Origin of the sequence: Paludibaculum fermentans, assembly GCF_051172195.1 — a bacterium.
Taxonomy (GTDB): Bacteria; Acidobacteriota; Terriglobia; order Bryobacterales; family Bryobacteraceae; genus Paludibaculum; species Paludibaculum fermentans_A.
Map to the genome: position 1 here is coordinate 1,443,921 of NZ_JBPJAQ010000001.1, position 115,343 is coordinate 1,559,263.

Here is a 115,343-nt window from a genome sequence, read left to right on the forward strand (position 1 = left end):
TCGAGTCCGGACGGGCGCATTACACTGCACTGGCTGCCCGAGACGATGTACATCGACTCGCGCCGCATGCCGGCGGCCGGGCTGTTTCCCCAGGGCAGCAACTACAACGGGGCGCTGGTCTGGCCAGTGTTGGATGCGTTTGGATATCTGGATCAAGGGGTATTCCGGCGCCAGCATGCGCGGGCGTCAGGGCCGCAGGTGAAAGGCCGCTATCCGCTACCCAAGGTCGCGGAATCTTACCGGCAACTATTGCGGACTTCCGGAGTGCCCATCGACATGCAGTACTCCGCGGGACTGCTGGTGCTGAACTATCAGGAAGGCTCGGCTGCGTGGGAGGAAGCGCTGTATACAGCGGTGCAGGATTTTGGTCCGGCGGGCGCGGGTCTGTGGTGCAACAAAGACACGTTCACGGTGCGGGCGCCGGCCGGAGAACTGGAAAAGACGGGCCCGATCGTGGCCACTATCCTGAACTCGATTGAGTTGAACCCGCGCTGGGTGGAAGGGGAGATCCGCGGCCAGATGCAACGCAACGAAATCGCCATTCGAAGCCAACAGGACATCGCCCGGCTCGACCGGGAGATCGTCGAGCACCGGCGCCGCACAAATGCCGAAATCAACAATCAGATGTACCACACGCTGATGGGGACAGAGGAGTATGTCAACCCTGTCACGAAGAAGGTGGAGACGGGGTCGAATGCCTGGAACCACCGGTGGGTAAATGAGCGCGGTGAGGCGGTCTATAGCAACGACCCGAACTACGATCCCAAACAGCAGGGGTTGGACGGATTCCAGCGCAGCCCGGTCCGCAAACGATTTCCCGACCGGTAGGGCGCTGCTATCCTGGTACTTTCCCTGGCATGTTCCTCAAAATACTGTCGCACCCTGTCTTTGTCCAACTGAACTTCCATATGCCGATCGTGGTGGATCTCACCCATCCCCTCGTTCTGCTGACTGGAGAGAACGGCTGCGGCAAGTCGACGCTGTTGCATTCCATCTACTACGCCCTGCAAGGCGAGCAGATCGAGGGCTACATCTACCGCTTCGAAAAGCAGGTGGAGGCGCCGAAGATTTTCCTGTTCGACGCGGAACAGCACAACCCGCGGATGCACCCCGAGCTGTTTGAGGGCAATCCGCAGATGCAGGAGTTCATCCAGGCAGCGAGTCATGGGCAGGTGATGTTGTCGATGTTCCGGGAGACGTTTCCCGCCTTGCCGGAAGGCACCATCCTGCTGCTGGACGAGCCCGAGATGGCGCTGTCGGTTTCGAACCAGCGCCGCGTCCTGAAGATGCTGATGGAACTGGTGCAGGAGAAGAAATTCCGCATTATCTGTGCGACTCACTCCCCGGTGCTGATCGACGCTCCGGAAACCTATGTGATCAACCTGGACAACCACATCAACAAGAACGTGGCGAGCACAGACATGGGGATTCAGGGTTCCAGCACGATCCAGTAAGGTTGGCAGTGCATGGTGCGTGAAACGCTGCTGGACTACTTCCGCACAGTCGCGGATCTGGAAGGCGAATATCTCGTATATGACGACGGCTTCCGGCCGCGCGCTTACAGTTACGCGGGTTTAGCCCGAGCAGCCCGCAACTTTGCGGCAAAACTGCAGGCGGCCGGCATCGGCAGCGGCGACCGCATCATTCTTTGGAGTGAGAACCGGCCGGCGTGGGTAGCGGCCTTCTGGGGTTGTGTACTGCGCGGAGTGGCTGTCGCGCCCATCGACGAACATCATTCGGCGGAGTTCCTGCAGCGCGTAATGAAGATCACCTCGGCGAAGGCGATTGCCGCCGGCGACGAGGTGAAGGTGCCGGCCATGGAGGGCGGACCACCGGTCTGGCGGCTGTCGGACCTGGACTGGAAGAGTGCGGATGCGCGGTTTGAAGAGGTCCAGGCCAAGCCCGACGACATCGCCGAGATCCTGTTCACCTCGGGTGCGACGGCAGAGCCAAAGGGCGTAATCATCACCCACCGCAATATTCTGGCCAACATCGTGCCAGTGGAACGGGAGGTGTTGAAGTACCGCAAGTACGCGCGGCCGTTCTCGCCCATCCGCTTCCTGAACCTGCTGCCTCTGAGCCACATGTTCGGCCAGGCGATGGCGATTTTCATCCCGCCGATGATCTCCGGGACGGTGATCTTCCAGCGCAGCCAGGATCCGCGCGAAATTGTGCGCCAGATCAAGTCGCGCAAGATTTCCGTGCTGGTGTCGGTGCCGAAGATCCTCGATGTCCTGAAAGAGTACCTGAAGGGCGTAGCGCCGGAGACGGCTGAAAATGCTCCGGCGGGTGAGAAGTTCTGGTGGCGCTGGTGGCGCTACCGACGGGCGCACCGGTTGTTCGGGCACAAGTTCTGGAGCTTCGTGGTGGGCGGAGCGGCTTTGGATCCGGGGCTCGAAGAGTTCTGGGGCAATCTCGGCTGGGCGGTGATTCAAGGCTATGGGCTGACTGAAGCGGCTCCCATTGTTACACTCAACCATCCCTTCCATTCGCGCCGCGGCACAGTGGGTAAACCGATCGCGGGCGTCCAGATCCGGATAGCGGATGATGGCGAGGTGCTGGTGCGCGGCGGCAACGTGACGTCGGGCTATTTCAATAATCCCGAGGCCACGGCTGAAGCCTTTGAAAACGGCTGGTTTCACACGGGCGACATCGGTGAACTGGACGACTCCGGCCGCCTGATGATCAAGGGCCGCAAGAAGGAGATGATCGTTCTGCCGGACGGGCGAAACGTCTTCCCCGAGGATGTTGAGCGGGTGTTGAACGGCATTGTGGGCGTAAAAGAGAGCGCCGTCATTGGGATGAAGGCCGACGGCGGGGAGCGGGTCCACGCCGCGATCGTGCTGGAGGGTTCAACCCGCGCGGAGCAGGTGATCGCGCAGGCCAACGGAACCTTGGAAGAGCATCAGAAGGTGCGCAGCTACACCGTCTGGAGCGAACCCGAGCTGCCGCGTACGGAGGGAACCCGCAAGTTGCGGCGGCGCGAGATCCGCAACCGGCTCACCGGGGAAGCCCGCCAGGCGGGGCCGGGCAAAGATGCGAGCGGGATGGAGGCGCTGCTGGGCAAGTGGACGACCGGGCGCGAAGTCAGCGCAGGCACGTCATTGGACGACCTGGGTTTGTCGTCGCTGGACCGGGTTGAACTGTTGGTGGCGCTCGAACGGGAGTTGGGCGCCCCGGTCGACGAGAGGGCGTTCACGAATGCGAAGACCATCGCGGACCTGGAGGCGCTGAAATCAGCTCCGGCCGGATCTTCCGGACCCGCGGAGGTGATGGACTTCCCCACCTGGAACCGGGCGAAGTGGGCGCTCTGGTCGCGCATCTTCCACCTGAACGTGTGGCTGCTGAACCTGGCCCGGATATTTGCATGGGTCCGGGTGGAGGGCCGCGAGAATCTGCGCAACATCGACGGTCCTGTGATCTTCGCCTGCAACCACCAGGGCTATTTCGATGCACCCATCGTGTTCATCGCGATGCCGTGGAAGTGGCGGCACAAACTGGCGCCGGCGATGCGTAAAGAGTTCTTCGACGGGCATTACCACCCGGAGAAGCATAGCCTGTTTTCCCGGTTCACCAGCAACCTGAACTACTACCTGTCCTGCCTGATGTTCAACGCCCTGCCGATCCCGCAACGTGAAGCCGGCACGCGGCAGACACTGCGCTACATCGGCGAGATGGTGGAAGAGGGTTGGTGCCCTCTGATCTTCCCCGAAGGCAAGCACAGCTACGACGATTCAGTGGGATCGTTCCAGCCCGGAGCGGCGATGATGGCCTCGCGATTGAAGGTGCCGGTGGTGCCGGTGCGGATTCACGGCTCCAACCGAATTCTGCACCCAACTTGGCGGTTTCCGCGACCGGGTTTTGTGCGGGTTGTGATCGGCGCGCCTTTGCGTTTGGAAGGCGAGGACTATGTTGAACTTAGCAAACAACTTGAAGAACGGGTCAAGTCCATGTAAGATGCTGGAAACATGAGGAGGAAGGCGCCCGCTCTATCTCTGCTGGTACTGTGCGGGCTATCGTTCACTCTTTCCGGCCAACTGGATCGCCGCTCGGCGGCCATGTCCTATGAGCGGGGCGTTCGCGCCGAAGCATCAGGAAAACTGGATGAGGCGGTCGAGCGCTACAGCGAAGTTCTCTCAGTCGACCCGCGTTCCTCGGGTTCGCTTCGGCGCCGCGGAATCATCTATTACAAGCTCGGCAAGTTCCAACTGGCAGTGACCGACCTGAATCTGGCCTTGGAGACCACGCCTAACGATCCGGAAGTTCTACGGTTCCTCGGCGATGCCCGGCTCGCCCTGAAGCATTATCCGGAAGCGGCCGCGGCATTTGAGCGCGTTCTGGAGGTCCGTCCCGAAGGCTCGGCGGTTTACCGCAGCCTGGCAGAAGCCTACGCCGGCATGGGCGAGGTACCGAAAGCGCTGGAGGCCTTTTCCAACGCAATCAGGCTCAAGCTGGACAATCCGGAACCATATCTCGAACGAGGCAGGATGTATGCAAGATCGGCCAAGTACCGCGATGCGCTGGAGGATTATGACAGGGCGATTGCCCTGAAGCCGGACTATGCGGACGCGTATTTTGAGCGAGGGCATGCGCAGGGCCAGGTAGGGTACTTCGACAAAGCCGTAGCCGACTTTACGAAGGCCCTGGATCTGCACAAAGAGGCCGACTGGCCGGACCGGGCCACGGCCTACATGTACCGTGCAGCGGCACAGGAAACCCTGGGCAAGAATGACGAGGCGCTGGCGGACTATGCCGCCTCACTCCAGGCCAACCCGCAGAATCCGCGAGCTTTGCTGGCCAGGGCGGACTTAATGGTGCGGCTTGGGCGGCCAAAGGATGCCCTGGAAGACCGCAATAGAGCCGTGGAAGCGGATCCGGCCAATCCGATGGCTTACATTGCCCGTGGCGGGAGCTACCACTCCATGGGCGACCACCTGAAGGGTCTAGCCGACAGGACGAAGGCAATCGATCTGGATCCCAATAACGCCCTGACCTGGTATTCACGCGGCAGCGCGTACTTCCTGCTGAAGCAGTATGCAAACGCCCTGGCGGATCTGGAGACGGCGGAACGCCTGGAGCCGGCCAACACGGAGTTCCACGAAGTTGCGGCCAAAGCGCGGGCGGAGGTTGCCTCAGAGAGGGAAAAAGAGAGCGAGGCGGCAGCCCAGCGGGCCAAGCCGGCGGAGGCGGAGGCCGCTCCCCAGCAGGCAGCACCCGTTGTGACGAAGACTGTGTCTCCGCCGCCCGCCCCGGTTCCGCCCCCGGCTCCGGTTACGGTCGAGGCGAAACCTCTTCCGGTTGTGCCTCCACGGGCGCCGGCGCCAGCCCCGGTTGCAGTCGCTATATCCAAAGCGCAATCCGCCGGGACCGCCGAATCGCATCATGCCGCGGGCCGCACGCTACTGCAGGCCGGGCAGTTCAAAGAGTCGATCAGCGAACTGACTCTGGCCGTGGAGATGAACCCGAAGTTGTCGCTGGCGTGGAACGCTCGCGGCTACGCCTACATGCGGCTGGCGCAATGGGAGAAGGCCGTGGCCGATTTCGACCAGGCGCTGCGGCTCAATCCAAAGTATGCGAACGCCCAGCAGAACCGGGACGCGGCGGCTAGCCACCTTAAGAAGTAGCGCGCTTGTAGACTTCCATCGTGAAGCAGCCGGCTGCGCTGGCTCCGCCGTCCAGATGCAGGACTTGTCCCGTCATATAGCCCGCTGCGGGAGAGAGCAGATACAGCGCCAACTCCGCCACTTCCGAAGCCTCGGCCATGCGCTGCATGGGAATCGTGCGGCAGCGCTCGGCCAACTTCTCGGGGCCATAGAGGTGCTCCATCATGTCGTTCCAGACCGGTCCGGGCGCAATGCAGTTCACAGAGATCCTGTGCTGGGCGAGTTCGACGGCCATGACCCGTGTGAGTGCTTCAACCCCGGCCTTGACGGGCGCGTATGCGGCAAATCCGAACTGGCCGAAGGAGGCTGCGATGGTAGAGATGTTGAGGATGCGCCCGCCTCCCGCCTGAGCCATGATTCTCGCCGCGGCCTGGGCGCAATAAAATGCCCCGCTGAGATGGATGTCCACGAGGCGCCGCCACACGGCGGCCTCGAATTCGAGAAACGGCTGCATCTTAACGACTCCGGCATTGTTCACCAGGATATCGAGACGCCCGAATTTCTTGACAGCAAAGTCCATTAAGGCCATCGCGGTGGGTTGGTCGGCGATATCCCCCAGGAAGATGGCGGCGTTTGGCCCGCAGGCCTGGCGAACTTCTTCGGCCCGATCGGCGTCCATGCCGTGAACCACGACACGGCAACCCTTGGACGCGAAGCGTAAGGCCATTTCGCGGCCGAGGCCCTTGGTGGAACCGGTGATGACCGCTACTTGTTGATCCAAGCTCATGGAACTTTCATATCACACCGGGAGCTCCGATTTACATGCTTGTCAGGCGAATAAAGAACAAAGATACCGGGTGGGTTTGAGGGCCGGGTTTTGATTGATATGAACATTTCGTAACAAAGCTTCACGAATTGATCTGGTTACCAGGGGGGGTGCTGAAGAGAGTCACAGAATGGATGTGCAACTGTAACGCAACCGCAGATTCGGTCTGCTATTCTCATAGATGTTGAGTCTTCAGGGAAGGAAAGCTCTGTTCGAACAAGGTCACGCGAACGGCTTGTTGCTCAGGCAATGGCGTGAACTGTCGTCTCTAGCTAAGATGACCGCCTGGGATAACCTAGACGTTCCCCCGCAGGCGGAGTGCAATCCACCATCCACCGGCTGTAGTGCGCAGTTTACCTTACCTCGTTACAGCAATTGGGAGATTCCGATATGAAAATAAGAATATTTTTCCTCTCGGTCGTACTGGTCTTGGCGGCAACCTCCGCCTGGGCTCAGGCCGTCGCGGGATTGGCTGGTGTTTCTGGCAGCGTACGAGACGAGTCAGGTTCTGCCGTCCCGGGCGCAAGTGTAGTCGTTTCCAACGACTCCCTTGGCATCCGCCGTACGATGGATACAAATGAAGCGGGCGCGTTTAGTGCTCCTTCGCTGCCGCCGGCGACTGGTTACGCCGTTTCGGTAAAGAAGCAGGGATTCGCGCTGTGGGAAGTGAAGAGCTTCCAGTTGCAGGTCGGTGCCACCCAGAGCTTTAATGTGACTCTGTCGGTTGCCACGACGGCCACGACGGTGGAAGTCACCTCGGCTGCGCCTCTGGTGTCCGATACCAATGTGGGCGTGTCGCAGGTAGTGGGCCAGTCGCAGATCGACAATCTGCCCATCAATGGCCGCCGAGTCGACTCTTTTGTACTGCTCACCCCGGCCGTGGTGAACGACGGCACGTTCGGACTGGTTGCGTTCCGCGGCATCGCCATGGGCAACTCCTTCCTGACGGACGGCAACGACACAACAAACAGTTTCTATAACGAGAACGCCGGCCGCACCCGCATCTCCACCCAGATCTCCCAGGATGCCGTGCAGGAATTCCAGGTGCTCTCGAATGGTTTCTCCGCTGAGTTCGGCCGCGCCATGGGTGGCGTCATTAATACTGTTACCCGCAGCGGAACCAACGCGACGCACGGAACGGCTTACTGGTTCTTCCGCAACCGGACGCTGAATGCAACCGACCGCTACGCGAACGGTTTGAACGCTCCCGAATGGCGGCACCAGGCCGGCGCCAGCCTGGGCGGCTCACTGAAGAAGGATAAGATCTTCTACTTCGGCAACTTCGAGACGGTGAAGCGCAACTTCCCGGGCCAGAACCGAATCGTCAACAATAACTTGACGGATCCCACCGGGAACTTCATCCCGGTGTCGAGCTGCACGGCCACGGCTGACCAGTGTACCGCCGCTATCAACTTCATCCAGAAGCAGATGAACAAGCTGGTGCCCCGCACCGTGAGCTCCATCATGGGCTTCGCCAAGCTCGACTTCCGGCCCAACGACAAGGACTCGTTCAGCATCAGCCTGAATGCGATGCACTGGCGCTCGCCCTACGGCATTCAGACCCAGGCCGTTCTTACCAACGGCAATATGCTTGGCAACAACGGCAATTCCACAGTGGAAACGCGCTACGGTAAGGCTTCCTGGACGCGCATCGTGACCCCGAATCTGGTCAACGAAGTCCGCTATGGCTGGTTCAAGGACCGGCTGTCCGACCCGGGTGCTTCCGACCTGTGGCCCGAGACCGGCGGCCTCTATGTTACTGTCGCCGGTTCAACAGTCGGCGCCGCGCAGGCTTACCCCCGCACCTATCCGAGTGAGATGCGCCATCAGTTGGTGGACAACCTGAGCTGGACTTATGGCAGCCACTCGTTGAAGTTCGGCCTCGACTTCCAGACCACCCAGGACTGGATGAACCAGTTGTTCAATGGCAACGGGGCCTACAGCTACGCCAACATCACGGCTTTCGCCAAGGATTTTTCCGGCAACTCGGCGGGCGCAAAGAATTACCAGTCGTTCTCACAGGCGTTTGGCAACCCGATCCACACCCTGCGTACCTCGGACATCAATGCCTACATCCAGGACGTCTGGAGACTGAACAAGAAGCTGACCCTCAGCTACGGCCTGCGCTATGAAAAGGCCTTCCTGCCTCAGCCCACCATGACCAACCCCGCGTGGCCCCAGACCGGTCGCGTTCCCTCATCGAATCTGAACTTCGCGCCGCGTTTCAGCCTGGCCTACAACGTCGACGAGAAAACCGTTGTCCGCGCCGGCTATGGCATCTTCTATGCCCGCATCCACGGCAACATGCTGGATACGCTGTTCCTAGGCAACGGTCTCTACCAGACTTCGGTATCCATCAACAGCACCCAGACCGGCTCACCGGTTTTCCGCAACACTCTGCCCAGCGCGACTGGCCTCCCGGCTGGTTCCGTCCAGTTGGCCTTCGCCGACCAGGGGATGCACAATCCCTACTCGCAGCAGGGTAATGTCAGCATTGAGCGTCAACTCGGCAAAGACCTCGGCCTCACCGCGAACTACATCTGGAGCAGGGGCATCGGCATCTTCACGCAGCGCGATCTGAACCTCGGCGCCCCGGGACCGACGGTCACGTATCAAATTCAGGATGCCTCCGGCAATCAGGTTGGCCTCTTCCCGACGACCACCTACCTGTTCGCGAATCGCGTCGACAAGAACTTCAGCAAGATTCTCCAGGTGGAGAATGGCGGCCAGTCCTGGTACAACGCTCTCGCGCTCCAACTGCAGAAGCGGATGTCTCACGGCCTGATCGCTCAGGTTTCCTATACCTGGTCGCACGCGATCGACAACGCGAACCAGCAGGGAGCCAGCTGGAACATCAGCTCCAGCTTCGTCAACTCGACCTATCCTGGCGGCTATGGCTTTGACAAAGGCACCTCTTCCTTGGATCAGCGCCACCGCGCGGTGATTAACTGGCTGTGGGCGCCCACCTTTACGAAGAACAGCTCGGCCTTCAACCGTTTCCTCGTCAACGGCTGGGAACTCTCTTCCATCACGACGATGGCTTCCTCGCAGCCCGCCACAGGTACGGTCACGTTCTCGGGAAACTCGAGCAGCCAGTTCTCGGGTGTGAATCTTGCTTACACCACGCTGAATGGCTCGGGCGGTTGGAATCGCGTGCCGTTCGTGCCGACCGGCAACATCGACATCGATCGCGTATTTCGAGTGGATGCGCGCATCGTGCGCTCTCTGCCGTTCTCTGAGCGAGTGAAGGCGAACCTGATGTTTGAAGCTTTTAACGCTTTCAACACTCAATACAACACGGCGGTGAACGTTGCTTCCTATACGGCGGCCGCGGGCATCCTGAAGCCGATCGCCAACGTCGGCACCGGCACGCAGTCGCAGGGGTTCCCGGACGGAACCAATGCGCGCCGCATGCAGGTCGCGTTCCGCCTGAATTTCTAACGCGGACCCGATCGCGCTATACTGGACAATTGGCGAACCCGCGCTCCACCCGGGGCGCGGGTTCTTCTCTTTAGGAATACCCGAATGATTATCCTGTTCACCATCGTGCACGTGATCGTGTGTCTGTTCCTGGTCATTGTGGTCCTGCTCCAGAGCGGCAAGGCGGCCGATCTGGCCGGTGCGTTCGGCGGCATGGGCTCGCAGACGGCATTTGGCCCGCGCGGCGCGGCCACCGTCCTCTCGAAGGCCACCACGATCTCGGCGGCCCTGTTTATGATCACCTCCCTGACGCTGTCGGTCCTCTATACACGAGCCGGCGGCGGCTCAGTCGGTAGTTCAGTACTGGAGAAGGCTCCGATCACGCAGTCGGCCCCGGCACCCAAGCAGGCAGCTCCGGCTCCGCAGACCCCGATCAAGGTCGACCTGCAAACGCAGGACGGCAAGACGGTGTCGACGCAGGAGATTCCGCTGCCGAACGCACCGAAGTCCGCTCCCGCGCAGACTCCGGCGGCGCCTAAGAAGTAGTCGCCAACCCGCGGGAGTTCGGCGTATAATTGAGTTTTGCCAGAGGGTTTGGAAACTGTTTCAGACCCAGCATGCGGTCGTGGCGGAATTGGCAGACGCACTAGCTTGAGGTGCTAGCGGGAGCAATCTCGTGGAGGTTCAAGTCCTCTCGACCGCACCATTTTCAATGAGTTACAGCCAGCGACAGTTGGCGTAACGCACTAGTTCGAGCGTCGACGACGCGTTCTTTTGGGCGACCGTTTGAACCTGTTATCAATAGGTTACGGTCGCCCAAACTGCATCCGCACTAGTTTTTTGCCCCTTTTGTGACGTGTTTGTGGCAACTCAGAGTTGATCTGCTTGTCCACGTTTGTTAAGCCTCTTTGTATCCATAGCTTACAGTACTGATATGTCAGTCTAATCCGTCACAAACATCTCCCATCACCAATAAGTGCGAGTATGAGCGCAGTCGTTCTTTGCCCAATATTCTTCCCGAGGCCGTAGGTATAGGCTCCCAAAAACCTGAGTTCGTGACTTCGTGGGCTCGTCCGTCGAGGGACGTCTGAGTTCTGGCATCCGTGCAGAATGTTCATGGCTCACCAACTCCAGATGGGCAATACCAAGAGTCTCCTCCGGGTCCTGATCCCGGATCGCTTGCCCAGAGTGCAAGCCACTCCTGCCTACCCTGACGACGATCACCGCTTCGTCTTGGCGTTAGGCGGCTGCGAACACGCAATGTCGAGGAGCTTTCGGGAGCACCCACAGAAATGGCTCGATCTGATGATGGCTCTGCTGACGTGAGGGATGCTGCTCCGAGAGTTGCTGCGGACAGTGGGGCCTCGCCACTTGGCTCTGTTCCTGAGATCCGCGTGAGGGTGCCAACTCTACGCCGGCCGTCCTAACTTGGCTCTATGATCTTGTCAAAATAGTTCCACTTTGGAAAGATATTGGCAGGAGTACGATCCGGAACAAGCCGCTATGCCATGCTCTCGTTTCGACGAACTTACTGCCATTGCGCAGGAGCATGACGGGCTGCTGACCTCGAAAGAGGCGAGGGACGCCGGAATTACCGATTCGGTACTTGCCCGGCTCACACAACGGGGCCGTCTCGAAAGGGTGGCGCGCGGCGTCTACAGGGTGCCGTACTTTTCCCCTGATCGCCTCTCACAGTACCGAGAGGTCATACTTTGGGCCAAGGCGAATCGAGGCCCCGAGGCGGCGGCCTTTTCGCATTTGACGGCCCTCGCTCTATACGGGATCTCTGACGCGAACCCAGACTCGATCCATGTGACTTTCCCCAAGCAGGCGAGGCTGCGCCGTCAGATTCCGCGTGGTGTGGTGATCCACCGTCAAGATCTCGTTCCAGGCGACATTGCCATAGAGGAAGATCTACCCGTAACAACGGTTGGAAGGACAGTTGTGGACTTGCTGCAATCCGGAGGCAGAATCGACTTGATCCGGCAGGCAATCAAGGATGCCCGGCGAGACGGGCGCATTAGGGACACCGAGTCCCGGCAGTTAAGGCGCCACGTGGAAGCACATCTGAGATCGCTGCGAGACAATCGGCAGCAGGAGACAGAGAACGGATGAACTCCCGTCCAAGGCCGCCCGAACGCCTGGAGAAGACGCTGGCGCGTGTGGCTCGTGAAATGGGTATCAACCAAGAGCGGCCGCGACACGGGGTCTCTTTCCTCCGACTGGCAACTCCGGCCGGTGGTCATGACTGACGATCAGGAGCGCCTGCGCCGCGAGAATGTGCGTCTGAAGGCTCTTCTGGCCAAACACGGCATCGAGATTCCGAAAGAGGACACCGGCGATCCGCACTTCGGATCCCCTGAGACACACGCGCTGAGCTCTGAAGAGAAGATCGAGTTGTTCCGCCGCCTGTTCAGAGGGCGAGACGACGTGTACGCCGTCCGTTGGGAGAGCCCGGATGGCCGCAAGGGATACAGTCCACGCTACGAGCGTGACTGGAAGGCCTACTACGCGGCGGCTCCCAAAGATCGCACACGGGTAGACAAGGAGACCCGCAAGTACCTGCCCCTGGCTGATTCTGTCGTCGAAGAGCACTTGAAGGGACGAATTACCGTGGGGCTGTATCCTCTGCTTCCAGACGACACATGTTGGTTTCTGGCGGCGGACTTCGACAAGGAAGCGTGGCAGGAAGATGCAGCGGCATTCCTTGAAGTGTGCCGGGAATGGGCTGTTCCGGCCGCGTTGGAGCGGTCCAGGTCCGGCAACGGTGGCCATGTTTGGATATTCTTCGAACAACGGATCTCCGCGATGCTGGCGCGGAAGCTGGGGTGCGCGCTGCTGACCCGCGCGATGGAGCGCCGCCATCAGATCGGACTCAGTTCGTACGACCGCTTCTTCCCGAACCAGGACACGATGCCGAAGGGAGGGTTCGGCAATCTCATCGCGCTGCCGCTGCAAAAGGGTCCGCGCCAATTGGGGAACAGCGCCTTCGTCGATGACCGCTTCGAGCCCTTTGCTGATCAGTGGGCCTTCCTGAGTTCCCTCTCCCGGATCAGCGCCCCGTCTGTGGAGAAGCTCGTGGAGGAAGCGCAGCGTCGAGGCGATCTGGTCGGTGTGAGGATCAGTATCACCGAGGATGATGAGGAGCCCGATCCGTGGACCCTTCCTCCATCCCGCAAGCGAAAGGATCCGGTCATTGCCGGCCCTTTGCCCAAGACTGTGAACATCGTGAGGGCAAATCTTCTCTTTATTGAGAAGACTGGGCTTCCTCCCGCAATGATGAATCGACTCCTGCGCGTCGCGGCATTCCAGAACCCCGAATTCTACAAGGCGCAGTCGATGCGCCTGCCGGTATACGACAAGCCTAGGGTGATCGCCTGCGGGGAGGATCTACCGAAGTATCTCGCCCTCCCGCGTGGGTGCCTGACCGAACTGACGGACTTATTGGACTCCCACCGGATTCGACCGGTGATTCGCGATGAGCGCTTTGGAGGGCTGCCGATAGCAGTGGACTTCAAGGGAACGCTTCGCGAGGCGCAGACCACCGCGGTCCAGGCGATGATTGCCCACGACGACGGAATCGCCTGCGCACCGACAGCATTTGGGAAGACCGCGGTGGCGGCCTGGCTGATCGCGCACCGGAAAGTGAATGCGATAGTGCTCGTCCACCGGCAGCAACTGTTGGATCAATGGCGCTCCAGGCTGGCGATGTTCCTCGGGCTACCGGTCGATGAGATCGGACAGATCGGCGGCGGCAAGACGGCTCGCACGGGCCGCATCGACGTTGCGGTGATTCAGAGCCTGCACGAGAAAGAAGGGGTCAAGGACTTCGTTGCCGAATACGGCCACGTGATCGTCGACGAGTGCCATCATTTGTCGGCTGTCACGTTCGAGCGAGTGATGCGTTCGATCAAGGCGAAGTACGTCGTTGGACTTACGGCAACGCCGACACGAAAGGACGGACATCACCCGATCATCTCCATGCAGTGCGGCCCAATCCGGTTCAGGATGCAGGCCCGGGCGATGACCGATTCGACGCCCTTCGATCACATCGTCGTGAGGCGCCCAACTGACTTCAGAATGAATGATGAGGCAAGCGGGTTCACGATTCAGGACGTGTACGCCGCACTCGTCGGTGATGATGCCCGGAACGACACGATTGTGGTGGACGTCATTCGGGCGGTTCAGTCAGGACGCTCTCCCCTTCTGCTGACCGGCAGAACGTAGCATCTGGAAGTATTCCGCAGTAGGCTCGCTGGACATGTGAATAACATCTTCGTGCTCAAAGGTGGCCTTGGCCGCAAGCAACGTAAGGCGGTCATGGAGGAGTTGGCCAGCCTGCCGGAAACTGAGCCCCGGGTGATTCTGGCAACCGGGAGCTACATCGGGGAAGGCTTCGATGACTCGCGCTTGGACACGCTATTCCTCGCGATGCCGATCTCGTGGAAGGGTACTCTCCAGCAGTATGTGGGGCGGCTTCACCGATTGCACGACAACAAGCGGGTAGTTGAAGTGTACGACTACGTCGACGGGAATCTGCGAATGCTCGCGCGGATGTATGAGCGCCGGCTGAAAGGATACTCGGACATGGGCTACCGGGTTGTGGATTCAGCTGTACGTCAGCAGGGCCTACCTATCTGATGGCGCCAGTTGATACGACCAATTGCTCCAGACTGTCCAGTGGACAGCAAAACTCCGACAAGCTCGAGCAACAGCAAAGACACGGCTGACCAGGAAACCATCCCCTCCCCGCTCGCACAAAGAGGGCAAGTACGGACCGTTAGCTGGCATCCACTCGCAGCAATCCGCCCGCCAGTGGTTGCCCCATGGCCCGCTCTTCAGGGGGAATGTCCCAGATGGCCGTGGTAACGTACAGGCTAAGGCCATCGTCATCGAAGGCGCAGGATGTGGGGTACTGCACTGGCAGGTCGACCGTCCGATCCACGGTGCCATCCTGCGCATAGCGCACCAGCAGCCATCCGCCGCACTGCGCACTCCATAGATGACCTTGGTCATCCGTGGCTGCTCCGTCCGGCACGCCGGGCAGGCCGGATGTGTCGGCAAAGACTCTCCGGTTGCCAATTGCTCCGGTGGCCAGATCATAGTCCAACGCGTAGATGGCGCGGTCCATACTGTCGGCGATATACATCGTCCGGGCGTCGGGGCTCCAGGCCAGGCCGTTGGGAATGCCGAAACCCGATAGAGCGTGGCGACACTGGCCGTCCAATTCCAGGCAGTACAGCGAACCCATGCGCTCAGCGCCGGTAGGGTGCATGGTCCCGGCCCAGAAGCGGCCTCGCGGATCGCACTTCCCATCGTTGAACCGCGTGCCGGAGCCGGACTCCGGAGTGGCAACGGCGCGCAGGCCTTGCTCCTTCAGGCTGAACTCATAGAGTCCGGATTCCAGTGCGACGACCAATTGAGAGCCCCGGAATCCAAAGGATCCGATCTTCTCCGGCAACGTCCACTCGTCGATAGCGCCGTCATCAGAACGCAGGCGGCGCAGCAGGCGGCGCTCCACGTCGACCCAGAAGACGCCACCCTGGGCACGATGCACGACTGGACATTCGCCCAGCACATCGCCGGTTTGAGCCATCAACTCAATGGAGGTCATAGTCCCTTCGCATAGTTGCCGAACGCCATGATGGCAGACGCGAGAATCAGCAAAGCCAACCCGGCAAACAGCAGCCGCAGCGGGCCGCTGGCCACGCCGCGCCATTCGCCGGTGACGAATCCGGCCGCGTTCCCCACGACGATTTGCATGGTTTGCATGATGCCCCAGCCGATGGATGTACCCAGCGGACCAAGGCGAGAGGCGCCCAGCCCATAGACCACCGTGGAACCGATGAACAGAATGCCCATCAGGACACCCAGCAGAGCCTCTCCGGAGGAAGCAGCCCTGAAGATCGACCAGGTGCGGTTGGCTGTCAGCTTCCACACCGAAAAGCCAAGATTCGGAATCATCCCGCCCAACATCGCCAGGGCCCAGACAGGATAGGTGGCGCTGGTTCCGCTGGCGCCGGCGCGCTCCGCCGCACGGACCGTCCCGGTGGAGAAGGCGAAGCTGAAGTTCAACCCCGCGGCCAGCACTCCGGCCAGCACCGCCATCAGAACGCCCGCGGCGAACGCTCCACTGTCACCGCCCGCCGCCGCTCCGGACTGGCGCTCCCGAGCTTGTCCCGCCTTCGTCACCACCACCAAACCGCCCACCATCACCAGGATGCCGGCGATGACGATCTGTCCCGAACTCTCCGTTAGCAGTTGCGGATAGAACCAGGCCAGCGGCACCAGCGTGCCGGCCGCCGCGCCCAGGCCGATCACCAGCGAGTAAGCGAGAGACAGTCCAATCCGTGCAACGGCCAATCCGCCCAGAGTGGAGGCCACGCCCCAACTCAGTGCAAACAAACCTGGTGTCACCATCGCCGCGCCACTCAGGCCGGCCAGAAATCCTGGGAGGTCCGGCAACGCCCATGCGGCCAACAGCCAGGGAATCGCCACCGTGCCGCTGAGGCTATAGATCAGCCAGTAATTCTCGAAACGGTAGGTGCGCATGAGCTTGGCGGGCGCCAGAATCAGGCCCGCCATCGCCCCGGCCAGGCAAACCAGCAGGAGTCCGGTGAGCATGCCTAAGCGCCCATCGTGTATGTCTTCGTCTGTTGAATGCGCCGATTCACGCCACGCACCCAATCGCACTGGCTGTCGTTCTTCCAAAGCGGCGTGTTGGGACGATAATAGCCGGACAACATGATGCCCCAGTGCCCCGTCGCGATGGCCGCATCCACACCCATCTCCTCGCCCTCGCGCCCTTCAGGCGTCATCGGGTACTTGCACTGGAGCGGTGGGTATAGCATGAAGCCCTCGTCGACAACCAGAGGCAGATTGCGCGGAGCGGCAAACGCCGCCGCTGCCTGGAATTGCTTGTCCAACGATTCCTTGGCCTTCTGGCGATGCTGCGGGTAGTGCTCCACGCACCAGCGGTCGAACTTGTCGTTGTCGAGATTGCCGTACAACCAGGCCAATGGCACCCAGTTGGCGCGAACGTGCCCGGCCTTCCGCGCAATCTCCTCATAAGGTGTCGGATTCGGCTTCAGCACTTCCCGCAGGAACGGATTTTGCGCTTCGTCCTTCGGCTTGGCTCCGTCGATGCTACCGAGCCCCGCCTTCTGCCAAAAGGCCTGAATCACGCCATCGGAGTACGCGTGATGATCGGCGATCTGCGCGTTCTCCGGGAAGATCGTGCCGAAGCCCACGGTGGCCACCAGCCCATCAATGGTGACCAGCAGATCACTGTGCCGCTCGCGCAGAAACCCGACGGCGTTGCTCGCGAACGCACGCACCTGGTCCGTGGTGCAGCCCGGCTTGGGCGACTTGGCCTGACTCCACTCGGCGAAGGTCTGGTTGGGCGTGTTGGGCGGAGCGCACATGATGCGCGGCACATTCAACTCGTTGATCACCTCCACCGAGGCGATGCGCCGATGGAGCCCGCGCTTCTTGAGTTCAGTCAGCAGCCGGTGAAAATGCTGGGCCAACAACATCAGCCGGTCGTTGTAGGGGACGCCCACGATTTCGTCGCGTACTTTGGTATCGACGGTGAAGGCCAGGGCATCCTGGTATTCCCACTCCGTCATGATGATGTAGAGATCGTGCTTGGCAGCCAGTTCGAACAAACGCATCACCCGGTCATGCACGTCATGGACGCCGCCGCCCTTGGCATCCACGCAATGCAGGTTGGAACTCGAGCCGGGGATCCAGGCGCCGAATTGCAGCGGGCCGCGCCGTTTCCCGGTGGGATCGAACATCCAGTTCAACCCCATCTCGGGCCGCACGCAGTTGTAGCCGCGTTCCTTGGTCTCAATAAGCGCGCGTTCCAGGTCGGCAAATGCTTCGCCGGGCTGGGCCGCCGTGATCCAATCCCACCCGTAGTAGCAGATGGATAGGCGATCCGGCAGATGGGCGGGCACCGACTTGGGCCGGGCACCCGATGGAATGGCCGGGGCGCCCGACAGCACGGTCTGGGCACAGGCGGCGCCTACGGCGGCGCGCTGCAGCCACTGGCGACGGGAAAGCGTCCCCGGTTGCTCAAAAGGCACGGTCATCTTGGAATAGTCCTCCCCGCGTATAGGTACAGCCTTGCTCTTGTTCCACCGTCGACCGTGAACGTCTGCCCGGTGATCCACTCCGCTTTCGCCGAAGCCAGAAACTCCGCCATGGCCGCAACATCCTCAGGCTGGCCCACGCGGCCGCGCGGGATCTCCGCCGCCAGCGCTTCGCGGTCGTAGGACGGGTGCTCCCGGAATTTCTCCACCTCAATCGCCCCCGGCGCGATGGCATTCACCGTGATTCCGGCGCCGGCCAGGTCGATGGACAACTGGGTCACCAGGGCTTCGATGCCGCCCTTGCTGGCTGCATACACGGCGTAGCCCGGCATGCTGGCCCGAGCATGCACGGAACTGATGAAGATCAACCGGCCTCCGCCGCCTGGTGGCATCAGCCGCACGGCTTGTTGCGCACAGAAGAAGGACGCCTTCAAATTGGCGCCCATCAACTGGTCCCAAAAGGACTCGTCCACCTCGTCAAACGCCCGAGTCGAGTCGAGGGCTGCATTGTTGACCAGGATGTCCAATCTGCCGTAGCGCTGTCGAACGGTGCGAAACAGCGCTTCAATCTCGGCATAGTGCTCCAGGTTGGCCGTCAGCAGGGGAAAGTCAGGATCATCCCCAGAGCCGGTGGTGGCGCGATCCGGGTGATCGTGCCGGATCACGCTGGCTCCGGCGGCCCGAAATTTCTCCGCGATCACCTTGCCGATGCCACGACCGGATCCGGTGACCAACGCGATCATCCCACGTAGCTCTTCTGACATAGTTGCCTGAATGGATCTGATTATCTAGCCACTGAACCACATTGTCAACATACATTGAAAATATTGACATTATATCTTGTTTGGGTATATTGGTAATACCACATTGGAGCTCCGACCATGACCAATCCGACACTTCCGCCGGCCACGCTGATCGCTCTTTACCGTTCCATGCACCGCATGCGGGCCTTCGAATTGCGTATCCAGCAGGTCTTCCGGTCCGGTGTCATGCCGGGGTTCATCCATCTCTATATCGGAGAAGAGGCCGTCGCGGCGGGCGTTTGCGTTCACCTGGCAGCGACGGACTACGTTACCAGCACGCACCGCGGCCATGGTCATGCCATCGCGAAGGGCCTGCCCATGGAGGAAGTGTTCGCCGAGATCTGGGGCAAACCCGCCGGCAGCAATGGCGGACGCGGCGGCAGCATGCACATTTACGATCCTTCCTGTGGATTCCTGGGAACGAATGGCATCGTGGCCGCCGGCATCCCCATCGCTTCCGGTGCGGCCACGGCGGTGCAGGTTCTGGGTGGTACGCAAGTGGCGGTATCGTTTTTCGGCGATGGCGCCGTCAACAATGCGGCATTCCACGAAGGCATCAATCTGGCTGCGGCGTGGAACCTGCCGGCCGTGTTCGTCTGCGAGAACAATCTCTACGCAACGGAGATGCCGTTTGAGAAGGCCACCCGCAACACGAGCGTCGCCAGCCGAGGCGCGGCCTATGGCATCCCGGGCGTGGCCGTGGATGGCAACGATGTCATCGAGGTGTATGCGGCGGCCGAAGCCGCGGTTGCGCACGCCAGGGCAGGCCAGGGGCCCACTCTGTTGGAGTGCAAGACCTACCGGCCCGTCGGCCATTTTGAGGGGGATCCGGGCATCGGTTATCGCACGCGAGAGGAGATCGCCGAGTGGAAGGCCCGGGATCCCATCCAACTGCTGCACGCCCGGATGCTCAGCGGCGGCGTAGCGGAGGACACCCTGGTTGCCATCGCGCGCGAATGTCAACTGGAAGTAGAGCATGCCTATGAATCCGCCAAAAACAGCCCCGAAGCGGACCCGGCGACTTTCGCTCAGTTTGTCTACGCCTAGCCCAAACGCGAATCAGGAGAGGAAGAGATGACGGATTCCCGGGATATGCAGTACGTAGAAGCCGGTGTCGAGGCATTACGCGAAGAGATGCGGCGCGACCCCGCCATTTTCTACATCGGACAAGGCATTGGTCCGCGCGGCGGCAACTACAAGCAAACGAAGGGACTGTGGGAAGAATTCGGCGAGACGCGCGTCCGCGATACACCCATTTCGGAACTGGGCCAGGTGGGTATCGGAGTGGGCTCCGCCATGGCGGGCGCCCGCCCGATTGTCGACCTCGTCTTTCTGGACATGATCATGGAGGCCATGGGGCAGGTGGTGGAGCAGGCGGCCACCATCCACTACACCTCCAACGGCCGCATTCGCGTGCCGCTGGTGATTCGCGCGGCCATGGGCACGGTGCGCAGTACGGGTCCGCACCATTCCCGCTGCATGTACTCCTGGTTCGCTCACATTCCGGGCTTGAAGGTCGTGCTGCCGGCGTCTGCCGAGGACGTCAAAGGGCTCATGAAGACGGCGATCCGCGATGACGGGCCGGTTCTCTTCATCGAGCACAAGTTCTTCTACAACAAGAAAGGCACCGTCCCCGGCAGCGAGTATCTCATCCCCTTTGGACAGGCGAAGGTCTGCCGGACCGGGAAGAGCATGACACTCCTGGCCATGAGCCTGATGGTCTGGCATGCCCTGGAAGCGGCGGCGATTCTGCAGCGTGAGGGCATCGACGTCGAAGTGATCGACCCACGCACGATCGTGCCCCTGGACGAGGCGGCGATTCTGGAATCCGTTCACAAGACGGGGCGCCTGCTCGTCGTGGACGAGGCGCAAAGCTTCTGCGGCTTCTCGGCCGAGGCCGCGGCCCTGGTGGCCGAGCGCGCTTTCGACGATCTGGACGCGCCCGTCAGCCGGCTGTGCGCCATGCACACGCCCCACCCCTTCAACCCGGTTCTGGAAGCGGCCATGCTGCCCAGCGTCGACAAAATCGTGAACGCCGCCCGCGCGCTCATGGCTCAGTGAGAAGCCTATCCCATGACATTTGATCTGGTAATGCCCCAACTCGGGATGACCATGACCGAAGGGACGGTCGTCCGGTGGCTCAAACGCGTCGGCGAAGTGGTGGCCAAGAACGAACCCGTCCTGGAGATTCAGACCGACAAAGTCGACATGGAGCTGGAATCACCCCAGGACGGTTTCCTGCTCGAAGTGACGGCGGCGGAGGGCACAACGCTCCCGGTGGGGCACTTGGTGGGCCGCATTGGACAGAGCATGGACGAGCAACCGGTCAAGGTGGCCGAAGAGACGCCCGTCGCGGGGAAGGGCGGCCGGAAAGTCGCGGTCAGCCCTCGGGCTCGCCGTATCGCGTCTGAGAATACGGTCGATCTGACGGTCATCCAGGGCACCGGCGCGCATGGCCGCATCTGTGAAGCCGATGTGCGGCGCTTTCTCCAGCAACAACCGGCTGTGCCCGCCACTCCTCCGCCGCCCAAACCAGACCTGGATCCAGCGCGTCGAGCCGTGGCCGAAAGGCTCACCACCAGCGTCGCAACCATCCCGCAGTTCTGGCTCGCGCGCGAGGTGGATGCGGCCGCACTGACGCATCTCCGCGAACGCCTGGTGCCCGTCATCGAGGCGCGGGTCCAGGTCCGGCTGAGCTTCACGGACATGCTGCTGAAGGCGTTGGCCTGTTGCTTGGAGCGCATGCCGGAAATGAAACAGAGCTGGGTGAATGATCGCATCGAGACCGTTCCCGGCTGTGCCATCGGGTTTGCCGCCCAGGCGCCCAACCGGCTGTTGGTCCCCGCGCTGACGGACGCCGCCGCACGCTCGCTCAGCGACATTGCGGTCGAACGGGCGCGGTTGACCGCCAAGACGATGGGGGGCAAACTCACCCTCTCCGACATGGAAGGTGCCTGCGCCACTTTGTCCAATCTCGGCGCATTCGGAGTGGATGAATTCCAGGCCATCATCAACCCGCCGCAGAGCACCATTCTGGCCGTGGGCCGCATCGCGCCGCGAGCGTTCGTCCGCGATGGAGCCCTGGCCGTTAGTCCCACTCTGCGCCTGGTTCTCACCGTCGATCATCGCGTGGCCGATGGAGTGGCCGGCGCGCGGTTCCTGTCCTTGCTCGCCGAGACACTGGAGAATCCCCTGTCTCTACTAATCTAGGAGGCCCGCCTGTCATGCCGTATCAAGTCGTCATCACCGATTGTCCCTGGTCCGACATATCCACTGAGCAGTCGGTTCTCGCCGAAATCGGTGCGGAAGTCCGGCGTTTCACCTGTACACAGGAGGAAGAAGTCATCGCCGCCGCCCGCGACGCCGATGCCCTGCTGGTGGGTTGGGCGCCCATCACCAACCGCGTGATCCGGGCCCTCGCCCGATGCCGGATCATCGTTCGCTATGGGGCGGGCTATAACAATGTCGACGTCGATGCCGCCACGGAGGCAGGCATAGGCGTCGCCATCAATGCGGAGTATTGCGTCGACGAGGTGGCGACCCACGCCCTGGCCCTGCTGCTGGCCTGTCACCGCCAGCTCATGCCGCTGACCCATGATGTGCGGCGCGGAGTCTGGGACCCCATGGTCACCATGAAACCCATGCCCCGCCTGAGTTCTCAAACCGTGGGCATCGCCGGCTATGGCCGCATCGGACGCCGCCTCGCCGCGCTGGTTCGCCCGCTCGTCCAGCGCGTCCTGGTCTACGATCCGGCCGTGGCCTCGACCGGTGATGATTCCGAGTGCCGGACCTGGGAAGACCTGCTGGCCGAATCCGACTACGTTTCCCTTCATGCGCCCCTCACCTCGTCTACACGGCACATGATCCGCCAGGAAACACTCAAGTTTATGAAGCCATCCAGCTACCTCATCAATTGTTCACGCGGCCCGTTGGTGGATGAGTCCGCCCTGGCCGACGCCCTGCGGACTGAACGGCTGGCCGGCGCGGCATTGGACGTTTTTGAGACCGAGCCATTGCCCGCCGAGCATCAGTTCCGCCAAATGCCCAACGTCATCCTCACGCCGCACGCCGCCTGGTTTTCCCGCACAGCGGACTATCAGTTGCGCTCCATCCCGGCCGGGTTTGTCCGGGACTGCCTGCAGGGCAAAGCCGTCCCGCTGCTGAACGCACCGGCCCGCCCTTAGGGCGTTGTGCGCACTCCCGCGTCCACCAAATCGGCCGCCTTCCCATCGGATTCGTATGCGAGGAAACTGAGTTGAGTCACGGCCGCATCATCGAAGAGGTAATATTTGTTCAACGACACGTGCGCCAGCATGGCATTCTGGGCCGCTTCGGCGTCACGCTGCTCAATCGCTTCCAGGATGTGCTGGTGCTCCACCAGCGACACGCTCAGATCGCGCTTCGTCGGGCGTTTCAGCAGCGCGTCATACAGGACCTTGTTGGCCAGCGCGAGAAACCACACAAAATATCGGTTCCCCGACGCGCGGGCAATCGACAGGTGGAACGCCTGGTCGTGTTTGCCGAAGGCGATCGCATCACCCGTGCAGGCCGACATCCGCGCAAACTCATGACGGATCTTCTGCAGGTCGGAGTCGGTGGCCCGCGTGGCGGCGCCAAAGGCCGATTCTCCCTCCATCGCGCGCCGCACTTCGAACAACTCAGCCTGGGAGAGAAATGGCAGAGGCACCAGAGTCCGCGCCGGTTGCTCCAGGATCCGCTTCGCCTCCACGCTGAGATAATTGCCGGATCCCTGCCGGACCTCCAGCACACCCATCACCTGCAGTGCCTTCAGCGCCCCGCGCAAAGAAGCCCGAGAGACACTCAGGATCTCGGAGAGATCCCGCTCCGGCGGCAGGCGGTCCCCCGGCTGGAGCACGCCCTCCAGAATCAGCTTCTCCAGCTTCTCAACCAGTTGCTCCGTCAGTCCTTCGCGGCGCACCGAACCCATGGCCGCGGCAATCGGTTCCAGGCTCCTGGCCGCGCGCGACACCTTCTGGCTTGGTCGGTTCCTGCGAGGCTCTTTGTTTGCCGCTTCCATCACGAGCCCTATGTTAGATCCTCATTCCTGACTAGGTCAAGCCAATAGACCAAATCCAGTCCCGATTTTCGCTGGAATGTAATGAAAAGATTGACGAACCGCCGGTTTCGGTGACATACTCCTATAAATGGTTGTACCAGTATTCCAATAATAGTTCTGGAGGTCAGACCTTGGTTCCCGCTGAACAGTTCACCCATCTCTTCCGCCTCGATGGCAAAACCGTCATCATCACCGGCGCAGGCGGCGCCATCGGGCGATCGTTGGCCTTGGGAATGTCTGCGCACGGCGCCAAGGTGTCCTGTGTCGACCTCGATGCCGCCAAAGCGGAGCAGACCGTCCGTGCCGTCAAGGAGGCCGGCGGCACTGCCTCGGCCATCGTACTGGATGTGTCGACGCCCGAGGCCGGTGAACAGGCCGTCCAATCCACGGTTCAGCAGTGGGGACGCCTCGACGTGGTCGTGAATCTCGCCGGGAATGGCATCTTGAAGCCGTCCCTGGAGTTTGACGTCAGCGACTGGGAACATATGCATGATACTTACCTGCGCGGCACCTTTCTGTTTTGCCAGGCTGCCGGTAAAGTCATGATTCCTCAAGGATCCGGTAGTATTATCAACATCTCCTCCGTGGCTTCCCTGGTCGCCCTCGGCCGCGGTACGGCCGCCTACGCCGCGATGAAGGCGGGCGTCAACGGGCTCACCCGGGAACTGGCGTTGGAATGGGCCGCCAGCGGGGTCCGCGTCAACGCCGTCGCACCGTGCCAGGTGGATACACCACAGTTGCGTGCAGTCCTCCAGAATCCTCAGTTCGACCCCGAACGCCTGATGGCCAAGTGGATCTCCAGTATCCCCCTAGGCCGTCTGGGCCGGACGGAGGAACTCATCGGCCCGTGCGTGTTCCTGGCCTCCGACGCCGCCAGTCTGGTCACGGGGCATGTGCTGGTGGTCGACGGCGGATACACCATCCAGTAGCCGCGCTGAACGGAGACGTAACCGCCTATTGACAGTCGCATGAATGATTAGTATAGTGGTCTGACCAAAAGACAATAGTGGTAATTGAGGTAAGTATGACGAAAGCCCATCTCGCAATCGTGGCGCTCGCGCTACTGCTACCAGCCCCCCTTCTCCCCCAAGCAAATGTTGGGACGATCTTAGGAAACGTATCAGATCAGTCCGGAGCCGCCATCGTGGGCGCCCAGGTCACCGCCGTCAATACAGACACCGGCTTCAAGCGCACCGCTGAGACCACAGTCGATGGCTCGTACCTGATCCAGCTCCTTCCCATTGGCGCCAAATATACGGTCACCGTGGAGGCCCATGGGTTCAAGCAGCAAACCCAAACAGGCATCGTGCTTCAGTTGAACCAGAACCTGCGGGTCGATGCCCAGATGAGCCTGGGCCAGGTGGCGGAAACGGTTGAAGTTTCCGGCGCGCCCCCGCTGGTGGACACTTACTCCGCGCAGCGCGGCGACGTCGTGGAACAGAAACGCATTACGGAACTGCCACTGAATGGCCGCAATCCGCTGCAGCTGGCCGGCTTGGTGACGGGCGTAACCAACATCTCCACGCGCACCACGCTCGACAGCGGCAATCGTAACGGCAGCTTCGCCAACGTGAACGGCTCTCGAGCGAACGAGATGGACTTTCAACTCAACGGCATGCGCTTCGCCGGCAGCTATTCCAACTCAGGGTTGAACTACCCCAATCCTGACGCGCTGCAGGAGTTCAAACTCATCACCAACCCCATCAGCGCCGAGTACGGGATGTTCTCCGGCGCCGTCTTCACGGCCGTCACGCGATCCGGCACCAATCAACTACACGCCTCGCTGTTCGAATTCCTACGCAACGACAAGCTGAACGCGCGCAATTACTTCGCTTCCACCGTCCCCATCCTGCGCCAGAATCAGTTCGGCGTCAGCGGCGGCGCGCCCATCATCAAGAACAAAATCTTCGCCTTCGGCTCGTACCAAGGCATCCGGATTCGCAACCAGGCTTTGGCCTCCTCCTTCCCGCTCACCAGCGCGGAGCGCAGCGGGTTGATCAGCAGTGCTACCCCCGTGATTGACCCGCTGACCAAATCCGCCTTTCCGCGCGACGGCAGCGGCCAGTACATCATTCCGGAGAGCCGCTTCGACCCCACCAGCCGTTACCTTTTGGACAAGGTAATACCGGTCGCGCCGGCCAGCGGCCTGCTCATCACCACCGGCGCCCGCAAAGTCGATGTCAACCAGTACAGCGGCAAGTTCGATTTCAACCTGTCACCCACTGATCAGGTCTACGTCAGCGGCTTGTTTGACCGCACCCGTCCAGACGATCCCTTCTTCTACGGCCCATATACCGGCATCGGCCGCCTCGATCAGTCCCAGCGTGTATACGTACTGTCCGTCGGCCACACCCATACCTTCACGCCGACCATCTTCAACGACCTGCGCGTCGGGTTTTCCGGTCAGCAGGAGTTGAAAACGCCGCAGAATGCGGTGAACCCGGCGGCCATGGGCATCCAGAACTGGGACTACGCCGGGGTGGAGAACGACAACTTCAAGGGAGCCAACATCAATCCGCCGTATATCCCCGTCTCGGGCCGCTTCTCTCTCGGCGCCTACGTCGGCGGGCCCTGGCGGGAAGGCGGCGAGAACTGGCAGGTGAGCGACACCATTCGCGTGCAGGCCGGCAAACACAGTCTCAGCGCTGGCATTGACTTCTACAAGCGCAGCCACTACCTAGACGCCAATGTATTCAATACCGGCGCCTTCACCTTTAACGGCAACGTCACCGGCAACGCGACGGCCGACTTCCTGCTGGGCCGGATGGGTGATCTGACTCGCGTACGCTATGTGAATCACCCCGGCTATCGCTCCTGGACGCGCAGCTTCTTTGTGCAGGACGACTGGAAGATCGCGCCGCGCCTCACGCTCAATCTCGGCCTCCGCTACGAACTGCTCTATCCGTTCGAGGAGTTTCGAGCGCAGGAAGACACCGAGATCGGCTGGAACACGCACGGCGGTCTAGGCATCAATGGCGGAGCCACTTACCGCCAGGGTGTACAGTCCACCGTGCTCCCACTGGCGCCCCGCGGCCTTGTGTTCCCTGGAGACAAGACTCCGGAGTTCCCCGGCGGACTGCCCAATGGGCTGATTCCCCTGGACAAGATGCAATTTCAACCCCGGGTCGGCCTGGCGTGGGATCCGTTCGGCAACGGCAAGACCAGCGTCCGCTCCAGCATCGGCTTCTTCAGCAACGCGCTCTATGTCGACATCGCCGCGCAGGAAGGCCAGAATCTGCCGTTCGTGGTCATCCAGACATCGCCGCAACCTGCCGGTCCACTCTCGAATCCCTACAGCGGCCTTACGCCGTTCCCCAAGCTGACCACTCAGAACATCACCTCGAATCCGGATTTCTTCCAGCCCTACCTGCCTAGCGCCGCTTATGGTTGGGACCCCAACTATCGCATGCCGCGCATCATGAACATGACCTTCAACGTACAGCAGCAGGTCACGCGGGCACTTATGGTGGAAGCCGGCTATGTGGGCAAGCTGAGCCGCAATCTGAACCAGACGCGCAATATCAATAGCGCCATCTACATCCCGGGGCAGTCCACCTTTGCCAACGTCGACAGTCGCCGCCGCCTCGAGCCCGGCGTATTCCAGGCCATCGTCTGGCAGGAATCGGCCAGCAATGCCGGCTTCCACTCGTTCCAGTCCACCATCCGGTGGCAGGCTTCGAAAGGTCTCACCTTGCTATCGGCCTATACCTGGTCGCATTCGATCGACTATTGGAGCACCATCGCCGCTGGGTCGGCTCTCTTCCAGAACCCGGAGAACACGAAGCCCGAACGCGGCTCCTCCGACTTCGACCGCCGCCACGTCTACCGCCTCTCGTGGGTCTATGAACTGCCGGCGTTCAGCAAGGGCCCGTCCCTGGTGAAGAGGACGCTCAACGGCTGGCAGACTTCCGGGATCTTCAGCGCTCAAAGCGGAGCACCCTTCACGGTGGTCACCGGCCGCGACTTCTCCATGACCGGCGCGGGCTTCGACCGTCCCAATCTGACCGGCGATCCCTATCTGCCTTCGCGGTCACAGGGGGCCACTCTGCAGGAGTACTACGCCAAGAGCGCCTTCTCCTTCAATTCGGAGGGAACCTTCGGCAACTTCGGCCGCAACGTCCTCACCGGACCCCGCGCGGTCACAGTCGACCTTGGCATCATCAAGAACATTGCCATCACGGAACAGCACCGGCTTCAATTCCGCGCTGAACTGTTCAACCTTTTCAATCACACCAACTTCGGCCAGCCTAACGGCAACCTGAGTTCCCCCGCCTTCATGCGCATCAGCACTGCCGGCGAACCGCGCCTGATCCAGTTCGCGCTCAAGTACAGCTTCTAGACCGCGAACCCGGGCCGGTCTTTCCACGCGATCCGAACGGCGACCACGCCTGGTTGCCCGTAACGAATCGCCTGGAGGACCGGCCCTCGCTCATTCATAAGGAGAATCCATGCGTCTTGTCACTTACCTCACCCAGAGCGATTCCGCGGGGCCTGGCGTGCTGGCCGGCGAACTGGTGTTCAATCTGCAACCCGCGGGCTTTGCCGATACGCTTGGTGTGATCGCGGGTGGGGTGGAAGCCCGCGCGGCCATCGACGCCTATTTGCGGTCACTGCCCGCCAGTGCCGGCGAACCAATAGACCGGGTCACCTTGCTGGCGCCTCTCCCACGTCCGCCGAAGTTCATCTGCGTGGGCCTGAACTACCTGGATCACGCCATGGAATCCAAGCTGGAGATTCCCGGCGTGCCCACCATCTTTAGCAAATTCTCCTACTGCATCATTGGTCCCGGAGCGCCCATCGTTCTACCCAGGAACTCAACCAAACCCGACTATGAAGCCGAACTCGCCTTCGTCATCGGAACGGGTGGCCGCCGCATTGCGGCTGACGAATGGCGCCGCCATGTCTACGGCTACCTATGTGTCAATGATGTAAGTGCCCGCGATTTCCAGATGGCCACGTCGCAATGGCTGATGGGCAAGACCTTCGATACCTTCGCCCCCACGGGACCGTGGCTTACCACCGCCGACGAAATTGAAGATCCTCATCAGCTCGACATCCGCATGGAGATCAACGGGGAGCTCCTACAGTCCTCCAACACCAGGAATCTCATCTTCAAAATCCCGCAACTCATCGAGTACATCTCCAGCGTCGTCGCTTTGGAGCCCGGAGACATCATCTCCACAGGTACGCCGGCCGGCGTGGGTTGTGCCCGCCAGCCACCGCGCTGGCTCAAGCCCGGCGATGAAGCCGTGGTGACGGTCCACGGACTGGGTTCGCTCAGCAATCCTGTGACCGCTGAAGCCTGACCCTGCGAAGGCGCGACAGGTGGAGATGGCTGTGATCCGCAAGTCCGGCTTCGTCGGCGATGATCAGTCAGTACGGTCCGATAGCTTCAGTGTTGAACATTGCGGCTGGAAGCGGCAGCATCTCCCTGCAAATTCGATTGGGCTACGTATGAGAGTAAGGCACTTGTAGGTGCTGCCACGTGAACGAAGTCGTCTGAGATTTCCACGGCGGATCCCGTCTTCAACTCGCAACTCTGAGTCGATTTGAATCTAGTCGGCTTGGCACGCTGACATACGCGCGCTTCACAACCCCGGGAAGCAGTACTGAGGGTGTCGCGCGAGTTTCACGCCCAATGCAAAGCGACCAGACTATCGGGTGAAGCGGTTTGGAGTGTGTAACCAGAAGCCTAATTGAGTTCCAGGAGCAGCGGACAGAGATCCGCAAGCGTTCGAATCGACGAGTCGGGTTCCGGGACCGAATCGGCAGTGGTCTACTTGGGAGTCACATCTCTCAGCGCTATCGACCCTGATTCCAGGCTGCCAGTCGAGAGCGGCCGCGGTTGGACGCAGTCTGGACAACACGCACGCATGTTCGAATCGGTCCGCCATCTCATGTTGTGCGTGTCGAGACTTGACTCACCTCCGACGGGACTACGGCGAAGGCCCGGCCGACCAGCAGACTGGTTCCCTCTTTGTCGATACAAGCCGGGCAGGTTGGCCAAATCGCTCGAACAATCCCGAGCCAACCTTCCAACTTCTCGCGGAACTTGCGTGGCCGCGCATATTCGACACTTCCGAGTTGACTCACCAAGCCGAACGGGCCGAATAGCGGAATCCGCTCTTGCCCACGCGCCGTGAAGCAACGGTAGGAGAGCCACATGAAAAGATCCAGAGCGGCCGGAGAGGACGAAAGTGCTTTGGCAGCTTCCAGGTCGGTGGGAATTGGATGGTTGAGGATTTCTCGATAGAACTCATCGCTCAAAAGGATCATGTTCTGGCAGTCACCCGGCAGAAGCCGTTCAAGGGTGCTCTGGGAGTACCAGATTCGCGCTTCGGACATGAAACTGAACCGAGCGCTATGGACGACAGCAGTGCGATCGAGTTGTGTGTCTGTGCCGAAGAAGATTGTGGCACCAAAAATCCGCTGAAAGGACGCGACCAGCCGGCGGTATTGAGATCCACCCTGTTGAAGCCCAAAGGCATCCAACATCTCAGCGGCGCTGCTGAATGTTATCCGCGGCGATTGCTGTCTGATCGCCACCGTGGCCTGGAAGATAGGGAGAAGGCGGCCCTGTCCCCATGGCAGCCCGTAGCACGGATGCCCCGTTACCTGAAGCACGAATTGCCCGTTTCTGCGCTCATGAAGCAGACATCCCGGCGTGGGCCGCTTGAGCGGCAGGCCGCACAGGACAAAGGGCCGGGAGGAGAATCCGACATTCTGGCGCTCGGCTTCGCGGTTGGCGCGGACTAACTCAATGGCCTCGGCCCTGCGAAGCTTCTGCTTCGAAACATCAAGGCCTGGGAGTGTTTCTCGGATCAGGGAACCGGCCCGCTGCAGACCAGGATGCCCATTACCTGGTGAGCTGTGAAGATGGGTACAACCGGATGACCGCGATGGCACGGCTAGTCACCCTGAGGCAGTACGGATAAGAGGCCCGTTCGCCGTTCTGACCAACCCCGTGTGACGTATTTGTGCCAACCATGCCGCTCAATCCCGCTCGATGGCACCCTCATACGGCACCTAAACGCATGAAACTGCGTCGGATCGAGTGGATTGAATAGCCTGAGGTGCTAGCGGGAGCAATCTCGTGGAGGTTCAAGTCCTCTCGACCGCACCATTTTCAATGAGTTACAGCCAGTGCCAGTTGGCGTAACGCACTAGTTCGCGCGTCGACGACGCGTTTTTTGGGCGACCGGTTGAACCTGTTATCAATAGGTTACGGTCGCCCAAACTGCATCCGCACTAGTCTTTTCCCTCTTTTGTGACGTGTTTGTGGCAACTCAGAGTTGATCTGCCAGTCTGCAGTTTATAACTTGTCACTTCACCGGAAACTCACGGCAGGTTCGAGCGAGGTCTCTCTCACTTCGGTCTCTTGAATCCGCACCCACAAGCCGGCAACCGAATCGACTAGGGTCTTACGGGTCGATTCTTGGGGGGTCTGAGGATGGGCAAACTCGCTTGTGGAACGCTCGGGTAGTAGCATTGCTTCCCGGCGATGGCTTCGGTGGCGGGCTGAAAAGGCGTAGTCCAGGGCTCGGTGGCCGGGAAATGAACCGGGGCCGGCGGCATTCCGGGTTTGAGGCCCGTCGTAAAGCCCGCGGGCAGCGTAATGCCAATGGCGTAGCAACCGCCCTCCGGACAGTCGATATCCCTGGCCGTCCAGCGGGCACAGACTGAGGCGCTTTCCGCGTACAAGGTACTCATGGGATCGAGCGCGCTGGAACACTGATTGGCGGCGCCGTCCCAGCGGCAGAATCCGGCCGGGGCGCACTTTGCTTTTGAGGCCGCTGTATAGTTGTCGTGGAACTCGCGGAAGCTCATATCCACGGTCACCGTCAGTAACCCCGTCGCGGCGTCGTGCTGCGGTTGGGGCCAGGTGCCGGGCCAGTTGTCACCGCGGGTGAACTTCACCGGTGCAGCCGTGGTGTCCGCCCGGGCCATGAACACACCGGTGGCCGGCTGGAAGCCGGGGCCCACGTAGTATTGGTAGGTCTGCACAGTGGATGATTTCGCAAACAACAACATCGTGTAGTAGGTCTGCCCGGGTTGGAAGGTGGAAAACTGGGTGGCGCCGAGAGTATGCTGCTGGTCGCTGCTTTGGGTGGTGTCGACGTAGTAAAGTCCATGGTTCACGGTCAGTGAACTGCGCTGGGCCGTCGCCTGACCGCTCATTCGGATGCGCGGAGCCGCAGTCTCCGACGGCAGGATGTACTGGCGATAAAGAGGCACTCCGGAACAGGCCGGGCCCGTACAGTCAGGCGACCAATCCACGCAGTCCAGGCCGCATTCCGGAATGATCGCCGTGGTTACGTACTCATAGGGGCTTGTGGTCGCCGTGCCGGGCGGAAGGTTGGCCGCTACGTCGGAGGCGCATTGAGGCGTCGCGAGCGGGCCTTGAAAGAACGGGTCCTGGTTCACCGACACGGTATTTACCAGCCCGGTCAGCGAGCCGTCATCATCGCTCAACTCGGTCTGCCGGTCCACATCGGTGAAGCCGGTGAACATGGCGGGGTTCCAGTTGCAGTAGCGCCGGGCAGCCTCGGTCGAGTCGGTCTGATACAGGCCGTCCGCGGTAAAGGCAGGGCGGATGAGATAGTGCCGGATATCGACATCCTCAAAGAAGAGATTCGACGAGTGGAACGCGGGCGGGTAGTAGAAGCCATTCGGCTGCTTCCAGCCGATCGCCGCGTTGGGCAGATAGCATTCACCCTGTGGCGTCTTGGGCACCGCCATCATGCGGGCGTAGAGATAGCGGCTTGCGTCGCAGATGCCTGGGGTCGCATGTGCCTGGCAGTCTTCCAGCGTCGTGGCCGGGATGCGCAGATACGCGTTCGATTCCTGATAGGCGGGACCATCGTATATATTGAACATCCGCTGGTTGATGCCAAAGTTGCTCATCGGAAAGCTGATGCCTTCCTCGGGCAGCAGGCAGAAGTTGCCCACCATGGAGGAACTGTTCACCTGCGTTGCACAGCGCAAAGGGGTATTCGGATTGATGGGACCCGCGTTCGACGCATAAGGGTTGATGGACGGATCCTGTGCCTGCCCAATGAAAGCGGTGTTCTTCACCAGCGCCCAATGCCCGTCCACGACGTCGGCTTTGGTGTATCCTCCGCCCGTGACAAACGTGAGACCTCCATTCTGCACGTCGCTGATGACACTGTTCACCATCAGGTACCACTGCGGACGCAACCATACGGCGGAGTAGTTCGTTTCCGCCCAGTTGAACGACGTGGTGTAGCGATCCAGGACCGTGGCCGTGCAATGATCGGTGGATCCGGAAGCGCACTTGGGCACCTTGTCGCAGTCCTCTCCTTCCAGGCAGAACGTCGCAAAGCGGCCGCCGCCCCCATCGACCTTCGGATAGTACATGTCCGGATCTTCCACGGGATAGGGATTGGGCACCGCCTTCAGTTGCGGACTGTTGGCATTCGGATCGGAATTGGCGACCCCGGCGCAGGGGGTTGAGTTGCCGATCGTCTGGAACGAGGTCATGGCGGTGGAGCAGTAGTTGCCTTCAAAGCGTTTCAGCGGGGTCATCGAGGCCCGGTCCGGGCCCTGCTGCATATTGGCGTAGGATTCCCAGGTCTGGCCGCGGGATACGCCGCTGTTGGCCATCGGCACCAGCCAGTAGCAGGCGCCGCAGGTACCCGCGCCGGCCGCCATGTTGTAGGCGAAATCGTTGTACGCGTTGGTGATCCAGAACACCGCCGGGTGATCGATGTCTGAATGGTACGGCACGTCTTCCTGCTTCTCGTCGAAAGGCGGGAAGGGGGCAGCCAGAATCCCTGGCACCTTGCGAGGGTTCTGCGGGTTGTCCACCGCTCCGCGAGCCAGGATGCCGATGTTCGAGAAGAATCCGTTGTCAATCTCGGTGCCTTCCTCGAGATAGAAGCCGTGGCCGATCGATTTGTACCCGACGTTCCGGCGGAGCGTAACGCCCTGTGTGGCGTGCAGCGTGATCCAGCGAGTCATCGAATCATGGATTGAGCAGTCGGCGATCAGAGTGTCCTGGGGGACGCGCCGCGCAAGATGGAAATGAACGGGATAGTGCCCCATGCGGCCTCCCTGCCCCAACTGATAGAACTCCACGCCCTGGATGTGCACCGACTCGGCTCCCTGGCGGATGACAGTGTGGCCCCCGAAGTAATATCCGCTGGACTCCGCCGGGAATTCCTCGTCCAGGGCATCGCCAGCCGAGACGATGCGAATGCTGCGGGAAAGCAGTGCCACCGCGGCGCGCGTCTCGGCCTGCCGGCTCTCCGGCCCGATGCCGGCTGGCAGGTTGCTGAGATCCAGCCTCTGGCCGTTGTGCGGATAGCGGAGATTCTCGCGGAGGGTGATCACGGTGCCCGATCCGTTGCTCGCGATGCTGTCGATGGTTACCTGTTCGGAGTGGCCGGGCAGGTAGTCCGTTGTGGTCACGACTAACTGATCCCCGGCCTGCCAGTCGACGCTTCGATCGAGCACCAGTTGGTTGACACCGGCCGTCGTTGTCTGGTTCAGGCGCGCCCAACTGGAGCCGGAGTCCGAATCCGCGGCATCGCCCAGGAGGCTGCCCTTCGCCCCATGGAGAGCCAGCGTGCCGCCATAGGAGACAGCCAACACTTTGTACCCGAAGTAGCCCGCCGGGTCGCCCTTGTCGTACATCATCGGCTCATACGGATAGAAGTAATCGGTGACGCCTCCGGGCAGAGACACCTTGCGGCTGCCCGCCGAGTTCCAGGTGTCGTCGTCGACTCCGCAATGGTCATCCGTTTTGCAGCGGATGCCGGCGCCGGAGGTGCCCTGATCGGGGCCGTAGAGGTGGATCGTGAGCCGGCCGCCGGCCTGGCCGACGGGATGGGCGGAGCTGCCGGCCACGAGAGAACTGCCTTTCTCGACGAGGATCGCCGAAGCCCAGAAGTCGGTCACGGCGTCGGTGAACGTCAAGGATCCACCGCTGTGGATATTGACGTTCCCGTAGCGGTAGGTGCCGGCGGCGACGGTGCAGGCTCCGGTGACTTCCAGAGACTCTCCCTGACCGATTGGCACTGGGCCTTTCGTGCAGACGGTTTGCCCAATGGCCGGCACAGCTAGCAAAAAGGTCCAAAGAGCCCACTTCGAGCTTGATCCCATACCGAAACAGGGGGCAGTGGTGGCGCGGAATTGATCAGCTGAGATACGGATTCTCTGTCCGGATCCCAATGTCATAATCGCGAGCCGTGCTGGGAGATGGCGACAGACGGGCCGAACGCAGCCCAGTCCGCCCAGGGGCGCCTGCGGTGCAGATTGCCTGTCCGGCGCCGCGAACTCCAGGAGAGGCAATCGGCGGCTAGAAGTTCATCGGGAAGAGAATGTTGAGCCCCGTCCGCGGGTTGGGCACGCCGACATTGTTGAGTAGGTAGTTGTACTCAGGCATGCGGGCCAGTTGTTCGTCGGCGTCTGGAATCCAGAGTGCCCCCTGATAGCGGGAGCCCGAGTGCACCGTCCGGGGCATTGCAATCTCCACGGATGTGGACCCCTGCCCATTCAGGGCCGCCAACTGACGCAGGTCGTAGGAGATTGGAACTGGCGTGAATATCGACGAGTCCACAGCGTTGCCATCTGCGTCGACGAGGACAAAGTACATAGGCTTGGCGCTGAACAGCCTGGAATATCCGGTGTTCCGGAAAGCCAGGGTGAGTGTGCTCGTGCTGCCCTGCAGGAAGGGCCGGTCCAAAGAGGCACGCACCAGCGAGATGGCCGGGCCAACTTTGTTCATGAGGCTCGGATAGCAGGACTGTGAGCTCAGAAAGTCCATGTGGAAACCGATGTTAATCATGTTCAGATGCAGCCTGGTCGAGTAGGCATCGAAGGCCGCGCAATTCTGTGTGGCCGGATCCAGACCGCCGACTTCGCCGCTGAAGGGGATAATGTCACTGCGCTGCGCCGCGAAGCTTTTGAGTTCGTCCGCTGTCCACTTCCCGTTGTCCCAGGGATGCGAGATCCAGGTACCAGCATCGTCGCCCGTTGCGTAGTGATCGTCGTGAATGCCCCAGTAAGGGGTCGAGCCTAGTTCCCAACTGAGGATGTTGGCAGGCTGCCTGTTCAGCATGAACGTTGCATCCCCAAAGGCGCGCTGCTCAGCCTGCATAATCTGCTGCATGTTGGATTGGGTGTTGTTGCCGTAAGTGGAGTCGTGACCTTCTCCCCAGAAGCCGATGAAGCCCTGGTTCATCGCATAGATGATGGGCTTGTACTTCTGAACCAGAGGCGCCAGGCTCTGAATATCCTGGAGGATCACGTCGAGCGGTGCGTCGTCGCCGGGGCCGTGGTTGTAGGCGAAACGCAGAACGATTTTGACGCGGGCTTGCACGGCCTTGGCCAACGCGTCATCGATCTTCTGAACGTCTTCGGCGGAGATCGGTTTGGGGTTGGGATTCGTGGCACTGCAGGAGTTGTAATCGATGCCTACCGGGTTCAGGCAGATGTAGGTGTGGATCAGGCGCATCGGACCGACGTTGAAAGGCTGGCCGTCCACGGTGTACGACTGGATGTGGCTTTGCAGCTGCTCGACGCTCATGGTCATCAGGTCGAGGTGGGCCCACGGTCCGCCGTCCCGATTCAGGATAGTCTGCGGCGCCGGCTGGTAGCTGCGCTCCATGGCATAGTCAGCTGCGTACACCGCAGGCGTTGCCACGGAAGTGGCGACAGCGATTGCTAGACCCAGCACAGAGCCGAGTCTGGGGGAGTGGTAGAGCCGCATAAAGGGGGTCTCCTCGATCAAGTTCAGGCGTTTCATTAGAGAAGGGGCGCTGGGGCAGCGAAACTTATCAGCTATCTGGTTGACGAGCTCACGTAACCGCCTGACCTTTGCCGTTCATGGGGCGCCGCGCCCTAACGGCTGTTCCGGACGATGCCGGCTCGCGGAAGAATCAAGGTGATCCTCCACCAAGTCAGCCTGGTGCCAGCCGCCAATTGTCGAGAGGGTCAGGGCTTGACGCGGGCACTCACCATCACAGACAGGTTCTTCTTCATCACCTTCAGGCGCAGGCGTCCGGCATCGGAGCCCTCGATGAGCCGCTCGACGCTGATGAGAAACTCCGGCAGATTCATCTTTCTGCGAAGCCCCCCCAGGAAGGGCTGAATCTTTGCGTATTGAAAGTACATCTCCTGGCAGGTGTCGTAAACGAGTTGAGAATTGAGTGCGCCGCTTGCGACGAAGGCCGCCACCATATCCCAATAGCCATACACCTGAAGCACAAAAGCGCTTTCCTTCGTGCCGGCCGACACAATCTCGAAGAGCTCGTCGGTAGATTGAGGAAGGAACCTTCCTCCAATATAGGACCGGGCTTCCCGCATCACGGTTTCCCTGCGGAGATCGTAGAGTTTCAGGATCAGTTCCGCTTGGCGGATTGGATCAGGGTCGGATTGTTTGCGTGTTTTCATATCAATCGGCAGGTCTGTTCGGAGGATTGTCGTGCACTCCGATTCGGCCAGGGGAGTGAAGGCGGGTTCAGGGTTGGCCATGCACGGAGGTCCTCCGCGCGCTGGTTGTCCAAGCCAAACGCTGACCCACGGCAACGCGAACCCCCGCCGGCCTTCGTGAACAGTCCGGCAGGGCTCACTTGTTCCTGATTGAGCGCTTATCGGCCCACACACCCGGAGTCGCACACGGCCATGGTGACGAGGTTCGAGACTGCGCCGCCGATCCGGATACTGACCGGCACGGCATCACCGCGCTTGCCGCCGGCTGGTACGCGGGCGCGAATCTCATACAAGCCCACCATGCCTGGGCTCAGCCCCGCATACGTCAATGCCGCGTTCACTCCACCGATGGTCACTATTGGAGTCGTCAGAGTATTGTGCACCAGTTTGTCGGAGGCAGGCACACCCGTGGGAGGCTGCTCTCGTACCGGCCCCAGTCCTGTGCAATGGATGACGATGTCGGACCCGGTGTGTGCGGGATGAGCAGGGTCAGCCAATTGGCCATCGGTGGTGTAGATGTGTCCCTGCCCGTAGACCGCGTCGCCCGTGGCGAAGATCGATGGTGAGTAGTCGGACAGCCGCACGGTGAACTCGGCGCTCTCTTCGTTGTAGCCGCGAACGACAACGGTGTCGCGCAGGTAGCCCGACAATTCCCACGGAACCTGGAAGACAGCGAAGCTGGGTGTCCCGGTGAAGATCGGCGCGTACTGGCCATTGGCGAAGCGGAGGCTCAGGCCGCGCATCGCGGTGGGCAGCGGCGTGCCCATGCCTGGAGCGTAGGTGGCGGCGCTCACCGCCAGGTCACCGGAAAGTATCGCGACGCTGCCCGGTGCAAGGTACACACCGCGAACATAGGAGGCGGCGTCCACGATCGTCAGGTCGCTGGGCGGGTCGACTTCCGTCAGATCCGTGTCCGGAAGGATCGAAAGGGTCACATTCGACCCGTCACCCAGCGATGCTGATGGAAATTGGACGCGGTCGCAGTAGGGGAACGAGTAGGCGTCGCCCACGCCGGCCAGATAGCTCGAGTATTGGTCGTAGTGCCCGGGGTTGTTCGGCTGCGCGTACGAAAACGCATTCGAGATCGACAGCGACGGCGCGTTCGTCCCATCAGGCCGGTTGCCGAACCAGGTCCAGGACGGCGAATCGCCGATGGCAGTGCCGGGCAGCGCCGGATTGTCCACCAGGCTGCCAAGCAAGCCCAGGTTCATGGCGGCCAGATAGTCGGTCACGGCGCGTTTTGCAACGCCGTTGATGTCCGATCCCTGGACGATCGTGTACTTCACATCCGCTCCATAGAACGCGGCGGGGGTGACGTTCGCTGCCCGCACATAAATGGAGAGGGGGAGGTCCTGTCCGCCATTGTTCATCGTGCCGTCGATCACCAGGTCGCCAGGATAGATGGCCGCTCCCACGAGGGCATCGTTCCTGTTCGAGATCCAAGCCTTGAGGGTGTAGGTCTGACGCTCTCCGCCGGGCAGCACTCCGTTGTTGCCGGCCAGGCTCGTATAGACCGGATAGCCCCGGCGCTTCGTACTGCCGCTCCGCAGATAACCAAGATACACATCCGGCGCCGGCCAGGCATTGACATCGCCGGCCGCTAGCGAGAACTTCGCGCCGGACGGACCCAGCACGCGCACCACGCTGCCGTTCACTCCGTCGACTGTCACGCCGTTCAGGCCGGTAACCACGGTGCCGGCCGGGTTCTGCGGCGTCAACACGGAGCGGCCCAACATTCGCGCTAGCACTTCCATTACCTTGTCGCTGCCGGTGCGCCAGGACAGATTTGCCGGATAGTAGGCAGCCCAGGACGACTTCAGTTGTAGCGGGAGCCCAAAGAAATCCCTCGCTGTCAGATTCGCGGTCCCTTGCCCGGCGGCGGAGGAGCCAGGTTGGAAACTCAGTTCCACCTGGTCCCAACGCGTAGTGAAGTCTTCTTTGGACGGATCGGCGTAGTTGGCGCGGAACCCGTTGGCCTCGTTGAGAGACCGGAGTTGGGTTCCCAGCGAGACAAAGATCCGGCCGCCCGAGAACTGTGTAATGCTGACGCCGGCGCTCAACTTGCCCAGTTCATACGCGACACCCTTCTGAAGCGCACTGTTGTCGCTGAGGTTTGTTCCGGTCAGTGTCCCCGCGCCGCCGAAGGCAATGTAGGCGGGCAGCGAGCCGCTATCCGGCCGAAGGTTTTCGAACTTGAGCACTACCCCCTGTTGCGCGTATGCGGTGGGGAGTATCGCTTGTGAAACGCACAGCACAATGGCTGCGGTGAGAAAATGGGGCCTTCTCATGGCAGTGCTTCCTTCCTGGGTCCGATGAAGTGGTTTGCCGCCCGGATAGATGTTGCAGGGAATCGGCGGGGAGCCCGTGCGGCGGCGCTCCCCCAGTTCCAGGACCGGCTAGCCGAGGGCGTAGACCGCGTTGGAGATCCCTGAGGCGGTCGGGAATATCCAATCCGTCAGAGCGACACCGAGCCGGATCTCGTCAGTCGCACCGCCAGTCAGTACTTTGTTTCCGCCCGGAAAACTCTGGGCGGGGTTGGCCAGCAGCCCCTTGGGGACATAGTCCAAGCCGTTGAAGAGATTGGAGACCAGCAGGATGTGTCCCGGGCCATCCCATTCGGTCGGGTTGTCGACCGCCAGGCAGATGGACAGGACGATCATCCCAACCCCATAGAGGGAGTAGCCCAGAGGCGCAAAGAAGTTGGAGAACTTGCCTGCCACGCTGGTTGCATCCTTGGCAGCGTTGACGGTTCCCGCCTGCAGGGACGCCAACAGAATCGGGAACGCTCCCATCGCATAGTAGAGATACGTCGGGTCGTTATTCGTCGCAATCGTGCTGGGCAGCGAAAGCGCCATCTCCACCAGCGAGCCAGCAATGTCCAGCTTTGCCGAAAACGAGTTTGAACTCACGTTTTCGAGATCGCAGAAGCCGTCGATTCCACCGGAGAAGAATGACGCCGTCGCGCCGGCCACCGCCATCCACGCCGCCCCGTCAGCGGACATTTTTAGCGTTCCAGCCGGCTTGGCGGAAACCGACGTCGGCGGAGTGATGTTGGCGGCGGAAATGATGATGTGCGACGGAATCGCAACCACCAGCGCGAAGACATTCAGCAAGGTGAGCGGCTCTCCATGGCTGATCAGGGACCAGAGATCCGAAATCACCGGGATGTGGATCGACTCATTCACCAGGCTGAGGATGTCGTTCATGACCGCCGACAGGGTCTGCAGCACGAACCCAACCACCAGCTTGATGGCCGTCAGCAGACCCTTAGCCAGATCAAAGAACAGGTTCACCAGAACCGAGACCTCGGTTTCGATGAAGCCCGCCGGATCACTGAACAGCAATTTGAAGCCGTCGAAGAACGCCTTGATCGAGGTGAGGAGTTGATCGAGCACCGTTTCCAGCAGACTGCCTCCCTGGGTAATCAGGTTGCTGAGCGCGCTGGCCAGCGTGGGATTGTCAGCCGTAACAGCGCCTGTGGAACTGGTCGATGTCGCCTGCCCGATGTTGTTGGAGACCTTTGACGACAACGAACTGGACTGGGCGCGGGATTTCGCCCCATTCACTCCGTAGACCGTCTGCGGGTCGTTGTTGTTGACCTGATTGCCCTTCAGGGAGCCTCCGAGTTTGCTCAGAACGCTGGCCTGGGCGACCGACAGCGCGTTGATCTTGCTATCCAGGAATGCGCCCACGGCGCCGAAGTCCGTCCCCTGGGCCGCGATCCAGGCGGAGAGCCCCTGCACCCCGATGTTGACCTGGTTCACGATGCTCTTCTGCAGTTTCACGATGCCGCCCCAATCGAATAGCTTGGAAAGCCATTCCGCGGCGCGGACGATGTCGCCCACCACTGTGCGGATGAAGCCCGTCACCACCGCCACCGCCTTCTCCACCGTGTCCACGACAAAGCTGAAGGTGCCGCTCGCCAAAGTGGTAATTTCGTGGGAAATCTCATCCGCCACCTTGCAGGCAATCGAGACGATCTTGTCGGTGACATTCTGCTTCAGCCAGCTCTTGAACTCGCTCCAGCCGCCGCCGAGGGCGCTGCCGACACCGTTCACCGCCGCCACGGAAGCCGTCTGCGGAGGGCCAAAAGTCACATTCCCGTCACTATCGATGGTGGTTGTGAAGCTCTGCGCCGAGCCCTTCACAATCGTGCGATCGGTAACCCCGGCCACCTGCTGGTAGAGCATGTTCACCGTGGTGTCCGGAAACGACAGGTACGTGTTGTCCGCCTGGATCGCGGACGCCTGCCCCACGCCCAACTTGCCTGACTGACTGCGGACTCGCAGATCCGCCTCAGCGCGCTGGCGGTTCTTCAGCCGCGTGGCCATCATCGCCGCTGCCGCACCGCCCCCCATCGTGTTCTGGATCGTGTTCGCCACGGCGACGTGATCGACGCCATCCGGCACGATTGGCTTGCCCGCGTAGTCTTTGGCCACACTCTGATCCAGATCGCCGGCCTGGATGTTGGACAGCCGCGCCAAAGCCTCGTGATCCGGATAGACCACGATCGCCTCCTGGTTCAGCATGAACGGTCCCCAGAAATACAGGGCTGGGGTGGTGATGTCGGAAGCCGTGGAGACGATGTTCAGTTGACCCGCCGCATCCGTCTTCAGCCATGCGATGTCTGGCGGATTCAGTGAGTAGGTGTTGACGCCATCGGAGATGGAGACGTCGTCCGACGCCCAGACTTTGATGGAGACGTTGGCTCGGGGATTGCCGCTGCCGTCCAGAAGCTGGATGATCGTGCGGTAGGAGGCGCTATCGGGCTGGTAGCCGTCGGAGTTGGTGGACGAGACGTAGTTCTCCGCCATCAACTCACTCTCGCTGGAGTAACCATGCACCAGATCCGCCATGTTGATGGCTCCAAGGTAGGTGCCCGCGCCGGTGCCAATGGGGCCCAAATAGAAGGCCACGCAGATTCCACTTTCAAAACCCACCAGCGCATCCCCGGCGATTCCCGTGGGGAAAGTCGCCGGTGAGGTTGCGTCGTTAATCCCCTTCGACAGGTCGCACGCGTTGATCACTCCAGCAGCCGAACAGATGTAGAGGATTCCGTCGCTGATGTGAGGAATCCCGGTATTCATGGCGCTGTCGAACTTTGCCGCCCCCAGGGATACGCCCGAGGCGGCATCCACCGCATGCAGCAGGTTCGTGGAATCGCCGACATAGACCACTCCGCCGTAGCTGATGGGTGTGCCCAACGTGCCGGGGGCCAGAAACCCTCCTTTCGGCCACAGCGTGGCGCCGGTCGCGATGTTGTAGGCGTCCAATCCGTTCCCACCGGCGACATAGGCGCAATTGCCGTCCAGGCACACTGCCGAGGATACCCCCTGGCCCGTCACCGAATACACCAGATTGCCTGCCGTACGCGAAATCTCCACCAGGGCGAGATTTTCGCCCGCCGCCACCACCACCCTGTTTGCACCGTCCAGGGCCAACGAGGCTGCGCTACTCGGGGGGCCGAATTTCAGATCCTTGTACCACAACACATTGGCGTCGTAGTTGTTCGACGCCGGATTCCAGACAGGGTCAACCGCGTAGAGGACGCCATCCACCCCGAGGTAGAGCAGGTAGTCGTCATTGCCGACGCTGTAATACTCGCTCAGAGCCGTTTCCGGCGCCGGAGAAGGAGAGTAGAACTGGCACAACGGGCCGAACGTCGAACTCCCGTTTTGGCAGACAACCATGGCTCCGTTGGCGCCCTGTGCCACAAAGGCGCCGTCTCTCCAGGCAGTCATGGTGCCCAGACTTTCGCCGATGTGGTTGGCCGAATTCTGGTCTGAGCCTGCCTGAATGTCGGTGATCAGCACATTGTTGTCGTCGTCCATCATGACGAAATAGCCGTTCCCGTAGGCGGCCTGCTGCAGCACCTTCTCGTTAATCTGGACTATCTCCTGTTGCCAGAGCTGCTGTGGCGGAGTTACCGACACCCGCTGCGGCACGGGCTTCTTCGCCGCCGGCGTTAGTCTGGACTGGGCGCTTGCGGTGAATTGTGTGGCCATCAGGCCCGCCCCCGCGCCGCCCAGTAATGTTTTGAGCATGCTGCGGCGATTCATGCCGGCGCCCGTGATCTCGTTCCGATAGTTCTGTTGGGTCTTCATTCCAGCCTCCAAACGGTGATGTGGGTACTTTGGGCCTACGCCGATCCCGCGGAACCCCCGGATCTCCGAAAGGGCTTCTCGATGCGACCTCACCGCGGTGTTCGGGCTACATGAAGAGGAGGGCGAGCAGCCGGCCCGAAATTATCCCTGCTCAAGAAAAACATCACTTCAGCTGCGATCCGCTGAGACTTGCGGAAACAATGACGAGACCGACCCCTCCGGGACGCGAGTCATCCGCGGACTCATGGGCCTTTTGACCAACACGCATCTTCATCGGAAGCGGTGGCCTGCGTCGTGGTGGATTCGGTGTCCCATGGCGCCGGCAGCCGCGTCGCGCCCTCATGCGGACGTCCGGCGGGTACAGGGGTGCCGGCCCATCCTGTAAATATCGGCGCCTCTGCCTGTCTCAGCTCCAGCCAGGCTGGCTGAAGAACTTCCGGGTGAGCTTGACGACTAGTAACTATCTTCCAACGGGCACTGGACAACCGGCGTCGCCGGACGGACCACATACCGGATGGGACCGTGGCCAGTCACTCACCACTACGGTCACGGATCCGAACGCCGTTGCGTCATAGTACGCATCGGCCGGATAACGGGCAGTGAAAACATGCGTGCCGGGCTTCAGGTGCCGTATGGCCAGGGTGGCGAGCGTGCCGTTCGCCGACAGTTTCGCGGTACCCACCAGCACGTCGCCTTCGTAGAACTCCACCGGATTGGTGAGGGCGGGAGAGCCGACGGCCAGCAGCCCCGGTTGCGCGTTGTAGCCCTTGGGATTGAAGAACGTGCTCTGGGACATGATCGGCTGTACCACCGCATTCAACGTCACTGAGCCGCCGGCATTGATTGTTGCGGTCGGCAGGCTGGTGGGTTCGCCAAGGGGCAGCGTGCGCCCAAGCGTCACATAGAGCTCGCCGGTGACGAATGGCGGCTTCGCCGGGCAGGCGTACGCCAGCGACGGATCGCTGACCGAAGTTGCCGTCGCGTAGAAGTTGGAATCGAGATTGAGCGTTGGACCGGCCGCGTTGGCGGCGGCCTGGTTGTTGAGGTTGTTGAGGATCGGCGGATAGACATTGTTGACAGTAGTGAAGGCGGTACCGATCGCCGTAATCTCCGCCAGCGAGGTCTGCCCCTGGGTGGCATCGTCGAAAACGACATTGTCCAGTGTGATGTCGTTGTAGTAGTTTCTGGACGGATCCGCCTGCAGGAAGAAGCCATAACCGCCCGCAGCAGCCGGTGTGACTGGAACGCCTTTGTTCGTTTTGGGGAACTGGGCCGTGGGTGGCAGAACATGCACGTCGCGGAACACGACGCCGGCAATCGCAGGCAGGTTGTCGGTGGACTTGAAGGGGGCCAGCGGGACAATGTTGATCGGCCGGACGATGTCCTGCACGCAGACGGACTGAAACGTCACGTTGCTGATGGTGTTGCCGGGTTTGGAGCCGGTGCCGGAACTGATGTTGGTCGTGATCTGCATCGCCTTCAGGTCACCGGTCGACGTGGGCAGCGCCTGCGCGTAGCTCTGCAGGCTGTAGGGCGGCTGCGTGAGTGTGGCTTCCGTCACGCCGTTCACCGTGGTCCCCACCACGCTGGGCAGGCTGCCGGTGAAAAGCAGGTCTTCAAACAGCAGGTTCGATGTCAGATGCGAATCCCCTCCGGCCAGGATGGTGATGCCGCCTTTGTTATAGCCGCGAAACTTCCGTACGGTGATGTTGGACGTGTCGATGTTATTGGTGCTGATGGCGATGTCCTGATCCCCGATCGCCACTGTGGTGTCGTAGATGGTTATGTTGCTGCCGTGGATGTCGAAGCCATCGCTGTTCGGCATGGTCCAGGGGGCCTGCACTTTCACGCCCCAAACGGTGAAGCCGTTGCCGCCGAAGCCGACGGTGTGAAATGGCGGATTGCGGATGGTGATCTTGTGGAGCACGACATTGCTGGCAAACGCACCCGCGACCCCAGCATTGATGATCTTGGGGCTGGCCTGCTCATTGGACGAGTTCTTCTTCTTGAAAGCCATGTCCCACCAACTGATGCCCTGATTGTCGCCGCTGAGTATCGTCCTGTTCCCCTGGCCGTCGATTACGCCGTAGCCGTAGATGCCGTTGTCCGTGCGCAGGGTGAACAGCGGCAAGCAGCCCCGGTCGACCTGGTACTCGCCCACCGTGCCGCAGATCGCCCCTTGCGCGTGATCGCTGTTGTCCTGGTACCTCGAGGGATCGCGCGAACCATACACCGTCACGCCTCCATCGATGATGATCGAGACACTCGCTGGCAGGGTGATCGGTTCCAGCAGGAACGCGTTGAACGACGGGTTCGGACCGAGCGTCAGTTCCACCGCCTGGCCCTTCGTGCAGTTCAGCAGCGCCGTCTGCAGCGTGGTCGTCTCCCGGGATGATTCCGCATTCTGGTCGTCGGCGGTGTCGCCGATGACAGGGCCATCCGCCGCGGACTTCAACGGCGCGCGGAGGACCGCGCAAACCTTTGGAGTGATGGGTTCGGTTACATTTCGTGTGTCCTGTGCCATCAGGCTCGCGGTTGTCGCCCCGCAGAAGCACAGGAACAGGGTGCTCCATTTTGTGGTTCTCATCTTCGCTTCCCCAGTTCTTCTGTTCTCGATGATTCGCCCGTGCCGCTGGGCCGCTGCCCGGCGCGATCCGCGCGAATCCCTTACAAACAGGAGGGGGGCATCGGCGGCCGGAGATTGCTCACCTTGATCTTCTTTTTCGGTGCTCCGGCGCCTGCGCGCGGCGTTGGATCCGATCAGGAGCTTCCAACTGATGGGCAGGTCCGCCACCGGCGCGGGTCAAGGCCGGTAACGCAGCCCCCGAGCCTTTCGCGGGCGCGCTGCGCTTTCTTTGGGAGATTCCCTGATGAGTTTCCTGCGGGATGAATCCCCCTATTCAGTGCGGAGCAACACCCCATGCCATTCCAATTCCAACATTCCCGTCTCCGGCAGACCCGGACTCAGGTCATACCGGCCCTTGGACTTACCCTTCGAGTCCTCCTCGAACCGGAGGACTCCGGACGAGAGTTGACGATCATCGAGACCGTCAACGCCCCCGGCTTTGGCCCGCCCTTTCACCGTCACCCGGAGACCGAAATCTTCCGGGTCCTGGAAGGCCGCTACCTCTTTGAAGTGGATGGGACTCGCTACCCCGCCGAAGAGGGTGACCTGGTCACTGTTCCTGGCGGGGCGCCGCACCGCTTTGTGAACGTCAGCGGCAAGCCGGCACGCCAGTTGGTGATGATGTTGCCTGGGCTCGACGCCTACGCCTTCTTTGGCGGATTGGCGGAAACCATGCGCAACGGCATCCCGTCGAGGAGTGTCCTGAACGCATTCGGCGAACCCTGGGGCTGCGAGTTTCTGGGTGGCCCGTTGACGCTGGACCAGCTCACTCTCGCCGAAACCGGTCGCTAACAGGCCTGAGTCTCAGCCAGTCTATTTCAATCGCGGAATGAACTCACCATGTGTTGTGGTTATTCCACTTCACAAGTACTTGCTGAACAGGCTCTTGGCCGCCGTCCGGGCGCGCGGCGGGGATTTGGTTCAGAGACTCCGGTGCTACATAATGAGATAGATTTAGATGGGTTCCGAGCGGCAATCGATCAAGTATCAATTCGGCGTCTTTGAATTTTCCAGCAATACTGGCGAGCTGCGCAAGAACGGGGTGATTGTTCGCCTCGCCCCACAGCCCGCCCTAGTGCTGAAGCTGCTTGTGGCCCACAACGGGGGTATCGTCACCCGGGAAGAGCTCCAGCAGGAGGTCTGGAAGGGCGACACGATCGTAGATTTTGAGCTCGGGCTGAATCGCTGCGTCGCCCGGATCCGGAGCGTGCTCTCCGACGATGCCGACACACCTCGCTATGTCGAGACGATTCCTCGTTCGGGCTATCGATTCATTGCGCCGGTGAAGATCGTCCCGGTCCCCCAGCGTCAGGGAATCCCCGATGAGGCGGTCCGTGTGGCCACGCCTTCTTCCGGACCCAATGCGCCCATCACGCCGGAGCCCTGCTCAGAGGGACTCCCCAAGGCGCCCGAGAGCGTAGCGCCGCCGCTGGTGGATGCTCCACGAGAAGCCTCCAGCCGAAGTCTCGGCCGGAAGTGGAGGATCCTCCTCTTTTATGCTCTGCCGGCAGCCGTGCTCATGATCGTTGCGTTGTTTTGGTCCCGGCACTTCGTTCGGAACCGGACAGTCCAGCTTCGCTCGGACTACTCAGTGGGCCCGTTATTCAGCGAACCCGGGCAGGCTGCGGGTCCGTCGTTCTCCCCGGACGGCTCCAAGGTAGTCTTTAGCTGGAGCGGGAGCCGGCAGGACAACTTCGATCTCTATATCAGGTCAATCGGGACTCAGGACACAACCCGGCTCACCAAGGCGCCGGAAACGGACTACAGTCCTGCGTGGTCGCCCGACGGGAAGTCCATCGCCTTCTGCCGGGGCGGCCCGCAGGCCGGCTCGTCCATCTGGGTGGTCTCCCTCTCCGGTGGCGCGGAGCGGAAACTCATCGATGTGCCATGGACCGCGGTAGTGGGCAGCCGCTTCCTCGCCTGGTCTCCCGACAGCAGGCGGCTAATATTTGCCGGCAGCCTGAACGAAGACAAGACGTCCGGCCTCCTCGAAATGGAGGTCGCCTCGGGCGCCACCCGCTACCTGACGAGAGCCCAGGCAGGCAGCGTGGAGATGCATCCAACCTACGCTCCCGACGGGCACGCCATCGCCTTCGTCCGCGATATCGCCCGCGGAATCAGCCGCATTCTCGTGCTGCCCATGAATCCGGATGGAGGGGCGGCCGGGCCGCCGGTTCCGTTGTCATGGCCCGGTTTCGAGAGTTCCAACGTAGCCAGGCCAGTCTGGACCTCCGACAGCAGCCATCTCCTCTTTGCCTCCAACCGGAACAGCGAACAATACTTGTGGATCGCGAAGGCTGAGCAGGGGGCCGCTCCGCAACTGCTCAGTACCCTGGGTCCGGGCCTGATGGATGCGGCGATCTCTCCCACCGGGGACCTTGCCATGGTTCGCGAACGCCTCGATATCGATATTTTCAAGCTCGACATCGACCGGTTGCGCCACGGTGCATTCTCCGCGCCGGTGCCCGTAGTCAACTCCAGCCGTCTGGAAACTTACCCGAATGTCTCCTCCGACGGCTCGAAGCTTGCCTTTGAATCCAACCGCTCCGGCTTCACTGAGATCTGGACCTCGAATGTGGACGGCACCAACCTCGCGCAGATCACGAATATGGGCCATCCCATCACCGGTTCCCCCGCTTGGTCTCCCGACAATCGGACCATCGCCTTTGACTCGCGGGCCGGCGGCGCTCCGCGAATCTACGTGGTGCCGGCGGCCGGTGGCAAGGTGGAGGCGCTGACCGCTCCGAATGAAATGAGTGTCACGCCCGCCTGGTCCCCCGATGGCGCCTGGATCTATTTCACCTCCGATCGCACGGGGCGGCCCGAAGTCTGGCGAATCCCCTCCAGCGGCGGTCCGCCGCAGCAGGTTTCCACCACCGGCGGATTCTCTCCGTCCACTTCCGCCGGTAAGCTCATCCTCTACTCGGCCAATCGGGCCTGGGTCACCGCACTCAAATCCCTGAATGTAGAAACCCACGAGGAAGAAGTCCTGGCAACGGATGCCGTCCGCCGCAGCTACTATCCGGCCGCGGATGGTGTGTATTACATCGCTGCCCGCGGCGGCGACCACTTCCTGCTGAAGTTCATCCCGTCATCGGGCGGCGCCGCCATAACTCTGTACGAGTTTCCCAGGCGTACGGCGGAGGGCATGGGCATGTCCCGCGACGGCCATTCCCTCTTCTTCGGAGAAGCCGAACAGTCAAATACCGACCTGCAGTTGGTTCGGGACTTCTGGCGGAAGTGACGGGAGCGCACACGGCCTGGCATCTCCCGCCCTTCTAACCACTCCGTTTCGGCTGGTCAGCGACGGTTGGCGACGTCGGCTGCCAGGCGCAGTTCGGCATCTGCCTTGATCAGATACTCTTTCGCTTTTGCGGCGTGCCCACCTAGTTCGTCGTTGTTGTTCGCCTGGGCGGTGCTGATGTGGGCGAAAGACGAGACAATCGCCTCCTGAGCCGCCCGCAGTTCTCCATGGCGCTTCCCGATGTTGACGACCGGTTCGCTCATCATCGCCTGGACACAGCCCACGACTGCTACAACAGCGATGGCTAATTGGATGCTCTTCTTCTTCATGGCTTGAATTCTCCTTAAGTAGGTTGATCCGAACTTCCCTGTCTGGCGGGGTTGTGTCGCAGGAGGAATGCTGAAATCGATGTTGCGCGCCACCGTTCCAGTGGCGCACAGGGCTGGCACCCTCCATCAGGGCCACCCCCTGTTCCTCTCCTGACGTCGCGACCCCGGAGCCGGAAGGAAATCGTCACGGCTTCACTGGATAAGGGGAGAATCTCAAGTCAGATTTCATCAGCCTTTTCATCTGCGCGGCCCGCCGCACGCGCATTCCTCCCTTTCGCCTGCTGCCGCCATTGCCGGCCTCCGGCCAACAGCGCCAGCCCGATCCCTGTTATGCCAATCGTCGTGGGCTCCGGCACCGGCCCCGCGCCAAGCGACCGCTCCTGAATCGTCAGGAATCCGCCGGGCAGTGAGAAACAGCCGTGGCAAAGTCATGAGTTGAACTCCGTGTGAGGTTGATCGGATCGGCGTGCCGCGACTGGCCGCTGCCTCTCCACCCACACTGTGGCGAGCACCGCCGCGACAGTGATCATCGGTTCGCGCGGCACTTTGCTGGCCCCAAAAACGCAGAGCGCCGGGGAGACGCGAAGTCCCCCCGGCGCTCTGCCACTTCTAAAACCCGTCAACCCTCCAGCATCACCAGCCCGTTGATGATGCCCGCCGTTGTGTCACAAACGCCGTCCGTGATGCCCGCCCCAACACGTCCGGGGCTGAACGGCTCGCCCTGCGCCGCCGTCTTGCCCACATACGGAATGTAGGTGAAGACGTTGGCCAACACGGTTTGCCCATCCTGGCCGAGGAAATCCGCATGGTTCAGAATCGCACCGACCGACGCCATGATCAGCATCATCGCCCCGTATCCGCCATTCAGCCGCGAAACGGCCCGCGCCCAGGCCTTCGACACCGCCGGAGAGGTGGAAATCGAGGGCCTCGGCGCCCTGCCGATCCTGCCGGACTCCAGCCTGCAAACCCAGTGGTATTGCCTATCGATCGCCCTGCTCAGGCGTCACCGCAACGACTCTACGCCGCCGGTAGAGCCTTACCCCGCCCAGGCCCATTCCAGCCATCAGCATCATCGACCAACTCGACGGTTCGGGTACCGGGCTCGCCCCGGTCAGGTTCCCGACCTTGATGCTGTTGATGAGAAACTCATTGTTGCCCGTGATGGTCAGGTGCGTGAGGACACCGGCTGGCACTGTGTGGGTGAATTGGTACGTCGTGAACTGGGTGTTGGCCACCACCGTGATCATTTGAGGTGCGCCGAGCTCCGCCAGTACCAGTGCGTTGGCTGCGCCGCCCGCCATCTCGATTTGCACTAGATAGTCGCCGGGGCCGAAGGCGTGGGCCGAGCTCAAAGTCGGATTGATGCCCTTATAGGTGGGCATCTGAAGGCAAGTCGCACTCGATGAGCCGGCCAGGAAGCATGGGTTGCCGGGGTCATTGGCGAGCCCGCCCAGGTAGAAAACGTCTCCGCCGGTGACCGAGAAGGTGTCCGGCGACCCGACAGTCGACCCGGCCGGGGTCGGCGATGTCGGCGACCCGTTGTCGAAGCTCGTCGTCAGGACGAGAGTTGCGGCCTGGGCCGATAGAGTGGAAGCAGCGCACAGTACGCCCAGCGCCGCCAGTCTGTAAAGGAACTTCAGTTGATACATTTCCATTTCTCCTGTCAATAACTCGCGCCAACAGGGCGGCATTCGACGCCTGGCAACGGATCCAGCGAAGACTTGCGGATCTCCGCCTTGCGTTCATCCGCGCTGGACGCCAACCAGAATCGGGCCAGTGGGAGGTCAGGATCAATGAGTGAGGGGTGATTTGCGGGTGTGAAAGATATGCTCGTCTATCCCATTGAAGCAACAGGTTGTTGCGAGCTCTGCGGATCATTGGTGATCACGCCGGCCTGCGTCAATGGGTGGCGCAGGCGTGCTCCACGGCGGCGCCGGAGTGACACACCGGGCCAGCGCGCTCAGTTCCTCCAGAAATCCTGCACCAGCAGAAGATCGGAACCTGACTTCTCCGACTGCCCGTAATACAGCACCAGGCCGTCCGGACTCAGGCTCATGCCTTCCGCCGGCTGGGCCGTGAACTGGAAGATGGTTTTGGGCGGGTTGGGGGTCGAAGGAAGAAACTTGAGGGTATAACCGCCACCTGCGCCTGGCACGATGTAATATACCCCGTCGACCGAAGGGCAGTAGTCACGACGCATTACCCCCGTTGCCAGGTTCGTCTCCTCATTGGTCTTCAGGTTGAGTTCCCGCAGGGAGGTCACGCGAGCCTGGTTGGCGGCATAGATCAGCCGGTTGTAGGCGATCACTGGTGAGAATCCGCCGTTCCGCGTAACCTGCTGGGCCGCTCCTCCCGTGGAGGCGATGCGCCACAGTTCAGACCGGCCGCTGCGGCCGGAGCTGTAGTAGATCCAGGCGCCGTCCGGAGACCAGGTTGGCACGACGCCCGCGAATTCGGCGGCCGTTACTGCCTCCGCCTTGCCGCCCTGTCCCGGGACGATAAAGATCCTGGGGACTCCGCCCACACGGGAATCGAAAGCAATCTTCCGGCCGTCCGGAGACCACGCCGGAGAACCCGAAATCGGGTTCATCAGGCTCGTGACCTGAGTCAGGTTCGTACTGTCCGTATTTGCCGTCCAGATCTCGCGGAAGCCCCCTCGATTGGACTCCATTGCGATCTTCGAGCCGTCCGGCGACACCTGCGGGTTCGACTCCATCTGGGTTGAGTTCAGCACCGGTTTTGGCGCGGACGCCAGCCCGCGGCGCAGAAGGTCAACTTCTAATTGGTAGATATCCACATCCTGGTGGTGCCGGACCAGGGCCAACTGGCCTCTGGATGAAATGGCGCCGTCGGTATTGCCCGCGCCCAGCGCGGCCAATGATCTGGGCTTTGCGCCTGGCGTGGGCCTCACCAGCCAGAGGGCGGCCTGGCCCATCCGGTTGGAGGAGAAAACCAGGTAGCGGCTGTCCGGCGTCCACACCGGGCGCGAGGAAGTGGCGCTCTCGAAACCCGGCCATTCCAGCATTACGGGATTCCCGTCTGCTCCGCCGCCCTGCTTCATCGGCAGCAACCAGATCCGGCTCACCCCGCTTCCGATATCCCGGGCAAACGCTACCTGACGGCCGTCCGGAGCATAGGCCGGATGCAGATCAGTGGCGCCCCGTTGCGCGGAGGTAAGCCGCTGGATTGCGCTAGTGGCTACGTCGAGCTCAAAAAGCCCGTTCACGCGTTCGTCCGTCGCGCTGCCTGCGTACACAATGCGCTTGCTGTCCGGAGACCAGGTCAGGTACCGGCTGCCGGGCGCGGCATCCCATTGCAGCTCTGCCAGTTTCCTTTCCGCTCCATTGGATAGGGAAATCAACCAGATGGCGGAGCTTTCATGCCCACTGCCACGGCAGAATGCGATGGACCGTCCGTCCGGAGACCAGGCCGGACTGTAGTCCGACTCAGGCGAAGTGGTGAGCCGCTTCACCCGTTGTGTGCCAGTCTCCTTCAGATAAATGTCGAAGTTGTCCTGATGCACGCCATTCCACGAGTAGGCGATTTCCCGCCCGTCTGGCGAAAACGCCGGACCGGCCGCAATCCCGGCATCACTGGTGAACGGCTGCACCGTGTAATTGGGACTGAGTTCCACCTCCTGGCCGCCGTGCCACCAGCTGTAGCTGCCGTACCCCGCCGCCACTAATCCCAGTGCAACCGCACCCCACAGCATGACGCTCGACCTGGCCTGCCGAGGCGGGGAGGATCGAGGTTGCCCCCTCTCTTCAGACTGCCGTTCCACGGCCTCCGGCGATTGTCGTACTGCTAAACCGCCTTCGCCAGCCTCCGCCACCAGCGTACCGGGCTCGTTCCGCATCTGCTCAGGAGCTGGGGCGTCCGATCGCTGCTCCGGAATGCACCGCACCGGAGCGATAAAACGGTATCCTACGCGGGGAACGGTCTCAATGTAACGCGGTGAGTCGGCGTCGTCCAGAAGCGTCGCCCGGATGCGGCGGATGCAGCGATTGACTCCGAGTTCGAAGTCGACATTGGTGTTATCTTTCCAGATCTCCTGCCTCAACTCCTCGCGTGTGACCAGTTCGCCGCTCCGCGCGACCAACCGGAGTAGAACCAGCGTAGGTTGGGGGGGAATCCGAAGAACCGCACCGCCCTTTCGGAGTTCTCCTGCCCTCGTAGAGAGCTCAAAGTTTCCGAACTGGTAAATCAATTCCTTTGGTTTTGGGTCCAAGATGCGCTGCTTTAGGTCCGGATTGTAGCAGATGCGCCAGCAGCCACGCATTCGATCCTGCCGGCGCTCGGTCGCCTTGGCGTCGAAGACTCAGGGCAACACAGGGATGGGCGCCACCGGTCCCATTTCCGCACCTCCGTCACAATTGCTGATTAGTTTTGTGCCGGGATTCTCCACCCAACTAGTGGAGGCGCTAATCATGAAACTAAGCGTAAGGATCCCATCCCAGTCGAATTCCGATCCACTTCCCTACAGGGCAAATGCGCCGGTGTCAGTCGAAGTGGACGCGACGAACCTATTGATCGAGGGCGAGATCCCCAGCGGGCTCAACGGCGTCTTCCTGAAGAACAGCCCAACGTCGCTCTTCCATCCCGCCGGCTCTGGATTCCCGGCGGAAGGTGCGGGCAAGGTTCATGCCTTGTATCTTGAGAACGGCCTGGCGCGGTATCGAAACCGATGGGTGCGGACAGCGGAGTATCGGAAGGAACGGGCCGCGGGGCATCCCCTCGCCGCATCCTGCGCCGGCGTGCACCCGGCAAACAGCCGTATCGTCGCTCACGCCGGCCACTTGCTGGCCATGGGCGACGCCGGCCGGCCCTATCGCCTGGATTGGGACCTGAACACGCAGGGACCGAATGATTTCCAGGCTGCATTTCCCGGTGGCATGTTGTCCCATTCCAAACTGGACCCCGAAACCGGGGAGATGGTCCTGCTTGCCAATGAAACGCGGGAGTGCCGGCTGGACTGTCTGACCGTCGATCCCAGTGGCAAACTGGGGAAGATCCTCAGTTTCGACAGCCCGTGGCCCTCCAGAATCCACGATATCGCGGTCACCAGAAACTACGTAGTGGTCATACTCTCTCCCTTCGTCCTGGAGGATCCGCAGCCCCGTTGGCGACCGGTGATGGGAACAGCCGTGGCTTTGATTCCACGCCGCGGTACGGAACAGGGGATCCGCTGGCTCGAGACCCGGCCATTCTTCCACCTCCATGTAATGAATGCCTTTGAGAAGGATCACTACATCGAACTCCAGTTGCCCTGGTATTCCTCGTGGCGTGAGGGCGCGCCACTGGTGGGAGCGGAACTCCGCCGCATCCGCATCAATTTGGAGAACAGGACCGTCGTGGACGAGCAGATCGACGATTGTGCCTGTGAGTTTCCCCGCATCAACGACCGCTTTGCCATGCGGGAGAACCGGTTCGGATACACCGCATTCCGGAACACGCGGCTTGGCGAGCAACCAGCGGAAGGAAGCTTCGAGGGCTTTGCCCGCTATGACTTCAAAGCAGCCAGCCGCACGGTGCACACCCTGCCCCCCGGCCATTTTGTAGGGGAGCCCGTGTTTGTGCCGGCTACGAACGCCGGCAATGAAGGCGAGGGGTACCTGATGGCGATTATTTTCAATGCACTACAGGACCGGACCAGCTTCCGCATCTATGACGCGCAGAACCTGTACGCGCCGCCATTGGCGCAAATCCAGTTACCATGCCGGGTGCCTGCGGGCTGTCACGCCTCCTGGGTGCCTGCCCAGGAGGTCTCATAGAGGCTTAACCAGCGTCCGGATGCCACTCTTCCTTCAACCAGCGCTTTGCGAACTGCCAGTAGCGGTGGACCGTAATCGGAGAGCATTTCAACTCGCTCGCAATTTCGGCGGAAGTCCGGCCCTCAAACACCTTCATCTCCACAATGGCCCGCAACATGGGTTTCATGGCGTCGAGTCGCGAAAGTAGCGACTCCACCTCCGCCAGCCCGCCGTCGTCCACACACTTCACGTCATCCCAGAGAGGTACTTTTTGCGCCTTGGCCGACAGCGGACGCGCGTGGTGGATCAGCAGCCGCTTCATGATCTGCCCCGACAGGGCGAGGAAGGCGGCTCGGTCGTTCGGGCGCTCCTCGTCATCCGGTTGGAGCGCTTTAATCTTGATCAGTTGCAGGTAGAGCTCGTTCACCAGCAACGTCGGTTGCCAGCTGTGCCCCTGGCGTTCGCCTCGCAGTTTGGAGGCAGCCATCCGTTTGAGCTCAGGGTAGAAAACCTCGATCAGCTTCGCGCCTGCGGCGCTGTCGCCCTGCCGGAAGGCAGCCATGAGAGGTCCGATGTCCCGAATCGAATTCCCGGCCACGACAACAGAATATAGCAAACGGACAGGGAAACTGCCCAACCAGAAAATCACCGCGGGTCGTGGTGAGATCTGTACTTCTATGGGCAGATTCCTCCGGTTGGGGCGTGCCCGACCCTCACTTTCGCGCAAAAGAACGCCTCCGCGCCACCCTGGCAGGTGATCATCCTGGCTAATAACTCATTACAATTCAATAAGTTGAACAGTCATAAACAAAACATCCAACGCTCACGCGCTTTCACTTGGCCCAAGCCTCCGTGGGCCGCATAGTAGGGACAGAGAGATTCGTAAAGATGATGATTTCTGTGATTGCCGGTGCCCGCCGGCCGATGATTCTGCTGTTGGGGATGCTCCTGGCATCCGCACTGGCCCCCGCTACTGACCTGGTCGTCACCCTGCCAGGAACCAAACTGCTCTCTCGTAAGGTAGTGCAGTACAGCTGCGACGCGAATGCGGTCAGGATCGGTCTCCCTGCCGTTCCCTTCGAGGTGGAATACATCAACGGCAGCGGCAACAACCTTGCGACGGTGCCCATCCTCGGGGGCCTCCTGATCTTCGCCAATGTTTCGTCGGCTTCGGGTGCCCGCTACGCCGCTCAGCAATATATATGGTGGGAAGCGAAGGGCTCCGCGACCCTCTATCTGGACTCCCCCGCCCAAAAAGACAAGACCGTTTGTCAGCCCGTGACCCGGAAATAGCCCTCCACCATCCCCTTGCTACCCTGGCCGGCCAGGCTTTCACCTTCCTCTTTGGCGGGTGAGGGTCTGGCCGGCTTCTTCATTCCGCGCGCACCACCCGCCGTCCAAGCCAGGCTCGCCAACGACACCCCACTCGCCCCATCCTGCCCCCAGCGCTTCTCTGCTCGTTCGAATGGCCGCCGGAACACCCGGTTGGGGCCGAGTGACCTGCTTGTTTATGTACCGGACCAGAACATTTTTGGCGGCTCTGATCATCCGGCCCCCGATCCGAGGCCGCATCCTGTATCTTTTCGTTTTGATCATTGCGCACCTGGAGCAATATCTTCCTTATTATCTGTACCTTAGATGCGAAGCAGAGAATCATGGAAAAAGCCCTTCCCACACATGGATGCCAAGTGCCGGCCGGCGCAGAATCGCATTCGAGGGAAAAACGATGCAGGCAATTGGCGACGCTGAGTGGCTTCATGTACTGGACCTGGCGCATCAGGTAGCGGATCTTCCGGAATGCGACCGGTTTAGTTTTGTGTCAGGTCAAGATCTGGATGCTGAACTGGAGAGCCTCGTCCTCGAACTGGCGGCGGAGTTTGAACCGGCTCCGGAGTTCGGCGTGGGCTCCCAACTCGGTCGCTATGAGGCCACGGCAGAGATCGGACGCGGCGCCACCAGCCAGATCTTTTCCGCCATCGACCGCGATCTGGGACGGAACGTCGCCTTGAAGGTGTTGAACGCCGAGGGGCCGGGCGAGGGCGATGCCCTGGGTTCTCTGCTTCGCGAAGCAAGGGCTGCGTCGGCCCTCAGCCACCCGAACATTGTCACGGTCTATGAGGTAGTCCGTTCCGGCCGGCTCACCGCTTTGGCGATGGAGTACGTGCCCGGCATGCCGCTCCGGTCGATGATGCGCCGCCCTCTGGACCTCCGGGAATGTCTGCCCGTTTGGAGGCAGGCGGCGACGGCACTGGAGGCCGCGCATGCCGCCGGCATCGCGCATCGCGATCTGAAGCCCGAGAACATCCTGGTGAGGCCTGACGACCTGGTGAAAATACTCGACTTCGGCATGGCCCACTCTTCTACCCACGATGCTGAATGGGAGGAGACCTCCGGCACGCCGCGGTATATGTCCCCGGAACAGTGCCGCTCCCCCCGGGTCGGTGTCGAAACCGACATCTTCTCCCTCGGAGTGGTCTTCTACGAGATGATCACCGGGCGCTGCCCGTTCGAAGGCGATTCCGCCTGGGACACGATGACCTCCATTGTGGAAGACGCTCCCGAGCCACCCTCGAAGTGGAACCCAGCGATCCACCGGCACCTGGATGCGCTGATCCTTTCCATGCTGAGGAAGAAGGCCTCCGATCGCCCCACCGCCGCCCAGGTGACAGAATCGCTCGAGCGTCTGGCGCGCACCGCGGTGGGCGCCCCAGCGCTCTGGTCCGTCGTGGAAGCCGCCATGAGCCGCGCCGCCGCCTGGGTCTACAGGCCACTGCACGCCATTTGGCGGGGCCTCTCGGTCGCCGGCCGCCATACCTCCAGCGCTGTCCCATCGCCGCTGCTGGACTAGGTGATCCCCGGCATTGTTTCGATCGGGCTGATCAGAATCTGCGATGGAACGCCCCCTAAGAGAGTGTGCCGGCGAAACGCCGGAACGATGGAATGAAAGGAAACCAGCCCGATGCGCAGTATCGGTCCAATGGAATTAGTGCTGATTCTTGGCGTCGCAGTCCTTCTGTTTGGCGGCAGGAAGATCCCGGAACTCGCCAAGGGTCTTGGCGACGGACTTAGGAACTTCAAACACGCTTTGCGGGAAGATCCGCAGCTCGTGCCGTCAGGCGATCGGGAGCAATCGCCAAGCTGAAGCGGGCTGTGCGCTGAGTCGTAGGCTCGGCCAAAGCCCTCACGCAGTGCCCACCGAGCAATCACCTCGGTTGCGCGCCGCAGCCCGGCAGCCCTCGAAGGCGCCGGGCTGCTTTCGCGTCCAAAGAAGGTGCAGGGACTGCCTCACTCCCCTCCTGTCTGGGCGAGTCGGAAGGGAAGAGCTCGAGCCTGGCAGTCTGCTGCCCGTTCGGTCCTACTTGTCGAGCGGGGTCAGCTTGACATCGATCGAGTAGTAGTAGACTCCGGTGACCGCCTCATAGCCTGATTCGGTTCCAACCGCAATCCACAACTGTTCGTGGAGCGTTGTGACCGGCTTCGGATGGTCGTACGTTCGTCGCAGCATGACCCACTTCCGGTCTTTGGGGTCCGGTTCGCATTCCTGGCCATTCCAGATGTTCCCGATTACCCCCAGGTCCTCCCTGCCCTCCGACTGTTGCCCTTTGTCGACGTTGATCGAAACGTACTCCCCAATCAGCAGCGGCACCGGCTCCACGGCAGTACCGCCTGCTTTCAGGTAGACGTTGGCCTGGTTGCCGCCCGCGCCCGCGCAGTTGGTCGAGTTCGATGCGACCTCGAATTGCAGGCTGACCTTGTACCGTTGATCCTGCTCGACGCCATCCGCGGCGGTAAGCGGCACCTTCAGAAACATGAAAATATCATCCGGGCGATTGTTGCACGACAGGTAAAAGGCGCGCCGGTTCCGCGAGAAGACGTTCAGTTCCTTCGGCAGCTCACGAATCTCGGCCAGGAAGTTCAGGTCCGCGGTCTGCAGGTGGTAGTCAGTGAATCCCGCCAGGACGCCGCCGCTGCCCTGGCTGAAGTCGAAGTGTTTGATGATCTCCCGACGCCGCTTCCCGCTTCGGGCGGACTGCTCCGCTTGCGATTGCGCCAGCAACGCGGGCGCCGCCAGCATTCCTGGCGCGGCTGCCAGCCAATTCCGGCGCGTCAATCCCGTCTGCGAACTCGAACTCATACTCGTAAGCCCTCCTCGAACCAATTGCGGCAGCGCCGCTATAGCAAGAGGGGCTTCCAGTAGTGAATCCTTTCGCCGCGTCGCAAAGAAAGATCGAGGACCATACGCCTCTGACTCTAGTGCCCACTCCACGCACAAAAAAACCGGGAGCCCGACAGGCCCCCGGTCTTCATTCGCAGTTAACCCTTCTGCTCGCTACCGCGTACAATCGCCATAGTACATGGCATATTTCGGCAGGTAGGCCGGGTTGCGCAGACTTACCGGCGCCAGTGCGAACCAGACTTCCTTGGGCAATCCGCTCATGCCGGTGGCGTCATCCGGCAGGAAGAGGATCTGTCCATAGAGCGCCGGCGGTATCTTCTCTTTCATCTTCGAGCCATTGTTGTCCGTGATCTCGCCCGCGAGGAAGAAGATGTCATTGCCGCCCGTCGTGCCCGTTGAGAGCGCCGGGAACACACCCCGGGCGTTCAAGCGGTCATCGTAAAGAGCCTTGCACTTCTGGATGGGATTGGTGACTTCCACGGGCCCCAAGGCTCCGATCTGGCTCGGCAGAGTCTCCCCCCTGCCGTAGTAGCTGCCGAGCTGGTACGTCTCACTCAGCAGCGCTGAGGTGAAGTAGCGCCTCGCCCCCAGGTTGCATCAAAGCGCTGATCTTATCATCGGTGCACGTGATTGGATTGCCGGCGCAGCCCCGCACGAACCGGGCGGTGATGTCCGTGCCGTTCAGCGCGGCCTTGAATGTCGATTCAGTGGCCCGCGGGCTGATCTGGGCGGACACTCGCACGGTCACACCGCCGAGAGTGGCGTTTCGCTTTGGACTGGTGACCACCAGCAGTGGCGATTGACGCGCATGCGGAGATGGGGGAGATGCCGCCCATCCCAGGGAAGTGAGAGCCAAAAAGGCGGAGATGCCGGAGGAGGCCCAGGATATCGATTTCATGGAGTTCCTTCCTTTCTTCAGGCCAGGCGCCATCCAGCGCCCCCCTACAGGGAGGGGGGACGGTGGCTGGAGGGTTTTCCTCAGGGGTTGGCAGACAATTACCGCGGCAGGGGCCTCTGCCGCCGCCTACGGGTTGACCCGCGGCGGCAACAGGGGCCGCGCAATCAGGGTGGGGAGAGGCCCGCGGGTGCCAAGGGACTGTGCAGATCAGGCCTTGGTACCCCGCGGCTTGCTCCAGCACTTACCGGTTCCTTGCGGAATCCAGCCGCCAGGCTGTGCTGTGAGCGGCCGGGACGAACTCCACTTCGCCCGGCAATCTCGTGCATACGGCGGCCGGCCACGCGCGCGGAGCCCGGCGCCGTCCCTGGCGCGCCCTATGGCAATTTGCTCAGGTCCATCATCCAGCGCGTGCTGGCCCCCGAGAACATCACCCCGAGGTTCCAGGCCGGCGCGGCGCCCATGGCGTCGGTGAACGCGATGTTGATGCGATATGCCTGCGGGCCGTCTGCCATCAGACGGAACGTCTGCGGCTGCACAGCCGGCTGGCACACAGACTGGAACAGGTGATACGTCGTGTCCCACCACTTGAACTCCCCGCAGTACCCCGTCTCCATGCTGATGAACCGGACCGTCGAACCCGGAACCGGGGCGGTGGCCGCCACAACCCAGTTCTGACGAGGCGTCTCGGGCCCCGGCAAGCTGGTGCTGGTCTGGTTGCCCGCCGCATTCCACGTGTGCCACTGCGCACCCGTGGCTTCGGATGTGACCGTCGTCACGTCCAGCGTGCGCCACAAGCCGTTGCCGGAACGCAGCAGCCTCAGGCGTGCCCCGTCTTCCTTCACCAGGTAGTACTGCGGGTGTGCAGCCCATACGACCCAGAAGGTTCCGTTGGAACCGTCCACGAGCCAAAATGCCTGTGTCCCGGAATTGCTGGGATCCTGTTGGCAGGCTGCCAGCACGAGAACATCCGAACTGACCTCCAGGCACAAGCCATTGCGTTCGTTGCGCACCTGGTTGACGTAAGTTCCCTTCCACCTGGCGGGCCAGAAGATCCAACTATCCACGCGGCCGGATCCGAGCGTCGCCGTGTGTAACTCCGTGCCGGGTGTGTCCACGCCGCCATTCATGGTCCACACCGGGCTGAGATCGTAGTCAATCGTCGTCACCGGCCCCCGGCGGTACGAGTCGGACAGCTCGATGTTGCCGTCATAAGTCACCCAACCGTACCGGATACCGCCATCTACCGGAAACAACGACGTCACCCGCGAAGCCTTGCCTCCCGTGGATCCCAGGAAGACCGCATCGCCATAGGCGTGGACTCCGCCGTCCTGTTCCAGCATCCAGTAGCCATTCACTGCTCCGCCCGCCGTCCGGCTCAGCACCAGGCCGTTGTACTCCCGCTGGAAGTGGCCACCCGTGGACCCGAAGAACACCGCGTCACCCCGGGCATGCACGCCGCCGTCGCTCTTCAGGATGTAGTAGCCTTTGCCGCTCGGCGTCGGCGTGATGGCTGTCCCGGCGGCTGCGGTGTCTTTCCGCGCGTCACCGTAGGGGAGGGCCGTTCCCGCGGTCCACACCTGGCCGTCGTCTCCCAGGGCCCAGAAACCGCGGCCATCCGGGGTAGCCGCGGCGTGGGTCACGTACGAGCCGGCGCCGGGATTGCTCGGGAAGTTGCTGCACTTCGAGAGGTGCCCCTCGCACAGCGGTGGAGCCTCTCCCCGTGCGTGGATGTCGCCACGCTTCGTGATCACCCAGTAGCCGTTCTTGCCGGGCATCGCCACAAGCGTGCCAGGCGCGTTCACGCTCTCGAACACCGGGGCTCCTCCCGATACGATGGTCCTGCCGCCATTCACTGTGTCGTTCACCTGAATCCAGAAGCCGCCATTGGGAGCCTGCGCGGCGTTGGTGACGAAGACGTTGCCATCGTAATAATCGGAGGCTTTCGCGGGACGGCTGAACCCAAGCGCCGCCAGCACCAGGGGAACTACAATGCGGATCGATTGAATCGTGATCATTTTCTTTCCTCTCCTGTGGATTTGAGCTTTATGCATACCTGATATGCCCCATATTTGGCCGGCCGCGGAAACAAATCCATGGAGCTGGCCTGAACTCGATATCAACTACTATCTGACTTGTAATCAAGAGCTTATGGATAGAGATAACGCGGCTGGACAGGCATCGAATGGGTTGCGCGGCCCGCGGGAGCCTACAGCAGCTTCAGCGGTTCCAGCACCCACCGCTGGCTCGCCCCCGTGAACATCACCCCGCCGGTGAAGCCTGGCGCGGCGCCGACTTCACTGTGAAAGGCAATGCTGATCCTGAAGACATTTGCGCCATCAGGCACCAACCGGAACGTCTGGTTCTGCACCCCCATCTGGCAGGCGGCGTTGAACAGGTAGTCAGCGGTGCCGGTCCACTTGAACTCCCCGCAGCGTCCCGTCGCCATGCTGACGAACCGTACCGTCGAGCCAGGAACCGGGGCCGTCGTGGCCACCACCCATCTCTGCGGTGGCGTCTGCAGGTCCGGTACGCCCAGGTGCGTTTTGTCGCCCACCGCGCCTGACGTGTGCCACTGCGCTCTGGTGGCCTCGGAGGTGACAGTCGTCGTGGCCAGCGTGCGCCACTGCGTACTCCCACTCATGGAAATCTCCAGCAGCGATTTGCCCGGCTTGATGACGATCGCCAGATATCCGTTTTGAGCCGGCGACACATACATGTTGTCGTCCCCTCCTGAACTGGCCAGAAACGCCTGGGCCCCGGAGTTGGCGAAATTGGCCTGGCACACTGCCTGCACCAACCGGTCTCCCTTGGCTTCCAGGCACAGGCCGTTGAACTCGTGCCGCAACTGATACACCGGGACCCCACCCCACTTGGCCGGCCAGAAGATCCAACTGTCCACCCGGCCGCTGCCCAGCAGCATCGCGTGGACCTCGGCGCCCGGCTTGTCCACATCGCCCTGCAACGTCCAAACCATGCTCAGATCGTGCTCCGTCGTCGACACCGGGCCCCGGCGATACGACGTGGAGTAACCAATCGTGCCGTTGTAGGTCACCCATCCGTAGCGGATACCGCCGTCCATACTGAACATCGAAGTCACTCGGGACGTGTTCCCGCCAGTGGACCCCAGAAATTGCGCATCGCCGTACGCATGCACTCCTCCGTCTTCTTCCAACATCCAGTAGCCGTTCACCGCCCCCGTCGCCGTCTTGCTCAGCACCATCCCGGTGTACTCACGGGTCTTGTGGCCGCCGGTGGAACCGAAGAAGACCGCGTCGCCCCGGGTGTGTACGCCGCCGTCGCTCATCAGGATGTAGTAGCCCTTGCCGCTCGGCGTCGGAACAATGGCGGACCCGTAGAAGTTGCCCTCTGCAGGCCGGTCACCGTAGGGCTGTGCTGTTCCGACGGTCCAGACCTGGCCGTCATAGCCCAAAACCCACAAGCCCAAACCGTCGGGTGTAGCCGCGGCATGCATCACGAAACTCTTGTTCCCCGGATCACTCGGATAGTTGCTGCACTTCGAAAGGTGCCCCTCGCAGAACGCTGGAGCGTCGCCGCGTGAGACGATGTCGCCACGCTTCGTCACTACCCAGTAGCCCATCTTGCCGGGCACGGCCACGATGGTGCCGGGCGCGTTGACACTCTCAAACACCGGAGCCGGACCCGACACAATGGTCTTGCCGGTGTGCGCTGTATCGTTCACCTGGATCCAGAAGCCGCCGTTGGGAGCCTGCGCGACGCTGGTCACCCACATGTTGCCGCTATCATGATGGGCCGACCTGGCGGAGTGGCCGAACAGGAACGCCGCCAACACTGCGGCAACAACGAATCTGCTCAATTGATTGGTCTGCATCTTCTGATCTCTTTCCCTGTGTGGAGTTTTGTTTGATCCGGACATGGCCCATGTTCGGCGAATTTCCGGTTCGAGACCATGGAGCGCGGGTGAACTCGATCTGAACCAATATCTGCCGTGTATTCAAAGATGTAGACGCACCAATGACGTCCGCTTAGAGGGCGGTCAGGCAGGTTACGGGGAGCGCGAAAGCCTGACAGCCTGCGCCAGAAATCCTGCTAGCCGCCCATTGAGTTCGCGCCGGCGTCGGCCCTCCCCATGGAATCAGGCCACTCTCTTGGGAGTCCCGCATGCCCCGCCGAGCCGCCAAACCGAAGGAAACCGCTACGAACCCCGACCGTCAGGGAGGGGTCCCCACCGCGCTACGAACCGCGCACGGCAGTAAGCGGGCCCCTCCAAAGTCGCGTCATCAACGGAGGAATCCCCACCGCGCTGCGAACCGCGACTGGCAAGGAGCGGGCCACGGCCCCCCCCGCGTCTTCCATGGAGTCCCCATGGCCCCTCCGAGCCGCCAAACCGAAGGAAGCCGCAAACGGAGCCGTGAACGTCAGTGAGCGGATAGCCACCGAAAAGCTCCACTCAGCGCAGCAGCGCGACCCATCGCGTGAGCGTCTTCAACGGAGCGGGCCACGGCCCCCACGCGTCTTCCATGGAGTCCCCACGGCCCCTCCGAGCCGCCAAACCGAAGGAAGCCGCAAACGGAGCCGTGAACGTGAGTGAGCGGATACCCACCGAAAAGCTCCACTCAGCACAGCAGCGCGGCCCGCTGCCAGCGCGCCTTCCAGGAAGCCTCTTCGAAACGGGAATTGAGCTTCTATCTCATGCCCGGCGACCGCGCAAACGCGGCTGCGCGACCTCCGCCCCCGGCTGCTACGGCAACTTCGTGAGCTCCAGGATCCAGCGCTTGCTGGCCACCGTGAACATCACCCCGCCGTTGCTGGCCGGCGCCGCGCCGAAGTTGTCCACGAAGGCGACGTTGATGCGGTAGGTATTTACGCCATCGGGCCCCAACCGGAACGTCTGCGGCTGCACCGCCGGCTGGCACAGGGATTGATACAGGTAGTAAGTCGTGGTGTTCCACTTAAACTCCGCGCAATGACCGGTTTCCATGCTGACGAAGCGCACCGTCGAATCGGGAACCGGGGCCGTCGTGGCAACCACCCATTTCCGGGGCGGCGCCTGAAGGCCGGGTGCGCCGAGGGTCGTCAGGTTGCCCGCCGCGCCACCCGTCTGCCACTGAGCCCCGGTGGCCTCGGCGGTAACCGTCGTCGTGTTCAGCGTGCGCCACACCGTGGCGTCTGTGATGGAGATCTCCAACCGGGACCGGCCCGGCATCTTCGCGATCGAGTAGTGGCCCCGCTCGGCCGGCGCCAGGTACATGTTCTCGCCCGCCCCGGCGTAAAGCAGGAACGCCTGCGCCACGGAATCATGGAAGTTGGCGTGGCACACGGCCTGCACCAACCGGGCTCCGCTGGCCTCCACGCACAGTCCGTTGCGTTCATGCCGCAACTGGTAGACCGGAGCGCCCAACCACTTCACCGGCCAGAAGATCCAGCTGTCCACTGGACCGGACCCGAGCGTGAATGCGTGCAGTTCGGCGCCCGGCTTATCCACATCGCCCTGCAGCGTCCACACCGGGCTGAGATCGTAGTCGGACGTCGACACCGGACCCCGCCGATACGACGTGGACAACTCGATCTTCCCGTCATAGGTCACCCACCCATAGCGCACCCCGCCATCCACCGGGAACATCGATGTGGCGCGCGGAGTTTTGCCGCCGCTGGAACCCAGAAACACCGCATCGCCGTAAGCGTGCACGCCCCCGTCTTCTTCCAGCATCCAGTACCCGTTGACCGTACCGCCTGCCGTCCGGCTCAGCACCAGCCCCGTATAGTCCCGCGTGAAGTGGCCGCCCGTGGAGCCAAAGAACACCGCGTCGCCGCGCACATGCAAGCCGCCATCGGTCTTCAGGATGTAGTAGCCATTGCCGGATGGCGAGGCCGCGATCGCCGTCGCCACATACTTCTCGTCGTACATGTCGCCGTGGAACGCGGCCGTCCCCGCGGTCCACACCTGGCCGGACCGGCCCAGGGCCCAGAAGCCACGCCCATCGGGTGTCGCGGCGGCATGGGTCACATACTGTTTGTTATCGGGAGTCACCGGGAATCCCGAGCACTTCGACAGGTGTCCCTCACACAGCGCCGGCGCCTCGCCGCGCGCGTAGATGTCGCCATACTTCGAGATCACCCAATACCCGTTCTTGCCCGGCACACCCACGATGGTGCCGGGCGCGTTGACGTTCTCATACATCGGGGCCCCTCCGGTGGCCACGGTCCGGCCGCCGTTGACCGTATCGTTCACTTGAATCCACAAACCGCCATTGGGCGCCTGCGCCACACTGGTGGCATACACGTTGAAATCGTGGGAATGGGCCGCCTGAACGCCTGGATGGAGGCTGAGCACGGCCACTGCCGCCTGAATGGTGAGTCGAATCGAAGTCCGCATCTGTTCCTCTTTTTGATAACCTTGCTGACCCTATCGTGCGCGCTTCGGCCGCACAGGACCATGGCTTCGAGGTGACTTCGCAATCAACCGATATCTACCGTCTTATCAATGACATCAGAGCCCCGCTGGAGCGGCTTCCCCCAAATAAAAAACGGGGCTCCGAAGAGCCCCGCGCTTTCGACTGTGACCGGTTGTGTTACGGCAGGACGCACCCGCCGTAGCCGTACTGTGGGGAGTCCGCGCCCGATCGGACGGGCAGGGCGCCCATCGTGAACCAGACGTCTTTCGGCATGGCGAACTGGCCGTTGGCCTGCTCGGTTCCGAAGAGCATCAATCCCAGATCGGCGCCCGGAGTCTGGACGGTCATGAGCTTCGACTCGTTGTCCTTGATCGGTGTTGCGATCTGGAACAGGTCGTATTTGCCATTGGGCGGGAAGCTCGAAAACGCCGTTGAGGAGTTCGGCGACGGCGAATCCGTGTAGACGCCCCGGCACTGCGGCGTGCATGAACCGAAGCTGCACTCTTCCTTCATCGATCCGACTTTCAGGGGATCCGTCGTGCTGGTGAACCAGTAGGCGTCATGCGAGTAGTAGGTGCGCATGAACGTCGTGTAGAAGAACCGGTTGGCTCCCAACTGGAGCGTCGGGCTGTGATCAAGCACGCTATAGTCGTCGAGGAACCATTTTGACTTGATCGCCAGGCTGAGCATCTGCAGCCGGTTCCAGTCGGACACGGCGAGGTCGATGATCTGGTCATAGGCGCGATCGGCGTTGCCGACCCACGTGACGTAATTGAACACGAAGTCCTTGATCGTGGTATTCACCGCGTAGCCTGCTGTCGGCACCCCGTTGTTGTTCACATCCATGGCGCCGGTGGAACCCACCGCGATCACCAACTCCCCCAACATCCCCTCGATCGGGGCGAACAGCGGGTTGCCCATCGCCGCTTGGTTGGGAGTCAGCGCTGAGGACTGGTACACAAGATCGTCGAAGCTGAAGCCGATGGGCCCGCTTTGGTTCACCCAGGGCGACTGGTTGAGAATGATCGTATTGCCGGTCACCCAGGCCGGCATCCAGGCGTTGTCGTTTTCAATCATCCGCCCCAGCAGATTGGCGCCCGTGCTGCTGGTGCCCAGGAAGGGCAGAACCTGGGCGAGGGCCCCGAACTCGGCGCGCAACTGCCTGGCGACGCCCGACAGGTCGGACTCGGTGAACGCATAGCTCTCGCCGGTGTCCGGATTGGTGTAAGTGCCCCCAACCGGGTAGGTGAAGGCCGGGTCGGCGTCCGGATGGACTTTGGTCAGCAGATTGGCGGCGGATGAGGTGTAAATGTAGCGGATGTCGTCGGTGGGACCGGCGGGCAATTTGTCCGGCCAAACCACGTGCAGAATCCGGTTGCTCAGATATTTGTAGGCGTTCACACGGCTCGTGCTGTCCATCATCGGCCACGTGGAGTTCGGAAGCCAGATTGTCTTCAGGAAACTCGCGTCGATCGGCGACGCCGAGGACAGGTCGGCTTGCGCGGTGTACATCGAGCGGTACAGGTAGTATTTGTCCCGCCCCAGGGAGCCCACCAACTGTCCGGTCTGGCCGTTTTCGCTGGGCGTCATCGAGAACGGCACACGCCGGTTGGGCAGCGCGATGGAAACCGTCGGATCCGGAGTCACCAGGGCGGCCATCGCCGCTTGGTCGCTGGTCATCTGCTGAATCGTGGTGTACGGGACACCCATGGAAGCCAGGGTGGTGACCAAAGGATTGAGGTTCTGCGGCAGGCTGAGCCCGGGTTGCTTGCCCCACCCGATGACAACCGCCATCTGCCGCCACGTGAGGTTGCTCAGCAGGGTGTTCATGGCGGTGAGATCCGAGGCTTTCGTGGCGTCATAGACGATGCCCTGGGTTCCGGCCATCGGCGCGAACGTATAGCGCGTGAAGGGGAACACCCAGAAACCGGTGGCGGGCAGGGTTGGCGGCGGCGTGAACGTCTGGCCATCGAACGTGGCCCGCTTGTTCGGGCCATCGATCGAATAGGTGATGTAGTCGAAGGGGTGGTAGTCGAAGAGGCTGTGGCCGTTCCGGGTCAGCACGCCCAGAATCTGCGTCAGCGAGGCCTCGTTTACCTCGTAGCCGGTGTTGTACGACTCCATGGCCACGCCATAGGGGGCCTTGCCGATGCCCAGCACCATGTAGCCATAAGGCACTTCCGCCGACGGCGCATTGCCGCGGAAATCGGTGCCCCCAATCGGCAGCGTGTTCAGATTCTGCCAGTCCGCATTGTAGGTGGAGTTCGTACCGAAAACGGCGAACTGGGTGGAAGGAACCGCTTTCAGCGCGGCGTCGACATCAGGGGTGTTGAGGCAGGTCGTGGCAACTTCGTTCAGGTTGTTCCTATCGATCTGGACGAGCGTGTACGTGTAACCCCGTCCTCCGCACATTGGCGGTTGGGCCGGATAGTTCCTTGTGACTCCATGCAGACCGTTGCTCGAGATCTGGAACCACGGCTCGCCGGTGCTTCGATAGCCGCCGGGCGTCAGGGTCGTGAAGTTGTAGTTCGGCTGGGGCAATTCGGTGATGTCGCCGTCATTCACGCCGGTGGGGTTTCCCGGAGTCCAGGCAAACACAACGCGGGCGCGGGTTGTGTTGGCGCCCCAGCCCTTGATGCGCAGGCGCAGGACGTTCTGCCCCTTGATCAGCCCGTCCGCCTGGGTCAGCAACGCCGTTTCGGTGCAAACCGCCCCCCGGCACGGAGCCTTGACCGCAAATTGGCCAGTGATGTCCTTGCCGTTGAGGACGGCGGCGAGGGTGTTCCGGATCGCTTCCGGTTGGATCTGTATCTCTGCCAGCAGGCTCTGGCCGTTCAGTTGGGCGCCCGCCTGGGGGCTGGTGACAGTGAGCAACGGTGCCCGCTGGGCACTGGGCGTGGTCGTGGACGCTGCGTAACCCACCGAAGCCAGCGCCAGCAAGGCGGCCAGGCGGCGGGAGCAGGCCCCGGATATCATCTGCATGGAGATTTGTTCCTTGTCTTGGGGCGGCGTCCAGCGCCTCCCCACTGAATAAGTGGGGGACAACAGCAGGCGGGAAATTATCAGGGGTGGGCGGGGAATTCGCGCGGCAGGTTCATCTGCCGGTGGATCCGCGCAAACGCGGGCTCCGCGCGGAGTGTATCGAAGGGCGGCAACTGCAGATGCAGGGGCAGATTCACATCGTGCAACTCGGCTGCTTTTTCCAACCATTGCAGCGCCAGCTCTCGCTCCCCCAGGCCAAGACAGCCCAAGGCCATCGTCACCGGCCGGACGTGCTCCGTGCGCTGCAATTCCGCTAGACGCTGGAAGCAGTCGTGGGCCTCGCTCGAACGCCCCAGGCCCGAGTGCGCATGCACCATCCCAGCCAAGGCGATCGGAAGCGGCGAAGCCGCATATGCGCGCTCCAGCGCCGCCAGGGCATCGGCGTACCTCTCCACGGCGAGCAGCGCCGCGCCATACACCAGCAGCCCCAATGCGAATTCAGAGTTGCCCTCCAGCAGGTCTTCGCTTTCCCGCAGCGATTCCGCCGGACGGTGCGCGAACAGCAGGATCTGCGCGCGCTCACTGCGCAGGAAGAGCGACGACGGCTCGATCGACAGCGCCCGGTCGACACGCCGCAGCGCCTCCAGCGGCCGGCCTTCCGCCAGCAGCACCATCGCGTACAGATGCTCCGCGTGGGCCGACTGAGGATTGTAGTCCAGCGCGGCCTTCAGCCGTTCCTCGCCCTCTGTCCAGTTCCAGTCGTGCAGCGCCAGGATGGCGCCCATCGTCGCGTGGGCCTGCGCCTGCGCGGGATCGAGGGCCAGTGCCTGCACCGCGTAGCCGGTTGCCAGCTTGGCGGCATCCTGCGAGGGAAGGTGCTCGAAAAAATCCAGCCGCCGGTAGGTCTCCGCCAGGCCCGCAAACGGCGCCGCCCACGACGGAGCCTCGGTAATCGCGGCAAGAAACCAATCGATGGCTTTCACTAATGATCTGGGGGCTCGCACCGACAACAGGTAGTTTGCCTTGAGATAAGCCTCATACGCCGTGGGGCTGATCCGGACTGGCTCCGGGGTATGGTCCGGCCGCAGCGCTCGGGAAGTGGAGGTCACAATCGCCTGCGCCACCTCCTTCTGAAGGAAGAGAATGTCGCACAGGTCGCGATCGTAGGTTTGCGCCCAGAGATGCCGGTCCGCTTCGGCGTCCAACAGCCGGACGGAGATCCGGATCCGGTCTCCGGAACGCAGAATCGAACCCTCCACGATCGACTGCACATCCCGTTCCCGCGCGGCCTGCCGCAGGCTCAGCGGCGAGTCCTTGTAGCGCAGCATGGTCAGGTGCGAGATCACACGCAGCCCCGACTGCTGGGCCAGTTCCGTAGTCAGCATGTCCGTCAGCCCGTCCGCGAAGTACTGCGACTCGGCGTTGCCGGAGAGGTCCCGCAGGGGCAGAACGGCAATGCCGGGGACGTCCTTCGCCAAGCCCTCCTCCATGATCGGCGCCATCAGCCGGTACCCTTTGCGGGCGACTGTCTCGATATAAGTAGGCGAAGCCGCATTCTCCCGCAGCGCCTGGCGGAGCTTCATCACGGCCGTGTTGATGCTGCCCTCGAAGTCAACGAAGTAATCGTCCGGCCAAAGCGTCCGTTGGATCTCCTGCCTCGATACAAATCGCCCCCGGTGCACCAGCAACAGCTTGAGGATTTCGAACGGCTGTTGCTGCAGCTTGATCGGCACGCCCTTGCGGCGCAACTCCTGCTTTTCCAGGTCGACGTCGAACACGCCGAAGCGGAAGAGACTCCCGGCCGGCGCGCCCCCGTCGGCCCTTCGAAAATCACTTGAGTTCATGCGCTGGTTCCTTCCTGGATACTGGGTGCTTGCGCCACCACAGGAATAGGGGCACCGGCAGCGACCAAAAGCATCACCCGAAAGAAATACCGAGAGCACCCTCACCGCGTCCACCCATCGAGCTGAGCCCGGACGATCACCAGGACCACCCCCACCTCACCGCCCCGGTGGACTTCTCCCCTGTTTCTCCACGTTAAGCTTCCTTCATCACACAACAATCGAAAAAATCTTCTCCCTTGCAATCAATCGATTGCAGACATCCAGCTCCTAAATCCTTGGTCCACCACTCCTAACAATGGGTATAGAGGACTTATTCCATGTACATCGCCGAACCAACTGATTGCGCCTTCCCCGACATCGACCTCCTCACCCGCCACGCCCAGGTCGAAGCGGACGGCATTCTCACCGGTCCCAAAGCCACCGGCGTCATCACCTTCTGTGAACGCAAGGAGTACTACAGAAAGGTGCGTGCCGCCGTGCACGAGCAGTACAAACCCGCCACCGTCTACCAGCACATGCTCGCCGACCGCATGGCCGATTGCATCTGGCGCGCCGAACGCTACGCCTCGTTCGAAACCTCGGCCCTCAACCTCCAGATTCAGCGCCAATGGGACAACACCAATGAACTCGTCCCCAAAGCCAGCCCCGGAGTCCACGCCTGGCAGGCCTTCCACACCATGGACCCTGCTCAGCGAAAATCCCTCATGGAAGCCCTCAAACTCGAGGAACGGTACTGGCGCCGCCACCGCGCCCTCGCCGCCGAACTGCGCCTCGTTCAGCGCACCTACCCCATTCAACAGGTGCAGTGAAGCGCAAGGACCCCCACCCATGCCCTCCATTCAAATATCCGAAAAGCGCCTCGCTGCCAACCGAGCCAACGCCCAAAAATCCACCGGCCCTCGCTCCGCTCAAGGCAAGGCCAAAGTCTCCGCCAACGCCCGCCGCACCGGAGTCTATAGCGCCGGCCACCGCATGCCGCCCCGCCTCGAAGCTCACTTCCGAGCCATCGCCGAAACCGGCACCCAGCACCTGGCCGATCCAAACGTGCGCGCCCTCACGTACGAATGGCACATGCTCCAGGGCCACCTCATCATCCACGAGAGCCGCGAACGAGCCCTCTTCAACGCCGGTCTGGAATACGGCCGAGGCAACGAGGACGCCGCGCAGGCGTGGGTCCTCCGCCAGCACGGCTACATCCAGGCCCTCAATCGCTATGCCGGTTGGATCCAGATGCGCCTCCGCCGCGTCGAAAGCGCCATCCGCTCTACCCCAACCGGCCTGGACCACCTAACCCAACTCCTGGCTTCCTGCGAGCACGCCGGGTCCGAAACTACCCAACCCACCGCAGATTTTGAGGGAACAAACCCACCTGCTCCGGAAGCGCCGGCCATCCAGCCCGCCGCACCGGAAGCCACCGCGGAATTTGAGGGAACAAACCCACTTTCCAGTCTCCGGCCCATCGCCGCGGGCGCCGTCCCTCCTCGTCGCGGTGGTTCCTGGGCGTTCCCTGAAGGGCTAGAGGACGCGGACGAAATGCGCGATCGCGTGCCCGCTGGCCTCGCTGGAATACACCACGACGTGGGCGCCGGCCGCAACTCCGTGCGCCGTGTCCTTAGCGGCGGTTTTGGTGGCGTGTTCAGTGAGCTTGTAGGTCTTCACTGTGCCGTCCTTGGCCTTCACCGCCACGGTTCGCGCGCCCTCGTCGATCGCCTGCACCGTCCCTTCGGTCGCCTTCAGCCCCTTGTCGCCGACCTTTTGGATCTTCAGCGCGCTTTGGCGCGTGCCGGCAACGGTGTAGTACACCACCACATCGGAGCCCTTGGTCACACCGCGCAGTGCTCGTTTGACCACACCCTGGTGCTCCGGTTCAAACCCCAGCACCTCGCAGGTCCTCGTTACCTCAACCGTATACAGCTTGCCGTCAGCCGCCTTCACAACCGCGGTCTCGCTGTCCACGGCGATCTCGTCCACGGTTCCGTATACAGCGCGCACCTCCGTCCGGGCGGAACAAAGGGCCGGCACCATCACCAGTGCCGCCAATGCGGACATCATCATTGACTTCATATCGTTCTCCTTGTGTGTTGATCTCGTAGCCGGAAGGCTCTCTTCGCGGCCGCACTCACTAAGGGGCGAATGGGGCGCGGAAAATGATCATCATCACCGGACCGCTTGCTATACTCACGAAACAGCTGTGAGCACCAGCACCGACAACATCACTCAGTTGATGGAGGCCCTTCGGAAAGGCGATGGCCGTGCGGCGGAGCGCCTGACGGAGATCTTCTACCCTGAGCTGAAACGCCTGGCCGCGGCCAAGCTGCGCGGGGAACGCAAGGATCATAGCTGGCAGCCGACACTCCTGGTGAATGAGCTGTACCTCCAGCTCATGAAGATCAAATCCCTTCAGCCGTCTGAATTCGAGCGCCAGGATGACCGCGCTGCCTTCCTGTCGCTGGCGGGCCAGATCATGAAGCGGCTGCTCATCCATCACTCCAGGCCGCTGGCGGCCAAGGCGAAGAAAGTGCCCGTCTGGGACGACATGCGGATCACCGAGGAGAATAGCCTCCTCGAAGTGGAGGGCATGCTATCTCAGCTCGAGAACATCCGGCCCGTGCTGCGGACCGTCGTCGAGATGAAGGTCTTCGAGGGCAAGACCTCGGAAGAGATCGCAGAGGAGCTTGGCTGCTCCACCGTGACGATCCACCGCCACTGGCAGTTCGCCCGGCACTGGCTGCGCGACGCCTGGTCAGTCGATGAGTAGATCGCGGTCCCTCAGGTAAGCACCCCATCCGTCGCCACTACCGCGGCGGGTATCCGCGCTTCCCCGAGTTGTTCCAGCAGGTTGATCTCAATCGTGCGGGAGATGGCCAGCATCGGCGTGCCGTAAACGACACTGTCGAACGGATCCTCCAGGTTCTTGCCGATCCTGTTGAGCGCCAGGAAGATGAACGCGACCACGCCGGTGAATACCGGGGTCATCAGGCCGACATCCTGCACGATGCTCAACGGTACGATCAGGCAGTAGAGGTAGATGAAGATCTCCGGGAAGTAGTCATACTGCCGAGGCAGCGGGGTGTTCTTGATCCGCTCGCAGCCCCCCAGCGTGCTGGTCAATGTGCGCAGCGTCTGGTCGAGAAGGGATAGCCGGAACTCACTGAGGTACCCCGAGTCCGCCGCGGCTGTGATGCGGCGCTGCATGATCTGCAGCAGCGCGGATGGGATGTTGCTCTGGGCCGTCACCGGCGGGATCTCCTCCGGGGCCAGGCGCCCGGGGAGCTCGATCGAAGGATCCTCGCCGCGCAGGTGGCACCGCAGCGCATGCACAAATGCGATCTGGCCGAAGATGACGCGCTCGGCCACGCGGCGCTCCGGCGTGTAAGCCAACACCTGGCGGGCCAGTGTGCGCGATGAGTTCACCAGTTCACCCCATAGAATCCGGGCCTCCCACCAGCGCTGGTAGGCAGAGTTGGTGCGGAAGCCCAGGATCATTCCCAGGCCCGCGCCAATCAGGCTCACCGTGGTGCCGGGTGCCGCCGGAATCGAGAACCAGTGGTACTCCTGCGTGACACTGATCAGCAGCGCGAATCCAATATCGAAGGCCAGGGGCTTGCGAATCTGCCACAGGACTTGGCTCCAGTCGGGCCGGTTCTGAACTAGCATCGGGAGACTCTCCGCCCAGGCGTCAGTGGGAGGCGGGCGGGTTCGCCCACTCCTCGTCCTTGAGGTTCCAGCCGCCGCCCAGCGCCTTGTAAAGCTGGACGATCACTACGCGGCGATTCATCTCCGTCAACGCCTCGGCGTTCTCGGCCGGAAACAGCTGCTGCTGGGCCTCCAGCACTTCGAAGTAGCTCGACCGGCCGGAGGCATAGCGCTTCAGGACAACATCGACGGACTCCCGGTAGGCCGCCACCGTGGCCAGTTGCTGTGTACGGATCTGTTCGAACTTCTCACGCGAGGCCAGGGCGTCCGCGACATCCCGGAAGGCGCTCAGGGCAGTCTGCTGATAGGCGAGCCGCGCCTGTTCCCAGGCCGCCACGGCTTCGCGCTTGCGGGCCTTGAGGGCGCCTCCCTGATATAGGGGGCCCGCCAGGTTCGAGGCGAAGCTGAAGGCGGGCGTCCGGCCATCGACGATGTCGGACAGCGGGGTGCTCAACGCCCCCACCATCGCGGTCAGTCCAATGCGGGGGAAGTAGGCCGCCTGGGCCACGCCCACCTGCGCGTTCGTCTGGCGCACCAGTTGTTCGGCCGACCTCACATCCGGGCGGCGCTCCAGCAGTTCCGACGGCAATCCGGCCGGAATGGAAGGCGGCGTCTGGCGCTCCAGCAGTGAGCCGTGGCGTTCGATCGGGCCCGGGTTCCGGCCCAGCAATACGCTGATCTGGTTCTCCTTCAGCAGGATCTGCCGCTCCAGTTCGGGGATGGTGGCGGCGGCGGCCGCCCGTGCAGCCGCAGCTCGGGAAGTATCGAGACGGGAGGCCGCGCCCCCTTCCAGGCGCCGCTGGAACAGGCTCACCGTCGCGTCGAACGACTCAGTGGTCCGCCTGGCGATCTGCAGTTGGAGATCGAGCCCAAGCAGCTCGAAATAGGCCTGCGCTGTCTCGCTGGCCACCAGCAACCGGATGCCGTGCCGCGCCTCTTCCGTCTGCAGGTAGGCGGCCAGGGCGGCTTCGTTGGAACGCCGGATCCGCCCCCACACGTCGGCCTCCCAGCTCACACGGCCCACCGCCGCAAACGCGCCGCGCACCACGCCACCGTTCACCGTGGGGTTGCCGGCGAACTCGTTGCGGCCCGTGCTGAGGGCCGATTCATAGCCCGCGGCCGGATAGAAGGCGGCGCGGGCCTCCGCGGCCATGGCGCGGGCCTGTTCCACCCGCTGTGCGGCGGAGAGCAGGTCGTAGTTGTTGGCCAGGGCCGTGCGCACCAGGTCCTGCAGAACCGGATCCGCATACACGCCCCACCAGGGCAGGTCCGCCAGCGACTCTGCCTGCGGTGCCATCGTTTCGGCGCCGCGGAACTGCGCGGGCGTCTGGACACGGGGCCGGTGGTAGTTCGGCCCCACGACGCAGCCGGAAAGGGCGAGGATCAATGGGAACAGCGCGGCGAGGCGCATCAGGCTTCTCCTTCTTCCGCGGTCCGCAGGGGTAGTGCGGCGCGGTTGCCTGTGCCGAGCCGCTCCACCAGGTAGAACAGCGCGGGCACCAGGAATATCGCAATCGACGTGACGGCCAGCATGCCGCCGATGACGACCGTGCCGAGAATGCGCCGCGAAACCGCGCCGGCGCCATCGGCGGTCCACAGCGGTACGCAGCCAAGGACAAAGGCGAACGATGTCATGAGAATCGGGCGCAGCCGCAGGCGGGCCGCCGAGATGGCCGCATCGGCCGCGGACATCCCTTTGTCCACGCCCTCCTTGGCAAACTCGACGATGAGGATCGCATTCTTCGCGGCCAGCCCGATCAGCATCACCAGCCCGATCTGCGCGTAGACGTCGTTCTCGAACGACAGGCTGGTGAAGCGGCGCAGCATCAGGGCCGCGTAGGCGCCGAAGACCGCGATGGGCGTGCTCAGCAGGACGCTGAACGGCAGACTCCAGCTGTTGTAGAGCGCCGCCAGGATCAGGAAGACGAACAGCAGCGACAGCCCGAAGATCAGCGCCGGCGGGACACCCTGCTCCGACTTCTTCTCCTGGTACGACATGCCGAGGTAGTCATAGCCCATCCCGCTCGGCATCGTCTCGGCGAACACCTCTTCCAGCGCCTTCGTCGCCTGGGCCGAACTGTAGCCCTCGGCGGCGCTGCCGTTGATCTGCGCGCCCCGGTAGAGGTTGTAGCGCATCGTGAACTCGGGACCCGTACTAGGTCCGATTGTGGTCAGCGCCGACAAGGGCGCCATCGAACCCGACGAGCCGCGGACGTAGAACTGGCCGACATCTTCCGGCTTGGTCCGGTACTCTCCCTCGGCCTGCACATACACCGGCCACTGGCGGCCGAATCGGTTGAAGTAGTTGACGAACGTGCCGCCCATGAATGTCTGCACCGTCCGGTAGACGTCGTTCAGATTGACGCCCTGGCGCAGCACCCGGTCCCGGTCCACTTTCAGCGAGAGCTGGGGGACGGCGGGCAGGAAGGTGGTGAAGAGCCCGCTGAGCTCGGGCCGCTTGCGCGCAGCCTGCATGAACTTCGTGACGTTCGCGGCCAGGAAGTTGACGTCCTTGCCGGCGCGGTCTTCCAGCACGAAGGTGAACCCGCCGGAACTGCCCACGCCGGGGATGGCCGGTGGAGCGAACGAGAACGCGACGCCTTCGGGCAGCGCGGCCAGTGACCGGTTGATGTGGGCCTTGATGGCGCCGAACTGCTCCTCCGGCTTCACCCGGTCCTTCCAGTCCTTCAGGCTGACGTAGAAGAACGAGCTGTAGGAGTTGCTCACTTTGCTCAGCATGTTGTAGCCGATGACGCTGGTGACGTGCTCCACCCCGGGCGTCGTCTGGAGGATCCGCTCAATCTTCCCCGAGGCTTCCTGCGTGCGCTGTAGCGACGCCGCGTCGGGCAGTTGCAGGCCGACGAACAGATAGCCCTGATCCTCTTCCGGAAGGAAGCCGGAGGGCACCTTCTTGCCCATCCACAGGCCGATGACCGTGAAGCCGGCCAGGATCAGGCACGTGGCCGCCGCCTTGCGCAGCAGCAGGCCGCAGCCGCGGACATAACGGCCGGTGAGCGCGTCGAAGGAGCGGTTGAATCGCAGGAAAAACCGCCCCATCGGTCCGCGCTGCTCCGCGCGTGGCCTGAGGAGCATGGCCGACAGCGCGGGGCTAAGCGTTAATGCATTGAACGCCGAGATGACCACCGACACGGCGATGGTGACGGCGAACTGCTGATAAAGCCGCCCGGTGATCCCGGGGATGAATGCGGTGGGGATGAAGACCGCGGCCAGCACGATGGCGATACCCATCACCGGTCCGGCCACTTCGCGCATCGCCTCCATCGTGGCCGCCTTCGGGTCCAAGCCTTGGGCGATGTGGTGTTCCACCGCCTCCACCACGACGATGGCGTCGTCGACGACCAGTCCGATCGCCAGCACCAGGCCGAAGAGCGACAGGGTGTTGATGGAAAAGCCCAGCAACGGGAAGAAGAGGAAGACGCCCACCAGCGAGACCGGCACGGCCAGCAGCGGGATCAGCGTCGCGCGCCAGCTCTGCAGGAACAGGTAAACCACGAGGATGACCAGGATCAGGGCTTCCACCAGCGTCTCGACAATCTCGCGCATGCCGTCCGTTACCGGCTTGGTGGAGTCCAGGGCGATGGTGTACTCGAGACCCGGGGGAAACGACTTTTTCGCCTCCTCCATCAGTTGGCGCACGCCCTTCGCCGTCTGCAGGGCGTTCGACCCCGGCGCCTGGTAGACCGCCAATACAGCGGAGGGCTTGCCGTCGGTCCGTCCGACGATGCTGTAGTTCTGCGCGCCCAGCTCCACCCGCGCCACATCCTTCACCCGGACCACAGACCCGTCCTCATTCACGCGCACGGCAATCTCGCCGAACTCCTCCGGCGTCGTCAGCCGTCCGTCCGTGCGGACGGTGTAGGTGAACTCCTGCCCCTTGGGCACCGGCTCGCCGCCAACCTGGCCCGCCGGGTTGACCGTGTTCTGCGTCTGGACCGAATTGACGATTTCGGGGATCGTGATGCCCATCTTGGCCAGTTGGTCGGGCTTCACCCACAGGCGCATGGCGTACAGGCCCGCGCCAAACACAGAGAGGTTGCCTACGCCGGGCGTTCGCATCAGCTGGTCGTTCAGCTGGATCACCCCGTAGTTGGCCAGGAAACCGGCATCATAGCGGCCGTCCGGAGAGTACAGGTTGATCAGCATCATCGGCGCCGAGGTCGCCTTCTGCACCGTCACGCCCAGCGTGTTGACGTCCATCGGCAGTTGCGAGGCCGCCTGCGCCTGCCGCATCTGCGCCAGAATCTGGTCTGTATTCGGGCTGCTGCCTACGTCGAAGTTGACCGTCAGCTGCATCGTGCCGTTGCTGGCGTTCACCGAATACATGTACGCCATGCCGTCGACGCCGCTCATCTGCTGCTCAATGGGCGTGGCGACCGACTGCTCCATCGTGAGCGCGTCCGCGCCGTTGTAGTTGGCCTTCACCAGGATCTCCGGCGGGGCAATATCGGGAAACTGCGCCACGGGTAGGGTAACCGCCGCCAGCGTGCCGAGAATTACGAAGAAGATCGCCAGGACGCAGGCGACGACAGGATGGTCGATGAAGTATTTGTACATGGCCGTTCTCCCCGCTTAGCGCGAGGCGCCCTCTGCCCGCGTCTCGAACGGTTTCGGTTGGACTTTCATGCCGTCGCGGATCTTCTGGATCCCCTCGGCTACCACGCGGTCGCCGGAATGCAGGCCCTCCTTGATGACCCGCGATGGGCCTACGGCGGCGCCGAGCTTCACCGGGCGCAGCTGGATGGCGTTCTCCGGCGTGACCACAGCCACCAGGTAGGCCCCCTGGATCTCGCTGATCGCGCGCTGGGGGACAGTCAGCGCACCGTGGTCGACCCCGGCCACGGTCGAAATCCGCCCGAATCCTCCAGGCCGCAGCTCCCCGCGCGGGTTCGGGAAAGCAACCTGCACGGCAATCGCCCCGGTCTTGATATCCACATTGCGGTCCACTGCGTGCAGCCTGCCCTTCAGCGGGTAAGTGGAACCGTCGGTGAGCTGCAGGCTGAACTCCAACTCGCTGCTCCGCTTGCCCGCCTCACTGCCTTCCGGCAGGCGGCGGATGCCCAGGTACTCCTGTTCCGAGAACGTGAAACTGACGAGGATGGGATCCACCGTGGAGACAATCGTCAACGCCGGGCTCTGCGGTCCGACGAGGTCGCCGATCTGCGCGGCGTTGATGCCGGCGATCCCGTCCACGGGCGAGACCACCGTCGCAAATCCGAGATTGAGCCTGGCCGTTTCCAGTTTGGCCTGTACCGCGTCGATCGCTGACCTGGCTTGGCTGACCGCAGCCTGGGCGGAGGCCACCTGCGCGGCCGCCACAAGGTCAGCCTGGACTGCGTCGTCCAGCTCCTGGCGGCTGATCGCCTGCTCCGCGGCCAGCGGCCGGGCCCGGTTCAGGTCGAGCTTGCTCTTGCCGCGCTGCGCCTCGGCGTTCTGCACCTGGCCCTGTGCTTCCAGCAGGTGCCCGCGCGCCTGTTCGACGTTGGCTTTCGCCTCGTTCACTGCCGCCTGCAGGGTCCGGGTGTCGATCTGGAACAGCGGCGTCCCCCGGCTCACCCGGTCGCCGTTGCGGTAGAGCTGGCGTACCAGATAGCCCGTTACCTGGGGCCGCACCTGGGCGTTGACCAGCCCGTCCATGGTCGCTACCCACTCCCGGACGTTGGGTACGTCCTGCTGCCGGACCTGGACCACCTCCACGGGGGGCGGCGGCATCGCGTGGGCCTGCTCCTTGCGTCCGCAGGCAGCCAGCGCCAGCGCGCCGCAGGCCAGCGTGAGCAACTGGATCGCGCGCACGCCATGGCGCGGGTTGCCCGTCGATGTCGGATTCGTTCGGTGTGGTGTAGTCAAGCGGTGCTCCGTCTTCCTTCTCGGGCTTCCGAAAGCACTGGGGGGCGGAGGCGGGCAAAAGTGATCAGCTGAACGCAGCTTTTCCGGCAGGAGCAGGCAGGGGCGAGGGAGCAGCCGCGGTTAATGCCGTTCGATCATCCAGGCGTTGGCGGCCACGATCCGGTCAAGGTACGCCACGCGCCGCCCGTCCGGCGACGGCACGGCCCAACCCTGGATGTCTCCGATCAGGTGCCGGCGGCCGTCCAGATAAACGTAGTACAGGTGCTTTCCGACGGTCGTGTTCACGCTGACGAACCACCCGGTGCCATCCGCCGACCAGGTCAACCCCGACAGGTCCGAAAGACCCTTCAGGTCCACCGTCCACTCCGCCGGTTCGTTCGCCCTGTGGTCGAGCCGGACCAGGCGGATCGTCGCTGAGCGGTTGTCGTGATTCGGCAGTGCTACCAGGGATCCGTCCGGCGAGATGTCCCAATCGGCTAACACCCCCACCATCCACGGCGTGCGCGCCAATTCCGCGCCAATCCCCTTCTCGGGATCGAGCGCGTGGAAGGCGTAGTATTCACGGCCGATGCTCCGCCGGATCACACAGGGCTGCCGCGGGCCGAGGCCACAGCGGAACGTGTCCACCGGCGAACCCACCGGCACCTGTTCAGGCGTTCCACCACTCAGCGGCACACGCATCACCGCATCCAAACCCTTCGATTCCTGGCCTTTCGGGGCGGTGCTGTACAACATCCACTTGCCCCGGCCTGCCACCTGGGGCAGCACTTCCGCGCGGGCCGGGTGGTTTACGATGACGTCCGGCAGGCGCTGGTCCGCCCGCTGCTTGAAGATATCCCAGTTGCCGCTGCGATCGGATTCGAAGATCACGGCGGCGCTATCCGAAGTCCAGGCATGTGGGAAGTTCAGACGGTCGTCCAGGGTCAGCCGGCGCGATTTCGAAAAGGACGGCGGCGCATTCGAGTAATCGGCGACATACACCGCCGGCGCGTTGTTGCGCAGCACGAACATGATGCGGTTGCCGTCGGCCGTGCAGGAGATGCCGCTCAGCTGGCCGCGGAAGTTCTCTTCCATGCCCTGGATCTCGTGGGCGGAGCCGTGGATGACGCCTGTTCTGGGATTCATGTGGATCTCCCAGACCGCACTGCGGGAATCCGATCCCCGATCCATCTTGAGCAGCAGCACCGTCCCGTCCTTCAGGGCCACCGCCGAATCGGCCCACATCTCGGGCAAGCTGCTCACGACTTTGCCCGTATCCAGGTCCAGCACCTCCAGGCTTCTGCGATAGTACCGGTCCACCACCACATTGCCGAGATCCTGGTCAGTTGCGTAGTGGCGGCGCTGGAAGATCAGGTGGCGGCCATCGGCGGCCCAGCAAACGAAGGTAAAGGTGTCGCTGGCCGGGCTGGAGAGCACCTTGCGCGGCCGCTCGCCGCTGATGTTCGTGACCCAGATCTCAGACCAGTCCTCGCTGAGCGACGCCAGTTGGGTTCCGTCGAACGACGGCACACCCGCCCGTGCCTCCTCCCGCAACAGCCGCGGAGCCATGCCGGTGATGGAGACCGCCCACACACTGGGCTGGTTGGTGATGGTGGAAAACCCGCTCACCGCCACTCTTGTGCCATCGGGAAACCACGCCATCCGGTCGGCCAGAAAGCTTTCGGGCTGGCGCAGGGTAACCGTCTCCCCGCTTTGGCTGGACCTCAGAAAGACGCCGTCCACGTTGGCGTAGGCGGCAAAACGGCCGTCCGGGGAAATCGCCGCCGCGGTCGCGTGGTTTTCCGCCACCAGGGTGGTCACCTGCCGCAGCACCGCCGTCGGGACCTTGGGGTTCCACCGCCACATAAACACGCCGGCGGCCGCGGCGAGTGCCAGGGCGGCCGCGATCCCGCCGACCCACGGGGCGGCCCGCCTCGACCGCCTCATCAGCAGTTGAGGGGGTGTCCAGTTGGGGTCGGCGCCCTTGCGGAGGGCGGAAAAAGCGGCGGCGACCTTCTCGGCATCCGGCCGGGCGGACGGCTGCGTAGCCAGCATCCGCAGGACGAGTGTATCCAACTCCTTGGGTATCTCCGGGTTCCACGCCGAAGGCGGCCGCACCTCCTGGCCGCGCAGGGCCGCCGCGCTTGCAACACCCGCATCACCCGAGCCGAAAGGCTGTCGCGCGCAGAGCTCGTGAAAGACGATCCCCAGCGAAAAGATGTCCGTGGCCCCGGTCAGGTTTTCACCCCGGCACTGTTCGGGCGACATGTAGCGCCAGGTGCCTACAGGCAGGCCCGGTGCCGAGACCCAGATGCCGGACCGGTTCTCGGCCTCGATCCAGCGCGCCAGCCCGAAGTCCATCACCTTCACCCGTCCGTCGGGACGGACGATGATGTTCTCCGGTTTGATATCCCTGTGAATGATGCCGGCCGCATGGGCGGCCGCCAGCGCATTGGCAATCTGCTCTCCAATGTCCAGCAGGCGCCCGATCTCTAGCTTCTCCTGCCGCAGTTCGCGCAGCGTCTTGCCCTCGACCAGCTCCATGACGATCGCCAGGCTCGATTCCGTCCGGATCACCTCGTAGATGGTGACGATATTCGGGTGGTTCAGCATGGAGGCCGTCCGCCCCTCGCGGATGAACCTCTCCACGGCTCCTTCCACCATGCTGGCTTCCTGCCTCAGGAACTTGAGTGCCACCGGACGGCGCAGTTCCGTGTCCGTCGCCGCATAGACATCACCCATCCCGCCGCTGCCCAGGTGTCCGGTGACCACAAAGTGACTGATCGTGCTGCCGTGCTGCACCGCGGTCTGCGTGGGTGCGTCAAACTCCTCCAGCAGGGTGAGCGCCTGTTGGATCACCACCTTCTCGTGGCCGCTGGCATCCAGGAACCGGCGTCGCTCCGCCGCGGAGACTTCCGCCGCCGCGTGCGCAAGCTCGAAAGCAGCCTTCCACTGCTCTTCGTTTAGTTTCTGGCCCATGTGTTGCAGGCAGGGTGCCAGGTGCGGCGCGCGTACATCCTGGAACTGCCTTGGATTGCGCCGTCAGCCTGGGCTCCAACTAAATCACGATAGCAGTTTCGTTATTGGCCTAAAATGTGCCAAAACGAGTCCCATAAGGATGAACAGGAATTGATCACTTCTCCGGGCCTGCTCTCCACTTATCAAAGTGAAGGCCTGTCATCATGAATGTCGATCCCACACGCGGAAGGGTTCAAGGACCCTCGAGTCAGCCCCGGCGCGCGACCGACGGTCCGTGCGTGCCGCTCCCGAAGACTGCCGTCTTGTCTATGAGGCGATCGAGCCTCATCCGGTGGATTATCCTGCTGGCGCTGGTGGCATTCGTCATCCTGGAAAGCCATGCGCAAAGCGAGCCATTGGCCCCCGCGGCCCAGCCGTTGTGGGTCCGGCTTGAATCTCCGGTGAACTCGGCCCACCCGGGCGCTGAGGTTCAGGCGGTGGTGTTGCGTCCGTTCCCGGCAGGGGACGGGCGGGGCATCCCTGTGGGCAGCCAGTTGATGGGCCGGTCCGTGACGGAAGCCCCGAAGATACGCACCAGGCTTCAATTGCAGTTCGACCGGGTCCGGATCGGCGCTCGCGACTTCCCGATCTCCGCCCGCGTGCTGGATGTGGACAACGCCCGCGAAACCGTGGAAAAAGATGGAACCATCGTCGCCCTGCAGCCGCTGCGCAAGCGGCCGGGCACCGTGGAGGCGGTACTCCTCGCGGCTGCCTATGCCCATCCGGCCTTGCTGGTGTCGCTGGAGACGACGAAATACGTGGTGCGCGAGGTCGACCGTCCGGAGGTCCACTATCCGGCCGGCGTCAACCTGTCGCTGGCACTCACGACGGCCCCTCCCCTCGCCGCGCTCCCGCAGTTGGCCGGGAGTGAAGCCCCCCTGCCTCCTGGCGCCGCTGCCATCCTGAACCAACTGCCCAATCGGACCGAGGCCAAACACCTGTCGGCTCCTTCTGATTGGATCAATCTCGCCTTCGTGGGCAGCCGGGACGAGTTGACGCACGCCTTCCGGCAGGCCGGCTGGCATACCGCCGCTCACCTCTCGCTGGAGTCGGGCACCCGTACATTCCTGGCAGTGGCCGCCCACCACTCGTATCAGCGCGCTCCGGTCTCCACCCTTCTGGTCGGAGGCAGGGAGCCGGATCTTGTGTTCCAGAAGCAGAACAACACCTTCGCCAAACGGGATCACGTCCGCATCTGGTCGAGCGGGGCGGACTGGCGGGGCCGGCCCATCTGGATCGCCGCGGCCACGCACGACATTGGAATCGAGTTTTCCACAAAGGCCCGCACCTTCTCCCATAAGGTGGACTCGAATGTCGACGATGAGCGCAGCAAAGTGATCTTCGATCTGCGGTTTGCCCGGCAGGTGGACTCCGTATCCTATCTGGTCCGCCCCACGGTCCCGCATGAGAGCACCAACGGAACCGGCGACCGCATCTGGACCGACGGCCGGATGGCCCTGGTCGAGCTGATCCCGCCCGTCAAGCCGCAAGGCTAGCGGAATTTGACCTTCCAGACGTTCGCCGCGACAATATGGTCGACAAACGCCACCTTGCGGCCGTTCGGAGCCTGAACCACCGCCTGCAGGTTGCCCAGCGGTGCGACGCGGCCGCTGGGATAGGCGAATACCGTCCGCACCCCAACCGTCGTCGTCAGGCTGAGAAACCAACCGGAACCATCCACGGCCCAGGTCAAGCCCTTGAGGTCCGCGATGCCTGGCAGCACCACCTCACGCTCGGCGTCGCCGGGCGTCAACGCCACCAGGCGGATCCGGGCGGACTTCGCATCGTGATTCGGCAGGGCCGCCCACCGTCCATCCGGCGAGACATCCCAGTCGCCGAGGATGCCCGGCATCCAGGCGGTCTTCGCGATTTCGCGGCCCACACCCCGTTCCGGATCCAATTCGTAGAAGAGGTAGGACCTCTGTTCCTCCGCCCTGCGCAGCACACACCGGCCGGCCGGGCCGGATGAGCAGCGGAACTCGCCCAATGACCCATTCAAAGGGACCTCCACCGGCAGCCCGCCGGTCAGGGGCACCCGCATCATCCGGTCGATCGTACCGCTGCTGTTGCCTGAGCCCGTGGCATACAGGACGTCGCGGCCGCCGGGCGCGAGCTGCGGCAGAACCTCCGCCCGGCGCGCTTCGGCCACCACCGCCTCGGGCTCCGCGCTGTCCACTCTCTGCCGGAATACATCCCACGAGGTATTGCGCTCGGAATCGAAGATCACCTGGAGGCTGTCGGGGGTCCAGGCATGGGGAAAGCTGCGGCCCCGATCCAGGGTCAGGCGCTGGATATGGGTCAGACGTGGCGGCGAAGGGTCGAAGTCGGCGGTGTAGATGGCATGTTCGTCGGTTGCCTGCAGCATGGTGGCTACGTCGCCTCTGCCGGTGCTGGTCAACCCGGCCAGGTAGCCGCCGTATTCCCGCTCCGGCCCGCCGAGGTGGAGTGGCTGCCCTTGAATGATGCCCGACTCCGGCCGCGTTCGGATCTCCCACAGCTCCTTTGCATAGTACGAGCCCGGTGAGGAGTAGCGCAGGAACCGGAGGCGGCCGTCCGGCAGCATGGCCGCCGATTCGATCCACAACTCGGGCACCTTGCTGACCACCCGGCGAGTCCGGAGATCGAACGACTCCAGGCTTCGCTGGAAGTACCGGTCGAAGGCGCCGGAGCCCAGATCGCGAGTGGAAGGCGACCTGCGCTGGAACAGGACGCAGCGTCCGTTTGGGGACCAGAGAACGAACGGAAATGTGTCGCCTGCGCCCCCTGGCAGCGCCTTCTCGGGTTGTTGCCCGTCGGCTCGCGACACCCAGATCTCAGAGCTGTCTTCACTGACGAAGGCAAGCTCGTTCCCGTCCGGCGAAGGCGCGCCGCCCCGGGCGCCCTGCCGCAGCAGGCGCGGCGGTGTATCCGTGATGGACACCTGCCAGATCGCGGGCTGGTTCCGTGTCGCCGAGAACCCGCTGACGGCCATCCGCGCATGATCCGGATACCAGGCGATGTGGTCCACCACGAAATCGGCCGGAACCTGGAGCGGCTGCGTGTCGCCCGATTCCAGCATCCGCAGGCTGATCCCCTGCGAGTTCGCGAAGGCCAGGAAGCGCCCGTCCCCCGAGATCGCGGCAGCCGTGGCCCGATTGGACGGCAGTAGCTTGGTGAGTGCGTCGGCCAGTTCGATCGCCGGAGTCCTGGGGCGTGCTTTCCAATACGCGACTCCGCCCAGCCCGGCCAGGCCGAGCAGGCTGGCCGCCCAGATCGCGGCCCTCACCAGGCGGCGTCCAGGGACGGGCCCCCTCACGCCGGATCCGCCGGACGAAGAGGAGCCCCGCAGGTCTTCCAGGATCGACTCCACCGCCGCGCCCACCGCCCCAGCCGCCGGGCGGGCCGCGGGCGCCTTCGCCATCATGGCTTCGATCAGCGCGTAGAGGGCGGGTGGCAGTCCGGGCGTGCGGTCCCGCAGCGCCGGCGGCTTATCGTTCACAATCGACCACATCGTCCGGATGGGCGATATCTCGGGGAACGGGTGCTGCCCGGCCAACAGCTCGTAGAGCACGGTGCCGAAGGAGTAGACATCGCTGGCCGGGGTCAGCCCGGAACCGTCGCACTGCTCGGGCGACATATACCGGAACGTCCCCGCCCATAGCCCGGCCGAAGAGACACTGTGCAAAGTATCGCCGGAAGCCGTGCGGGCCAGCCCGAAATCGAGGACTTTTACCTGGCCATCCGGGCGCACGACGACGTTCTCCGGCTTGATGTCACGGTGAATGATCCCGGCGCTGTGTGCTGCTTCCAGCGCCGCGGCGATCTGCCGGGCCGCTCTCATGCACGCAACGGCATTCATTGGGTTTGCCGCCAGGACCCGCAGGGAATCCCCAGGCACGAACTCCATCACGATGGCGACGGTCTGTCCTGTGTTGACCACCTCATGGATGGTGACAATATTCGGATGGTTCAGTGAGGAAGCAGTGCGGGCCTCGCGGATCATCGGCTCTGCCCGCTGCCCGGCCTGCGCTGGATCTCCACTGAGGATCTTGATGGCGACCGTGCGGTTCAGTACATCGTCTACCGCGGAGAACACCTGGCCCATGCCGCCCTGTCCGATGCGGGCCAGGATGGTGAACCGGCCGATGTGCGAGCCCGGTTCCATCGCGGGCGCTGCCGCCGGAGCATGGAACTTCCGCGCCAGGTCGAGAACGCTGGAGACAATCACCGGGTCGTCACAGCGCGTCCGGAGGAAGGACTCCCGCTGTTCACTGGGGACTTCCGCCACCTCGTGGGCTAACTCCAGGATCCGCTGCCAGTTGTGCTCGTCGTTTGGTGCTGCCATGGTGGTCGGCACGGCCAGCTTCGTTTGCGGATGTCCCAACGAAAATGGTATGGCTCTGAGCCCGAAATATAGCACATGCCGCGCCACCATAATCAGCGGAGTGCAGGCTGCAAATCGGGGGCGGTACAAGCGGCGTGATCACTTTGGGGACCTTCCAGCCACTTCTCTGATAGAGCCGCCGAGGCCGAACGATCTACACATAGCGAGGACAATACTTCGATGAAAACCCGCCTTCTTCTTTGGGGACTCCTGCTGGCCGCCGCCGGCTTTGAGGCCGGCCGCCTGGCTGCACCCCTGTCGCAGGTACGAGCCGATTACGAAATGCCACAGGTCGACGTCCGCCCGGTGGGCGCCGGCAGCAATCTGGTAGTTTATTACCCCAGCCTCAAGAAGATGTTCTTCTACCAGCCCTTCGCAGGCCAGCCCACCTGGGGGTGCCAGTATGCGATTCAGCTCAGCACCCCAGGAGGCACGGTGGAAAGAAGCCAGTGCGAGTCTGGCCAGTAACCGGGGGGGGCGGCCCGGCTGCGTTGTTGAACCCGTCTGATCAGATTGCGAGAGGTCCGGGCACTACGGACGGCGTAGCGCCACCGCCAGCCCGTTCCAGAGGATCTGCAAGCCCAGGGCGAACAGGACGAACGAGGAAAGCCGGTTCAGGATCTCGGTGCCGGTGCTGCCCAGCAGCTGTTCCAGGCGGTGTGCATTGTGATACACGATCCACACCACCAGGGACAGGACCAGCATGCCCAAGGTAGACGCCATCATCATCCCAATGCCGTTGCTGTTTAAGTGGGCGCCCAGGCCGATCGCCGTCGAGATGGATCCGGGTCCCACGGTCAGGGGCAGCGTCAGCGGATAGAACGCGCGCGTCAGCGGTGCCTGCACAGGCGTCTCCTTGACTGCCGTGTCGTCGACCGGGCTCTCGTGCCGCAGGAGTTCCCAACCTGTGTGCGCGATCACCATCCCGCCGGCCACCTGGACCACATTCAGGGAAATCCCGAAGAAAGCCAGGATCTTCACGCCCAGGAAGAGTGAGCTGACCAGCAGCAGTAATCCGTACAGGGCAACCTTACGGGCCAGGGTCTCCTGTATATCGCGTGGATATTGCCGCACGAATGCCTGGAAGATGGGGGCGCTCCCCACGGGATTGACCAACGGCAGCAGCGCCACGAACGAAACCGACGCGGCCTTGGCCAGCTCCAGAAAAAGTAGTTTGTCTCCCAGCATTCAGTGCCTCCCCTTTGCCTTTTCGCCCGAAACAGGCGGCGGCGAACCGTTCATTTCAGGAGGGGGCGGAAGGCATCAGGATCTGATCAACCGAGCGCCCGGAAAAACAGAAGCCTGCGTCTGATCACTTCCACCGCGCCACCACCCCCTGAATCAGTGGGAGTGCATCCAAGTGAAGTTTCCTAGATTGAGAATGAGCGCGGCTGCCTGTCTGGCCTGCCTGGCGCTGGCCGTGGCTGGCCCGGCAAGGGCCAACGATGCCGGGTGGCCCCGCATCGTCCATGACGGCAGTACGGAGATCATCGTCTATCAGCCCCAGCCCGACTCGCTCGACGGCGTTACGCTGCAGAGCCGCGTCGCGGTTTCCATCAAACGGCCGCAGGACCAGCAACCGGTATTCGGCGCCCTCTGGGTGGCTGCTACCCTCAGCACCGACCGGGATCGCGACATAGCCGAAGTGAGATCGGTCCAGGTGCTCCGCACGCGGTTCACCGGGATCCCTGACGGTGACCTGCAGGGCATCGTCAGCTTCCTGGAGAAGGCGGTCCCGCGCTGGGATCTCTCCCTCTCGCTCAGCAGGCTGCGCGCGACGCTCCAACCGGTGGACTCCGGCGGAGACCCGGGCTATCGCAACGACCCGCCGCGCATCGTCATCGAGAACCGGCCGGCGCTGCTCCTGCTGCTGGACGGCCCCCCTCGCTTCCAGGAAACCGGCAAAAAGGATTTGCAGGTGGTCGCCAATACAGCGCTGCCTGTTATCTTCGACACCAAACATAAGGAATACTGGCTGTCGGGTTCCAGCGTCTGGTTCACTACGCGCGACCTCCTGCAGGGCGAATGGAAGGCTGTCGACAGTGCCCCATCCTCCATCCAGGATCTGGTGAAGGAGTCCAATCCCCAGGCCTCGCCGGGCGTGGAGGGCCAGAATACCGCGTCAGCCGGCCAGTTGCGCTTGGCCCGGATCGTGGTCGCGACCGAACCGACTGAACTGGTGGTGGTGCAGGGCGCCCCCAACTACGCGCCGCTGGCCGGCGGCGACATTCTCTACGTCAGCAACTCAGAGAGCGACATCTTCCTGGAAGTGGCGACGCAGCGCCATTTCCTGCTGATCTCCGGGCGCTGGTACGCGGCGCCGTCCCTCCAAGGGCCCTGGGCCTTCATCACCCCCGACACCTTGCCGAAGGGCTTCGCCCTGATCCCCGAGAACTCGCCCAAGGCCAACGTCCTGGCGTTCATTCCCGGCACCGACCGCGCGAAGGATGCGCTGATGGATAACGTCATCCCGCAGACCGCGGAAGTCTCCCGGAGCAATGTCAAGATCGATGTCGCCTACGACGGGGAACCCCGGTTCTCACCTATTCAGGGCACCACGATGTCCTATGCGGTGAACACGCCGTCGCAGGTGATCCAGGCCGATGGGAGGTACTTCGCCTGCGAAGGAGGAGTCTGGTACTCCGCACCCACGCCGTCCGGCCCCTGGCAGGTCTCGGATGTGCGGCCTACGGCGATTGACCGCATTCCGCCCAGCAGCCCCGTCTATAACACGCGGTATGTCTACATCTACGATTCGACGCCCGATGTCGTGTATGTCGGCTATCTGCCCGGTTACCGCTGGTCGCTGCCTTACCGCGGGGTGATTGTCTACGGGACCGGTTGGCACTATCCGGGCTGGTATGGCACCGTCTACTATCCCCGCCCGGCGACCTGGGGTTTCGCTGTGCGGTACAACCCGTGGGCCGGTTGGAGTTTCGGCATGAGCTGGAACTCGGGCTGGCTGGGGCTCTCCGCCCGGTGGGGCTCGGGCTGGGGCGGCTGGGGTCCGGCCTATCCGGGTCCGTATCGTCACTACAACGGCGGATGGTTTGGTCCGGGCGGGTATCGCCCGCCGCGCCCGCCCGATTGGCGTCCTCCCTACCGGCCGATTGGTCCGCAACCTTACCCCGGCCCTCGGCCGTGGGCCGGCCCTGGTGGCAACATCTACAACCGGCCCGGCCAGCCCGGGATTCGTCCGCAGCCCTATCTGCCTGCTCGTCCCCCTGCCGGCGAAGATCCGCTGCGGCCCGTGCCCATGCGGCCCGACCCCGGCCGGCCGAACAACGTTTACGTCGACCACAACGGGGATCTGCACCGCAATACCGGCGGAGGCTGGCAGCGGAGAGATGGCGGAAACTGGTCGCCCGAACGGCCGTCCCCAACACCGCGCGCCGTGCAGCCCGAACGTCCGCGCCAGTTTCCAGGCCCGCGCGTGGAACCGCGAGGCTCCGGCAGCGAGGACGAGCGCAGGAGCCGCGAACGCGGAGCCGGCATGGCCGGACCCGGCTTCCCCAGAGGCGGCGGCCGGCGCGGCTCGCGCTAACCGCCGTCCCCATTGGAATTGAAACAGACAGTAAGGAGAATTCGGATGAAACGCTTGTTATCAGTTGGCTTCTTTGCGTTCGCGATGCTCGCCGGCGCTGCCGAGGTGAGCGTCAGTGCTCGCTTCGGCCCGCCACCCCCGCCACCCCGCGAAGTAATTGTTGTGCGGCCCGGACCGCGCCATGTCTGGGTCCCCGGCCACTACTTCTGGGATGGCCGGCGCTATGTCTGGGCCAGCGGGTACTGGACGGTCCCGCCGCGCGGGCGGGCGGCCTGGACTCCCGGACGCTGGGAGCGCCGGAATGGAATGCACATCTGGGTGGAGGGGCGCTGGCGCTAGATCCAGTGGCCCAAAACAGGAAGACGCGCTCGTGCGATGCATGGGCGCGTCTTCGTTTTTGAACTCCTCATGGCCCATTCGGAAGACCCTGCCGGCGTCCGCCGCGATTCCGGGTCCAGTTGCGCCTGTGGAGATCAAGGGGGGAGCCTCATGTGGGTGGTGGTGTCGCCAGCAATACGCTGCTGGCCGAACGCCTACGGGCTGGTCGAACGAGGGAGACGGAGCGGATCCGGCGGTGGGTGATCGTCAACAAGCCGCTCTACTTCTACCAGCGGCCGCAACAGACGGGGGGAAAAGATCGGGAGCCGGAGAGGCGGCTCCCGATCGAGGCAACTGTCAGGACTGCTTCTTCACCGGGGGCGGGAAGTTCTTCAGCAGTTTCTCCGCGCCGGCCTGAATGGTCTTCTGCCACTTTTCCGGCTTCATGTTGGGATCCAGGGTCTTCGACGCGACGCCCCGCCAGACCAGTTCGTGCTTCTCCCGGTCGTAGATGTCGAGGGCAAACTCGCCCACCCGGATGGTGGAGGTCTCAGCAGTCGTGATGCCCGGACCGTAGCCGGACCAGCGGCGTCCCCAACCACGCCCATAGCCCCAGCCGGTGTCGAAGGAGGTGATCTGCTTCTCGTTGCGTGTCGACGGCTCGTAGACCAGCAGCAGGTCGGTGCGTCCTTCTTCCTGCCGGACAAGGCCTTTCTTAGTCATCTCGGCGTCTACTGCATCACGCAACTGGCGGTCGGTGATGGAATCCAGCTTCTCCGCCGCCCGGCTCTGGCCCCATTTGTAGGTCTTGTACTGGCTGAAGTCGGTGCCGTTGGCATAGTTGTACCGGACATCCTGCGCGAAGCCCGCCGTGGTGAGGCAGGTCAGCGCCAAAATCGTATTTCTGAGTTTCATGGATTCGCTCCTGTTGATGTGGGCGCCTTTCTCGCGCCTTCACCTGTATCTGGGGCGATTCGGGGGATGAAACTGATCACGACGGAACTGCTTACTTGAAGGAAGTCTGTTTCCGGTGCAGGATACTAAGCCGGATGGAACAACTCGTCGAGCCATACATCGGGTGGTATGAAGTTGCGTAGAAAGCGCTGGCTTTCAGGTACAGCTCGCGTGCGCTGTGGATGCACCCCTTTTGTTCGGCTTCGAAGGCATCCGCCTCCAGGCGCGCTGCAACCGAAGCCGAGAGGCCAAGTGCCGAATCCGTCGTAGAGGTCATTCTTGAAGAGGTAACCCACTGGTCTGTCCTTAGTCGAGGCATTGCCCGCATTCACTCAGTGATGGGATTGCGGCAGGAACTGATCATGCAGATCCTGGGAGTCTGCGCGTCGACACATTAATGCCCGAAGGACTAGTTCCGCATCGATATGACAGGGGTTTCCCGGCAGCCCGGGCTTTGAGTGGCGGAAGGCGATCGGGATCTCCGCTCTTCACGAGAGCCGCATGGCCGAGCCCTTACGGGCTTGGTTATGTTCGACGAGCCTCCGCGGCGACATCGAGCACGGCCTGGGCGAACACCTGCGGCGCCTCCTGTGGCAGGTTGTGACCGATACCCCCGCCGGCGACGCGGTGACGGTACCAGCCGGTGAACTTCTTCGAGTAGACCGCGGGATCCGGGTGCGGTGCGCCGTTCGCATCCCCTTCCAATGTGATCGTGGGAATAGTGATGGCCGGGGCTGCAGCGAGCCGCTTTTCCAGCGCATCATATTTCGACTCGCCATCGGTCAAGCCCAACCGCCAACGATAGTTGTGGATGACGATGGCGACATGGTCGACGTTGTCGAAAGCCGCGGCGCTGCGATCGAACGTAGCATCGTCAAATCGCCACTTGGGCGAGGCCGTCTGCCAGATGAGCCGCGAGAATTCCTTCCTGTACTTTTCATAGCCCGCCTGTCCCCGTTCTGTCGCGAAGTAGAACTGGTACCACCAGGCGAGTTCGGCTTGCGGTGGCAGTGGGGCGCGATTCCCTTCCTGGCTGCCGATTAAATATCCGCTGACCGACACAAGAGCCTTCGTGCGTTCCGGCCATAGCGCGGCAACAATGTTGGCGGTGCGCGCGCCCCAATCAAAGCCGCCGAGAATTGCCTTGTCGATCTTGAGGGCATCCATCAGGGCAATTGTGTCGACGGCGAGGGCGGCCTGCTGTCCATTGCGAGGGGTCTCAGCCGAAAGAAAGCGCGTTGCGCCATAGCCACGCAGGTAAGGAACCACTACGCGGTAACCGGCCGATGCCAACAGGGGCGCCACATCCGCATAGCTGTAGATGTCGTATGGCCAGCCGTGAAGGAGCACGACAGCCTGGCCATCGGATGGGCCGGCCTCGACATAAGCGACGTTTAGCACGCCGGCGTCAATTGTCTTCAGCGCGCCAAATGCCGGCGCGGCCCGAAGCGGCCGGCTCGCCAGCAACCCGCCTCCGGCGGTCAGGCCCGCGGCTGCGAGCAGATGCCGCCGTGAGACGGGTTCCTGATTCATTCCATTCATAGCCAATCTCTCCTGGTTGAACTGCATACCTGGATTAAGAGGGCAAGCAATTGGCCATTCCTAAACTGCTGAAACGGCAACGACTCCGCTGATCCTGGCTGACGGCCGCTCAGCAGAAAGACGAACTACCGTCAGTGCCCAACACTCGCGTCCCAGCACTTTCAGTGCCTTGCGATTGGCATGTCCATTGCCCATACCAATGGATCGCGGCCAGGCGCAGGGGCGTCGTAGTCGAGCTGCGGCGAAGGAATCTTATGCATACCTCGAATGCTCTCGAATTGAACTTTGCGGAACGCGTGCGCGACAACCAGGGCCGGTTACGGTCGTCACTGAAGCGGGTGTATGACTTCATCGTTTGCGGATCCGGGTCGTCCGGCTCGGTGGTGGCGCGCCGCCTGGCTGAAAATCCGGGCGTCGACGTTCTGCTGCTCGAAGCCGGAGGTGAGGATGATGCGCCAGCTGTGACCCACGCGGATCAGTGGCCGCTGAATCTTGGTAGTGATCGCGATTGGAGCTTTCACGGAGAACCAAACGCACATGTCAACGGCAGGTCCATTCCGTTTTCCATGGGCAAGGTACTAGGCGGTGGATCGAGTATCAACGTCATGGTTTGGGCGCGCGGGCACAAAACCGACTGGGATCGATTTGCCTCCGAAGCTAACGATGCGGCATGGAGCTACAACTCCGTGCTCGACATCTACCGTCAAATAGAGGACTGGCAGGGCGCGCCCGACCCGGCGTATCGCGGCACAGGCGGGCCCGTCTTCGTGCAACCTGCTCCCCAACCGAATCCCCTCGCACCGGCCACGGTGGATGCCGCCCAAGCTGCCGGACTGCCCTCTTTTCCGAACGCCAACGGCTTCCTGATGGAATCGGCCCGAGGCGCATCGATTACGGATGTGCGAGTGCGGGACGGAAAGCGCCAGTCCATCTTTCGTTCCTACGTCTACCCGGTGATGGACCGATCGAACCTCACCGTGCTCCCGCAGGCGCTGGTGACGCGTGTGATCTTCGAGGGCAAGCGCGCGGCTGGTGTCGAGTTCGTTTATGACGGCAGAACGCATCGCGTGGCTGCTGCGGCTGAGATTGTGCTCTCGCTCGGTGCGATCCAAACGCCTAAACTGCTGGTGCAGTCCGGGATCGGCGATGCGGAAGATCTGCGGCGGTTGGGGATTCCGATCGTCCAGCATCTGCCGGGTGTGGGTCGCAACTTCCAGGACCATGTCGCATTCGATTGCGTCTGGGAATACCCAGAGGCGATCGCGCCGCGGAATAACATGTCCGAAGCCATTCTTTTCGCAACCACCAGCGCTGGGATGGAAGCTCCGAACCTCTTTGTGTGCCAAGCCGAGGTTCCGAAATCGACAACAGAGAATGCCAAACGCTTCGGGTTGCCGACAGCGGGATGGACCCTCTTCGGCGCGGTCGCGCACCCAGAGAGCCGCGGGCGCCTGCGCGTCACTGGACCTCGTCCTGAGGATCCCGTGCTCATCGAGGCCAACACTCTCGCTGAGCCCGCTGACCTGCGGGCGGCGATTCAGTGCATCGAACTCTGCCGTGAAGTTGGGAACGCCGCGCCGCTCCGTCCGTATGTGAAGCGAGAGGTGATGCCCGGCAACCTGAAGGGTGCGGAGCTTGAGCGCTTTATCCGCGATGCCGCCACCAGCTACTGGCACGAGTGTGGAACCGCAAAGATGGGTCGCGACCCGATGTCTGTGGTCGCTGGCGATCTCAAGGTGTACGGCGTCGACAACCTGCGCATTGCTGACGCGTCGATCCTGCCTGCCCTGACAAGCGCGAACATCATGGCGCCTTGCGTAATCATCGGCGAACGGGCAGCCGCAGCGTTGGCAGGCGCGCACGCGTTAGGCGTCAGGCTTTCCGCCCGTACCGATTGATACCCAACCTCCCGATTCTCAACTCCAGGGCCTGCCGCGGAATGCCCAGTTTCGCGGCAGCACCCATCGAGCCAGAGGCGCACCCGTTACACTCGGCCAGCGCCGGCAATCACTCTTTATTCCCAGGCGACCTCATCAACGAAGCACCACTTCCATTTCTCGCCCGGCTCAAAGGACTGGATGACAGGATGGTGCGTGGTGTGGAAGTGCTTCGTCGCATGCTTGTGTTCCGAGTCGTCGCAGCAACCGACGTGTCCACAGGTGAGGCACAACCTCAAGTGGAGCCACTCATCTCCCAGCTTGAGGCATTCCTCACAGCCGTTTGTTCGCGGCTTGACCGCATTGACCTGGTCCAGGTGTGAACAAGTTGATCGGTACATTTTCCCCTCACTGGCATTTTCTCCGGATTTGCTTTCACCTCGGCCTGCTGAGGCCGACTGGGTCCAGGCAACCTAGGCCCTTGGAACTCATTGCCTTGCTCCGCAGCGAAGGAGCTGCGGCGTGACACGCATGCCACTCCTGCCTGACTGAGCGTTGCAATTTCCTGGCCGCTGCGCACCCAATCTGGACATATCTATGACCCCGGGGCGGATCGTACTCACAGAGATTCAGAAGCGGCCATCTGCGCGGAGCGCTCGTGGTTCAAATGACGGACAGTTTCGACACGACTGACGGTATTCGGTTCCAGCGTCAGCGGGCCGTCTCGCCTCCTGGTTTGACTCCATCCATTGAAGGGTATGAAATTGGACCACCCTCCATGAGCAGGATGACACTCGCTTTCATATTCGCGGTGGTCGCCTTCGCGCAACCAGCCGTCCGCCGCATCATCTCGCCGGAAATCCTACCTGACCACCGCATTACATTTCGTATCAGTGCGCCCAAGGCCGCGGAAGTTGTTTTGCGCTTCAGCGAAGCCGGAACGCAACCAAATCCCATGACCAAAGGGGAGGATGGCGTCTGGAGCGTCACGATCGGTCCGGTTGAGCCCGAAATCTATACATATTCTTTCCTCGTCGACGGAGTGAAGATGATCGATCTCGCCAATCCGATCGCCAAGGTGGGCGCCACGATTGATGCCAGTGTTGTCGAGATTCCGGGCGTTCCGCCCCGCTTCGATCAGGTGCAGGACGTCCCGCACGGTTCGATAGACATCCTCACCTACCCGTCCGCGATCAGCAGGACCCAGCGCGGCGTCTATGTTTATGTGCCTCCGGAGTATTACACGCAGCCGGCGAAGCGCTTCCCCGTGCTCTACCTGTGGCATGGAGGAGGCGGCGCCGAGCTGGATTGGAGCCGCGATGGCCGTGCCGGCGTCATCGTGGACAACCTGATTGCAGCGAAGAAGGCCGTGCCGATGCTGATTGTCATGCCGAACAATGTCAGCGGCGCACCCGCGCCTGGCGTGATGCCTGCCGTTCCGGCGACCCCCGCTGGACCGGGCACAGCCAACTACCCGCTGCTCAAACGCGAACTTCTGGAGGAGCTCATCCCCTTTGTGGCGGGCCACTTCCGGACAGTGGAGAACCGCGAGAACCGTGCCATGGCGGGGCTATCCGCCGGTGGCGGGACGACGATGAATGTCGGCCTGACGAGCCTCGATTCGTTCGCCTGGATCGCCGAGTTCAGTTCCGGGATCTTTGGCGGAGTGGCGAGCTACGGCCCGTTCGACATAGAAAAGATCGCACCCGGCTTCTACAGCGATCCGGCGGCCATTAACAGGAAGCTGAAATTGTTCTACATGTCATGCGGCACGGAAGATCCGCGCATGCCCTTCCAAAAGAAGGCCTTGCAAGACTTTCAGGCGCATCAGCTCAAGGTGACCTTCGCGGAGTTCCCCGGCGCACACGAATGGAAGGTCTGGAGGCATTCCCTGGCTGACCTTGCGCCTCGCCTGTTCCGCTAGCGGCGCGCCCGGCGGATTTTCGCCTTATACTGAATCGCTATCGAGGCGACTCCATGCAACGCAGAAACTTCCTGGCCACGCTCCTGCCCGCTGCCGCGGCTTCGCGGTTGACGGCCCAACCGGAACAATCGTGGGGCGGTCCTGTGCTCGATACTCACCTTCATCTGCGGGCCGATGCCGACGCCTGCTTCACACACATGCGCGGCTGCGGCGTGACGAATGCCGTGCTGCTGACGCCGGCGGCCGACCAGCAGCGGGCCAAGGCGGAAATGGCCCGGAGGCCCGGGCACTTCGTCCGCTCGGTGCGGATCGACCCCTCGTTGGCTGAGTCCGGCCAACTTCTGCGAGACTCCCTGCGCGACGGCGCGGTGAGCATCGGCGAGTTGAAGTTCCACCTGGCTCTGGATTCCAAGGAAATGCGCCGCGTGTATGACATTGCGGCCGAGTTCCAAGTGCCGGTGATGATGCACATCCAGAACTTCCCCCATTTCGCGGGCGAACTGCCGTACAACACCGGCTACCCGGAGTTCGATAAGGTGCTCCGCGCCTACCCACGCACCACGTTCATCGGCCATGGGGACCTGTTCTGGGCCCACATCAGCGCCGACGTCCCGACCGACCGCGGCTATCCCGCAGGCCCGGTCAAGGCTGGAGGGCTGACAGACCGCTGGTTATCCGATTTCCCGAACCTGTACGGGGACCTGTCCGCGAACTCGGGGAACAACGCACTCTCGCGAGATCCCGAGTTTTCGCGCGGCTTCCTCAGCAGGCATAAAACCAAGCTGATCTTTGGCAGCGACTGCAGCTGTTCCGACGGTAACGGCGCAGGAGTCTCGCAGAACAACAACCCCGAGGCAAGCCGCCTGGCGGGCAAATGTGTGGCACGCGAAACCCTGACGCTGCTGCAGCGGCTGGCCTCGTCGCAGGTGTTTCGAGCAGTCACGTGGGAGAACGGGGTCAAGCTCTTCAAGGTCCGGACGTAGTGGACGCGCGGGGCAGTGCGCCCGGCCGGTACATGCGCCAAGGCCCGCTCTGCCGCGTTACACTGCGCAAATGACAGCCCGTCCGGCCGTACCTGCCGACTCCGCGGCCATTGCCCGCATCTATAACGAAGGCATCGAGGACCGCGTCGCTACCTTCGAAACCAGGCCCCGGACCGAGCAGGACATCCGGGCGTGGTTCGATGGCGTACATCCCGTCGTCGTGGTGGAGGCCGATGACGGGATCGTCGCTTTCGCCGCCACTTCCACCTATCGGCCGCGCGACTGCTACAGCGGGGTCGCCGAGTTCTCCGTCTACGTTGCGCGGTCCGGGCGGGGCCACGGAGCCGGCCGGACGGCCATGCTGGCGCTTCAGGACGAGGCCGGGAAGGCTGGGTATTGGAAGCTCCTTTCCCGTGTGTTCACCGACAACCGGGCGAGCCTGGGCCTGCTGGACTCCCTGGGGTTCCGCCAGGTGGGCATCTATGAGAAGCACGGCAAGCTCGACGGCGTCTGGCGCGATGTGGTCATCGTCGAACTCCTGCTTGCCGGCAATTGCCGTTGAGTCCTGCTCAGTGGCAGACTTGGGGAATCGAGGACAGGCAAGGAGGAATCGGGCATGCGTTGGACACCTGGTGGCACAAGTGACGACATCGAGGATCGCCGCGACGACGGTGGCGGTGGCGGCGGTGGTGGAGGTGGAGGCTTCGGCGGCTTCCGTTTAGGCCTGGGCGGCATGTTGGTGCTTGGCGTGTTGAGCCTGGTCTTCAAGACCGATCTCCTCAGCCCGTTCCTGGGCCTCAGCCGCGGTGGGTCGCCAGCCGTCAGCCGCGGCGCACCCGACACTGCACGCACGAAGAGCGAACAGCCCCTGGTGGAATTCGTCTCCTTCGTTCTCAATGACAACCAGAAGACCTGGTCCCAGATGCTCTCCTCAGAGGGCAAGACTTACCAGAAGGCGAAACTCGTACTGTTCCGCGACACAGTAGACTCGGCTTGCGGCATGGCCGAGTCGGCGACAGGCCCTTTCTATTGCCCGGGCGACTCGAAGCTCTACATCGATCTCGGCTTCTTTGACGAACTCCGCACCAAGTTCGGTGCACCTGGAGAGTTCGCGGAAGCCTACGTCGTTTCTCACGAGATCGGCCACCACATTCAGAACCTCCTCGGAATCGAGGCGCAGGTGCGTTCCGCCCAGCGCCGCAATCCGGCCCTGCGCAACCCGCTTTCCGTGAAGATGGAACTGCAGGCCGACTGCTTCGCCGGAATCTGGGGTCACAGCACCAATGAACGCGGCATCCTGGAACAGGGCGACGTCCAGTCCGGCCTCGGCGCGGCCGCCGCTGTCGGCGACGACCGGCTGCAGAAAGCGGCCAGCGGCCACGTCTCGCCCGAATCATTCACTCATGGCAGTTCGGCCGAACGCATGGAGTGGTTCCAGCGGGGATACAATTCAGGGAAGCTCTCGGCGTGCAATACCTTCGCCAAGGACTGATCAGGCCCAGCTATGAAATACCAAACTCCACTCCTCACTCTCGCCATTGCCGCCCTCGCTGCCACAGCCGGTTGGATGGCACGCGGCATCCCCGCATCCGCGGCGGAAACTCACGTTTATGAATTGCGGACCTATCACTGCGAGCCGGGCAAGCTGCCTAACCTGCTGGCCCGCTTCCGCGACCACACCGTCAAACTTTTCGAAAAACACGGCATGAAGAACGTCGGCTACTGGGTGCCGGCCGATGGTCCCGAGCACGAGAACACGCTCATCTACATCCTCGAACACAAGAGCCGTGATGCCGCCAAAGCCTCATGGGACGCCTTCCGCAACGATCCCGAGTGGAAGAAGGTCCGGGAAGCTTCTGAAGTCAGCGGCAAGATTGTTACCAAAGCCGATTCGGTCTACATGGACCCCACCGACTACTCCAAACTCCGCTAGCCCCAGAAACAGCGACGGCTCCGGTGGCCCCAATGGGGCGGCCGGAGCCGTTGTTTTTCGGAAGACCGTTCCTATTCCTTCTGCATGAACTTCTGGGCCATGCCCAGCACGTCATCCAGCGCGGACCCGTCTTTATCCTGATCCAGCATCGAGGTCACCGTGTCCAGCAACCCACCGCCCCCGCCGCCCTGCTGCCCACCTAGAAACGAACCGAGCAGCGGAGCCAGTTGCTGCAGCAACCCGCTGTCCAGACCGGTAGTCTCCGCCGCCTGGGCCGCCGCTTCTTCGTGGCCCGCGCCACCCTGCAGCGCCGGCAGCAGCGCACCCACTGCCGAATTGACCTGACTCTCGTCCAGGCCGAACTGGCCGGCCAACTGGCGGACCATGTCCCCGCTTCCGCCTTGCAGGACGTTCTCCAGAAGATCCATGATGTGAAAAACCGCTCCTTTCACCCGAGGACCCATCATCACATGAGACGCCGCAATTTTCTATCTCTACCTGCTGTAGCGCTGGCCCCGTCGAAAGATCTGGAAAACGCCATCCGCCGCGACATGTTGGGCGTCGATGCCGAGGTCTCGCTCTACGCCAAAAACCTTGAAAACGGCCAATCTTTCGGCTTGCGCGAGAACGCCCGCGTCCGCACCGCCAGCACCATCAAACTCCCCATCATGGCGGCCGTATTCAACAAAGTCGCCCGGAGCCAACTCCGCTGGGATCACCCCGTGCTACTGCGCGAGTCCGACAAAGTCTCCGGCTCTGGTGTACTGCATGAGTTTTCCCCGGGTCTCCGCCTGCCGCTGCGCGACGTCGTGAACGTGATGATCGTCGTCAGTGATAACACCGCCACTAACCTCATCCTTGACCTCATCACCGCCGACGCAGTCAATGCCTTTCTGGACACCCTCGGGTTGAAACAGACCCGCAGCATGCGCAAGGTGCGCGGCGACGGCAATCAACTCAAAGCGCCCTCCGGTTGGAGCAAAGCCGGGCAACTCGAAGAGAACAAGCGCTTCGGCATCGGTTCGACCACTCCACTCGAGATGGTGACCCTGCTGGAACGGCTGGAAAAGGGCGAGGTTGTGAACCCTGCCTCCAGTCGCGCCATGCTCGACATCCTCAAGCGGCAGCAGTTCAAAGACGGCATCGGCCGCCGCATGGGCACGCTGGCGGTCGCCAGCAAGTCGGGAGCACTCGATGCACTGCGCTCCGACGTCGGCATCGTGTATATGCCGAAGGGCCGCGTCGCGCTGGCCATCACAGTGGATGGCCTGAAACAGATCGACGAAAGTCAGGATAATCCCGGCCTTCTGCTCATCGCTCGCGCCGCTCAAACCCTTTGCCGGGGACTGACAGGCATGCTATAACTGTCCGCTATGAAGCTCTTCCGTCTCATCCCCGTAGCGATAGTGGCCTTGTCGCTAGCATTCGGCCAGGGGGCCGCTAAGAAGGCTGCCGACGCCAAAGCAGCGGTCAAATCCGCAGCCGCGGCGCCTGCCAAGGCTGCCGAATTGCTCGACATCAACACCGCCTCGGTAGACTCCCTCAAGGCCCTGCCCGGCATCGGTGACGCCTACTCCGGCAAAATCGTCAAAGGCCGCCCCTACAAGCGGAAGGATGAACTTGTCCAGAAGAGCATCCTGCCCCAGGCGACCTACGACAAGATCAAAGACCTGATCGTCGCCAAACAGAAGTAACTGTCCTACTCCTTGTCCTTGGCGATCGGCGCGTAAATCGCATTGACGGCGCGGCGGTAATCCTCGGGCGCGAGCAGAATCTGCATGCCACGCTGCCCTGCTGAGATGGAAATGCGGTCATACAGTTGCGCGTACTCATCGAGATACACGGGATAGTCTTTCTTTGCTGCGATCGCCGTAACGCCGCCCCGGATATAGCCGGTCAGTGGCTGCACTTCTTTCAAGGGGACCGTATCCGCCTTGCGGTCCCCCATCGCCTTGGCCAGCGCCTTCAGGTCCAGGGCGGTGTTGCCGGGAATGACAGCCAGACACACGCCCGTCCTGTCACCGCGTGCGACCAGGGTTTTAAAGGTCTGCTCCAACGGAAACCCGATCTTCGCGGCAACGGTCTCCGCGGAAAGATCCTCCGGGTCCACTTCGTACTCGCGCACCTCGAATGAAATGCCCAATCCTTCCAGAAAACGTACAGCATTCGTCTTAGCGGCGGCCATCGTTACGATGGTACATAGGAAACTATGCGGATACGCAAAGCAGTAGTCACCGCGGCCTCCCCGGCGCAGCGTCGTCTGCCACTTCAGAATCTTGTCGATCGCGATGGCCAGGAGCGTAGCGTCCTCGGCATCCTGCTGGAAGAGATCGTCCGCGCTCGTGTGGAAGAGATCTGCGTCGTAGTCTGCCCCGGAGATGCCGGGAACTACGCTTCCATCACCGGCGACCACGCGGGCCGCGTGCGCTTCGTCGAACAGACTGAGCCCCGTGGCTATGGCCATGCCATCCACTGCGCCCGTCAGTTTACCGCCGGTGAACCGTTCCTCCACCTGGTGAGCGATCACCTCTACGTCAGCCGCTCCCAGGCCAGTTGCGCGGCCGAACTCATTGAAGTCGCCGAAGCCGAAGACTGCTCGGTCTCCACCGTCCAGGCTACCCGCGAAGGCCACCTCAAGCAGTTTGGCGCCGTCGGCGGACAGCGCCTCGCCGGCCGCGATCGCCTCTACAAAGTAGACACTGTCCTCGAAAAACCCACGCCCACCGAAGCCGAGCAGCGCATCGTCGTGCCTGGCCTGCGCGCCGGCCACTACCTTTGTTTCTTCGGCATGCATGTGCTGACGCCCGGGGTCATGGCGATTCTCGAGGAACTGCTTGTCGAATCCTCCACTGGCGTCGTTACCCTCTCCGCGGCCTTGTCCGAACTGGCGCGGCGCGAACGCTACCTCGCCCTACAGATGACCCACCGCCGCTACGACCTGGGCGTCCGCTACGGTCTGCTCACCGCCCAACTTGCGCTGGGGCTGAGCGGCCGCGACCGCGATGAGATCCTCTCGCAACTGGTCGAGTTGATGGCCTTGCGGGAGACGGCCGCCAAATGAGCGAACTGGCTCGGATCATCCTCTCCACCGACCAGGAGAAACGCAATCGTTCCCTCGATTCCTTCTGCCGCGCAGCCTCGGCTGGGACCCTGCTGGGGGAATGTGAAGAACTCGAAGCCCTGCGGCGCGACAGCGACAATCTCTATACCCGAGTGCGCGCCCTGTTCTTTCTCTCCTCGGTCCACCGCATGTACCTCGCCGGCAAACCCGGCGTCGCTCCCCAGGGCCGCGTACCCTTCGACGGCTATACCCACCTGCTCCACCGCCGCTTCGAGGAGGCGATTCGCTGCTTTCTCGAGGCCCAACAGCAGCAGGGGCCCAATCAGGCCCTCAGCAGCGCCCTCGCCGCCACCTATCGCAGCCTCGCCTTTCAGAACCTTGCCGACCAGGTGCGCCGCAGCGTCCGCAGCGTGCGCGGCAACCAGTGGATGTTTCGTACCGGCCATCCCGCCGACTATCCGTTGCGCCTGCGCGCGGAACTCCTGCGGCCTGATGCCTCCACCGGAGTCTTTCCCGTCCTTCGCGAAGCCACGCCGGTCCGCATGGACCTCTCTCACAGCGGCTGGAGCGATATCTTTTTCCTGGGCATGGACTTTCCCGAGGGTGCCCGCGTCCTCAACACCTCCATCGATCTGGCAGTCCGCGGCAAAGCTGAATCCGCACCCAAGCCGCCTGTCGAATCCTACCTCCGCGTCATCGATGAACCCGTGCTGCGCCTGGCCAGTGTGGACCTCGGCGCCACGGCCGACATCACTTCCCTGGCCGAGGTCTTCGACTTCGGGCGGGACTACCTGGGCCTGTTGAAGGCCGCCATCATCGCCGCCGGTGTCGTCCCGCCGGGAATGGAAGGCTCGGGCCAATCCCTGGCAGACCTCCTGACGGCCCTTACTGGCCGCGCCGGCTACGGACTGGAAGTGACCAGCAAGGTCAACGATATTCCGAAAGGCTCGCGCCTCGCCGTCTCCACCAATCTGCTGGCTAGCCTGATTTCGGTCTGTATGCGCGCCACTGGCCAGATCCACTCCCTCACCGGAGGGTTGCAGGAGAGCGACCGCCGGCTGGTGGCCGCGCGCGCCATTCTCGGCGAGTGGCTGGGCGGCAGCGGAGGCGGCTGGCAGGATTCCGGTGGCGTGTGGCCTGGCATGAAGCTCATCGAGGGCGTCGTGGCTCGCGAAGGCGACGTGGAGTACGGCATCAGCCGCGGGTGCCTGTTGCCCCGTCATCGAGTCTTCCCCCTGGAGGAAATTACCGCCGAGACGCGCGATAAGCTCCAACAGAGCCTGGTCCTCGTGCATGGCGGCATGGCCCAGGATGTGGGCCCCATCCTCGAGATGGTCACGGAGAAATACCTGCTGCGCGGCGAGAAGGAATGGCAGGGCCGCCTGCAGGCCATCGAACTGCTCGACGAAATCATCGACTGCCTGCGTCGTGGCGACATCCGCGGAGTCGGCGCGTGTACCCAGCGCAATTTCGACGGGCCCATCCAAACCATCATTCCCTGGGCAGCCAACCAGTACACACTGCGCCTCATCGCCGGCGCACGGCAGGAGTTTGGAGACGATTTCTGGGGTTTTTGGATGCTCGGCGGCATGGCCGGCGGTGGCATGGGCTTCCTGTTCGCGCCAGAGGTGAAGCTTCGCGCGCAGCAACGCATGGCCGAGATAATGACCTCCGCGAAACGCTCCATGGATCGCGCCGTCCCCTTTGCCATGGAGCCCGTTGTCTACGACTTCACGATCAATGAACGCGGCACCTGGGCCGAACTGCTCACAGGCGAGGATAGCCTTCTGCCGCCAGCCTACTACGCCCTGCGTGTTCCGGAACTCATTCGCCGCGAAACACGCGAGCTCAGCCTCGCCCAGCGTGGCGACCTCATGGCCTTCGGTGAGGCCTGCCGCCACAAACCTGAGCTCGCCGGCATGGTACAGACACTCTTTGACCGGCTGCTGCCGCGCGATACGAACAAAGAAGGCGGCTCAGCACTCCCGCTCCAGCAACTACTGGAGGACTACGGTTTCGATCGCGTCCAGCACGAGAAGATCCGCGCGGACCTCCGCAGCGGCCGCATCGGGCTTGCCCAGAATCGCCTGCCCGTGAGCAGCCGCATCGAGGACGTCTCCCCTGCTGAAGTCACCGATGCCCGCCAGCCTTTGCCCGCTCGCCTGGTGGAACTTGGCGCCCAGGCCTTGGCGGACGGCGCCGTGGCTGTCATCTCTCTGGCGGGCGGCGCCGGCAGCCGCTGGACCAAGGGCGCCGGTGTCGTCAAAGCGCTCAACCCCTTCGTCATGATGGCCGGCCGCCACCGCAGCTTCGTCGAAATCCATCTCGCCAAATCGCGCCAGACGGCCCGCCGCTTTGGCCGCGCCATTCCGCACGTCTTCACTACCAGCTACCTCACCCACCCGCCGATGCAGCAATACCTGCGGGCCGCCGACAACTTCGGTTACCAGGGGCCGCTGCATCTTTCACCGGGCCGCATCGTCGGGTTGCGCCTGGTGCCCACGGCCCGCGACCTCCGCTTCGCCTGGCAGGAGATGCCGCAACAGGCCCTCGACGAGCAGAAGCAGAAGGTGCGTGACAGCGGCCGCGCCGCTCTGATGAATTGGGCGACGTCACTCGGTGAAGCTTCGGACTATACCGACAACTTGCCGCAGCAGTGCCTGCATCCCGTCGGACACTGGTACGAGGTCCCAAACCTGCTGCGCAATGGAACCCTGCGGCGCCTGCTGGAAGACCAACCCCGCCTGCGCTACCTCATGTTGCACAACATCGACACCATGGGCGTCTCGCTCGACCCCGGGTTGCTGGGCCTGCACATCGATTCCGGCGCCGCGCTCACCGCGGAGGTCATCGGCCGCGAGATCGAGGATCGCGGCGGAGGCTTGGCCCGTGTCGACGGCCGTGTCCGCCTCATCGAAGGCCTGGCGCTGCCCGACGAGAAACTTGAGTTTGAGCTGTCTTATTACAACAGCAACACCATGTGGATCAGTGTGGATGCACTGCTGCGTGTGTTCCAGTTGACGGTGGGCGATCTTGCCGATGATGCGAAGACCGCCGTGGCAGTACGCAATCTCGCCGCCCGCATGCCCACTTACATCACCTTGAAGGACGTGAAAAAGCGTTGGGGCACCGGCCAGGAAGACATCTACCCGGTCACCCAGTTCGAAAAGCTATGGGGCGATATGACGGCCTTGCCGGAACTGCCGTGCCGCTACGCCGTCGTGCCGCGCAGCCGCGGCCAACAGCTCAAGGAAGTGGCCCAACTCGATGGATGGCTCTCAGATGGCTCGGCCGCCTACGCCGAAGCGCAGTGCGACTGGTAGCTGCAGCTACTCTTTCCGCGCCACCAGCCGGACAATGGGGGCTTTGCCTTCCGGTCCATTCGACCATTCCGCCTGCATGGTCCTGTCTTCATAGCGCAGGATCCGCAGGCGCTCGAAGGCGCGCACCAGTTGATTCGTCATATAGCCTGGAGGCCCGCCCGAAACCGGCCGCAGCCCCAGCGACTGCACGTCCGCGTGGTGTCCTTCCACAATCAGCAGTCCGCCCGGTTTCAGTGAGTCGATCAGCTTGCGTGCGTTCTTGATCGGCACCATGTGAACGTACATGCAGAGGATCAGGTCGTACTTGTCCCGTCCCAGATCCATCCGCTCGATGTCGCCGGCGCGGGCATCGAACTCCACTTTCAGTTTGGCCGCTTCCTGGCTCGCCTGCTTCACGGCCGCCGGCGAAATGTCGATACCTGTCACCTTCCAGCCTTTGCGCGCCAGGTAGATCGAGTTCCGTCCATTGCCCATGCCCACGTCCAGGGCGGAACCCGGCTTCAGGCTGGCCGTCGTCTCCAGCACCAGGGTGCTTGGGTTCACCGGCACCTTGGCATCCGGGCTGAGATAGATCTGATCCCAGCGCGCCGCTGGATTTCGATGCGTCTGCGCCGCCAGTAGACCCGAGGCTGCAATGAACAGATACACGAACGAAATGCGCATGATTACTCCACCGTAATGCCGGTCAGCCAGAAGAACATGTCGTTCACATTCACCGTGGCGCGGATCGTGGCGCCTGGTTTCAGCTTGCCGAATTCCTCGGCCGAGGGCACGGGGAATTCCATGGTCATGGCTTCCATCCAATCCCCGATCTTCTCATGCTTCACCACCACCACGCGATCTTCGGGCTTCAGGTTTACAACCACACCCTTCAGCTCGTATTTCTTCTTTGCCTCGCCGTAATCGAATCGGCTTTCGCCCTTCTTCGCACACCCGATGCACACCGCAGCCAGGGCGGCCGTCACAAAACTTCTACGCTTCATATTCTCCTCAGCGATAGGCCGGCAGACCCGTCACCCGCTCGCCGATCACCAGCGCATGGATATGGTCCGTGCCTTCATAGGTCTTCACCGTCTCGAGATTGCACATGTGGCGCATGATCGGATAATCGTCGATGATCCCGTTGCCGCCCAGCAGGTCGCGCGACAGCCGCGCACACTCCAGGGCAATGGTCACGTTATTCCGCTTCAACATCGAGACGTGCGCGAAGTCGAGCTTCTTCCCGTCCTTCAGGCGTCCGCATTGCATCGCCAGCAGTTGCCCTTTGGTGATCTCCGTGACCATCCAGGCCAGCTTCTCCTGCACCAGTTGATGCGTGGCGATCGGCCGGTCGTCGAACTGCTTGCGCACCAGCGTATACTGCCTCGCCGTCTCGAAGCAGTCCATCGCCGCGCCCAGCACACCCCACCCGATGCCATACCTTGCCTGCGACAGACAGCCCAACGCCGTCTTCAAACCAATCGCATTCGGCAGACGCTGCGACTCCGGAATCCGACAATCGTTGAACGCCAGCGACGACGTCACCGACGCCCTCATCGACAGTTTGCCGTGGATGTCGCTGGACGTGAACCCCGGCGTTCCCTTCTCCACCAGGAAGCCGCGTACCCCTTCTGAAGTGCGCGCCCACACCACGGCCACGCCGGCCGCCGTGCCGTTCGTGATCCACGTCTTCTCCCCGTTCAGGATCCAATCGTCTCCGTCGCGTTTCGCCGTGGTCGTCATGCCGCCCGGGTTCGATCCGAAGCCGGGCTCGGTCAGCCCGAAGCATCCGATCAACCGGCCCTCGGCCAGTGGCGGCAGGTACTTCTGACGCTGCTCCTCGCTGCCGTAGGTGTGGATGGGATACATCACCAGCGCACCTTGCACGCTGACGAAACTGCGCAGGCCCGAGTCGCCCCGCTCCAGTTCCTGCATGATCAGTCCATACTCCACGTTCGACAGGCCGGCACAGCCGTAGCCTTCGAGATTCGCTCCGAAGAAGCCGAGTTCGCCCATCTCCGGAATCAGTTCCGCCGGGAAGCGGCCCTGGTTGTAACAGTCCTTGATGATCGGGATCACCCGGTCTTCCGTAAACTGGCGCGCCGTCTGCCGGACCAGCTTTTCTTCATCGTTCAACAGGGAATCGATGTGAAGGTAATCTACACCCCGAAAGGGAGCCATATACCTCCATGTTAGTCCCTGAATATTCCCTGAGAGCCGTGTCGTCACGCCAACACTACTTTTTTAAATGCTCGTGTTCCTGTTGCTACTCTCGGACGCCTCCTGCGCCCTATGGCCGGCCGATCCGGCTACGGCAGCCTATACCTCACTGCGTGAGAACCGGCTCGACGCCGCCGTCTCCTCATTCCACCAAGCGCTGCCCTGCAACCCTGCCAACGCCCGCATTCGAAAAGACTTTGCTTACACGCTACTGCGCACCGGAGACCGCTTTGCCGCCCGCCGACAGTTCGAAGAGGCCCTGCGTCTCGACCCCACGGATGAGTCCACCGCTTTGGAGTCTGCGTTTCTGAGCTTCGAAACCGGCCAGCCTCGTGAAGCACGCCGTCTGTTCCTGCGCCTCAAGGAATCATCCGACCCCGGAATTCGCGCCAAGGCGGACATCGCCTTCGAAGGCATTGACGAGCCGCTGCGCACCGGCATCGCACGCTGGCAGGAGGCCCTGCGCCGCGCCCCCGGCCAGTGGTCCGCCCACGAAGAACTGGCTCGCCTGGCCGAGAAGCGGGACGAACTGGCGCTCGCCGCTGAGCATTTCGAAGAGGCTTGGCGCCGGCGCCCGGGTAACTCCGACCTCCTGCTGGATCTCGCCCGTATCTGGACAGAACAAGGCGAGACTGCGAAGGCCCGCGCCGCCCTGGTCTCCGCCTGGCGCACCGGCACACCCCGCGTGGCGGAATCGGCCCGTGAACAGATGCGCGGCGCTACACCCGCTGCCGGGGAACTGGCCCTGGCCGTACCTTCCTCCCCGGCCCAGCAGGACGATGCACCCGGTTTCGAGGCCAAGGAGATGGGGACCCGCTCGCTCGAAAACAGCTACCTCAACGACGCGCTCACCTATCTGACCCAGGCCTATCAACAGAATCCCGGGGACGCCGAGGTGCTCTACCAGCTTGGCGTCACCAACAACATGCTCCACCGCGACGCCGAGGCGCTACAGTGGTTCGGTCTCGCCCGCCGCTCAGATAGTCCCGCCGTGGCTTCCAAGGCCGCCCAGGCTTACTCCGCCTTGCGCGCCAGCCGCCCCGGCCTCCACTTCTCAGCCTGGTTCGTGCCCCTCTACTCCTCCCGCTGGGACGATGCCTTCCTCTACAGCCAGATGACCGCCGAGTATCGCCTGGGCCGCTCCATCTTCACCCCGTACGTCTCACTCCGCTTCCTGGGGGACACCCGCAGCGGGGCGAAATTCAATGCCTACACATACTTATCGGAAACCAGCATCATCGGAGCCCTCGGTCTGAAGGCCCGCCTCTTCCCGCGCGCCTATGGCTGGTTTGAAGCGGGGGAAGCCGTCAGTTACCTGGGCCACCGCCCGAATCAGGGCCTGGCCTCCCCGGACTACCGTGGCGGTCTCGCCTGGTCAAAGGGGTGGGGCCGTCTCTTCGGCGCCCCTGAATCGGGTTGGTTCACCGAAACGGCCCTCGACGGCGTCTATCTCCATCGCCAGCAGGACGACATGCTCCTGTATTCCCAAACGCAGTTTGGCTATACCCTCGCCAAAGACGAGCGAGGTCACCAGTTGATGGCCTATTGGAACTTCAACCTGACGGCCGATCGCCTGGGCGTCTCCTGGGCCAATTTTGCGGAGTTTGGACCCGGTTTCCGCGTCCACCTGCCGGGTATGCCGCACGGCATGGTACTCCGCTACGACATTCTATACGGCAAGCACACGATGCCCGCGGGCTTCCGAAATCCCGGCTACTGGGATATCCGGACTGGACTATGGTATGCGATATCTCATTAGTTTTCTGTTCTTTACGATGACCGTCTGGGGCTCGTGGCCGCGCCTGTTCCAGTCCCTCGGCCTTGACGCAGCCCACGTCTCCATTCTCGAGGGCGCCGTTCCCTCGGAGGGGTTCCAACCCGGCTCCACGACCGTCCAGGTCCGCAGCGTCACCGACCGCTTCGACCCCAGCCTCCAGATCGTATGGAAGCAGACGCTGGCCGTCCCGCGCTACGATTTGCCGCCGGAAGCGATCGTTTTCACCCGCGAACGCTGGACCGGCGCCCCGCTGGCGGCTGGCCTCCGGCGCGGCGCACAAATCATCTTCTGGACCGCGGTTCCAATCGGCGAACAGGGCTATGAGCGATTCCCCTATATCCCCCAGGCCTTGGCGGAATTAGGCCTGCATCCGCGCGTTGAGAGCCGCGGCTTGTGGGCGTTCTTCGACTCTTCCTACCGTCTGCGCGCCGATCCCGACTACCTGGCCGCCCGCTGGCGCTCTGGTGGAATCGCGGCCCTCCACATTGCCGCCTGGCATTACTGGGAGCCCGACCCCGAGCGCGACGCCTGGCTCGGCCGCCTGATAGAAGCCTGCCACCGCCATGCCATCGTGACCTATGCCTGGGTGGAACTGCCTCACGTCAGTGATCGTTTCTGGATCGATCATCCGGAATGGCGCGAGCAGACCGCCACCGGCCAGGATGCCCATCTCGACTGGCGTAAGCTGATGAATCTGAACAATCCGGACTGCACCGCATCGATTGATCAGGGCCTCCGCGCACTGCTTCAGCGGTTCGACTGGGATGGCATCAATCTGGGAGAGCTCTACTTCGAATCGCTGGAGGGCTATCAGAATCCGGCGCGGTTCACGCCTTTCAATGCCGAGGTACGCGAGGCGTTTCGCGAGAAGAACGGCTTTGATCCCAAGGAACTATACGACCCCCGCTCCAGGCGCTACCACGCTCGCGACGCCCGCCCGATGCGCCAGTTCCTCGACTATCGCGCCGAACTCGCTGCCCGGCTCCAAACCGATTGGCTCAACCGCATCGAAACCATCCGCAAGTCCAAGCCCTGGCTCGACCTCGCCTTCACGCACGTCGACGACCGCTTCGACCTCACCATGCGCGACAAGGTCGGCGCCGACGCCGCCCGCCTGTTGCCCGCCGCAGCCGCCCACAACGCCACTTTTCTGGTGGAGGATCCGGCCACGGTGTGGCACCTGGGGCCGGAGCGTTATGCGGAGATCGCCCGGCGCTATGCCCCAATCGCTACCGCCGGACAGCCACTCGCCATTGATATCAACGTGGTCGACCGTTACCAGGACGTCTACCCCACCAAACAGCAGACCGGGGCCGAGCTTTTCCAGTTGGTGCACAGCGCGGCGCACGCCTTCCCCCAAGTCGCCCTTTACTTCGAGAACTCGATTCTACCGGTGGATTGGCGTCTCCTGGCCGCCGCCGCTTCGCCTGCCACGCAAAGCACCGGCGGGGACACCCTCACCATACAGTCACCGCAGAGCATCGCCGTCACATGGACGGGGTGCGCACTGGTGAATGGAGAACCCTGGCGCATCCACCAGGACGGCCGCCTGCTCCTTCCCTCCGGGCCAAGCAAAGTGGAGGCGTGCGCACCTGGAAGCGATGCCCTGCCGCTGCTGCTCGATTTCAACGGTGGAATGGAAAAAGCCGTGGTCCATGACGGTCGTTTGACGGTCACTTACACGGCTCGAACCCGCGCGATTGCCATTTTGCCCGATGGTACCCCTCGCCTCTTGCCGGCGGGGCACCACACCATTACCTTGGGCGCCGTTGAACCTTAGTTCACCCGGACGACGTCGCCTTCTTTGACGCCCTCGAGAATGGCCACCTGTGTGCCGTTGTTCATGCCGAGGCGCACTTCGCGCCTCTCGAACGTATTCCCATTCTTGATGTACACATAGTTCTTGTCGCCGTTCTGCTCGACCGCTGATGCCGGAGCCGCCAGTACGTTATCGGCCTTGCCCAGCAGCACATCGGCCGAGGCGGAGAGGTCCGGAATCACGTTCTTGTCCGGATTCAGCATCTGCACACGGACGGGCACATTGCGGATGAAGAACTGCTGCCGTCCGCCGCTGGTCGCCAGCGCGCCAATCGCGTAAACCTTGGCCTCATAGTGAGATCCAGGGAATGCATCCAGGCTGACATTTGCCGATTGTCCGATGCGGAACGTGCTGCTCTCCGACTGGTTGATCTGGCCTTCCACCTGCATCGTGCGGGCATCGATGATCTTCATGATCGGCTGACCCGGCCGCACCTGGTCGCCCACGGCGAGCGTCACCTGGTCGCCGCCAGGCCGGAACATGGTCTGCAGCACCACCATCCCGTCCATCGGGGCCTTGATCACCATCTTTTGCAGATCGCCCTGCTGGCGCTCGGCATTGATGTCTTCAATCCGCTTGGTGATTTCCAGAATCCGCATATCGGACTTCTGGGAGGCAACTTTCTGCGGCACATCCGTCTGCTGTTCCTTGTACGCCGCTTCCGCTTCATCGACGGAAAGCTGCAGCAGTTCGCGGTCGATGTCCATGCGGATCTGGGTCGTACGGAAGTCGAGCTTCGCTTTGTCCACTGCCGCCTTCGCCTGCCGCAGTGACTGCTGCAGGTTCTCCATATCGAGTTCCTGCTCCACCCTGCGCTTCTTGATGTTATTCTCGTAATCCTTGATCGTGGCGATCTGGTCGTCCATGCGGTCCTTCATGGCCTGCGGGTCAAACTCGGCCACGACATCGCCCTTTTTGACAAGCGAACCCGAGCTCACCAGCTTCAACAGCACCATATTCGGGTCCACGCCACGAAACCGGATGCGCGGCGCAACAATGAAGGCATATTCACGGGCAGAGGTCTGGCCCGTCACCCTCAACCGCATCTCTATGTTGGACTTCTGGATAGGAGCTGTTTTGGCCACCGCCACAGCGGCCGCCTGTGCCTGCTGCGCCGGACGCACCACGTTCCAGTAATACGCACCACCACCCACCAGCGCCAGCAACCCCAATCCCCCCAGTATGTTAGGGAGAGGATTCGGCTTCTTGGGCGGCTCGCCCGTATACTTCGGCATCGGCAGCTGATCCGGGTTGGGGTTCGTCATCGCGGGCATACAGACACACTCAGCCTTTCATTGGACTCAAGGCGCCAACACACGAAAAGGCGCAATCCCGGACTCCTGAGGTTACAGAGCCAATCTTTCAGACAGCGCCATGTTTATGAGCGTCAAACGCCCAGGCGCTCTCCACAATCGACTCCAGGGTGTTGTACTTCGGCGCCCACCCAAATGTTTTCTGCAGTTTAGACGAATCTGCCACCAATTCGGCCGGGTCGCCTTCGCGGCGTTCCCCAAAGGTGAACGGCGCTGGCTTCCCTGTCACCGCCTCTGCCGCATGGAT

Annotated in this window: 85 protein-coding genes and 2 tRNA genes (2 of these 87 cut by a window edge); 42 read left to right on the forward strand and 45 right to left on the reverse strand. The window is 62.5% G+C overall.

Annotated elements, in window-relative coordinates:
* The 4 genes in view from ACR9Y2_RS05880 to ACR9Y2_RS05895 are tightly spaced (at most 29 nt apart) and all read left to right on the forward strand, a layout consistent with a single transcriptional unit that may run on beyond the window.
* Positions 1–828 carry the 3' portion of a hypothetical protein gene (locus ACR9Y2_RS05880; protein WP_435040124.1) on the forward strand. The gene continues 219 nt to the left of window position 1, outside the view, so only the last 828 of its 1,047 coding nucleotides appear in the window; its start codon lies off the left edge, out of view; it ends in the stop codon at positions 826–828.
* Positions 829–857: 29 nt separating this feature from the next.
* A complete protein-coding gene (locus ACR9Y2_RS05885; protein WP_435040125.1) occupies positions 858–1,454 on the forward strand; it encodes an AAA family ATPase in 597 nt (198 codons plus the stop codon).
* Positions 1,455–1,466: 12 nt separating this feature from the next.
* Positions 1,467–3,956, forward strand: coding sequence for an AMP-binding protein (locus ACR9Y2_RS05890; protein ID WP_435040126.1), 2,490 nt, complete (start codon positions 1,467–1,469; stop codon positions 3,954–3,956).
* Positions 3,957–3,968: 12 nt separating this feature from the next.
* A complete protein-coding gene (locus ACR9Y2_RS05895) occupies positions 3,969–5,624 on the forward strand; it encodes a tetratricopeptide repeat protein (protein ID WP_435040127.1) in 1,656 nt (551 codons plus the stop codon).
* Here ACR9Y2_RS05895 and ACR9Y2_RS05900 read toward each other — a convergent pair.
* On the reverse strand, positions 5,614–6,390 hold the full coding sequence (locus ACR9Y2_RS05900) for an SDR family NAD(P)-dependent oxidoreductase (protein ID WP_435040128.1): 777 nt from the start codon (positions 6,388–6,390) through the stop codon (positions 5,614–5,616). The two genes, ACR9Y2_RS05895 and ACR9Y2_RS05900, sit on opposite strands and share 11 nt — an antisense overlap.
* Positions 6,391–6,819: 429 nt before the next feature.
* On the opposite strand from ACR9Y2_RS05900, the gene ACR9Y2_RS05905 reads away from it, so the two are divergent.
* The 6 genes from ACR9Y2_RS05905 (at position 6,820) to ACR9Y2_RS05930 (ending at position 14,490) form a co-directional block, all read left to right on the forward strand.
* Positions 6,820–9,870, forward strand: a complete 3,051-nt coding sequence (locus ACR9Y2_RS05905) for a TonB-dependent receptor (RefSeq protein ID WP_435040129.1) — start codon at positions 6,820–6,822, stop codon at positions 9,868–9,870.
* 84 nt (positions 9,871–9,954) lie between these two features.
* Entirely contained in the window at positions 9,955–10,395 is a 441-nt protein-coding gene (secG, locus tag ACR9Y2_RS05910) for a preprotein translocase subunit SecG (protein WP_435040130.1), read from the forward strand.
* Between the two features lie 73 nt (positions 10,396–10,468).
* Positions 10,469–10,555, forward strand: a tRNA-Leu gene (locus ACR9Y2_RS05915).
* 797 nt (positions 10,556–11,352) lie between these two features.
* The gene (locus ACR9Y2_RS05920) at positions 11,353–11,964 is read left to right on the forward strand and encodes a type IV toxin-antitoxin system AbiEi family antitoxin domain-containing protein (protein ID WP_435044822.1); all 612 of its coding nucleotides are present in this window, start codon (positions 11,353–11,355) and stop codon (positions 11,962–11,964) included.
* Between the two features lie 45 nt (positions 11,965–12,009).
* Positions 12,010–14,076 (forward strand): TOTE conflict system archaeo-eukaryotic primase domain-containing protein, encoded by a 2,067-nt coding sequence (locus tag ACR9Y2_RS05925; RefSeq protein ID WP_435040131.1) that lies wholly within the window; start codon positions 12,010–12,012, stop codon positions 14,074–14,076.
* Positions 14,077–14,112: 36 nt separating this feature from the next.
* Positions 14,113–14,490: a DEAD/DEAH box helicase gene (locus ACR9Y2_RS05930; RefSeq protein WP_435040132.1), complete on the forward strand. Its 378-nt coding sequence runs from the start codon at positions 14,113–14,115 to the stop codon at positions 14,488–14,490.
* A gap of 139 nt (positions 14,491–14,629) precedes the next feature.
* Here the strand turns inward: ACR9Y2_RS05930 and ACR9Y2_RS05935 are convergent, their stop codons facing one another.
* Genes ACR9Y2_RS05935 through ACR9Y2_RS05950 form a run of 4 tightly spaced genes read right to left on the reverse strand, consistent with a single transcriptional unit; the run spans position 14,630 to position 18,688 of the window.
* The gene (locus ACR9Y2_RS05935; protein ID WP_435040133.1) at positions 14,630–15,463 is read right to left on the reverse strand and encodes an SMP-30/gluconolactonase/LRE family protein; all 834 of its coding nucleotides are present in this window, start codon (positions 15,461–15,463) and stop codon (positions 14,630–14,632) included.
* Entirely contained in the window at positions 15,460–16,473 is a 1,014-nt protein-coding gene (locus ACR9Y2_RS05940; RefSeq protein ID WP_435040134.1) for an L-rhamnose/proton symporter RhaT, read from the reverse strand. The genes ACR9Y2_RS05935 and ACR9Y2_RS05940 overlap by 4 nt, the downstream gene beginning before the upstream one ends.
* A gap of 2 nt (positions 16,474–16,475) precedes the next feature.
* On the reverse strand, positions 16,476–17,945 hold the full coding sequence (locus tag ACR9Y2_RS05945) for a hypothetical protein (RefSeq protein WP_435040135.1): 1,470 nt from the start codon (positions 17,943–17,945) through the stop codon (positions 16,476–16,478).
* Positions 17,942–18,688 (reverse strand): SDR family NAD(P)-dependent oxidoreductase, encoded by a 747-nt coding sequence (locus ACR9Y2_RS05950; protein WP_435040136.1) that lies wholly within the window; start codon positions 18,686–18,688, stop codon positions 17,942–17,944. Before ACR9Y2_RS05950 ends, ACR9Y2_RS05945 begins: the two co-directional genes overlap by 4 nt.
* A 138-nt stretch (positions 18,689–18,826) precedes the next feature.
* Here ACR9Y2_RS05950 and ACR9Y2_RS05955 point away from each other — a divergent pair, with 138 nt between their 5' ends.
* From ACR9Y2_RS05955 to ACR9Y2_RS05970, 4 genes are read left to right on the forward strand one after another with little or no spacing between them, the layout of a single operon-like run.
* The gene (locus ACR9Y2_RS05955) at positions 18,827–19,795 is read left to right on the forward strand and encodes a thiamine pyrophosphate-dependent dehydrogenase E1 component subunit alpha (RefSeq protein ID WP_435040137.1); all 969 of its coding nucleotides are present in this window, start codon (positions 18,827–18,829) and stop codon (positions 19,793–19,795) included.
* A gap of 27 nt (positions 19,796–19,822) precedes the next feature.
* Positions 19,823–20,809, forward strand: a complete 987-nt coding sequence (locus ACR9Y2_RS05960) for an alpha-ketoacid dehydrogenase subunit beta (RefSeq protein ID WP_435040138.1) — start codon at positions 19,823–19,825, stop codon at positions 20,807–20,809.
* A 12-nt stretch (positions 20,810–20,821) separates the two neighbouring features.
* Entirely contained in the window at positions 20,822–21,958 is a 1,137-nt protein-coding gene (locus ACR9Y2_RS05965; RefSeq protein WP_435040139.1) for a dihydrolipoamide acetyltransferase family protein, read from the forward strand.
* Positions 21,959–21,972: 14 nt separating this feature from the next.
* Complete coding sequence (locus ACR9Y2_RS05970; RefSeq protein WP_435040140.1) at positions 21,973–22,932, forward strand: C-terminal binding protein; 960 nt, start codon at positions 21,973–21,975, stop codon at positions 22,930–22,932.
* Here the strand turns inward: ACR9Y2_RS05970 and ACR9Y2_RS05975 are convergent.
* The gene (locus tag ACR9Y2_RS05975; protein ID WP_435040141.1) at positions 22,929–23,696 is read right to left on the reverse strand and encodes a FadR/GntR family transcriptional regulator; all 768 of its coding nucleotides are present in this window, start codon (positions 23,694–23,696) and stop codon (positions 22,929–22,931) included. The two genes, ACR9Y2_RS05970 and ACR9Y2_RS05975, sit on opposite strands and share 4 nt — an antisense overlap.
* A gap of 260 nt (positions 23,697–23,956) precedes the next feature.
* Here ACR9Y2_RS05975 and ACR9Y2_RS05980 point away from each other — a divergent pair, with 260 nt between their 5' ends.
* From ACR9Y2_RS05980 to ACR9Y2_RS05990, 3 genes are all read left to right on the forward strand, one after another.
* Entirely contained in the window at positions 23,957–24,754 is a 798-nt protein-coding gene (locus ACR9Y2_RS05980; protein WP_435040142.1) for an SDR family NAD(P)-dependent oxidoreductase, read from the forward strand.
* Between the two features lie 95 nt (positions 24,755–24,849).
* Positions 24,850–28,164 (forward strand): TonB-dependent receptor domain-containing protein, encoded by a 3,315-nt coding sequence (locus ACR9Y2_RS05985; RefSeq protein ID WP_435040143.1) that lies wholly within the window; start codon positions 24,850–24,852, stop codon positions 28,162–28,164.
* 109 nt (positions 28,165–28,273) lie between these two features.
* Positions 28,274–29,131, forward strand: a complete 858-nt coding sequence (locus ACR9Y2_RS05990) for a fumarylacetoacetate hydrolase family protein (protein WP_435040144.1) — start codon at positions 28,274–28,276, stop codon at positions 29,129–29,131.
* A gap of 589 nt (positions 29,132–29,720) precedes the next feature.
* On the opposite strand, the gene ACR9Y2_RS05995 is transcribed toward ACR9Y2_RS05990, so the two are convergent.
* Positions 29,721–30,320, reverse strand: a complete 600-nt coding sequence (locus ACR9Y2_RS05995; RefSeq protein WP_435040145.1) for a replication protein RepA — start codon at positions 30,318–30,320, stop codon at positions 29,721–29,723.
* Positions 30,321–30,867: 547 nt separating this feature from the next.
* Here ACR9Y2_RS05995 and ACR9Y2_RS06000 point away from each other — a divergent pair.
* A tRNA-Leu gene (locus ACR9Y2_RS06000) sits at positions 30,868–30,948 on the forward strand.
* A gap of 290 nt (positions 30,949–31,238) precedes the next feature.
* Here the strand turns inward: ACR9Y2_RS06000 and ACR9Y2_RS06005 are convergent.
* The 6 genes from ACR9Y2_RS06005 to ACR9Y2_RS06030 form a co-directional block, all read right to left on the reverse strand.
* A complete protein-coding gene (locus ACR9Y2_RS06005) occupies positions 31,239–34,865 on the reverse strand; it encodes a hypothetical protein (protein ID WP_435040146.1) in 3,627 nt (1,208 codons plus the stop codon).
* Between the two features lie 280 nt (positions 34,866–35,145).
* Positions 35,146–36,558 (reverse strand): DUF4874 domain-containing protein, encoded by a 1,413-nt coding sequence (locus ACR9Y2_RS06010; RefSeq protein ID WP_435040147.1) that lies wholly within the window; start codon positions 36,556–36,558, stop codon positions 35,146–35,148.
* Between the two features lie 224 nt (positions 36,559–36,782).
* Positions 36,783–37,322 carry a DUF4760 domain-containing protein gene (locus ACR9Y2_RS06015; protein WP_435040148.1) on the reverse strand — a complete coding sequence of 180 codons (540 nt, stop codon included), beginning with the start codon at positions 37,320–37,322 and terminating at the stop codon, positions 36,783–36,785.
* Positions 37,323–37,438: 116 nt separating this feature from the next.
* A complete protein-coding gene (locus ACR9Y2_RS06020) occupies positions 37,439–39,568 on the reverse strand; it encodes a beta-1,3-glucanase family protein (RefSeq protein ID WP_435040149.1) in 2,130 nt (709 codons plus the stop codon).
* Positions 39,569–39,676: 108 nt separating this feature from the next.
* Positions 39,677–43,384, reverse strand: a complete 3,708-nt coding sequence (locus tag ACR9Y2_RS06025; RefSeq protein WP_435040150.1) for a PQQ-binding-like beta-propeller repeat protein — start codon at positions 43,382–43,384, stop codon at positions 39,677–39,679.
* A gap of 460 nt (positions 43,385–43,844) precedes the next feature.
* Positions 43,845–45,971, reverse strand: a complete 2,127-nt coding sequence (locus ACR9Y2_RS06030; protein ID WP_435040151.1) for a glycosyl hydrolase family 28 protein — start codon at positions 45,969–45,971, stop codon at positions 43,845–43,847.
* Positions 45,972–46,304: 333 nt separating this feature from the next.
* Between ACR9Y2_RS06030 and ACR9Y2_RS06035 the strand changes: the two genes are divergently transcribed.
* Positions 46,305–46,802, forward strand: coding sequence for a cupin domain-containing protein (locus ACR9Y2_RS06035; RefSeq protein ID WP_435040152.1), 498 nt, complete (start codon positions 46,305–46,307; stop codon positions 46,800–46,802).
* A gap of 166 nt (positions 46,803–46,968) precedes the next feature.
* Positions 46,969–49,254 (forward strand): winged helix-turn-helix domain-containing protein, encoded by a 2,286-nt coding sequence (locus ACR9Y2_RS06040; RefSeq protein ID WP_435040153.1) that lies wholly within the window; start codon positions 46,969–46,971, stop codon positions 49,252–49,254.
* Positions 49,255–49,310: 56 nt separating this feature from the next.
* Here the strand turns inward: ACR9Y2_RS06040 and ACR9Y2_RS06045 are convergent, their stop codons facing one another.
* The 5 genes from ACR9Y2_RS06045 to ACR9Y2_RS06065 form a co-directional block, all read right to left on the reverse strand.
* Complete coding sequence (locus ACR9Y2_RS06045) at positions 49,311–49,583, reverse strand: hypothetical protein (RefSeq protein ID WP_435040154.1); 273 nt, start codon at positions 49,581–49,583, stop codon at positions 49,311–49,313.
* A gap of 218 nt (positions 49,584–49,801) precedes the next feature.
* Complete coding sequence (locus ACR9Y2_RS06050) at positions 49,802–49,939, reverse strand: PEP-CTERM sorting domain-containing protein (RefSeq protein WP_435040155.1); 138 nt, start codon at positions 49,937–49,939, stop codon at positions 49,802–49,804.
* Between the two features lie 263 nt (positions 49,940–50,202).
* Positions 50,203–50,430 (reverse strand): hypothetical protein, encoded by a 228-nt coding sequence (locus tag ACR9Y2_RS06055; RefSeq protein ID WP_435040156.1) that lies wholly within the window; start codon positions 50,428–50,430, stop codon positions 50,203–50,205.
* A 133-nt stretch (positions 50,431–50,563) separates the two neighbouring features.
* Positions 50,564–51,232 carry a PEP-CTERM sorting domain-containing protein gene (locus ACR9Y2_RS06060; protein WP_435040157.1) on the reverse strand — a complete coding sequence of 223 codons (669 nt, stop codon included), beginning with the start codon at positions 51,230–51,232 and terminating at the stop codon, positions 50,564–50,566.
* Positions 51,233–51,543: 311 nt separating this feature from the next.
* Positions 51,544–53,862 carry a winged helix-turn-helix domain-containing protein gene (locus ACR9Y2_RS06065; protein WP_435040158.1) on the reverse strand — a complete coding sequence of 773 codons (2,319 nt, stop codon included), beginning with the start codon at positions 53,860–53,862 and terminating at the stop codon, positions 51,544–51,546.
* A gap of 148 nt (positions 53,863–54,010) precedes the next feature.
* Between ACR9Y2_RS06065 and ACR9Y2_RS06070 the strand changes: the two genes are divergently transcribed.
* Positions 54,011–55,354 carry a carotenoid oxygenase family protein gene (locus ACR9Y2_RS06070; RefSeq protein ID WP_435040159.1) on the forward strand — a complete coding sequence of 448 codons (1,344 nt, stop codon included), beginning with the start codon at positions 54,011–54,013 and terminating at the stop codon, positions 55,352–55,354.
* 4 nt (positions 55,355–55,358) lie between these two features.
* Here ACR9Y2_RS06070 and ACR9Y2_RS06075 read toward each other — a convergent pair whose 3' ends face one another.
* Entirely contained in the window at positions 55,359–55,982 is a 624-nt protein-coding gene (locus ACR9Y2_RS06075) for an ECF-type sigma factor (RefSeq protein WP_435040160.1), read from the reverse strand.
* A 239-nt stretch (positions 55,983–56,221) separates the two neighbouring features.
* On the opposite strand from ACR9Y2_RS06075, the gene ACR9Y2_RS06080 reads away from it, so the two are divergent.
* The 3 genes from ACR9Y2_RS06080 to ACR9Y2_RS06090 all read left to right on the forward strand — a co-directional run bounded on the left by ACR9Y2_RS06080 (position 56,222) and on the right by ACR9Y2_RS06090 (position 58,475).
* Positions 56,222–56,626 carry an MliC family protein gene (locus ACR9Y2_RS06080; RefSeq protein ID WP_435040161.1) on the forward strand — a complete coding sequence of 135 codons (405 nt, stop codon included), beginning with the start codon at positions 56,222–56,224 and terminating at the stop codon, positions 56,624–56,626.
* A gap of 433 nt (positions 56,627–57,059) precedes the next feature.
* Positions 57,060–58,181 (forward strand): serine/threonine-protein kinase, encoded by a 1,122-nt coding sequence (locus tag ACR9Y2_RS06085; protein WP_435040162.1) that lies wholly within the window; start codon positions 57,060–57,062, stop codon positions 58,179–58,181.
* 129 nt (positions 58,182–58,310) lie between these two features.
* Entirely contained in the window at positions 58,311–58,475 is a 165-nt protein-coding gene (locus ACR9Y2_RS06090) for a twin-arginine translocase TatA/TatE family subunit (RefSeq protein WP_435044823.1), read from the forward strand.
* Between the two features lie 213 nt (positions 58,476–58,688).
* On the opposite strand, the gene ACR9Y2_RS06095 is transcribed toward ACR9Y2_RS06090, so the two are convergent.
* The 8 genes from ACR9Y2_RS06095 to ACR9Y2_RS06130 form a co-directional block, all read right to left on the reverse strand.
* Positions 58,689–59,468, reverse strand: coding sequence for a hypothetical protein (locus ACR9Y2_RS06095; RefSeq protein ID WP_435040163.1), 780 nt, complete (start codon positions 59,466–59,468; stop codon positions 58,689–58,691).
* 195 nt (positions 59,469–59,663) lie between these two features.
* Positions 59,664–59,990 (reverse strand): hypothetical protein, encoded by a 327-nt coding sequence (locus tag ACR9Y2_RS06100; protein WP_435040164.1) that lies wholly within the window; start codon positions 59,988–59,990, stop codon positions 59,664–59,666.
* A gap of 70 nt (positions 59,991–60,060) precedes the next feature.
* A complete protein-coding gene (locus tag ACR9Y2_RS06105) occupies positions 60,061–60,408 on the reverse strand; it encodes a hypothetical protein (protein ID WP_435040165.1) in 348 nt (115 codons plus the stop codon).
* A gap of 374 nt (positions 60,409–60,782) precedes the next feature.
* Positions 60,783–62,423: a hypothetical protein gene (locus ACR9Y2_RS06110; RefSeq protein WP_435040166.1), complete on the reverse strand. Its 1,641-nt coding sequence runs from the start codon at positions 62,421–62,423 to the stop codon at positions 60,783–60,785.
* Positions 62,424–62,614: 191 nt separating this feature from the next.
* On the reverse strand, positions 62,615–64,243 hold the full coding sequence (locus ACR9Y2_RS06115) for a hypothetical protein (protein ID WP_435040167.1): 1,629 nt from the start codon (positions 64,241–64,243) through the stop codon (positions 62,615–62,617).
* 885 nt (positions 64,244–65,128) lie between these two features.
* The gene (locus tag ACR9Y2_RS06120; protein ID WP_435040168.1) at positions 65,129–66,763 is read right to left on the reverse strand and encodes a hypothetical protein; all 1,635 of its coding nucleotides are present in this window, start codon (positions 66,761–66,763) and stop codon (positions 65,129–65,131) included.
* 196 nt (positions 66,764–66,959) lie between these two features.
* On the reverse strand, positions 66,960–69,764 hold the full coding sequence (locus tag ACR9Y2_RS06125) for a hypothetical protein (RefSeq protein ID WP_435040169.1): 2,805 nt from the start codon (positions 69,762–69,764) through the stop codon (positions 66,960–66,962).
* Between the two features lie 80 nt (positions 69,765–69,844).
* Positions 69,845–71,608, reverse strand: a complete 1,764-nt coding sequence (locus ACR9Y2_RS06130; protein ID WP_435040170.1) for a winged helix-turn-helix domain-containing protein — start codon at positions 71,606–71,608, stop codon at positions 69,845–69,847.
* 317 nt (positions 71,609–71,925) lie between these two features.
* Between ACR9Y2_RS06130 and ACR9Y2_RS06135 the strand changes: the two genes are divergently transcribed.
* Positions 71,926–72,417, forward strand: a complete 492-nt coding sequence (locus ACR9Y2_RS06135) for a hypothetical protein (protein WP_435040171.1) — start codon at positions 71,926–71,928, stop codon at positions 72,415–72,417.
* A 706-nt stretch (positions 72,418–73,123) separates the two neighbouring features.
* On the opposite strand, the gene ACR9Y2_RS06140 is transcribed toward ACR9Y2_RS06135, so the two are convergent.
* Positions 73,124–73,672, reverse strand: a complete 549-nt coding sequence (locus ACR9Y2_RS06140; RefSeq protein ID WP_435040172.1) for a hypothetical protein — start codon at positions 73,670–73,672, stop codon at positions 73,124–73,126.
* Between the two features lie 127 nt (positions 73,673–73,799).
* Between ACR9Y2_RS06140 and ACR9Y2_RS06145 the strand changes: the two genes are divergently transcribed.
* Positions 73,800–74,366, forward strand: coding sequence for an ECF-type sigma factor (locus ACR9Y2_RS06145; RefSeq protein ID WP_435040173.1), 567 nt, complete (start codon positions 73,800–73,802; stop codon positions 74,364–74,366).
* A gap of 11 nt (positions 74,367–74,377) precedes the next feature.
* Here ACR9Y2_RS06145 and ACR9Y2_RS06150 read toward each other — a convergent pair whose 3' ends face one another.
* From ACR9Y2_RS06150 to ACR9Y2_RS06170, 5 genes are all read right to left on the reverse strand, one after another.
* Positions 74,378–75,265 (reverse strand): bestrophin family protein, encoded by an 888-nt coding sequence (locus ACR9Y2_RS06150; RefSeq protein ID WP_435040174.1) that lies wholly within the window; start codon positions 75,263–75,265, stop codon positions 74,378–74,380.
* Between the two features lie 22 nt (positions 75,266–75,287).
* Positions 75,288–76,715, reverse strand: a complete 1,428-nt coding sequence (locus ACR9Y2_RS06155) for an efflux transporter outer membrane subunit (protein ID WP_435040175.1) — start codon at positions 76,713–76,715, stop codon at positions 75,288–75,290.
* A complete protein-coding gene (locus ACR9Y2_RS06160) occupies positions 76,715–79,879 on the reverse strand; it encodes an efflux RND transporter permease subunit (protein WP_435040176.1) in 3,165 nt (1,054 codons plus the stop codon). Before ACR9Y2_RS06160 ends, ACR9Y2_RS06155 begins: the two co-directional genes overlap by 1 nt.
* A 15-nt stretch (positions 79,880–79,894) precedes the next feature.
* Positions 79,895–81,169, reverse strand: a complete 1,275-nt coding sequence (locus tag ACR9Y2_RS06165) for an efflux RND transporter periplasmic adaptor subunit (RefSeq protein WP_435040177.1) — start codon at positions 81,167–81,169, stop codon at positions 79,895–79,897.
* A 120-nt stretch (positions 81,170–81,289) separates the two neighbouring features.
* Positions 81,290–84,127 carry a protein kinase domain-containing protein gene (locus ACR9Y2_RS06170; RefSeq protein WP_435040178.1) on the reverse strand — a complete coding sequence of 946 codons (2,838 nt, stop codon included), beginning with the start codon at positions 84,125–84,127 and terminating at the stop codon, positions 81,290–81,292.
* Between the two features lie 308 nt (positions 84,128–84,435).
* On the opposite strand from ACR9Y2_RS06170, the gene ACR9Y2_RS06175 reads away from it, so the two are divergent.
* Positions 84,436–85,662 (forward strand): LssY C-terminal domain-containing protein, encoded by a 1,227-nt coding sequence (locus ACR9Y2_RS06175; RefSeq protein WP_435040179.1) that lies wholly within the window; start codon positions 84,436–84,438, stop codon positions 85,660–85,662.
* Here ACR9Y2_RS06175 and ACR9Y2_RS06180 read toward each other — a convergent pair.
* Positions 85,659–88,490 carry a protein kinase domain-containing protein gene (locus tag ACR9Y2_RS06180; protein ID WP_435040180.1) on the reverse strand — a complete coding sequence of 944 codons (2,832 nt, stop codon included), beginning with the start codon at positions 88,488–88,490 and terminating at the stop codon, positions 85,659–85,661. The two genes, ACR9Y2_RS06175 and ACR9Y2_RS06180, sit on opposite strands and share 4 nt — an antisense overlap.
* A 219-nt stretch (positions 88,491–88,709) precedes the next feature.
* On the opposite strand from ACR9Y2_RS06180, the gene ACR9Y2_RS06185 reads away from it, so the two are divergent.
* Complete coding sequence (locus ACR9Y2_RS06185; RefSeq protein WP_435040181.1) at positions 88,710–88,997, forward strand: hypothetical protein; 288 nt, start codon at positions 88,710–88,712, stop codon at positions 88,995–88,997.
* Positions 88,998–89,060: 63 nt separating this feature from the next.
* Here the strand turns inward: ACR9Y2_RS06185 and ACR9Y2_RS06190 are convergent, their stop codons facing one another.
* Positions 89,061–89,717, reverse strand: coding sequence for a MarC family protein (locus ACR9Y2_RS06190; RefSeq protein WP_435040182.1), 657 nt, complete (start codon positions 89,715–89,717; stop codon positions 89,061–89,063).
* Positions 89,718–89,889: 172 nt separating this feature from the next.
* Here ACR9Y2_RS06190 and ACR9Y2_RS06195 point away from each other — a divergent pair, with 172 nt between their 5' ends.
* The gene (locus tag ACR9Y2_RS06195) at positions 89,890–92,073 is read left to right on the forward strand and encodes a hypothetical protein (protein ID WP_435040183.1); all 2,184 of its coding nucleotides are present in this window, start codon (positions 89,890–89,892) and stop codon (positions 92,071–92,073) included.
* 45 nt (positions 92,074–92,118) lie between these two features.
* Positions 92,119–92,412, forward strand: a complete 294-nt coding sequence (locus tag ACR9Y2_RS06200) for a YXWGXW repeat-containing protein (RefSeq protein ID WP_435040184.1) — start codon at positions 92,119–92,121, stop codon at positions 92,410–92,412.
* Positions 92,413–92,748: 336 nt separating this feature from the next.
* On the opposite strand, the gene ACR9Y2_RS06205 is transcribed toward ACR9Y2_RS06200, so the two are convergent.
* Positions 92,749–93,306, reverse strand: coding sequence for a DUF4136 domain-containing protein (locus tag ACR9Y2_RS06205; protein WP_435040185.1), 558 nt, complete (start codon positions 93,304–93,306; stop codon positions 92,749–92,751).
* A 564-nt stretch (positions 93,307–93,870) separates the two neighbouring features.
* Positions 93,871–94,878, reverse strand: a complete 1,008-nt coding sequence (locus ACR9Y2_RS06210) for an alpha/beta fold hydrolase (RefSeq protein WP_435044824.1) — start codon at positions 94,876–94,878, stop codon at positions 93,871–93,873.
* Between the two features lie 263 nt (positions 94,879–95,141).
* On the opposite strand from ACR9Y2_RS06210, the gene ACR9Y2_RS06215 reads away from it, so the two are divergent.
* Positions 95,142–96,785, forward strand: a complete 1,644-nt coding sequence (locus ACR9Y2_RS06215) for a GMC family oxidoreductase (protein ID WP_435040186.1) — start codon at positions 95,142–95,144, stop codon at positions 96,783–96,785.
* Between the two features lie 116 nt (positions 96,786–96,901).
* Here the strand turns inward: ACR9Y2_RS06215 and ACR9Y2_RS06220 are convergent, their stop codons facing one another.
* A complete protein-coding gene (locus ACR9Y2_RS06220) occupies positions 96,902–97,165 on the reverse strand; it encodes a UBP-type zinc finger domain-containing protein (RefSeq protein WP_435040187.1) in 264 nt (87 codons plus the stop codon).
* A gap of 377 nt (positions 97,166–97,542) precedes the next feature.
* On the opposite strand from ACR9Y2_RS06220, the gene ACR9Y2_RS06225 reads away from it, so the two are divergent.
* From ACR9Y2_RS06225 to ACR9Y2_RS06245, 5 genes are all read left to right on the forward strand, one after another.
* Positions 97,543–98,688: an esterase gene (locus tag ACR9Y2_RS06225; RefSeq protein ID WP_435040188.1), complete on the forward strand. Its 1,146-nt coding sequence runs from the start codon at positions 97,543–97,545 to the stop codon at positions 98,686–98,688.
* A gap of 53 nt (positions 98,689–98,741) precedes the next feature.
* Entirely contained in the window at positions 98,742–99,671 is a 930-nt protein-coding gene (locus ACR9Y2_RS06230) for an amidohydrolase family protein (protein ID WP_435040189.1), read from the forward strand.
* Positions 99,672–99,741: 70 nt separating this feature from the next.
* Positions 99,742–100,233: an arsinothricin resistance N-acetyltransferase ArsN1 family A gene (locus ACR9Y2_RS06235; RefSeq protein ID WP_435040190.1), complete on the forward strand. Its 492-nt coding sequence runs from the start codon at positions 99,742–99,744 to the stop codon at positions 100,231–100,233.
* Between the two features lie 54 nt (positions 100,234–100,287).
* The gene (gene ypfJ / locus ACR9Y2_RS06240; protein ID WP_435040191.1) at positions 100,288–101,163 is read left to right on the forward strand and encodes a KPN_02809 family neutral zinc metallopeptidase; all 876 of its coding nucleotides are present in this window, start codon (positions 100,288–100,290) and stop codon (positions 101,161–101,163) included.
* 12 nt (positions 101,164–101,175) lie between these two features.
* Positions 101,176–101,604 (forward strand): NIPSNAP family protein, encoded by a 429-nt coding sequence (locus ACR9Y2_RS06245; RefSeq protein ID WP_435040192.1) that lies wholly within the window; start codon positions 101,176–101,178, stop codon positions 101,602–101,604.
* Positions 101,605–101,675: 71 nt separating this feature from the next.
* Here ACR9Y2_RS06245 and ACR9Y2_RS06250 read toward each other — a convergent pair whose 3' ends face one another.
* Complete coding sequence (locus ACR9Y2_RS06250) at positions 101,676–102,032, reverse strand: DUF937 domain-containing protein (RefSeq protein WP_435040193.1); 357 nt, start codon at positions 102,030–102,032, stop codon at positions 101,676–101,678.
* A 42-nt stretch (positions 102,033–102,074) separates the two neighbouring features.
* On the opposite strand from ACR9Y2_RS06250, the gene ACR9Y2_RS06255 reads away from it, so the two are divergent.
* Both ACR9Y2_RS06255 and ACR9Y2_RS06260 read left to right on the forward strand, forming a co-directional pair.
* Positions 102,075–102,968: a serine hydrolase gene (locus ACR9Y2_RS06255; protein ID WP_435040194.1), complete on the forward strand. Its 894-nt coding sequence runs from the start codon at positions 102,075–102,077 to the stop codon at positions 102,966–102,968.
* Positions 102,969–102,977: 9 nt separating this feature from the next.
* Positions 102,978–103,298: a ComEA family DNA-binding protein gene (locus ACR9Y2_RS06260; protein ID WP_435040195.1), complete on the forward strand. Its 321-nt coding sequence runs from the start codon at positions 102,978–102,980 to the stop codon at positions 103,296–103,298.
* Positions 103,299–103,303: 5 nt separating this feature from the next.
* On the opposite strand, the gene ybaK is transcribed toward ACR9Y2_RS06260, so the two are convergent.
* Complete coding sequence (ybaK, locus tag ACR9Y2_RS06265) at positions 103,304–103,789, reverse strand: Cys-tRNA(Pro) deacylase (protein ID WP_435040196.1); 486 nt, start codon at positions 103,787–103,789, stop codon at positions 103,304–103,306.
* 24 nt (positions 103,790–103,813) lie between these two features.
* Here ybaK and ACR9Y2_RS06270 point away from each other — a divergent pair, with 24 nt between their 5' ends.
* Together ACR9Y2_RS06270 and ACR9Y2_RS06275 are read left to right on the forward strand one after the other, a co-directional pair.
* Positions 103,814–104,665, forward strand: coding sequence for a sugar phosphate nucleotidyltransferase (locus ACR9Y2_RS06270; RefSeq protein WP_435040197.1), 852 nt, complete (start codon positions 103,814–103,816; stop codon positions 104,663–104,665).
* Positions 104,662–107,988 carry a UTP--glucose-1-phosphate uridylyltransferase gene (locus ACR9Y2_RS06275; protein WP_435040198.1) on the forward strand — a complete coding sequence of 1,109 codons (3,327 nt, stop codon included), beginning with the start codon at positions 104,662–104,664 and terminating at the stop codon, positions 107,986–107,988. The genes ACR9Y2_RS06270 and ACR9Y2_RS06275 overlap by 4 nt, the downstream gene beginning before the upstream one ends.
* Positions 107,989–107,994: 6 nt before the next feature.
* On the opposite strand, the gene ACR9Y2_RS06280 is transcribed toward ACR9Y2_RS06275, so the two are convergent.
* Genes ACR9Y2_RS06280 through ACR9Y2_RS06290 form a run of 3 tightly spaced genes read right to left on the reverse strand, consistent with a single transcriptional unit; the run spans position 107,995 to position 110,148 of the window.
* Positions 107,995–108,651, reverse strand: coding sequence for a class I SAM-dependent methyltransferase (locus ACR9Y2_RS06280; RefSeq protein WP_435040199.1), 657 nt, complete (start codon positions 108,649–108,651; stop codon positions 107,995–107,997).
* A gap of 2 nt (positions 108,652–108,653) precedes the next feature.
* Positions 108,654–108,971: a copper-binding protein gene (locus ACR9Y2_RS06285; RefSeq protein WP_435040200.1), complete on the reverse strand. Its 318-nt coding sequence runs from the start codon at positions 108,969–108,971 to the stop codon at positions 108,654–108,656.
* A gap of 7 nt (positions 108,972–108,978) precedes the next feature.
* On the reverse strand, positions 108,979–110,148 hold the full coding sequence (locus ACR9Y2_RS06290) for an acyl-CoA dehydrogenase family protein (RefSeq protein WP_435040201.1): 1,170 nt from the start codon (positions 110,146–110,148) through the stop codon (positions 108,979–108,981).
* A gap of 73 nt (positions 110,149–110,221) precedes the next feature.
* On the opposite strand from ACR9Y2_RS06290, the gene ACR9Y2_RS06295 reads away from it, so the two are divergent.
* Positions 110,222–111,946 (forward strand): tetratricopeptide repeat protein, encoded by a 1,725-nt coding sequence (locus ACR9Y2_RS06295; RefSeq protein WP_435040202.1) that lies wholly within the window; start codon positions 110,222–110,224, stop codon positions 111,944–111,946.
* On the forward strand, positions 111,930–113,744 hold the full coding sequence (locus ACR9Y2_RS06300; RefSeq protein ID WP_435040203.1) for a hypothetical protein: 1,815 nt from the start codon (positions 111,930–111,932) through the stop codon (positions 113,742–113,744). The genes ACR9Y2_RS06295 and ACR9Y2_RS06300 overlap by 17 nt, the downstream gene beginning before the upstream one ends.
* On the opposite strand, the gene ACR9Y2_RS06305 is transcribed toward ACR9Y2_RS06300, so the two are convergent.
* Positions 113,741–115,048 (reverse strand): efflux RND transporter periplasmic adaptor subunit, encoded by a 1,308-nt coding sequence (locus ACR9Y2_RS06305; protein ID WP_435040204.1) that lies wholly within the window; start codon positions 115,046–115,048, stop codon positions 113,741–113,743. The two genes, ACR9Y2_RS06300 and ACR9Y2_RS06305, sit on opposite strands and share 4 nt — an antisense overlap.
* A 97-nt stretch (positions 115,049–115,145) precedes the next feature.
* On the reverse strand, positions 115,146–115,343 hold the end of the coding sequence (galE, locus tag ACR9Y2_RS06310) for a UDP-glucose 4-epimerase GalE (protein ID WP_435040205.1). 783 nt of this gene lie beyond the right edge of the window; the window shows 198 of its 981 coding nt (coding positions 784–981); its start codon lies off the right edge, out of view; it ends in the stop codon at positions 115,146–115,148.

Bases quoted from the DNA above. Each gene is read 5' to 3' on its own strand.
- ACR9Y2_RS05885 (WP_435040125.1), top strand. From the start codon at position 858: ATGTTCCTCAAAATACTGTCGCACCCTGTCTTTGTCCAACTGAACTTC.
- ACR9Y2_RS05890 (WP_435040126.1), top strand. From the start codon at position 1,467: ATGGTGCGTGAAACGCTGCTGGACTACTTCCGCACAGTCGCGGATCTG.
- ACR9Y2_RS05895 (WP_435040127.1), top strand. From the start codon at position 3,969: ATGAGGAGGAAGGCGCCCGCTCTATCTCTGCTGGTACTGTGCGGGCTA.
- ACR9Y2_RS05900 (WP_435040128.1), bottom strand. From the start codon at position 6,390: ATGAGCTTGGATCAACAAGTAGCGGTCATCACCGGTTCCACCAAGGGC.
- ACR9Y2_RS05905 (WP_435040129.1), top strand. From the start codon at position 6,820: ATGAAAATAAGAATATTTTTCCTCTCGGTCGTACTGGTCTTGGCGGCA.
- secG (WP_435040130.1), top strand. From the start codon at position 9,955: ATGATTATCCTGTTCACCATCGTGCACGTGATCGTGTGTCTGTTCCTG.
- ACR9Y2_RS05920 (WP_435044822.1), top strand. From the start codon at position 11,353: ATGCCATGCTCTCGTTTCGACGAACTTACTGCCATTGCGCAGGAGCAT.
- ACR9Y2_RS05935 (WP_435040133.1), bottom strand. From the start codon at position 15,463: ATGACCTCCATTGAGTTGATGGCTCAAACCGGCGATGTGCTGGGCGAA.
- ACR9Y2_RS05940 (WP_435040134.1), bottom strand. From the start codon at position 16,473: ATGCTCACCGGACTCCTGCTGGTTTGCCTGGCCGGGGCGATGGCGGGC.
- ACR9Y2_RS05945 (WP_435040135.1), bottom strand. From the start codon at position 17,945: ATGACCGTGCCTTTTGAGCAACCGGGGACGCTTTCCCGTCGCCAGTGG.
- ACR9Y2_RS05950 (WP_435040136.1), bottom strand. From the start codon at position 18,688: ATGATCGCGTTGGTCACCGGATCCGGTCGTGGCATCGGCAAGGTGATC.
- ACR9Y2_RS05955 (WP_435040137.1), top strand. From the start codon at position 18,827: ATGACCAATCCGACACTTCCGCCGGCCACGCTGATCGCTCTTTACCGT.
- ACR9Y2_RS05960 (WP_435040138.1), top strand. From the start codon at position 19,823: ATGACGGATTCCCGGGATATGCAGTACGTAGAAGCCGGTGTCGAGGCA.
- ACR9Y2_RS05965 (WP_435040139.1), top strand. From the start codon at position 20,822: ATGACATTTGATCTGGTAATGCCCCAACTCGGGATGACCATGACCGAA.
- ACR9Y2_RS05970 (WP_435040140.1), top strand. From the start codon at position 21,973: ATGCCGTATCAAGTCGTCATCACCGATTGTCCCTGGTCCGACATATCC.
- ACR9Y2_RS05975 (WP_435040141.1), bottom strand. From the start codon at position 23,696: ATGGGTTCGGTGCGCCGCGAAGGACTGACGGAGCAACTGGTTGAGAAG.
- ACR9Y2_RS05985 (WP_435040143.1), top strand. From the start codon at position 24,850: ATGACGAAAGCCCATCTCGCAATCGTGGCGCTCGCGCTACTGCTACCA.
- ACR9Y2_RS05990 (WP_435040144.1), top strand. From the start codon at position 28,274: ATGCGTCTTGTCACTTACCTCACCCAGAGCGATTCCGCGGGGCCTGGC.
- ACR9Y2_RS05995 (WP_435040145.1), bottom strand. From the start codon at position 30,320: ATGTTGGATGCCTTTGGGCTTCAACAGGGTGGATCTCAATACCGCCGG.
- ACR9Y2_RS06010 (WP_435040147.1), bottom strand. From the start codon at position 36,558: ATGCGGCTCTACCACTCCCCCAGACTCGGCTCTGTGCTGGGTCTAGCA.
- ACR9Y2_RS06015 (WP_435040148.1), bottom strand. From the start codon at position 37,322: ATGGCCAACCCTGAACCCGCCTTCACTCCCCTGGCCGAATCGGAGTGC.
- ACR9Y2_RS06020 (WP_435040149.1), bottom strand. From the start codon at position 39,568: ATGAGAAGGCCCCATTTTCTCACCGCAGCCATTGTGCTGTGCGTTTCA.
- ACR9Y2_RS06025 (WP_435040150.1), bottom strand. From the start codon at position 43,384: ATGAAGACCCAACAGAACTATCGGAACGAGATCACGGGCGCCGGCATG.
- ACR9Y2_RS06030 (WP_435040151.1), bottom strand. From the start codon at position 45,971: ATGAGAACCACAAAATGGAGCACCCTGTTCCTGTGCTTCTGCGGGGCG.
- ACR9Y2_RS06035 (WP_435040152.1), top strand. From the start codon at position 46,305: ATGCCATTCCAATTCCAACATTCCCGTCTCCGGCAGACCCGGACTCAG.
- ACR9Y2_RS06040 (WP_435040153.1), top strand. From the start codon at position 46,969: ATGGGTTCCGAGCGGCAATCGATCAAGTATCAATTCGGCGTCTTTGAA.
- ACR9Y2_RS06045 (WP_435040154.1), bottom strand. From the start codon at position 49,583: ATGAAGAAGAAGAGCATCCAATTAGCCATCGCTGTTGTAGCAGTCGTG.
- ACR9Y2_RS06055 (WP_435040156.1), bottom strand. From the start codon at position 50,430: ATGATGCTGATCATGGCGTCGGTCGGTGCGATTCTGAACCATGCGGAT.
- ACR9Y2_RS06060 (WP_435040157.1), bottom strand. From the start codon at position 51,232: ATGTATCAACTGAAGTTCCTTTACAGACTGGCGGCGCTGGGCGTACTG.
- ACR9Y2_RS06065 (WP_435040158.1), bottom strand. From the start codon at position 53,862: ATGCGTGGCTGCTGGCGCATCTGCTACAATCCGGACCTAAAGCAGCGC.
- ACR9Y2_RS06070 (WP_435040159.1), top strand. From the start codon at position 54,011: ATGAAACTAAGCGTAAGGATCCCATCCCAGTCGAATTCCGATCCACTT.
- ACR9Y2_RS06080 (WP_435040161.1), top strand. From the start codon at position 56,222: ATGATGATTTCTGTGATTGCCGGTGCCCGCCGGCCGATGATTCTGCTG.
- ACR9Y2_RS06085 (WP_435040162.1), top strand. From the start codon at position 57,060: ATGCAGGCAATTGGCGACGCTGAGTGGCTTCATGTACTGGACCTGGCG.
- ACR9Y2_RS06090 (WP_435044823.1), top strand. From the start codon at position 58,311: ATGGAATTAGTGCTGATTCTTGGCGTCGCAGTCCTTCTGTTTGGCGGC.
- ACR9Y2_RS06095 (WP_435040163.1), bottom strand. From the start codon at position 59,468: ATGAGTTCGAGTTCGCAGACGGGATTGACGCGCCGGAATTGGCTGGCA.
- ACR9Y2_RS06105 (WP_435040165.1), bottom strand. From the start codon at position 60,408: ATGAAATCGATATCCTGGGCCTCCTCCGGCATCTCCGCCTTTTTGGCT.
- ACR9Y2_RS06110 (WP_435040166.1), bottom strand. From the start codon at position 62,423: ATGATCACGATTCAATCGATCCGCATTGTAGTTCCCCTGGTGCTGGCG.
- ACR9Y2_RS06120 (WP_435040168.1), bottom strand. From the start codon at position 66,763: ATGCGGACTTCGATTCGACTCACCATTCAGGCGGCAGTGGCCGTGCTC.
- ACR9Y2_RS06125 (WP_435040169.1), bottom strand. From the start codon at position 69,764: ATGCAGATGATATCCGGGGCCTGCTCCCGCCGCCTGGCCGCCTTGCTG.
- ACR9Y2_RS06130 (WP_435040170.1), bottom strand. From the start codon at position 71,608: ATGAACTCAAGTGATTTTCGAAGGGCCGACGGGGGCGCGCCGGCCGGG.
- ACR9Y2_RS06135 (WP_435040171.1), top strand. From the start codon at position 71,926: ATGTACATCGCCGAACCAACTGATTGCGCCTTCCCCGACATCGACCTC.
- ACR9Y2_RS06140 (WP_435040172.1), bottom strand. From the start codon at position 73,672: ATGAAGTCAATGATGATGTCCGCATTGGCGGCACTGGTGATGGTGCCG.
- ACR9Y2_RS06150 (WP_435040174.1), bottom strand. From the start codon at position 75,265: ATGCTAGTTCAGAACCGGCCCGACTGGAGCCAAGTCCTGTGGCAGATT.
- ACR9Y2_RS06155 (WP_435040175.1), bottom strand. From the start codon at position 76,715: ATGCGCCTCGCCGCGCTGTTCCCATTGATCCTCGCCCTTTCCGGCTGC.
- ACR9Y2_RS06160 (WP_435040176.1), bottom strand. From the start codon at position 79,879: ATGTACAAATACTTCATCGACCATCCTGTCGTCGCCTGCGTCCTGGCG.
- ACR9Y2_RS06170 (WP_435040178.1), bottom strand. From the start codon at position 84,127: ATGGGCCAGAAACTAAACGAAGAGCAGTGGAAGGCTGCTTTCGAGCTT.
- ACR9Y2_RS06175 (WP_435040179.1), top strand. From the start codon at position 84,436: ATGAGGCGATCGAGCCTCATCCGGTGGATTATCCTGCTGGCGCTGGTG.
- ACR9Y2_RS06180 (WP_435040180.1), bottom strand. From the start codon at position 88,490: ATGGCAGCACCAAACGACGAGCACAACTGGCAGCGGATCCTGGAGTTA.
- ACR9Y2_RS06185 (WP_435040181.1), top strand. From the start codon at position 88,710: ATGAAAACCCGCCTTCTTCTTTGGGGACTCCTGCTGGCCGCCGCCGGC.
- ACR9Y2_RS06190 (WP_435040182.1), bottom strand. From the start codon at position 89,717: ATGCTGGGAGACAAACTACTTTTTCTGGAGCTGGCCAAGGCCGCGTCG.
- ACR9Y2_RS06200 (WP_435040184.1), top strand. From the start codon at position 92,119: ATGAAACGCTTGTTATCAGTTGGCTTCTTTGCGTTCGCGATGCTCGCC.
- ACR9Y2_RS06205 (WP_435040185.1), bottom strand. From the start codon at position 93,306: ATGAAACTCAGAAATACGATTTTGGCGCTGACCTGCCTCACCACGGCG.
- ACR9Y2_RS06210 (WP_435044824.1), bottom strand. From the start codon at position 94,878: ATGAATCAGGAACCCGTCTCACGGCGGCATCTGCTCGCAGCCGCGGGC.
- ACR9Y2_RS06215 (WP_435040186.1), top strand. From the start codon at position 95,142: ATGCATACCTCGAATGCTCTCGAATTGAACTTTGCGGAACGCGTGCGC.
- ACR9Y2_RS06220 (WP_435040187.1), bottom strand. From the start codon at position 97,165: ATGTACCGATCAACTTGTTCACACCTGGACCAGGTCAATGCGGTCAAG.
- ACR9Y2_RS06225 (WP_435040188.1), top strand. From the start codon at position 97,543: ATGAGCAGGATGACACTCGCTTTCATATTCGCGGTGGTCGCCTTCGCG.
- ACR9Y2_RS06230 (WP_435040189.1), top strand. From the start codon at position 98,742: ATGCAACGCAGAAACTTCCTGGCCACGCTCCTGCCCGCTGCCGCGGCT.
- ACR9Y2_RS06235 (WP_435040190.1), top strand. From the start codon at position 99,742: ATGACAGCCCGTCCGGCCGTACCTGCCGACTCCGCGGCCATTGCCCGC.
- ypfJ (WP_435040191.1), top strand. From the start codon at position 100,288: ATGCGTTGGACACCTGGTGGCACAAGTGACGACATCGAGGATCGCCGC.
- ACR9Y2_RS06245 (WP_435040192.1), top strand. From the start codon at position 101,176: ATGAAATACCAAACTCCACTCCTCACTCTCGCCATTGCCGCCCTCGCT.
- ACR9Y2_RS06250 (WP_435040193.1), bottom strand. From the start codon at position 102,032: ATGGATCTTCTGGAGAACGTCCTGCAAGGCGGAAGCGGGGACATGGTC.
- ACR9Y2_RS06255 (WP_435040194.1), top strand. From the start codon at position 102,075: ATGAGACGCCGCAATTTTCTATCTCTACCTGCTGTAGCGCTGGCCCCG.
- ACR9Y2_RS06260 (WP_435040195.1), top strand. From the start codon at position 102,978: ATGAAGCTCTTCCGTCTCATCCCCGTAGCGATAGTGGCCTTGTCGCTA.
- ybaK (WP_435040196.1), bottom strand. From the start codon at position 103,789: ATGGCCGCCGCTAAGACGAATGCTGTACGTTTTCTGGAAGGATTGGGC.
- ACR9Y2_RS06270 (WP_435040197.1), top strand. From the start codon at position 103,814: ATGCGGATACGCAAAGCAGTAGTCACCGCGGCCTCCCCGGCGCAGCGT.
- ACR9Y2_RS06275 (WP_435040198.1), top strand. From the start codon at position 104,662: ATGAGCGAACTGGCTCGGATCATCCTCTCCACCGACCAGGAGAAACGC.
- ACR9Y2_RS06280 (WP_435040199.1), bottom strand. From the start codon at position 108,651: ATGCGCATTTCGTTCGTGTATCTGTTCATTGCAGCCTCGGGTCTACTG.
- ACR9Y2_RS06285 (WP_435040200.1), bottom strand. From the start codon at position 108,971: ATGAAGCGTAGAAGTTTTGTGACGGCCGCCCTGGCTGCGGTGTGCATC.
- ACR9Y2_RS06290 (WP_435040201.1), bottom strand. From the start codon at position 110,148: ATGGCTCCCTTTCGGGGTGTAGATTACCTTCACATCGATTCCCTGTTG.
- ACR9Y2_RS06300 (WP_435040203.1), top strand. From the start codon at position 111,930: ATGCGATATCTCATTAGTTTTCTGTTCTTTACGATGACCGTCTGGGGC.
- ACR9Y2_RS06305 (WP_435040204.1), bottom strand. From the start codon at position 115,048: ATGACGAACCCCAACCCGGATCAGCTGCCGATGCCGAAGTATACGGGC.